Genomic DNA, 115343 nt, shown 5'->3' with positions numbered 1-115343 from the left:
TATTAACTCCAAGCTTCAACTCAGCTAGATAAATTTTATGGCTTTTCATTATATAATCTGCAAATTTTGTGGCACCACCTATACAAATGGGAAGTACTCCTGATGCAATAGGGTCAAGAGTACCTGTGTGGCCAACTTTTTTATTATCTGATATTGATCTAATTTTTTTAACTACATCAAAGGAAGTCATTCCAACAGGTTTATTTATGTTTAAAATTCCATCAATCATATCAGTTCTTTCTCAACCTCTTTTAATATCATATCTTTTACTTCATCTATAGATTTATCACTAACTGCAAGACCACTTGCTCTTACATGTCCCCCGCCATTGAATTTTTCTGCTATCTTTCTTACATCTACCTTTGATTTAGACCTCAAACTTACTTTTATCTTACCTTCTACTTCCTTTAACAAAATTCCAACTTCTACAGTATTGACCTTCATGCCTATATTTACAATATCTGAAGTGTCTATATCTCCCTCTATACCAACCTCAGATAGCATAGCTTTAGTGATACTTATTACACAGATACTGTCTTTTATAAGCTCCATACTCTCAATTGCTTTTCCATAAAGTTTTATTCTATTAAACTTCTTGTTTTCGAAAATTATCCTGTGAATTTCACTAAAGTCCATGCCTGTATTTATCAGATCTCCTGCTATAGTGTGGGTTACACAAGTAGTTGAGGGATATCTAAAGGACCCGCTGTCCGTTATTATTGAAGTATAAAGACACTGAGCTATATTTTTATCCAGTTCAACATCCATAAGTTTTAGTAACTGGTATACTATTTCAGATACTGCAGCTGCATTAGTATCCACGTAATTTAAATTTCCATATAACTCATTTGTTAGATGATGGTCTATATTTATTACAGTATAGTTTCCCTGCTCAAACTTCAAATCTGCATTTATTCTTTTTACATCTCCGCAATCAAGCACTATAACACACTCCACTTCAGGGTCCACTTCAAACTTTTTGCCATTTATATTTTCACTACAGGGTAAAAAGCTGAAACTCTCCGGAATTTTTTCCTTTGAGAGTATTTCAACTTCCTTTCCCAATTTTCTCATACCTTGAAATAGTGCTAAAGAACTTCCTATAGAATCACCATCTGGAGAAGAATGAAAAGTAATTGCAATTTTATTACTTCTTCTTATCTCACTTATAATATCATTCATTATCATTTTTCTCATTCTCCTTTATCTCTTGGAGAATTTTATCTATATGCATGCCGTATTCTATAGTATTATCCTGTTCTATAATTATTTCTGGAGTATTTCTAAGCTTTACTCTATGCCCAACTTCTCTCCTTATAAAACCTGCCGAATTTTTAAGTGCCTCAAAAGTATCTTCCTGTGATTTGCCTTCACCATAAACGCTCACATATACTTTTGCATATTTTTGATCTTTTGTAACATCAACTTTAGTAACACTTACCATAGCAGTAACTCTAGGATCCTTGATATCATTTCTAATTATATTGCTTATTTCCTTTTTCATTTCTTCGTTTATTCTTCCACTTCTGTAGTTAGTCATCAACTACCACCTCACTATTTATAACTCTTTTTTCTTAATTTCCTCCATGGTATAAGCTTCAACTATATCTCCATCTTTTATATCATTGAATTTATCAATGGAAAGTCCGCATTCATATCCTTCTGCTACTTCCTTTACATCATCTTTAAATCTCTTTAGGGAAGCAAGCTCAGACTCAAATATAACTATACCATCTCTTATTATTCTTACCTGGGAGTTTCTAACTATCTTTCCTTCCTGTACATAACATCCTGCAATAGTTCCTACATTGGATATTTTATAAGTCTGCCTGATTTCAGCTTTTCCAAGCACAACTTCTTTATAATCAGGTTCAAGCATACCAACCATAGCAGCCTTTATATCTTCTATTGCATTATATATAACTCTATAAGTTTTTATATCAACTGATTCTTTTTCTGCCGCTGCCTGAGCATTGCTATCAGGTCTAACATTAAATCCTATTATTATAGCATTTGATGCAGATGCTAATGTGACGTCTGTTTCCGTTATAGCACCAACTGCTCCATGAAGTACCCTTACCTTAACTTCTTCATTTGATAATTTTTGAAGGGATTGTTTTAATGCTTCTATAGATCCCTGTACGTCTGCCTTAACTATTATATTAAGTTCCTTTACTTTTCCCTCTTTTATTTGATTGTAAAGATCTTCCAGAGAAACTTTATGAGCGGACTGCAGATATTCCTCTCTTACCTTTTGTTTTCTCTTTGCTGCTATATCCCTTGCAGTCTTTTCATCTTTAACTTGATGAAATCTGTCTCCTGCTGCAGGCACTTCTGATAATCCAAGTATCTCTACTGGTATTGAAGGTCCTGCAACTTTAATTTTCTTTCCCTTATCATCAAACATAGCTCTAATTCTACCATAAGTACTTCCAACTATTATAGAATCCCCAACATGAAGAGTTCCATTTTGAACAAGAAGCGTAGCAACTGCTCCTCTTCCTTTATCCAATTTTGCTTCTATTACTGTTCCCTTTGCATTTCTGTGAGGATTTGCTTTAATTTCCTGCATTTCAGCAGTTAAAAGTACCATTTCAAGTAAACTATCAATACCTTCTTTAGTATGAGCAGATACTGGTACACATATAGTATCTCCACCCCAGTCCTCTGGTATTAGTCCATAATCTGACAGTTCCTGTTTAACCTTATCTACATTGGCTCCTGGTCTATCTATTTTATTTATAGCTACTACTATAGGTACATCTGCAGCTTTACAGTGATTTATTGCTTCTGCAGTTTGCGGCATTATTCCATCATCTGCAGCTACAACTAAAATAACTATATCTGTAATTTGAGCTCCTCTTGCTCTCATGGCAGTGAAAGCTTCGTGTCCTGGGGTATCTAAGAAGGTTATCTTTTCTCCATTTATATTAACAGTATAAGCACCTATGTGCTGAGTTATACCTCCAGCTTCCGTCTCAGTTACCTTTGATTTCCTTATAGCATCTAAAAGAGAAGTCTTACCATGGTCAACGTGTCCCATAACAGTTATAACTGGTGGTCTTTTTTCTGAATTAGGATCATCATCCTCAGCATCTTCCTGTTCTACTTCTTGTTCTACCGCTTCCTTATTAATGTCTTCTTCTTTTCGAAGTACAGTTACATCAAACTTTTCTCCTAGTTTTTCAGCTGTATTAAAGTCTATTTCTTGATTTATAGCCGCCATTACTCCCATAAATATAAGTTGCTTAATAACTTCTGTAGATGGCTTACCTATTTTTTCAGAAAACTCTTTTACAGTTATAGTATCTTCCATTTCTATTTCAGTTCTTTCATTTTCTTGTAACTCTCCGTCCTTTGACTCTTTCTTTCCTTGAGTGTTTTTACTTTTAGTATTATTTTTAACACCTATGGTTTTCTTTTTAACTTTTGGAGAATTCTCCTGAACTAAATTTTTGTATTTATCCTCTATGCCCTCTTCTCCGTCTTCGCTACTTTCATTTTCTTCAATAAACTCTTTAATTAGTTCTGCATCTTCCTCTTCTATTACGCTCATATGGTTTTTCACTTTTACTCCAAACTCATCTAGAAGTATGGATATTAATGTTTTACTGGATATATTTAACTCTTTGGCTAATTCATATATTCTTATTTTTGACAAATTATACACCCCCGAAACTAAAGTTTCTCATTTTTCTTCAATAAATTCATTAGTGCCTTACCCATGTTTTTATCTGTAACCCCTACAACTTTTATTTCACTTGATCCAATTGCATTTCCAATTTCTTCTCCAGTATATATTGTCTTTACAACTGGTACTTTATATTTATCATTGTAGTTTAAAAATTTTTCCCATGTATTTTTAGAAACATCTTGAGACATTATCACAAAATGCACTCTATTCCTCCTGATTGCTTCTTCACATTTATTATATCCCTCTAAAAGTTTTCCTGCACGCTTTATTAATCCCATAAACTGAAGAAATTTATCTACCATTTTCTATCTGTTCCTTTAGACTTTGGTATAAGGTTTCGTCTATCTGAATTTCAAGATTTTTCTGGAGCCTTTTGTTCTTAAAAGCTTTCTCCAAACATTCCACATCTCTGCATACATAGGCTCCCCTACCATTTTTCTTTCCTGTAGGGTCTACAGAAACTTCTCCCTCTTTGCTTTTTACTATTCGTATGAGTTCCTTTTTGGGTTTCATTTCCATGCATCCTGTACACATTCTCTGTGGTACTTTTTTTTGCTTCATTCTAAACACCACCTTAATTAATTTTCTTCATCTTGCGTCTCAGCCTGTGATTTGCTCTTTATGTCTATTTTCCATCCTGTAAGCTTTGCTGCCAGTCTTACATTTTGACCTTCTTTACCTATAGCCAGAGATAGCTGATTGTCATCTACTACAATTTGTGCAAATTTAATGTCTTCATTTAGATCCACATCCAATACCTTAGCAGGGCTTAGGGAATTAGCTATATACTCTTCTGGAAGTTTGCTCCACTTTATTATATCTATCTTTTCATTTTTTAGCTCGTTTACTATATTTTGAACCCTTACTCCTTTAGGTCCTACACAAGCTCCCATAGGATCTACATTTTCATCATTAGAGTGTACTGCAATTTTTGTTCTAGAGCCAGCTTCCCTTGCTATGGACTTTATATCAACCGTTCCATCAAATATTTCAGGTACTTCTAGTTCAAACAATCTCTTTATAAGTCCAGGATGAGTTCTTGATATTACAATTTGGGCTCCCTTTGTAGTATTCTTTACTTCAATAATATATAATTTCAGTTTGTCATTGAAGTTATACTTTTCTCCCGGTATCTGCTCATTTGGTCCAAGTACTGCTTCTGTCTTTCCTAAGTCTATAAGTACATTGTTTTTATCTTTTCTTATGACTGTACCTGTTATTATATCGTCTTCCTTTTCCGCAAAATCACTGTATATAATTCTTCTTTCTTCTTCCTTTATCCTCTGTATAACTACTTGTTTTGCAGCCTGTGCAGCTACCCTTCCAAATTTTCTAGGTGTAACTTCTATATTTGCTATATCACCTACCTCATAGCTTGAATCCATGCCTTTAGCATCTTCTACACTTATCTCACCGAATTTATCACAAACTTCCTCTACTACATTTTTTTGTGAATACACATGAATTTCTCCATTTTCTCTATTCATAGTAACCTTAACATTTTGGCTACCTACTCCATGCCCCATATAATTCTTTTTATACGCAGCCACTAGTGCATCCTCTATGGTAGTAAATAGTAAATCCTCACTTATTCCCTTTTCCTTAACTATTTCTTTTAAGGCCTCTATAAACTCCTGATTCATTTTAAAATATACCTCCCCTAAAAATCACCTTTTAAATTTACGTTTAAAATTTTGTCCCTTGGAATAGCGATATCTTCTTCTTCACATTTTATCTTCAATTCATCTGCATTAAAATCCAGAAGTTCCCCCTCATATTTTTTCTTTCCTTTTAAAAGTCCTGATATATTAACCTCTACGCTATATCCAATGTATCTTTTTAAGTGTTCTTCCGTATATAGCTTTCTCTCTACACCTGGTGATGAAACTTCTAGGTAATAAGGATCTTTTATAGGATCTTCTTTATCCAACATATCACTAACTGCTCTACTTACATTTTCACAATCTTCTAACGATATGTTTCCTTCTTTTTTATCTATGTATATTCTTAAATAATTATTGTTACCTTCTTTTTTAAATTCTAAATAGTATAATTCATAATTTAAATTATGAACTATAGGCTGTATTAATGCTGACATTCTTTCCATAAAAGTATTTTTTGTCATTTAAATCCTCCTCCATTTACAGGTTATACGTTTATGTTATACAATCTTGCTAAAAAAAATGTTAAATAGCTAATTAAATTTAAAAACGCAACTTTCGCTGCGTTTTTCACAAATAGAAAGAGCGGGTTAAAACCCACTCCTACATTCTAAATAAACTTCTGTAGATTTACCATTTATATTTTAACACACTGTAATTTTTATTTCAAGAAAAATTATTCACAAGGTTACCCTAAATGTAAATAATTTGAATTAATCATGCAAAAATTAAATGTTTTTTATCTCTTCTATAAGTGCTTCTACCAAATTTTCCTCACTTACTTTTTTTACTATTTTTCCTTTTTTAAATATGATGCCTTCACCTTTGCCTCCTGCTATACCAATATCCGCTTCTCTGGCCTCACCCGGTCCATTTACTACACATCCCATAACTGCAACCTTTATGTTTTTATGCATATTTAAAAGTCTTTTTTCCACTTGCTCAGCTATTTTAATTAAATCAATTTCAGTTCTGCCACAGGTAGGACATGATATAAATTCCACACCTTCTTTTATAAGTCCACAGGATTTTAATATTTCTTTTCCCACTCTTACTTCTTCCACTGGATTTCCTGTAAGGGATACTCTTATAGTGTCTCCTATACCTTCCATCAGAAGAGTACCTATGCCTATGCTTGATTTTATAGTTCCTCGCCAAATAGTTCCTGCTTCTGTTACTCCAAGGTGAAGTGGATAATCTACAATTTCAGATATTTTTCTGTAACTTTCTACCATTTGGTTTACATTTGAAGATTTTATGGATATGACTATATCATAAAATCCTACATTTTCTAAAATTTTTACATGTTCTAGAGCACTATCTACTAGTGCATCCGAACAAACTCTACCATATTTATTTAAAATATCCTTTTTTAAGGATCCAGAGTTTACCCCTATTCTAATTGGAATATTAGCTTCTTTTGCTGCTCTTGCCACTTCTCGTACTCTTTCTATGTTTCCAATATTTCCAGGATTTATTCTAAGTGCAGATATTCCATTTTCTATAGATTTAAGTGCCAACTTATAATCAAAATGTATATCTGCTACAAGTGGAATATCTACTCTTTCTATGATTTTTTTCATGGAACTGCAAGCTATATCATCAGGCACCGCACATCTGACGATATCACAACCTGCTTCTTTTAGTTCAGATATCTGAGCTGTAGTGGCTTCTACATTCCTAGTATCCGTATTTGTCATAGACTGTACGGCTACTGGAAAATCTCCACCTAAAAATATATTGCCTACTTTTACTGTTTTCTTTTTTGCTCTATTCAAAATTTCACCACCAATTTATTCAATTCACAATTAAGTATTACTTAAAATTTTATAGGATAGAATATATCCTTTACTGTAACTAGTACCATAAGTGCCATAAGTATTGCAAACCCAACATAATTTATCATTCCAACCTTGTTTTCATCTACCCTTTTACCTGTTATTATTTCAAACAAAAATAAAAATATATATCCCCCATCTAGAGCTGGAAAAGGTATTATGTTAAATATAGCAAGCTGTATACTTATATAAGCTGAAAATGCCATCAAACTCAATATACCTGCTTTTGCTGCTGCACCTGATATCTTTATTATAGTAACAGGTCCACCTACATCATTCATAGATGCTTTTCCTCTAAATAGTGTTTTAAAAAAGCTAAATGTCTGTTTGATTAAAGATTTAGTTTCTATAAACCCATAGGATACTGACTGCCCTAAAGTAGGTTTAGTTACTTGAGTTGCTTCAATTCCTACAATATATCTATTCTCTTTTTTATCTTTTACAGGAGTTACTCTAACTTGATTTGTACTTCCGCTACGTTCATAGGTTATATTAATTGGATTTCCACTTGTAGTATAAACTTCTGTTACAAAATCCTCCCAGGTAGATATCTTTGAATTATTCACCTTGGTTATTTTATCCCCCAATTTAATGCCTGCTAAAGCTGCAGGCTGATTTGGAGTTACTTTATTTACTACAGGAGATAGATACCCCCTTGCAGAAGCTATTATTGCAAATAGTATAACTCCAAGTACAAAATTCATTATAGGTCCAGCTATTACTACACTAAGTTTTCTAAGAGGGCTTTTATTATTGAAAGCCCTGGGGTCATCACTTTCTCCCTCATCACCCAGCATTTTCACATATCCACCAATTGGAAGAAGCCTTATATGATATTCCGTTTCCTTGCCCTTTATTCCAAAGAGTTTAGGCCCCATTCCTATAGAAAATTCTTCAACCTTTACTCCATTTAATTTTGCCATAGTAAAATGTCCCAGTTCATGAATTATGATCAATACGCCAAAGGCTATTATCGCTGCTATTATATACAAATGGTATTCCTCCCAATCTTATTTGATAAATTTATCTTTTACATATTTCTTAACTTTTATTTCTACATCAAGTAAATCTTCCAAAGTGTATTTATTTTGTGAAGTAAATTTATTCATACATTCTTCTAATATGTTACCTATATCCAAAAAATTTATTTTATTAGCAAGGAATAAACTTACTGCTTCCTCATTGGCACAATTCAATATAGCTGGCATTGTGCCTCCTATCTTCCCCGCTTCATAAGCTAATTTAAGTGGTTTGAATGTATCTGTATCAGGCTTTTCAAAGCTTAAATTTCCTACGCTATAGAAGTCCAATTTATCTATTACAGCTTTTTTTCTTTTCGGGTAATTCAGTGCATATTGTATAGGCAACCTCATATCTGCAGTGGCAAGCTGTGCCATAACGCTTCCATCCCTATATTCCACCATAGAATGTACTATACTTTGTGGATGAACTACAACTTTTATGTTTTCATAAGGTAAGTTAAATAGGAAGTGAGCTTCTATAACCTCAAGTCCCTTATTCATAAGAGTAGCAGAATCTATCGTGAGCTTTTTTCCCATACTCCAATTTGGATGATTCAGCGCCTCTTTTACAGTTACTTTTGAGAGTTGATCTTTTGTTTTTCCCCTAAAAGGTCCACCTGAAGCAGTTAAAATCAAATTAGCAACTTCGTCAAAATTATTTCCCTGAAGGCATTGAAAAACAGCACTATGTTCTGAATCTACAGGAAATATTTTTACATTATTTTCTTTGGATAATTTTGTAACCAGTTCTCCGCCTACAACTAATGTCTCCTTATTAGCTAAAGCTATGTCTTTCTTCGCTTTAATTGCTTTTATAGTTGGTACAAGTCCTATCATTCCAACTACAGATGTTACCACCATGTCAACTTCAGGAAGACTAGCTATAGTATTTAATCCATCTACTCCAAATAATATTTTTGTATTTGATTTTTTATTACTAAAAATATCTTTTAGCTTTAAATAAGATTCTTTTTCGGTTAGTACCGCATATTTGGGGTTAAATTCATCTATTATATGTAAAAGTTTATCTATACTACTATTGGCAGATACGCCTATAAGCTGAAAATATCCTTTTTGTTTTCTAATTACATCAAGAGTTTGGGTTCCTATAGAACCTGTGGCTCCAATTATTGAAATTTTTTTCATTCATAACAACTCCTTATTTCCCTCTAGTCCTTATAACACATTAAATAAGATTTTTAACATGATTAACTATACCATATTTATGCTATAAAATAAACAGAGTTCTTGGCATCAGATGGAGTTTTGGCTCCACCTGGATGCTTATTAACAGGATTCTTAGTGCTTTTAGCGCTTAGAAGACGTTATCCTTTAGGGGAAATCGTTATCCAGAGACATAGCTGCTCTTTACTTCCACTTGGAAAAGTGGGAGTATTAGAGCAGGTAGTCATCGGATAAATACGCACATGATCTATATTAAATTCACAGCTAATACTTAAAATAAAATAATAGAGAAATATATCCTTTTTATAGAATATACTTCTCTATTATTAACTCAACTTTTGCACATATAAAATTTTTTAATTAATAGTTAAGAATGAAGAATTAATAGTTAATGTAGATTTTCATCACTCGTTTCGCTAAAGCGAAACATTGCTGATTTATATAAATTTAAGAATTTTTTGCGATAGCTAAAAATCATCCTTCACTATTAACTTTTAATTATTAATTCTTAACTTGTTAAGATTTGGGTTCTAATTTATGTAACTCCTTCTCCCTTCGGTCGAATGAGTAAGTGACTCACACCAAATCGGAGATTTGGGTTCACTACTTAAATTACAGCTACAAAGGTTAGATAGTAATAAACTATAACTCCTGAAAAAAGTATGCTGTCAAATCTATCTAAGATCCCACCATGACCTGGTATAAGATTACTATAATCCTTTACCCCCGCATATCTCTTTATAGAAGAAGCTGCTAGATCTCCGAACTGACAAAATGCTCCACAAATTATTCCCATTACTATATAATGATAAAATGATATGGGAACACCTCTTTGAATTAAAAAAAGTCCAAAGACTCCACAAGCCACTGCACTGCCAATTATTCCACCTATAGAACCTTCCACCGTCTTTTTAGGACTCACCTTAGGGCATAGTTTTCTCTTACCTAAAAATTTCCCCGTATAATAAGCTGCTGTATCACAGCACCAGGAAGATATAACTATAATCCACACTAAATAGTTACCATAACTACTGCTATTTACTAAAACTATAGTGCTAAAAAATACTGCTACATACAGAAAACCAAACAAAGTAGTTGCTACATCTAAAAAATTATATTCCACATCTAAAACTGGAATACAAAGCGTCATAAAAATTGACACTATAATAGCAAAAAATACAAATTTATAATTTGCCTCTACTCTTAAGGTTACATAGTATGATATACAAAGCAGATATCCTACTATATTTATAGGATTTATATTTTTTTGTTTTATTACTTTATAAAATTCATACATTCCCATAAGTGAAATGATCATAATCCCATATTTTAAATAAATTCCACCTAAGAATAATATTAAAATAAATGGTATAAGTGCAAATGCTCCTAAATATCTATTATTCAAAGCTCCACCTCCATAGAATAAAGTATCCCTGGGGATTTTAAGTAAAATTCTAACTTACATCCCCAATATACAGTTATTTTAATCCTCCAAATCTTCTATCTCTATTTTGATAATCAGAAATAGCCTTATAAAGATGTTCTTTTTTAAAATCAGGCCACTTTACGTTGGAAGTCCAAAATTCAGAGTATGCACACTGCCACAATAGAAAATTGCTTAAACGCTGTTCTCCACTTGGCCTTATTATAATATCAGGATCTGGCATACCTCTAGTATACAAATACTTTGATATAGTGTCCTCATCTATATCTTCTTCTTTTATCTTTTTAGATTTTATATCTTCATACATAAGTTTAAAGGCCCTTACAATTTCATTTCTTCCACCATAATTTACTGCCAAATTTAGAACAAGTCCGGTATTAGTTTTAGTTTTCTTATGAGATATGATTAATTGCTCTTGACAAGGCACAGGCAGCTTACTTATATCTCCAATATAGTTTATAATAACATTATTTTCATTTAACTCATTTAATTCTTTTTTTAAATATTGAACTAAAAGCTTCATAAGAGTACTTACTTCATCCTTAGGCCTTTTCCAATTTTCTGTAGAAAAAACATATAGTGTTAAATACTTTACATTTAACTTGCTGCACTCTTTTACGATCTCTCTTACAGCTTCTACTCCTGCTTTATGTCCCATAGCTCTAGGCAAGTTTCTTTCTTTAGCCCATCTACCATTTCCATCCATTATAATAGCTATATGCTTTGGAATATTGTTTAAATCAATATGTACTTCTTTATTGTCCTGGTCTTCGTTTTTATTCAAATTAAAAAATTTTACCATAGTACACCTCATTTCAATACAAAGTTTTAATTTTAATAAACAGAGTGCATAGGAGTATTAAAGCGCATAGCCCTTGGATAAAACCATATTTAACAAAAACCTGCGGATTTGCGCAGGTTTTAAAAATCCAAATATATTTTTATACAATAACTGCTTGCTTTATAGTGACATAATTTCGTTTTCTTTCTTTTTAATTATTTCATCTATCCTTTTTATAAAGTCATCAGTTTTTTTCTGAACATCTGCCTCAGCCTTTTTTATTTCATCTTCAGAAATATCATTTTCTTTTTTAAGAGCTTTAATATTATCATTACATTCTCTTCTTATTGCTCTTACGGCAACCTTTGAATCTTCTCCTGCTTTCTTTACATTCTTTACTATATCTTTTCTAGTTTCTTCTGTAAGTTCAGGTATAACCAATCTGATAACTTCTCCGTCATTAGATGGATTTATACCTAGGTCAGATTTCAATATTGCCTTTTCTATTGCCTTTAAGGCCGTTTTATCCCAAGGTTGTATACAAAGTACTCTTGGTTCTGGAATAGATATGTTTCCCAATTGATTTATAGGAGTCATTGAGCCATAGTATTCTGCCTCTATTCTATCAAGCAGTGCTGCACTAGCCCTCCCTGCTTTCATAGAAGCTAATTCACTTTTTAAAGCATCTATGGTCTTACCCATTTTTCCATCTGCTTTATTTAAAGTATCCTTGATCATAAGAAAATACCTCCTCATTTTTATTCTTTACAAACAAGTGTACCAATTCTTTCTCCAAGAACAATCTTTTTTATATTTTCTGGATTATCTAATCCAAATACTAATATAGGTATATCATTATCCATGCAAAGTGATGTAGCTGTAGAATCCATAACTTGAAGTCCTTTATCCAACACTTCAATATAAGTTAACCTGTCAAATTTTTGAGCGTCTTTATATTTATGAGGATCTTTGTCATATACACCGTCTACTTTTTTAGCCAAAAGTATAACATCTGCCTCTATTTCCGCTGCCCTAAGAGCTGCAGTTGTATCTGTTGAAAAATACGGATTTCCAGTGCCTGCAGCAAATATAACCACTCTATTTTTTTCTAAATGTCTCATTGCCCTTCTTCTTATAAATGGTTCTGCTACTTCTCTCATCTCGATAGCTGTCTGAACTCTAGTATTTACACCTAAGTTTTCCAATGAATCCTGAAGTGCCAGAGCATTTATACATGTAGCAAGCATTCCCATATAATCTGCAGTGGTTCTATCCATACCCTCTCCGCTTCTTCCTCTCCAGATATTGCCGCCACCTACAACAACTCCTACTGATATTCCCATAGATGTGAGTTCTTTTATTTCAATTGCTATACTTTTTGCTACATCAAAATCCAGCCCATATCCTTTTTCTCCTGCCAAAGCTTCCCCTGAAAGTTTAAGCATTACTCTTTTGTATTTAAGATTACCCATCTATATTATACCTCCAAATTATGATAAAATGAAATATAAAACTTAAAAAGTTCATGCCCCAAAAAAAGAGAACACGGCGTGTTCTCTTTTCAGTTACTATTTACCTTCCATCTGCTTACGAACCTCTTCGGCAAAGTTTTCTTCTTTCTTCTCTATTCCCTCACCCTTTTCAAATCTAACAAAATCAGAAATCTCTATTTCAGCTCCAACTTCCTTTGATTTATCTTTAAGGTATTTATCCATAGTAAAGTCTGAATCCTTAACCCATACTTGATTTACTAAGCAGTTTTCTTTGTAATATTTTTGAACTTTTCCCATAACTATCTTATCAACGATTTTTTCTGGTTTTCCTTCATTTAAAGCTTGAACTCTATATATTTCCTTTTCCTTTTCTAAAGCATCAGTATCAACTGTATTCTTATCTAAGAATAGTGGATTAGCAGCAGCTACCTGCATAGCTACATCTTTTGCAACTTCCTTTAGGACAGGACTCTCATTTTCACATTCAAGTTTAACCAAAACTCCTATTCTTCCGCCACCGTGAATATAGCTTTCGATTAAACCCTTTGAAACAGAAAATTTCTTAAATCTTCTAAGTGTCATATTTTCACCTAATTTTGCAATTAAGTCTACTAATGCATCTTTTACAGTCTTAGTATCATCTGCTATATATTTTTCTTTTTCTAATTCTTCTACAGTAGTCGCACTTGTTAAAGCTGCCTGTTTTGCTATATTATCTGCAAAACCTACAAAATCTTCATTTACAGATACAAAATCTGTTTCGCAGTTTACTTCTACTATTGAAGCAATTTTTCCATCCTCTGAAATATATGTTTTAACTAGTCCTTCAGAAGCTACTCTGCCAGACTTTTTAGCTGCAGCTGATAGACCCTTTTCTCTTAATATTTCAATGGCTTTTTCAGTATCACCATTTGCTTCATTTAAAGCTTTTTTGCAGTTCATCATTCCTGCTCCGGTTCTTTCTCTAAGTTCTTTTACCATCTGTGCAGTTATCATAATTATATTCCGTCATCTAAAAGCTATAGATTATTCAAAAATACAACAAAACCTTATAGCTTACTTCTCTGCTCACAGTGTCTGAAGCTTTGTCTTCTCTTGGTCTGACACTCCCAGAGCGTAAATTCGGATGCATTACACCCTACTTATATGGCAATCATAATTTTTAAGCAATTGCCAATCAACGGTTTTTCAGCTCCTCTCCTACTTGTATTCGACCTATATATAAACATTCTCTAATTTTCATATATTATTCTTCTTCAGCTAATTGTTCTCCCTGTCTTCCTTCCATTACTGCATCTGCAACTTTAGATGTAATTAATTTTACAGCTCTTATTGCATCATCATTTCCAGGTATAACATAATCTATTTCATCAGGATCACAATTTGTATCAACTATAGCTACTACTGGAATGCCTAAAATTTTAGCTTCAGATATAGCATTTTTTTCTTTTCTTGGATCAACAATGAAAAGTGCTCCTACATTTTCAGCATTCATCGTCTTTATTCCACCTAAATTTTTCTCTAACTTTTCTTTTTCATTATTTAACTTTATAACTTCTTTTTTAGGAAGAACTTCAAATGTTCCATCCTCTTCCATTTTCTCTAACTCTTCTAATTTAGCTATTCTTGTCTTTATAGTTGCAAAGTTTGTAAGCATACCTCCAAGCCATCTGTTGTTTACATAATGCATATTGCTTCTTTTTGCTTCTTCTTTAATAGCTTCCTGAGCTTGCTTTTTAGTTCCAATAAATAATATATCTTTTCCTTCTGCTGCAACTTCCCTTATAAAATTATAAGCTTCTTCTACTTTTTTTACTGTTTTCTGCAAATCTATTATATAGATTCCATTTCTCTCTGTAAAAATATAAGGAGCCATTTTAGGGTTCCATCTTCTTGTTTGATGTCCAAAATGAACACCTGCTTCTAATAATTGTTTCATTGAAATAACTGACATTAATTTTTCCCTCCTAGGTTTTTCCTCCATCATCTTCATATTCACAAAATACCTTTTGGCACCTTTTTGTGAATTAGATAATGTGTGTATTAATTACCTTATGTAGTATACCACAAGGCTTAAATGTATTCAACAAAAAATTAGTATTTTTTATTTTATCTTCTTTAACTCATCCATTAATTTTTCATTTAATATCTTAATATGAGTTCCCTTCATTCCAAGTGACCTAGATTCTATAACTCCTGCACTTTCAAATTTTCTAAGTGCATTTACAATAACGGACCTAGTTATTCCCACCTTATCAGCTATTTTCGATGCTACAAGTAATCCTTCATTTCCATCCAACTCACTGAATATATGTTCCACTGCTTCCAATTCCGAGTACGACAAAGTTCCAATAGCTAATTGAACTACTGCTTTCTTTCTGGCTTCTTCTTCTATTTCTTCATTTTTAGATCTTAATATCTCAAGTCCAATTATAGTTGCACTATATTCTCCTAATACTAAATCATCATCTGTAAATTTTTCTCCAAAACTTGCTAATAATAGGGTTCCTAATCTTTCTCTATTACCTACTATAGGAACTATAGTTGTAAGCTTATTATCTATATCACAGGAAGTTCCATCTTCAAAAACGCAAATTCCATTATTACTTAAATTGGCCAAAGTCTCGTGTACATTTAAAAGCTTATTGTTATACTGTTCAGGAAATTTCATTTCATTTATTACTTTCTCCTTAACTATATAACATTCAAAACCATCTGGAAAATTATATCCTAATATTTTTCCTCTTCTACTTATAATATAAACGTTACATTCCAAAACTTCACTTAACAATTTACATATATCTTCAAAAGCTACTGGTTCTGTTCCTGATTTCTGTAATATCTTATTCAATTTTCTTGTTTTGTCTAATAGTGTTGACATTTATAACCCTCCTTGTTACCACTACATTATCTCTTACACATAAACATTGCATATACATTCCTGCCTATCAATAAAAAAGATATATCTTTTGCAAATATCCGTATAAAAAATTTTCTTTAATTACATTATTAATAATTTAGACTTTTTGAAATATTTAGAATTATTCTTTATCTACTAATCATGATAACATAATAATGATTTTAATTCAATATAATCATTTTAATTCGACTAAATTTTACCTTTATCTACGCTCGAAGATTATACTTTTAACTAGCTTTTATTTTAAATGTTTATTAAAATGTAAAATACATAACTTTTACTTAGCTGTTTTTTCATCTCCATCCTCCACAGCTTTATATTCTCTATGCTTACATTCTGAATTGGAACATTCCAAATAGTTTCCTTTGGATTTATTGTATTTTTTTACCATATAGTTTCCACATTCTTTACACTTTTCGTTTGTAGGTTCAAACCAACTTACAAAATCGCAGTCAGGGTAATTACTGCACCCATAAAATTTTCTGCCTTTTCTACTTCTTTTTACCAAAACTTTTCCCTGGCATTTAGGACATTTTACATCCAACTCTTCCACTATTGGTTTTGTATTCTTACATTCCGGATATCCTGGGCATGCCAGAAAATCTCCAAATCTTCCATGCTTTATAACCATATTTCTACCACATTTATCGCACTTTATATCTGTAACCTTATCTTCTATAGTAATTCTAGCAACTTCCTTTTCTGCTATCTCAATGGATTTTTTTAAAGGTTCATAAAATTCACCTACTACTTTTCTCCAATCATCCTTTCCATCTTCAACACTATCCAACTTGGACTCCATTGCAGCAGTAAATTCCACATCTACTACCTGCTTAAAATACTGACTTACTATATTATTAACTATATCTCCTAATTCAGTTGGAATTAAGGTTTTCTTTTCCCTCTGTATATATTTTCTATCCAAAAGAGTTGATAAAATTGGAGCATAAGTGCTAGGCCTGCCTATTCCATTTTCTTCTAAGGTTTTTACAAGAGATGCCTCAGAAAATCTAGCTGGAGGTTGTGTAAAATGCTGTTTTCCATCTATAGACTTTTTTAATAATTTCTCTCCTTCTTTAAGCTTAGGAAGGGATATGTCGGATTTCTCTTCTTCTGTGGCATATTTGTAGACTTTCATAAATCCGTCAAATTTTATTCGCGATCCACTGACTTTTAATCCATAATTGTTATTCACTATATCTATGGATTTAACATCGATCTGGCAAGATGACATTTGACTTGCTACAAATCTATTCCATATTAAATTATAAAGTTTATACTGTTCTGGTTTTAAATTTTTCTTTGCCATTTCAGGTGTTATTTCTACATTAGTAGGTCTTATAGCTTCATGTGCATCCTGTATATTTTTTTTACTTTTAAAGTTCCTAGGCTTTTCTTCAATATACTCCTTTCCAAATTTATTTGCTACAAAATCTCTACAAGCTTCCTGAGCTTCTTGTGCTATTCTAACTGAATCAGTTCTCATATATGTGATAAGACCTATAGTTCCATACCCTTTTATGTCCACTCCTTCATATATCTGTTGGGCTATGGACATAGTTCGTTTAGTAGAAAAATTTAATTTTTTATAGGCATCTTGCTGTAATGTACTTGTAGTAAATGGAGGAAGAGGAGTCCTATTTTTATTAGTATTTTTTATTGATTTTACAATAAATTGTCCTTGTTTTAACTCTTCTATAATTTTATCCACTTCATCTTTACTACCAATTTCAATTTTTTTCTTATTAAATGTAGTAAGCTTTACATTAAAACATTTACTCTCATTTTCTTTATGAAGTTCACATTCTATAGTCCAGTATTCCTGTGGCACAAAATCTACTATTTTCTTTTCTCTCTCACATATCATTTTGAGAGCTACTGATTGTACTCTTCCTGCACTTAGACCCCATTTAATTTTTCTCCAAAGTATAGGACTTATCTTGTATCCAACTAACCTGTCAAGTACTCTCCTAGCCTGCTGTGCATTAACTAAATTTATATTTATTAATCTAGCAGATTTTATTGAACTTTTTACAGCATTTTTTGTAATTTCGTGAAATTCTATTCTACATTTTTCATTTTCATCTAATTTTAACGCATGAGATAGATGCCAAGAAATAGCTTCCCCTTCTCTATCAGGGTCAGTAGCCAAATAGACTTTTTCACTTTTTTTTGCTTCTTTTCTCAGCTTATCTAAAAGCTCACCCTTTCCTCTTATAGTTATATATTTAGGAGTATATTCATTATCTATATCAACTCCTAGTTGACTTTTGGGAAGATCCCTAACATGACCCATTGAAGCCTTGACTACATAATTTTTACCTAAATATTTCCCTATGGTTTTAGCCTTTGCTGGTGATTCAACTATAACTAATTTTTGTCCCATTTATATATACTCTGGCATATTTAAGCTCACTCCAGAGTGTACACCCCCCTTAGATTTTAGCCATCATATTTAAACCCTTGACTAAATATTATTTTTAATTAAATTATATGTACTATCTTGTAATACTCTCGCTACCTTCAGCTTTTACATAATAATTACCTGCAAGACACATTATCTCACCTTTTAACTGCAATTCAAATAATAACTCATATAATCGTTTTATGTCAACATTAGTTGTTCTACTTATTTCATCTATATGCATGGGAATATGTCCTATTACACTACATATTTTTTCTTCTTTGCAACTTAATTTATGTTTTTTTTCACAGGTTTTATTAATATACTCTACAGGTAATATATCAAATAAGTCCTCTAAACATGTAAATACATAAGCTCCATCTTTTATAAGTTTATTCGTTCCCCTACTCTTAGAAGAAAATATAGATCCTGGTACTGCCATAACATCTTTGCCCTGTTCCAAAGCACAGCTTGCTGTTATTAGTGCTCCGCTTTTATCACCTGCTTCAATTACAATTACCACATCACTCAATCCACTTATAATTCTATTTCTGAGTGGAAAATTATAAGGATAAGGTTTTGTCTTAGGAACAAACTCTGATAGCACACATCCTCCCTTCAGAATACTTTCATATAATTTTCTATTTTGTCTGGGATATATAACATCTACCCCCGATCCAAGCACAGCACAAGTATATCCATTTTTTTCAACAGCTGCACTCTGTGCATAACTATCAACTCCTCTTGCCATACCACTTATTACACTTATATTATTCACAGCAACTTCTCTACTTATTAATGTAGCTAAATTTTTACCATACAAGCTACAATCTCTAGCACCTACAATAGACACACTAAAATTATCGTTGAGTTTTTTTATATTTCCTTTATAAAATAAAACTGCTGGAGAATCCTCATAATTTTTTAATCTCGCAGGATATACTGTATCACAAAAATTTATAGCATTGATTCCATTTGTACTGCAGTATTGCAGCATATTCTCCAACTCATAGCTATTCCAAGCCTTTTTAAATTCATCGTATATTTTAGGATAACTTTTACGTAAAAATGTAAAACCATCATTGTAAATACTGTGAATATATACTTCTCTTGTACTTTTAAATTTTTTTAAGATAGAAATTTTCAACTTATTTGATATTTTAACACAAGCAAACCACAAATCATATATGTTCATATATTATTCACATCCCATATCTATAATTATGTAAAAATTATGCTCATAATCCATACATTTTATTCAAATCAAAATTAGTATTAGCTTCATAATTTGATTTATTCCCACCTATATTTAAAAGTTTAAAATACAAATTTATTGTCAAGAATTAAGTAGAGGTGATAATAATTATGGCAGTTAAACTAAATACAGCTTCATTTTTAGGTGTAGAAGGAAATATAGTATCCGTAGAAGTAGATATAGAAAGAGGGCTTCCCTGCTTTAATATAGTAGGTCTTGCGGATACTTCTGTAAAAGAATCTAAAGAGAGAGTTAAAGCTTCTATCATAAATTCAGGTTTTGAATTTCCTGTAAAAAAAATAATAGTAAACTTAGCTCCTGCTGATATGCGAAAAGTTGGATCTTTATTTGACTTACCTATAGCCCTTGGTATATTAATGGCCACAAATCAAATAAACTTTGTCGATTGCAGAAACTTTTTAATCATGGGTGAATTGTCTTTATCTGGAGAACTCAACAAGGTAAGAGGTGTTCTTCCTATAACAATAGAAGGTATGAAAAACAATATTAAGAATTTTATAGTTCCTATAGGAAATGCAGAAGAATGCTCTGCCATAAATAAAATTAATTGTTATGCATTCAATAATTTAAGGGAAGTTGTGTATTTCATAAAATATAGAGATTTGGTACCATTTAGTCATAAAACAATAAATGTTGAAAGTAAAAATGCATTAGATTTTTCAGATATATTAGGACAAGAAAGCTGTAAAAGGGCTTTAGAAGTTGCTGCTGCTGGAAATCATAATATACTTATGATAGGTCCTCCCGGGTCTGGTAAGACTATGATGGCAAAGAGGATTCCAACTATTCTACCAAATTTGAGTTATGAGGATGCCCTAGAAGTAACTAAAATATACAGTGTAACTGGAAGTTTAAACAAAAATGAAGGTCTAATAACAAGGCCTCCCTTTAGAAATCCACACCATACAAGTACAACCGCTTCTCTAATAGGAGGTGGAAAAAATTTGATGCCTGGTGAAATATCCCTAGCCCATAATGGAGTACTTTTTTTAGATGAAATTTTAGAATTTAGGAAAAATGTCCTTGAAACTTTAAGACAGCCTTTAGAGGAAAAAAAGATAACTATAAATAGAGCATATGGTAGGGTAACCTTTCCCTGTAATTTTATGACTGTATTAGCCACTAATCCATGCCCCTGTGGAAATTTTGCCTCTAAAAAAGAGTGTAATTGTACTGAGCTTCAAAGGAAAAGATATATATCAAAACTATCTGGACCTATACTTGATAGGATAGATTTATTCACTTTCGTAAATTCTCTAGACTTCAAAGATATTGAAAATTACTCCAGAGGTGAACCTTCTAAAAATATAAAAAGCCGAGTAGAAAAGGCAAGAAAAATTCAAAAACAAAGATTTAAAAATGAAGGAATACACTACAATTCAGAAATGAGCAGCAAATTAATAAGAAAATACTGCAATCTAGATGAAAGGTGTCTGTTACTTATAAAATCAATTTATGTTAAGTACAACTTAACAACCAGAGCTTATAGCAGAATATTAAAAGTAGCCAGAACTATAGCTGATTTAAACAATAGCAAAAAAATACAAGAATCCCACCTAGTAGAAGCTTTGCACTATAGAAAATTTTTAGATGAGAAGTTTTTGTAATTTCCATAAAATTCCTATGAAAGCTTTATTTTAAGTTTTAAAAATTGTATAATAGAATTAAGTTATTTTTTTACATAAAATCAATTTAATAGGAGTGATGTGTATGTACTTTTTACTTGTTATACTTGGTATGTTTTTCAGTTTCATATTATTTTTTACTGGAATACAAAACAAAAATTCTGATATCATAAGTATTGGAAGTGTACTTTCTATATTCTTTTTATTGATTTTCATAAATATATATATACCTGATGTTGTACATAGTTTAAAAACAGGCTTAATAAGTATATCTAGTTTATGGTAATCGTATTCATAATTTGAAAAATAAAAGGAGATTTTTATGCATTCTTTTAATAAAGATATAGGTTCTCTAGGTGAGGATATAGCTGAAATTTACCTCAAACAAATTGGATATACTCTGCTAGAAAGAAATTTTCATTGTAAACTTGGGGAAATAGATATAATAGGAAAAGACGGCAATTATATTTGCTTTATAGAAGTGAAAACACGCTGTAATACTCTATATGGCAGTCCTGGTGAAGCCGTAAATTACACCAAACGTATGAGAATATGTAATACTGCTAAAATGTATATAGCTAAAAAAAAGCTATTTAGATTCAATTTTAGGTTTGATGTAATAGAAGTTATGGTTAACCCTCATGACGGCATTTCATCTATAAAGCTAATTAAAGATGCCTTTGAAATATGAGCTTATCTACAATATGTTTTTTAAAAAACTTATTCTATGTATTTTACAAACGCCATATTTTTTTATAGATTCTATATGATCTTTAGTTCCATATCCAGAATTTTGTTCAAACTTATAATTTGTATACAGATGAGAGTATTCTTCCATGAGGCTATCTCTGTATACCTTGGCAATAATTGAAGCTGCAGCTATACTAGCACTCTTTGCATCACCTTTTATTACAAACTCATTATTAGTGGACAAGTTTTTTACCGCATATCCATCAGATAATGCCATAGTTACAGGTAATTTGAGACCTTCTACTGCTCTTTTTAACACTTCATTATTACACCAAGATATTCCCCTCTTATCTATTTCAATATTGTTTATAACTGCAATATTATAAGCAAGAGCCCTTTCTTTTATAACCTTTGCAAGCTCACATCTACGTTTTGGCGTAAGCTTTTTAGAATCCTTTATGCCTAAAATCAATTCTCTATCTTCATTATAATTCAAATTGAGTACCACTGCCCCAGCAGCTATTGGACCTGCCAGAGGTCCTCTTCCAACTTCATCTACACCAGCTGTATATATATGATTTCCAAAAGATTTATCGAATTCATACATTTTTCTTACTCTGGAAATCTCTAAATTTTTATTTAAAATAAATTTGTAAAAGCTTGAAGACAACGATCTCACATTTTTTCTTTTGTCTAACTTTAAATTTCCTATAACTTTTTTGATTTCATCCTCATTTAGGTCAAAATAGCCTTCTTCCAAATTTTTTATTGCATGCTTTATTTTATCGAATTTAAATTTTTCTAGTTCATTCCATGAAAAATTTTCTTTATTTATGTTTAAATCTACACTTTCGCTATCTTCCATTATTTAAAATACACCTTTCAGAAGTTTAATTCAATTAAAATCTAATGGATCTTCAAGAGAAATAGGTCCTAGCTTTCCTCCTCTAAATTCATCCAAAATTATAACAGAAACTCTATTGTAATCTATCTTTCCTCCAGATACTATAGCTCCTCTCTTTCTTGCTATATTATCCATATTTACTAAAGGATCTTCACTTAATTCAGATAACTTATATCTGTCCATTAGCCTTTTAGGATATCTTTCACATAAGTCCTTCAAAAGGCTTAATGCAAGCTCTTCAATATCCATGATTTCATCTTTTATAGCTCCCGTAAAGGCTAAATGGAGCTGGGTTTCCTGACTTTCCAGCTTAGGCCACAATATTCCAGGTGTGTCCATCAGTTCTATTCCAAGCTTAGTTTTAATCCACTGCTTGCTCCTTGTGACTCCCGGCTTATCTCCTGTTTTTGCTATACTATTTTTAGCCATTTTGTTTATAAATGAAGACTTACCTACATTAGGTATACCTACTACCATTACCCTATCAGTTATACTTGAAATACCCTTATTTTTCATTCTATCATGCTTTTCTTTTAAGAGCTCATTTAATAATGGTTTTATACCTTTAATACCCTGTCCTGTATTTGAATTTACAGCAAGAGCCTTGATGTTTTTATTTGATAAATATTTAATCCATTTTTTGGTTACACTATCCTCACTTAAATCATTCTTATTTAGAAGTATTATTCTAGGTTTTGATCCACAAATATCATCTACTTCTGGATTTTTGCTGGATCTTATTATCCTAGCATCTCTTATCTCTATAACTGCATCTACCAACTTAAGATTTTGTTTCATCTCTCTTTTTGTCTTGGCCATATGCCCTGGAAACCAATTTATATCCATATAATTTCTTCCTTTCTACTTATGGGCTGACTTCAACGTTCCAAATCTGTTAAATGGATATATCCTAAAAGCAGCTCTTCCCACTACTAGTTTATAGCTTACAAAACCTACATCAGAAAATCTACTATCCCTGCTGTTATTTCTATTATCTCCAAGTACGAATACCGTATTATTAGGTACAGTAACTTCATTAAAGTCTCCTGTAACCATAGGTTCTAATATATAAGGCTCATCTTTAGCCACATCATTTACATAAAGTTTTCCATTTTCAATCTTAACTTTGTCTCCACCTACTGCAACTACTCTTTTAATAAACTTTTCTTTAGGATCTGCCGGGTACTTTATTACAACTATATCACCTGGTTTTGGAGCTCTAAAATAATAGCTAACTTTTTCTACAATTAATCTATCCTTATTATTTAAAGTTGGATCCATAGAATGCCCATCTACACTTACAGTTTCAAATACAAAAGTTATAATTAAAAATGCTGCTATTATAGCTACTAGTATGGATTTACCTAGATCTAGCAATTCCTTCATAAAAACTTCACACCACCTTAAATACAAAAAAAGGACTTTATAAAGCCCCCTTTTCTTATTTTAATATCTCTTTAACTTTAGCTGCTTTACCTACTCTATCTCTTAAATAGTATAATTTAGCTCTTCTAACTTTACCTCTTCTAACTACGTCTATCTTATCTATTATAGGAGCATTTACTGGAAAAGTTCTTTCAACACCAACACCATAAGCAACTCTTCTAACAGTAAAGGTTTCTCTTATTCCACCGTTTTGTCTTTTTAAAACTACACCTTCGAAAACCTGTACTCTTTCTCTATTTCCTTCTTTAATCTTTACATGAACTTTTACTGTATCACCTACATTGAATTTTGGAAGATCTGTTCTTATCTGTTCACTTTCTATTTGTTTTATTATATCTAACACTGTGCATTACCTCCTAATAATTATTCAACGTTCTTATCCAGCCTTATAGCAGATAGAGGAACGTCTGTATAGCACACAAAATACATTCTAGCATATTTACATATCAAATTCAATATATAATTAAAAATTTACATTATATGTTCTTTTCGTATAAATCTATGAATTTTTTGTCTTCTGTGGATAATTTCAGTTTTTGAAATAAATCTGGCCTCTTACTTTTAGTTATTACAAGTGATTTCATTCGTCTCCATTTTTTTATATTTTCATGGTGTCCAGATAAAAGAACCTCTGGTACGTTATCCCCCTCAAAACATTCCGGTCTAGTATACTGTGGATATTCTAGTGATCCATTATAAAAAGATTCTTCCATATAGCTTTCGCTTTTGGCAAGTACACCAGGAATCATTCTACATATACTATCTACAATTGGGATACACGCCATTTCCCCGCCAGTTATTACGAAATCTCCTATAGATATTTCAGTGTCTATATATTTATAAACCCTTTCATCTATTCCCTCGTAATGTCCACATAGAAATATCATTTCACTCTCTTTTGAAAGTTCTTTAGCCATAGACTGGTTAAAAGCTTTTCCTCTAGGTCCTAGATAAATCACTTTTCCATTATTTTGACATTTAACTTTTCTTATACAATCTACAATTGGCTGGGCAGCCATTACCATTCCTGCTCCTCCACCATAGGGATAATCATCTACTTTTCTATGTTTATCCATGGTAAATTCTCTTATATCAAAAGTATTTATTTGTAAAATACCTTTGTTAATTGCTCTTCCAATTATACTATAATTAAATATGTCAAACATTTCAGGAAAAAGTGTCAATATATCTATTTTTACATCCATGTTTTCACCGGCTTTATAACTATCTTTTCTTTTTCTACGTCTATGCTAACTACAACATTTTCTATAGCAGGAATTAAAAGTTCATTTTCTCCCTTTATCCAGTAAACATCATTACTATGAGTATGAATTACATCCCCAACCTTACCATAAAAAGTTCCATCCTCATCCACTACACTGCATCCTATTATATCTGTAATAAAATATGTTCCTTCTTCCAACTTAACTGCATCATCTCGCGGAATTTCTATATATTTTTGTTTATAAGCCATAGCTTCTTCTATAGAATCTATACCCTCAATTTTAAGTATAACCTTATTTGACTGAAGTTTACATTCTATTATATTTTTTAGTGTACCATCTATATATGCAGATTTTAATTTCCTAAATCTTTCAATATCATCAGTTAAAGGATACACCTTTAATTCTCCCTTTATTCCATGAGTATTTATTATCTGTCCTACAGTTATAAAATCTTTCATAGAACAATATCCCAAATATCAAAAATTAAGGTTTTAAGCTTAATTTCTAAAAGAGGATAATTTCACTCCCTTCGTTTAATTTTAAAATTATATATATAAATATAAGAGTTAGAATATCTAACTCTTATATTATCTCTACAACAACTCTTTTATTCTCTTTTATAGCCGCTGCTTTTACAACAGTTCTTATAGCCTTGGCTATTCTTCCCTGTTTTCCTATCACCTTTCCCATATCATCTGGTGCAACTTTTAATTCAAGAATTATAGATTGCTCACCTGCAATTTCATTTACTTGAACCATATCTGGGTTATCCACTAATGACTTAGCAATAATTTCCACTAACTCTTTCACTTAATACACCCCCAGTTACTACTTATCAAGTTTATCTTTTAACCCAGCTTTATCGAAAAGCTTTTTTATAACATCAGTTGGTTGAGCACCATCTTTTATCCATTTGACAGCTTTTTCTTCGTCAAATTTAACAGTGGTTGGATCAGTTGTAGGATTATAGTATCCTATTTCTTCTATAAATCTTCCATCTCTTGGAGATCTAGAATCTGCTACAACTATTCTATAAAATGGAGCTTTTTTAGCACCCATTCTTCTCAATCTTATCTTTACAGCCATTAATAATCACCTCCTTAAAATATTCAAGCATATGGCTTTCATATCAATGAATCTTACTTCTATTTTAAAAAGGCATCTTTCCAAATGGTCCCTTTTTAAACCCTTTTTTCATTCCATTTAACTGTTTCATAGTCTTCTTAATCTTTTCAAAATCCTTTAGAAGTTTATTTACCATCTGTATAGTAGTACCAGAACCCAATGCTATTCTCTTTTTTCTTGAAGACGAACCACTTATAATAGAAGGATTTTTTCTTTCTTTTACTGTCATGGAGTTAATTATACATTCGATTTTTGCAAGTTCCTGTTCTCCCTTGGAAAAATCTACTCCCTTTAATTCTTTCATGTTAACTCCTGGTACCATCTCCATAAGTTTACTTATAGGTCCCATTTTCTTAGTCTGCTGCATTATAGCTAGAAAATCTTCAAAGTTAAACTCCTTGTTCAGCATTCTATTTCCTAACTTTTCAGCTTCTTCTTTATCTATAGATTGCTGTGCTTTTTCTATAAGTGAAAGCACATCTCCCATACCAAGTATTCTCGAAGCCATTCTATCTGGATAGAATACTTGAAGATCATTCATTTTTTCTCCCATACCTACAAATTTTATAGGTTTATCAGTCATAGACCTTATGGATAATGCTGCTCCGCCCCTCGTATCTCCATCTAATTTTGTAAGTATGACCCCACTTATATTTAACTGTTCGTTAAAGCTGGAAGCCACATTAACTGCATCTTGGCCTGTCATTGCATCTACTACAAGCATGATTTCATCAGGGGTTACATTTTCCTTAATTTGCTTCAATTCACCCATAAGTTCTTCATCTATTTGAAGTCTACCTGCTGTATCTATTATGACTACATTTAAATTGTTGTTTTTTGCATATTCCAAAGCCCCTTTACATATATCTACCGCTGTTACCTTATCTCCCATTGAAAATACAGGAACATCTATTTCTTTTCCAACTACTTGAAGTTGTTTTATTGCAGCAGGTCTATATATATCGCAAGCTGCTAGAAGGGGTTTCTTATTCTTTTTTCTAAGTTGAAGTGCCAATTTTCCACACATGGTAGTTTTTCCTGCACCTTGAAGTCCGACAAGCATTATTACAGTCAATCCATTGGAATTATACTCAATTCCACTTTCATTTTTACCCATTAATAATGTAAGTTCTTCATTTACTATTTTTATAACTTGCTGTGCTGGAGTCAAACTTTTTAATACTTCTTCTCCCATACATTTTTCACTGACACTTTTAATAAAATTTTTCACAACTTTGTAATTAACATCTGCCTCTAAAAGTGCCAATTTCACTTCTCTCATAGCATCTTTTATATCTTTTTCAGAAAGTTTGCCTTTGCCTCTAAGCTTTTTTAAAGTTTCCTGAAGTTTAGATGCCAATCCTTCAAAAGCCATGATAATCCTCCTAAATTCAAATATTATCTATTATGTAATTCTTTATTTTACTAAGCATTTCTTTATTTTCATTACAGCAAAGTGAATCTATAAATTCTAAAAGAGATTGCTTACTTTTTTTCAGCTTTTCATTCTTCTCTAACAAATGAAGCTTTTCTTCATACTGCAATAAAAGTTTGTGGCATCTCTTTATTATGTCATATACTGCCTGCCTACTAGTACTAGTGTGTTCAGATATTTCTGCTAAAGAAAGATCCTCATTATAGTACAAATCCATCACATCTTGCTGTTTCTCAGTTAAAAGCTTACCATATATATCGAGCAATATTGAAAGCTGTACCCTCTCTTCCATAATACCATCTCAACTTAAATTAATTTATTAGAACGTGGACTGCCTAAATTAAAAGCTCTTTATTCAACGAAATATATAATATCAAAATTTGCGGGTGGTGTCAAGTACTTTTACTTAACAGATTTTAAAATAATGCCTCTACAAAATCTCTGCTATAAAATTCCTGGAGATCATCTATGCCTTCTCCAACTCCTATTAATTTTACAGGTATATCTAGACTATGCTTAATAGATATTACAATTCCACCCTTAGCGGTACCATCTAGCTTAGTGAGTATTATACCATCTATAGGACATACTTCAGTAAATTGTTTTGCCTGCTGTACTGCATTTTGTCCCGTAGTTGCATCTAATACAAGTAAAGTTTGTTTAAATGCTTCTTTGTATTCCCTGTCTATTACCCTATTTATCTTACTCAATTCGTCCATTAAGTTTTTCTTGTTATGCAATCTACCTGCAGTATCACATATGAGCACATCAGCTTTTCGTGCTTTTGCTGCCTGAACAGCATCAAATATAACTGCTGCAGGATCAGAACCTTCCTGATGTTTTATTATATCAACACCGGCTCTCCTGCTCCACACCTCTAATTGATCTATAGCTGCTGCCCTAAAAGTATCTGCAGCTGCCATAATTACTTTATTACCACTATCTTTAAGTTTTGAAGACATTTTCCCTATTGAAGTAGTCTTTCCCACGCCATTTACCCCTATTACAAGGATTATTTCAGGAGTTTTTTCAGGTTCAATACTATTTTTTTCATCCCCCAATATGTCTATAATAACTTCCTTTAAGCACTGGTTTATAAGAGAAGGATCCTTTATTTTTTGCTCTTTTATCTTTTCTTTTAATTTATCTATAATATAAGTAGTGGTTTCAACACCTATATCTGCTGTTATAAGTATCTCTTCCAATTCTTCATACAAGTCATCATCTATACTGACAGCACTAGTTAACATGTCACTTATTTTTCCAGTTAAATTACTTTTGGTTTTTTCAAGTCCATTTTTTAATTTATCAAAAAATCCTTTTAGCATATTTGGCACATCCTTTCATATTTTTTAGGTATATTGACTCAACTTTCGTACGTAAGAAATTAACTTAATAAGAATATTGCGAAACAATATTTTCAAGAGGACAGTGGACAATTGACAGTGGACAGTGAAGGAAGATTTTTCTTCGCTACACTACGAAAAATCTTTAATTTAAAAGAAACTCATGTTCTTTTTCTTTCTCCTTGATACTCTCTAAGTAAGCAATTATCTTAAAATAATAGATTTTAGATGCCTGCTTAAGCGATGTTTTGCATTAGCAAAACAAGCCTAAAAAAATAAATTAGTTTTCTGACATAAGTAAGAAAACTTACCTTCACTGTCCTATGTCCTCTGTCAATTGTCCTCTAAAAAGTTGTGTCGTATTATTTTTAAACTGTGAAAGTTGAGTGGTTAATATTCATCCTTTAGACTTACAGAAACAATTTTTGAAACACCTTTTTCCTCCATAGTAACTCCATAAAGCACATCACTTGCCTCCATAGTTCCTCTTCTATGAGTTATAACAATAAACTGAGTCTCATTTGAAAATTTCTTTAGGAAGCTTGCATATCGTGCTACATTTGCATCGTCAAGGGCAGCTTCTATTTCATCCAATATACAAAAAGGAGTAGGTTTTATCTTAAGTATTGCAAATAAAAGTGCTATAGCAGATAACCCCTTTTCTCCTCCAGACATTAGATTTATGTTTTGAAGTCTTTTTCCTGGGGGCTGAACTGTTATATCTATATTTCCACTAAGTTCATCTCCACCTGTAATTATTAAATCTGCACTTCCACCTTTAAACAACTCTTTAAACGTGTCATTAAAACTTTCTTTTAATCTATCAAAATTTTTTTTGAATACGGTTCTCATTTTTTCCGTCATAGCATCTATTACATTATTTAACTCTTCTTTTGATTTTACCAAATCTTCTCTTTGAGTACTTAAGAATGTTACCTTTTCTCTCAAATCACTATACTCCTGTATAGCACCCAAATTCACTATTCCTAATTTAGAAATACTATTTTTCAAATTTACTATGTCTGAATTATATTTATCTAAATTTTCTATGTCCTTTTTATATTTTAGGGCTTCTTCATAGGTAATTTTAATTTCATTTTTTAGTTTTAAACACATATTTTCTTTTTCTGAATTAAGCCTAGCTAAAACTACTTGCACTTTATGAAGCTTTTCTTCTTTCTTATTTATTAAAAGAGTTAAACTTTCTAACTTTTCATTACATTTTTTTACGTTATCCTTTAATTTTATAAGTTCTTTATCATTTTCCTCTATACTATTTTTTAAAATTTCTATATTTTTATTTAAAACTTGTATCTTTTCTTTATTTTCATTTACCTTCAACTCTTGATTATGTATATTATTTTCACAATCTTTGTCTTGCTCAATTATCCTAGATTTTTTCATGCTTAATTCTTGTATTTCATCTGTCAATCTCTTAAGCTCTCTGTTTTTATTTAAGATACTTTCATCTAATTGAGCCTTTTTTACTTTAAAATCTAAAAGTTTTTCTTTCATTTTTTCTATGTTACTTTTATTTTCTTCTAATTCCTTTTCTATTTTTAAAATAGAACTGTCATTTTTGTTTTGTTGTCCCAAGGAATTTTCTAATTTCTTCTTTTTATCCTCTAGATTTTTTTCCTTCAGCTCTTTATTTTTAGTCAAAATATCTATCTCTCTATTTGATATTTCCATATTTTCTATCAATTTAGAGCTTTCATTATCTATATTATTTATCTTTCCCTGAATCTTAGTCAATTCTATATTTTCAGAATAACCTTTTTCCTTTAAATCTAAAATTTCTTCATCCAATTCTTTTATACATTTTTTATATTCTTGTACTTTTCCATTTAAATCTTTTAGGGATTCACTTGTTTTATTTATTTTAATTGCACTTTCTTCTATTTCACGCTTTCGCCCTATTATATTGCTGTTCTTTTTTTGAAAACTTCCACCAGTAAGTGATCCTCCTGAATTTACTACATCTCCAGCTAAAGTAACTATTCTAAAACTATATCCACTTAATTTAGCTATTTTAAGTGCGCTATCCATGTCTTCACATATAACTGTTCTTCCAAGTACATATTCAAGTGCATTTTTAAATTTATCTTTATAATTTACGACCTCACTAGCGATTCCTATATATCCACTTATACTCTTAAATCTTTCACTATTAGAAATCTTTTTTCCCTTTATTATATTGAGTGGCAAAAAAGTAGCTCTTCCCATATTTTTATTCTTCAAATGCTTTATGAGAGCTTTGGCCGTAATTTCATCTTCAGTTATTATATTGGATATGGCACTACCAAGGGCAACCTCTATACAAGTTTCATACTCTTTAGGTAACTCTATAACCTCTCCAAGCAAAAAACAACTGTTTTCAGGTACTCTTACTACCTTATCTTTTATATCCTTAATAAGTGATTTTACAGACCTATTATATCCTTCATAGTGCTGCTGCAAATTCAAAAGCACGGCATAATTTGCCTCTAATTTGTTATATGTTTTGTTTAATTCTTTAAGATTTTTTTCTTCTAAAACAAGATTAGTATTAGATTTTGAAATTTTCCTTTTATTTTCTTTAACTTTGTCTTGATATCCCGATATTAGTTCTTTTATACTAGATACTTTTGAAACCAGCATATCCTTAGTACTAGCATTTATTTTTATAGAATGAATATAGCTTTCGCAGGAACTTTTCATATTATTAATTTTATCCAGCGTATCTTCTATTTCCTTTTGTGCAGAAGATATATCATTTTTCAAGTTAGATATATTACTTAAATATTCTATCTGATCATCCTTTAATTTCTTATATAAATCTTCTCTTTCTACTGCATTTTTTTGCACATTTCCTATATTATCGTTATACTGAGATATACTATTCTCTAATTTATCCTTATCCGCTTTTAACTCGGAAATGCTATTTTTTTGAAGTTCCACCTGCTGCAGTTTTTTTCCCTTAGATTCTTCAACTTGTTTTAACTCTAAAAAATTTTTTTCTATAGTTTCCTTTAAATTTTCTATTCTTTGTTTTAAAAGCTTTATTTCACCCTCTGTTTGTTGAACACGTTCTCGGTCTCCATAATAATTTGTTTTACAATCAGAATTTTTATTGTTAAAATCCTCAACTTGTTCATTCCCATTTGTTATCTTACATTTTAAATCCACAAATTCTAAATTCAATTCTTTAACTTCTTTATCCATAAAATCTGTAGATTTTTGATTTTCTCCAATTTTGCTTTCTATTTTTTCCATAGAATGAACTAATAAATTTATTTCCTTTTCCTTCAGATTCTTTGATAGTTTCAAAAATTCATTAGCCTTGTCATTTTCCTCTTTAAGTGATTCTAACCTTTCAGTATGAGTTTCTAAAATATCTTCTATTCTTACCAAATTGGCATCAGTATTTGATAGTTTTTTTTCTGCTTCTTCTTTTCTCCACTTAAATTTAACAATACCTGCAGCTTCTTCCAGTACGCTCCTTCTATCTTCAGGTTTTCCACTCAATAAAGCATCTATTTTACCTTGTCCTATTATTGAATAACCTTCTCTTCCTATACCTGTGTCCATAAATAGTTCATTTACATCTTTTAATCTACACTGAGTATTATTTATGTAGTATTCACTTTCTCCAGACCTATAAAGTCTTCTTGAAACAGTTACATCAGAATAATCAATAGGAAGTTTCTTATCCTCATTATTTAAGGTAAGAGAAACCTGACATAATCCAACTGGTTTTCTATATTGAGTACCAGCAAAAATTACATCCTCCATCTTTCCGCCTCTAAGGCTTTTGACACTTTGTTCCCCTAACACCCACTTAATTGCATCAGAAATATTGCTCTTTCCACTTCCATTTGGCCCTACTATAGAGGTAACTCCTCCTTTAAATATAAGTTCCGTCTTGTCTGCAAAGGATTTGAATCCTCTTATCTCTATATTCTTTAAAAACATCGAAGAGCAGCCCCTTATCTAAAAAGCATTGGAAGAAGCGTAACTAAAAACATAAGCACTACAAAAACTATCATTACCTTCATCATTTTATCTCTAGTATTCTTTTTCATAATACACACACTCCTTTAAAAAACTCTACCTTTCCTTACACTTATCTCCTATATATTCATTTATACATACGGATTTAGTTACTCCCTCTTCAATTATAACTATGTTTTCCCTACTAATTGAATGATCTTGAATAACTTTTACAAAACATTTACCAAATTTCTTTTTCATATCATTGAAATATTTTCTTTTATTTGCATACAATTTTGAAATATCCTTATTGTTTATCTTTATAACTACATTTCCCTCATAAGACTCTGATATGCTATCTTCTATCATACTATTGTAAATACTTCCTTCTACCAGTTCCCTAAAGGCAGGATGAAAAGGACCTGCTATTACATCCTTACCTACATTTATTTCTTCTGTAGGTTGCAGTCCCATTCTTATTACATTTATTTCATTTTTTTTCAAAATATAATATAAATTCCTGCATATATCCACTGCTTCATCTAATGTATAAGGCTTATATATACCTCTTTTGTACATGGTCTCCATGAAAGTTCCCTTTATTACAAGAGCAGGATATAATCTGTATATATCTGGATTCATAAGTACGGATTTTTTTACAGTTTCTATATCTTTTTTGAAAGTATCCGAAGGCAACCCCAGCATAATCTGGTGTCCTAATGTGAATCCGTACTCCTTTATAAGAGAAGATGCTTTAACAACATCCTCCGCAGAATGTCCTCTTCCTGATTTTATAAGCACTTCTTCATCTAATGACTGTACACCAAGTTCTATAACGTCTACAGAATAACTTTTTAAGTTATCCAGTATACTCTTGTCTATATAATCTGGTCTTGTTGACATATGTATAAGATCTATATCTCCTCTATCTTTATACTCTTTAGCCACACTTAAAAGTTCATTTTGCCTTTCCATAGGAATCGCAGTAAAAGTACCTCCAAAAAAAGATACTTCTACTACGGAATTTTCTCGTTTTATAGTTTTTAAATACTGATTTATAGTATTTCTAGTAAAACAGGCATCAACTTTTTCCTCATTTCCTGTAATTGCAGTCTGGTCACAAAATACACAATTATGGGGGCATCCTTCGTTAGGCACAAATATAGGTATTATATAATGTTTCATTTTTACTTATCCCCATTTCTAAAGCATACTTACTTTTACATTTAATTTCATCAAAGCATCTCGAGCTGCCTTCTGCTCTGATTCCTTTTTGCTGTATCCTACACCACTACCCAAAACATTTTTTTCTGTACACACTTCAGTATAAAACTTTCTTCTATGAGGGGGTCCTTCATATTTTACGAGGTTATATTCTATAGATACATCCCCGTCTTTTTGCAAAGTTTCTTGAAGCTTGGTTTTATAATCCATAATTATTCTATTTTTAATAGCATTTTCTATAATATCTTGAAAATTTTCAATTATAAATTTTCCTGTCCTCTCATATCCAAAATTCAAATAAATTGCAGCAATAATGGCTTCAACACAATCTGCCAATATGGAAGTTCTTTTTCTTCCTCCTGTAATTTCTTCTCCCTTACTCATTTTTATGTATTTACCAACATTCCATTTTTTAGCTACATGATAAAGGGAATTTTCACAAACTATAAGAGACCTTTTTTTTGTAAGCTCTCCTTCAGGTTTACTTTTATATTTTAAAAATAAATATTCTGATATACAAAGCTGTAATACAGAATCTCCTAAAAACTCTAATCTTTCATTGAATTTTATATTTTTTCTACCATTAGCATATGAACTATGAGTTAAAGCTACTTCTATGATTTCCTTGTTACTAAAACTCATATTGAATTTCTTTTCTAGCAATTCAATAAAGCCTATCTCTTCCATTTTATAATTCTCCTTTTGAAGTTTATTCTTCAGTTTGCCATAGACCAACTATATAAAAAACAAACTCAAGAATAAATTCATTACTATAATCAAAGATTTAAATTAAAAGTCCCGATTAACGGGACTTTTAAGCATATACTCTGTTTATTCTTCAGTATGAGCTTTTATGTACTCAGCTACATCTCCCACTGTTTTTACCTTTTCAGCTTCTTCGTCTGGTATTTCAATATCAAACTCTGTTTCAAGAGCCATTATTAACTCAACGATGTCAAGGGAATCTGCACCTAAATCGTCAATAAAAGATGATTCCATTTTTATTTCATCAGAGCCAATTCCAAGTTGTTCAGATATTATTTTTTGTATTTTTTCAAAAATCATAATTTCGCCTCCAAAAATTTTTCATACATAAATAATATTACATAAGTTATATACCGTCAATAATAAATATATTTATTATACTAACTTATATTATATCAATACATTTATATTATATACTTTATATATTATTACTTTCTACATTATGTATTTTTTCTATTTCAAATTTTATTTTACCAACAACATTATTTTCATAACAGCTTATGGCTTGCATTACTGCATTTTTAAAAGCTTTTCCATTAGAACTTCCATGAGCCTTTACACATATGCCCTTACATCCTAAAAAAGGAGAACCACCATATTCTGTATAATCCAATTTACCTTTTAAACTTTTAAAAGCAGGTCTTAAAATAAAAGCTGCCAACTTACTGCTAAAGGATTTCATAATCTCTTCTTTTAACATAGAAAATAAATTTAACGCTACTCCTTCATACATCTTTAAAACTGTGTTCCCTACTACTCCATCACAAACTAATACGTTCACATCTCCATTAGTAACATCTCTCGGTTCTACATTTCCCACAAAGTTAAAGTCCATGCTTTTCAAAAGTTTATATGCACTTTTAGCTAGTTCATTTCCCTTTTCTTCTTCTTCACCTATATTTATAAGGCCTATAGATGGGTTATTTACTTTTAGTATGCTTTCAAAATATATCTTGCCCATAAGAGAAAATTGCTGCAAATACTGAGGCTTACAGTCCACATTTGCTCCTGCATCTATTACCATAAAATCTCCATTTTTCCCCGGCATTATAGGAGCTAATGCTACTCTATCTACCCCTCTAATTCGCCCTACAATTAAAGTGGAACCTGCCATAAATGCCCCTGTGCTTCCTGCCGATATAATAGCATCTGCTTTACCTTCTTTTACAAGATTAAGTGCTTTAACTAAGCTAGAATCCTTTTTTTTTCTTAAAGCCATAACCGGGGATTCACCTGTAGTTATAACCTCTTTAGTGTTTAAAACATCTATTTTGTCCTTAGGATAATTATATTTAGCTAATTCATTTTCAATTTGCTCTTTTTGGCCGGTTATTATTATATTTACGTTTTGCTTTTTAACTGCTTCTACCACACCTTCCACTACAGCGCAAGGTGCAAAATCTCCTCCCATACCATCCACAGCAATTATCATATTTTCACATCCTATCCTATAATCTGGACCTTTGTTACTTAATATGGTCTAATTTTTATCCGATGACTACCTGTTCTAATACCCCCACGTACACAGCGAAAGCGACTATCACCAAATCAAAGATTTGGGATATCTGCTTTTCTCAAAGTAGGAGTAAAGAACAGCTACGTCCCTGGATAACGATTTTTCCTAAAGGATAACGCCTTCTAAGTGCTAAAGCACTAAGAATCCTGTTAATAAGCATCATGTGGAGTCAAAACTCCATCTGATACCAAGAACTCTGTTTATAGACCCCATGAACAAAAAAAGAAAGTCAAATGACTTTCTTTTATTTATTTTCAGTTGAAATGATTTCCTTACCCTTATAATATCCACAATTCTTACAAACTCTATGTGCAAGTTTCATTTCATGGCACTGAGGACACTCAACTAAACCTGGTAAACCTAATTTAAAAGTCTGTGCTCTTCTTGAGTCTCTTTTTGCTTTTGATATTCTGCTGGCTGGATTTCCCACAGTAAACACCTCCTTAATCAGTGAAAAACATATCTTTTAGCTTTGCCAATCTCGGATCAATATCATCGCTTTTGCACTGACATTTAGAATTATTTAAGTTAGTGCCGCACTGTTGGCATAACCCTTTACAATTCTCGCTGCAAAGCCTCTTAATTGGTAAAATTAATATAATGTTATTTTCTATTATTTCCGTAATATCAATGATATTACTATCTATAAAGATGGCTTCATCATCCTTATTTTCCTTGTTATTATTTGTAAATCTTTCAGTAATAGCAACATTCACAGCATAAGAGAATTTACCTAGACATCGTGAACAAGTAAGCTCTAGTAAAGTATTAATTCTTCCTTTCAGCAGAAGAATATCTCCTTCTTTACTTAAAGTTCCGCTAAACTTTAGAGGCTCTAATAACTTTATGTATTCACTTCCATCATAGAATCCCTTTTCTTCTACTGCAACATTTATGTCCTTTGTAACAACTTCTTCACTTAGTAAATCTGATACATTTAATTTCATATCACTCACCTCTATATATTAGCCACAACCTATTATATAGAGATGAGCATTAAAAGTCAAGTTTTATTTATTTTCAACTATTTCTTTTGTATCCCTAGCTATCATAAGTTCTTCATTTGTAGGAATTACTAATACTTTTATCTTTGAATCAGGTGTGCTTATTTCTAGTGCTTCTCCCCTTTTCTTATTCTTTTCTTCATCTATTTTAATTCCAAAATAACTTAATCCCTTACATATAGTAGATCTGCTAGTAGCTGAGTTTTCTCCAAGTCCTGCTGTAAATATTATAGCATCTGCTCCATTTAAAACTGCAACATAAGCTCCTATGAAAGATTTAACTTTGTGATAATACATATTTAATGCAAGTTTTGCTCTATCATTTCCTGAATTTGCAGCTTCTTCTACATCTCTAAAATCACTGCTTACTCCTGATACTCCAAGTATTCCTGACTTTTTGTTCATTAAAGTATCCATTTCATCTACAGACATACCTGTTCTTTTCATTACAAATGGTATTATAGCTGGATCTATATCACCGCATCTAGTTCCCATTACAAGTCCTGCAAGAGGAGTAAGTCCCATCGTTGTATCTACTGCTTTTCCTTGGTTTACTGCACATATGCTAGCTCCATTTCCTAAATGACAAGTTATTAACTTAAGATCTTTTGGATCTTTCTTTAATAATTTAGCTGCTTCAATTGAAACGAATCTATGAGAAGTTCCATGGAAACCATATTTTCTGATATCATATTTTTCAGATAAATCATAAGGTATTGCATACATGTAAGCATAATCTGGCATTGTCTGATGAAATGCTGTATCAAATACTGCTACCATTGGAGTATTTGGCATTAATTTTTTACAAGCATCTATTCCCATTATATTAGCTGGATTATGTAGTGGGCCTAGTGGGATACATTCTTCTATTGCTTTCATTACATTTTCGTCAATAAGAATGGATGCCGCATATTTCTTTCCACCGTGCAAAACTCTATGTCCTACAGCAGATATTTCTGACATGTCTTTTATTACACCATGTTTTTTATCTACAAGAGCATTTAATACTAATTGTATAGCAACTTTATGGTCTTCCATTGGTTGTTCTGTAACAAACTTTTCTCCGTTAACTTTGTGTGTTAAAATTGAGCCGTCCATTCCTATTCTTTCTACAAGTCCTTTTGCCACAACTTCTTCATCCTGCATGTCAATAAGTTGATATTTTAAAGATGAACTTCCACAGTTCACTACTAATATTTTCATGTTTAATATTCCTCCTAAAAATGAATCATTTATGCTTTTTATTATTACTTTTGAGCTTGTGCTTGAACTGCTGTTACAGCTACTACATTTACTATATCATCAGAATTACATCCTCTTGATAAATCATTTATAGGTTTTGCAAATCCCTGGCATACAGGTCCTATAGCATCAGCTTTTGCAAATCTTTGAACAAGTTTATAACCTATATTTCCTGCTTGAAGATCTGGAAATACAAGTACATTTGCTTTTCCTGCTACTTCACTTCCAGGAGCCTTTAAACTTGCAACCTTTTCTACGATAGAGGCATCTAATTGTAATTCTCCGTCTAAACTTAAATCTGGTTTAGCTTTTTTTGCAATTTCTACAGCATTTCTAACTTTGTCTACTAATTCATGTTTTGCACTTCCCTTAGTAGAAAATGAAAGCATTGCTACTTTTGGATCCATTCCACATAAATTCTTTGCAGTTTCTGCTGTACTTATTGCAATTGAAGCCAACTGATCACTATCTGGACATGGATTTACAGCACAATCAGCAAATAGAAGTACACCATTGTCACCATATTCACAATTTGGTACTTCCATTATAAATGTACTGGAAACTACTGATGTACCTGGAGCTGTCTTTACTATTTGAAGTCCTGGTCTCAAAAGGTCACCTGTAGTATGCACTGCACCTGAAACCAATCCATCTGCATCTCCAAGTTTAACCATCATTGTAGCAAAATATATTGGATCTCTTACTATTTTATCCGCTTTTTCTGGCGTTATTCCCTTCTTCTTTCTCAATTCATAAAAAGCATCTGCATATGCCTTTAGCTTATCTGAAGTTTCCGGATTTACTATTTCTGCTCCATTTAAACTTACTCCTAATTTTGATGCCTTTTCTTCTATTACCTTTTCATTTCCTACAAGGATTAAATTTGCAATACCTTCTTTAATTATTTTTTCACAAGCTTGAAGAGTTCTTTCTTCTTCTCCTTCAGCTAAGACAATCTTTTTTTTGTCTTCCTTTGCCTTATTCCAAATTTTTTCCATCAATTTCATGTTTTTTTCCTCCCTTTAAATTTAACACAAAATTACACACACTTATACTATAATCCTTTTTAGTTGTATTTTTCAATAAAAAGTTATTCAAAAAATAACTTTCACTAAGAAATTTAACAAATTAAAGTATGATAAAATTCTACTAATCAATACTTTGCCTAATATTATACAATGTAAATCAAATAAGTAAAAATTTAATCTAAAAATAGATACTCTGTTCAAAAATCCTACACTAATACTTATTTTATTGTTATAATATGTATGTATTTCACATAGGCATTTGAAATAATCAGTCAGTATGCTAGCCTATTTTTCAAATACCTTATACTTTGTACTTATAGTTCTCTATTATGAAATAATCAGATTTCTTGACATGGGATAAAATATTTTAGAAAGGAAAATTTCTATGAACGTAACTGGAATAATAGTTGAATATAATCCTTTTCACAATGGGCATAAATATCATATTGAAAGTGCTCGTTCTGCTACAAAATGCGATGCTGTAATAGCAGTTATGAGTGGTAATTTCGTACAAAGAGGTACACCATCCATAGTTGACAAATGGACTAAAACCAAAATGGCGCTTCTAAATGGAGTAGACCTGGTATTTGAACTTCCCGTTATCTACAGTCTATCTTCCGCTGAATTTTTTGCCTATGGTGCTGTAAGTCTCTTAGAAAATTTGGGTATAGTAAAAAATCTTTGTTTTGGAAGTGAATGTAGTAATATAAACTTGCTAAAATCTATTGCAAAAATTCTTGCAGAAGAGCCTACCCAATTTAAATTATTTTTAAAAGAAAAAATGTCACAGGGTATGTCCTATCCTTCTGCACGAAATAGTGCTTTAAATAATTTTCTATTAAATACTGAAAGTTCCCTTACAAAGTACAATATAGATGAAATACTTCAATCTCCAAACAATATTTTAGGTATAGAATATTTAAAAAACCTAATAAGGATAAAAAGCAATATTACTCCCATATCAATAAAAAGAATTGGAAGTTCATATAATAGCTTAAGTATAGAGCAATCTTTTTCCAGTTCATCATCTATACGTAATTTCTTAAAGTTAAATGGGAACATAAATGACTTAAGTTCTAATATTCCAGAAAATGTACTTTCTATTTTAAAGAAAGTTCAATCTACCGGATGTGGTTTTATTTTCGAAGATTGTATGGTACCTTATTTAAGATATAAATCCTTTCTATATGAAAATAAAATTAAAAATTTACCTGACATATCCGAAGGAATTGAAAATAGAATACTTAGATCCCTACAGAATAATTGTTCCTACAGCGATATAATAACTAAATCTAAGACAAAAAGATATACCTACAGCAGAATAAGTAGAATATTATGCCAGTTTTTTTTAGGATTTGAAAATTTGAATTCTGAAATATTGAGAAGAAATATATGTCCCTATGGAAGAGTCTTAGGATTTAATTCTACTGGTATAAAAGTACTTAAGGAAATGAAAAATAGCTCTTCCATTCCAATTTACGTAAAGATTCCCAAAAAAATAAGTGAAGTGCTTCAATTAGACATACAGTCCACAAAAGCCTATAGTCTATTAAACAAAAATATACCTTTTAACAATGACTACCTTCAAAGTCCTATCATGGCAGATCAAATTTAGAATAAGTTTCCTACTTTTTAAATATAATTTAATAAACTGTTTTTATTCAATAAAATTTTTTAAAAAGTAGGTGATCTTCTTGGAAGTTCTATTTTATCTATTAATATTTGCAATATTAATACTCCTTTTTATTTTATTAAAAGATAAAAATTTACTTATAACTATAGTATGTTCAATTTTCATAATTGAAATTATACTTGCACCAAAGCTATGCATAGATGGGGTAATTTCAGGTAGTCTTCTATTTTTTTACAAGGTATTTCCATCTTTATTTTCATTTTTAGTTGTATCCAACATAATACTCTCTTGTGATGGAGTGTACATATACTCAAAATTAATAGGCAAAGCCCTGTGCAAACCCTTAAGACTACCAACTAGCTGCAGCTTCGTGTTAATTATAAGCACACTTTGTGGGTATCCCCTTGGAGCAAAATATGCTTGCCAACTCTATGAGAAAAAAATAATAGACCTTTTCACCTGTGAGAGACTTTTAAATATAGCTTCTAATGCAAGCCCTCTCTTTATGCTAGGTTCTGTTGGAGTTTCCATGCTAAAGAGTTCTTTTATAGGATATGTACTATTACTTTCTAATTTGCTATCTTGTATAGCTATGAGTTTTTTGATACCTTCTAAAAAAACATATTGCAAACCTATTACTTATAGAAATCACTCTCATACAAGTGAAAATATCGGAAAGATATTTAAAAACAGTATTGAAGACTCTTTAAAAAACTGCATATCGATAGGTGGATTTGTCATATTATTTTCTGTTGTAAATAGTATTTTAAAAAATAATATTCTATTTAATTTACTAATTAGTAGCATTTCAAGTATAACTCATATTTCGGGTAACATAATGGAAGGAATCTTCCTTGGAATGATAGAAATGACTAATGGATGCAGCTTAATATCATCTTCTACTGCCTCTCTTAATTTAAAAATTATACTAGTAAGCTTTTTATTCACCTTTAGCGGACTATCAATTATATCCCAAGTGTACTCTTTTACCTATAAATTTAAAATATCTTTAAAAAAGTATTCTCTTAGGAAAATACTACAGGGAATAATATGTTCCATATTTAGCTTATCACTTTATAACCTATTCTCTCTGAAATTATCGAAAGAAACTTTTCTACCTTATTATAAAATAACTACATACTTCAATAACTTATTTATACTTACTATGATTTTACTTATTACTCCCTGGATTTTATATAAATTAAAGCAATTATTTCATGTCTCTTAGTTCTTTTATATTTGCTCTTATATCTTCAGTCTTTAGATCCATACTGTTCACTAAATTGTTTAACATCTTTTGAAGCTCTACCTTCAGCGTTGCCAGCATCTCATCATTTTTCCTTGATAATTCATTGTCCAGCTGGCTTAATAGTTCATCTGCATAGTCTCGAGCGCCTAGTCTTATTGCCTTGGCGTTTTTCTTCGCAGATGATATAATTTCTTCTGCCCTCATATTAGCTTCTTTGGTAATATCATGGTTTTCTATTTGACGTCTTAACAAACTCAAATTTTCTTTTTTCATAGTTTCAGATTCTTGTACAGCTTCACTTAAAATTCTCTCTTTTTCGTTTACTATCCATTGTGCCTTTTTAAGCTCGCTAGGAAGGTAATCCACTATTTTTTGCAGCACATCTAAAATTTCCTTTTTATTCACCATAACTTTCCCTGTCATAGGAACTTTTGCAGATGTATCTATAATTTCTTCAAGATATTCTATTAATTTAATAGCATCCATAATTTTTCCCCCTAAGATACCTTAGCACTTTTTATAAACTCTATTAATCTTGTTTATAATATCAAACCTTATTTCTTCAGGTACTAAACCTTTAATACATCCCCCAAACATAGCAACTTGCTTTACTGAGGATGAACTCAAATAGGAATTCATGGCACTAGTCATCATAAATACTGTCTCTTTATCAGAATCTAGCTTTTTATTCATAAGAGACATCTGAAATTCATATTCAAAATCTGATACTGCTCTCAATCCTTTTACTATAACTTGAATGTCATTTTTTTTCATAAAATCTATTAACAGACCGCTAAAGCTCTCAACTTTTACATTAGGTATATCTTTCACTACCTTTTGAATTAATTTTACTCTTTCTTCAATATTAAATAAGCCCTGTTTTTCAGGATTAATTAGTACTCCAACTATCAAATGATCAAACACTTTAGACGCCCTATTTATTATGTCTAAATGCCCATTAGTTATTGGATCAAAACTTCCTGGATATACCGCAGTCTTCATAATAATTAGTCCTCCTTATATTTATAAAAACATACTGTAGTTTTACCATATTTTCTATGATCCATTAAAACTATATTAATATTTCCTTGATATAGTTCTTCACTGGTATCAATTTTAGTAACTATAATTCCATCTTTTTGCAGTAAGTTTTTATTTTCAATTATCTCTACAGCTGGTGGAATCATATCTTTTTTATAAGGTGGATCAATAAATATTATGTCGAACATTAAATTTTTTCTTGAAAGTTCCTGTAAAGCTTCATAAGAGTCCTTATTAATAGTTTTACATATATTGGAGAATCCTAAATTTTCCACATTTTTTTTCAAAAAGTAAAAAGTGTCACTACTTCTGTCAACTAAATAACATTTTTCTGCACCACGGCTTGCAGCTTCAAGTCCTAAGCTCCCTGTACCCGCAAATACGTCTAATACTTTCGAACCATAGACTCTATTCTGAATTATACTAAACATGGCTTCCTTAACTCTATCTAAAGTAGGTCTTGTAATATTATATCCATTAGGAGACATTAATTTTCTTCCTCTGGCAAGACCTGCAATTATTCTCATAAATTTTCCTCCTACTTTATGTTTTTTACATACTATAGTCATTTTATAATATTTTAGCATATATTTTTATATTATTCAAAAATTATTTAAAATTCACAATGCAACCTGCACAATTCATAATTACTGTGAATTGTACATTAATTCAGTTTTCATTATTCTTATATTAAGTTAATTTATTATGTGGCCGAATTAAAAATTAATTAAAACTTATAAATTTTGAAGTTCTTTCTAAGTTATTTAATATTTCTTCTTTTATTCTTATATCTTCCTCATCTTTACTTGCTAAAAGTCTTTTAGCTTCCCCATTAGCTTCTTTAAGTACATTTATATCCTCTACTAGATTAGAGAAAACAAGTCCATCTTCCCCGTGCTGCCTAAATCCAAAAATTTCTCCTGAACCCCTTATCTTCAGATCTTGCTCTGCAATAAAAAATCCATCATTACTGCTTCTCATTATCTCCATTCTTTTTCTTATTATGTCATTTTTAATATCTGCAATCAAAATGCAATATGATTTATAAGATCCTCTTCCTACTCTTCCCCTCAACTGGTGCAGCTGTGCAAGTCCAAATCTCTCTGCATTTTCTATTATCATAACCGTAGCATTTGGCACATTTATGCCTACTTCTATAACCGTAGTTGAAATTATAACTTTTATCTCGCCATTTTTAAATTTATTCATCTTTTCTTCTTTAAGTTTCGGCTGCATTTTTCCATACAGTATATCTATCTGTATGTTTTTAAAATATTTCTCTTTTAATTCTTCATATATATCTTCTACAGAACTTAAATCCAACTCCTCGTTTTCCTCCACAAGGGGACATACTACATATACTTGTCTTCCTCTCTTTATTTCCTCCAAAGCAAATTTATAAACTTTGTCTCTTGAATTTTTATCTCTGTAATAAGTATCTATCTTCTGCCTTCCTGGAGGAAGTTCATCTATAGTTGATACATTTAAATCACCATATAAATACAAACTCAAAGTTCTTGGAATAGGCGTAGCTGTCATAATAAGAGTATCTACATGATCTCCCTTATTTACAAGTTTGCTTCTCTGCATCACTCCAAATCTATGCTGCTCATCTGTAACTACTATTCCTATATTTTTAAATTCCACATTATCTTCAATTAAGGCATGGGTTCCTATTATAATATCTATTTCACCCGTTTTTAATTTTTCTTTTATTTCATCTTTGTTTTTTTGGGTAACACTTCCACACAATAGTTCTATTCCTACGTCAAAACCCTCTAAAAGCTTCATAGCTTCTTCATAGTGCTGCTGTGCCAATATTTCGGTGGGAGCCATTAGAACTGCTTGATAACCGTTTTTTACTACATTAAAAATAGATATTAACGCCACTACAGTCTTCCCACTTCCTACATCTCCTTGCAGCAGCCTATTCATAGGAACCTCTCTTTTTTCATCTATAAGTATTTCTCTTATAACTTTATTTTGAGCCTTTGTAAGCTTATATGGTAACTTATTCTTTAGTTCTATTAACTCTGGAGCTATTTTAAAGGCCACTCCTTTTTTATTTTTCCCAAAATACTCTTTTAACATCAAAATTTTTAGGGAATAAGTAAAAAGTTCTTGAAATTTAAGTCTCTTTTTTCCTTCTCTCAATTCTCTAAAATTAACTGGATTATGTATTATTCTTATAGCCTTATCCAAACTACAGAGCTTATATTTTGTAATTATCCACTTAGGTAAATTTTCATCTATGCTCACTTTAGTAAGTACATAAGATATAAGTTTTATAAATGTATTGTTAGTTATTCCTGACTTTAAAGGGTATATAGGAAGTATTTTTTCTTCAATTTTGCTATTTGAATTAACACTTACCACTTTAGGATTTGTTATAACGCTGCTTCCTCTGTAATGCTGGATTTTACCTGCTATTCTATATTCAGCATCTATCTTAAACTTCTTTTTCACATAAGGTTGATTAAACCATTTTGCCTTAAAAAGTCCATTTCTATTTTCAAAAACAATTGTAGAGATTATTTTACCAGTCTTAGTCCTTATATCTCTTTCTATTGAATTAACCTTACAATCTATCATGACCTTTCCTTCTGTGTTCCCTTTTAAATCACTGCAGCTAGAAATAATGTCATAATCTCTTGGAAAATATAAGAGCAAGTCAAGTATGTTGAATATACAACATCTGTTTAAGTTTTTACAAGTTACCTCACCTACTCCTTTTAAAGATCCGATATCCTCACTTAGCTTCACAAACTCTCACCTACCTTCTTATTAAATACCAAAAATAAAAAAAGCTTTACGCTTTTTTTATTCAACAGAAACTATAAAATAGTATAAAGGCTGTTTTCCACTATAACATTGTACATCCATTTCTGTATACTTCTTCTCAATCTCTTCTACAAAATGCTTTACTTTTTCTTCTTCACAATCTATACCATAATATATACTTATAAGTTCACTATCCTCTTTTATCATATGCTTTAAAAGCTTGTCACAAACTTCAAACATATCCTTTCCAACTTGCTCTATCTTTCCATCAATAAGTCCTAATATATCTCCCTTTTTTATGCTTATGTCATCTATTTCTGTATCTCTAACTGCATAGGTCACAGAACCAGTAGTCACTGTAGTTAGTGCCCTTTCCATAGTACTTATATTTTCATCTATATCCATATCTGAATTAAAGGATGTTATTGCCGTAATACCTTGTGGTATTGTCTTACTAGGCACAACCTTTACATTTTTATTTGATATTTCTTTTGCCTGATTAGCAGACATAATTATATTTTTATTATTAGGCAATATAATTATATTTTTAGCATTTACTTTATTTATACAATTCAATATATCTTCAGTACTGGGATTCATAGTCTGTCCGCCTTCTATTACGTAATCTACTCCCAAGTCCTCAAATATACTCTTAATTCCATCTCCCATAGCTACTGAAATAAGTGCATACTTTTGTGACTCAGCTTTTTCTTCATAACTAAGTTTCTCACCATCATAAGCCTTATCTTCATTAGAATTTCCCTCAAAATTTTCTATACTTAAAAGATGTCTGTGCTGTTCTCTCATATTATCTACTTTTATTTTTGACAGTTCCCCTAGCTTGATTGCCTCTGAAAGAATCCATCCTGGATCATTTGTGTGAATGTGAACTTTAATTATATCTTCATCATCCACCATTACCATAGAATCTCCCATAGTCTCTAACTTTTTCTTAAATTCATTTATACAAGTTCCTTTAGAATGGATAAAGAATTCTGTACAATATCCATATTTTATATCCTGCTGTCCTAAATCTTTAACTGCAGATTTAACTTCTTTATCGTGAGCTTCTTCTACAACTACATTTTCCTTACCATCCCTTAAAACTTCCTGCATTCCTTGAAGTATTATTAGAAGGCCCATTCCACCTGCATCTACTACTTTTGCCTTTTTTAGAACAGGAAGCATGTCAGGCGTTTTATTCAATATAGTTCTACTATAACTACATACATCTTGAAGTAACTCAGTTATATCCTTTTTACTGGACTTAACAGCACTTTCACCAGCAGCTCTTATAACAGTTAATATGGTCCCTTCTGTAGGACGCATAACAGCTTTATAAGCAGATTTTGCTCCCTCTTGTAGGCTATTTGCAAATTCTTCTGAATTTACCTGTTTTTTTCCCTGAAGACCTTTTGCTATTCCTCTAAATATCTGAGACAGTATTACCCCTGAATTTCCTCTTGCTCCCATAAGCGCACCTCTAGCTAATTGTTTAGAGATACTTTCTATAGAGCTATCTTTAGAATTACTTACCTCAAGTACTGCACTTTTAAAGGTCATAGACATATTAGTTCCCGTATCACCATCGGGAACAGGAAACACATTTAATGAGTTAACAAAATCTTTTTGATTCTCCAGCTTATTGCTAGCATTTACAACCATGTTGTAAAAGTGATGCCCATCTATATTTAAGTATTCCATTTTTACGAATTACCTCCCTAGACTCTAACACCTTGAACATTTACTGTAATAGTTGATACTTTGAGTCCTGTGTAGTTTTCTACATTATACTTTATCCTCTGTATTATACTATTTGAAATCACTGATATTTTTGTTCCATATTCCACTATTATATATAACTCTATTATAAGTTCGTTATTTTGAGAGCGAACCCTTACTCCTTTATTAAAACTTCCACCTTTTATTAATTCCCAAAAGCCATCTTTTGCATTTTTGGAAGCCATACCCACTACTCCATAGCATTCCATAGTTGATAATCCAACTATGTTTGCAACTACTTCTTCCGAATAGTCAATATAACCATTTTCTCCAGCAATACTAGCTATCATACAAAAACCTCCTTACTAAAGTATTATATTCTATAATACCATAAACATATTTTATATTAAATAAAACATTTATTCAAGGAAATATTAGCTCTATGAAAAAGGACATTTACTTAAATTTTACTATTTACTTGCACTTATTATGCTTTCTGTGATAAAATAAGTGGTGTTTGAATTTTAGAGGACTCATAAGGAGGTGTTTTTAATGTCAAAGAAGTGTGAAATATGTGGAAAAGGTGTAGTATTTGGAGTACAATACAGCCACTCCCACCGTCAATCTAAAAGAACTTGGACTCCAAACGTAAGAAAAGTTAAAGCTATAGTTAATGGAACACCAAAAACTATACATGTTTGTTCAAGATGCCTTCGTTCAGGAAAGGTTCAGCGTGCTATATAAAAAATAAAAATGCAGTTGTTTATATACAATTGCATTTTTGTTTTTAAGTACTTATTTTTTTTTAGTAAAAAATTTTATAATTGCAGATAGAACTCCTGGAAGCTTAAATGCAATAATTTTCATTAAACTACCCCCTTATTTATGATAACTTATTAAATACCATCCACAATAAATTAGTCCCATACCTGCAGCTATTATCCAGCCCCATATTGGGATAATAACTGTCATTAAAAATCCAACACCTATAGATAAAGCTATCAATCCTATTTTTTTCTTTGTCCTTCTTCTAATACAGCTTTTCTTTTTCACGTTATTATCCCTTAAAAATTGCTTTATACTATTATATGCATAATGTCTTCATATCGTTACTACTTTTTATAATTGCAAACTTTTAATCATCTATACTATTAAAAGTTTGTCTTATTGTCTGTTCAGTCCTTGCTGTGCATGCACAAAAGCATACCGCTGTCAAACACTATACGGGCTTCCTCTTGAATAAATTCATTAGATACCGTCCTTGCATCACCTAAAGCCAAATCATAATTACTTAATTTATATCTAGCACCTATTATATTTAGATTTTTGACTACATTACAGTAGGCATGGAGGGAAAAGGTCTCTCCAGGATATCCTTTTATTGTCGTTGTCTTGCATAATAATTCAATAGTATTATGTTCATCCTTTATATATGCCTTCACTCCACTACGGTTACATTTTAGAAGCATACCTAAGTTAGCTAAAACATGATCTATCCTGGTTCCAGTACACGCAAGCATTACTATCTGGTCTGCTTTTAATGCCAGGGACTTTTCTACTGCAATTTCAGTATCCGTAAAATCTTTAGCTCTAGGATATGTATCTATAGAACATTTTTTACTTTTAAAAAACGTTAAAACATCCTTGTCTATAGAGTCAAAATCTCCAATTAAATAATCTGGTATAATTTTATACTCATAGAGACAATTTGCCCCTCCATCTGCACAAATCAAAATAGAATCTTCATCAATTTCCTTTTCAATTAATTTTCTAGATGGAGCACTGCCCCCAGATACTATAATTGCTTTCATTTTAAATTTCCCTTCTTAATAATCTTATGTTTTCTTCTATATTTCCACCCTTAAATACAGCAGAACCCGCTACTATTACATTAGCACCGCTATCTACTATTTTTGCTATATTGCCCTTTGAAACACCGCCGTCTACCTCTATCATTAAATTTTTATTACATTTATTGCTTAATTCTTTTATGTACTTGAGTTTATCAGAACAATACTCTACATATTTTTGTCCTCCAAATCCTGGATTTACAGACATTATGAGAACCATGTCTAAATAAGGTATTAGGTACTTTATATTATCTACTAAGGTAGCTGGGTTTAGTGCAACTGCAGCTTTTACTCCAAAACTTTTTATATAATTTATAGTCCTATCTATATGCCTATCCGCTTCGAAATGAACTGTTATAATATCTGCTCCTGCTTTTACAAAATCCTCCACATATCTTGAAGGTTCCTCTATCATTAAATGTACGTCAAAAGGCAGCTTTGTAAGAGGCCTTATGCTTTTAATAATAGGTACTCCAAAAGATATATTCGGTACAAAATTTCCATCCATTACGTCTATATGAATTAAATCGGCCCCATATTTGTCTAGACTTCTTATATCTTCTCCTAATTTTGAAAAATCTGCAGATAATATTGAAGGTGCTATTCTTATCATATGTTTCTCTCTCCTTAATTTTATACTGCTATCTGAGCAGTTCAATACTTTTTTTTGCTTATAATTTCATTTAAAACCTTAATATAAAACTCATATCTTTTTCTATCTATTTTGCCATCTTCGACAGAAGCTTTAATGGCGCAATTCGGTTCTTTATAATGAAAACAACCTGTAAACTTACATTTTCCTATAAGGTCAGTAAACTCTGGAAAACAATACTGAAGTTTTTCTTCTGATATATCAGATATATCCAGAGAGGAAAATCCCGGAGTATCCACTATAAGCCCTTCCTCCAATTCTATTAACTCACTGTGTCTTGTAGTATGTTTTCCCCTCTTCAATTTTTGGCTTATCTCACCCGTTTCCATAATCTCTTTTCCTGAAATGGCATTTAAAATAGTAGATTTTCCAACTCCCGATGGACCGCACAGTACCGTAATATTTCCTTTAAGCTTTTCTTTAATTTTATCAATTCCGCGATTCTCTTTTGCCGTTAAAAATATTACATCATAGCCTATTTTTTTCATAGCATTGGCCATATCGGATTTTTCCTTTTCTTCTGCTAAATCCAGCTTATTAAAGCAAACTACTATTTTCAAATTATTCAATTCACAGCTTATAAGAAATCTATTCAATAGATCTTCATTTATTTCAGGACGGTTAAATGCAAAAACCACCAGTGCCTGAGTTACATTAGCTACAGCAGGTCTCTTCAATTTAGTTTTTCTAGGATAGATTTTATTAATAACTCCCTGCTCTTTTTCTAGTGCAATATCCACTTTATCTCCTACCATAGGGGAAAGTGAATTATACCTAAACTTTCCCCTTGCTTTACATTCAATTACCCCATTATCTGTTTTTATATAATAAAATCCACCTATACCCTTAACTATAGTTCCCTGCATAAATTCCTCCTAATTTGTTTTATCTGAATTTCCTGTACCACCAGTACTTGTATTTCCACTGTTTCCTGTACCTCCATCAGAAGAATTGCCTGTGCCGCTTCCACTATCAGATTTATTTCCACTAGACTCGCTTCCGCTGCCTGTGCTGTTTTCATCCTTACTTTGTCCGCTGCTTCCAGTGTTTTTTCCTCCATGTTGAGTTCCTAAATTACTGCTTTGATCATTTTGAGTTTCTTTATATTCATAATAAGTTAAGCTTACCGTAGTGCCTTCCTTAACTTGCTGTGATCCTCCTATGCTTTGACTTGTTACAACTCCACTCTGAGATTTATCTGAAGTAGTTACCGGATTTCTAGAAACCTTAAGTCCTGAACTTGCCATTATAGAAGCTGCTTCTTCTATGTTTTTGCCTGAAACATCTGGTACTGTTACATATTTTACATCTGCTCCCTTGCTTACCACAAGATTTACTTTTGTGCCATTTTGAGCTTTACTATCTGCTGTAGGATCCTGACTTATAACATCTCCTTCTGCTACATCGTCACTGTGTTTGTAAGATACATTTCCCAAAGTAAGTCCACTGTTTGATATAATATCCTTTGCAGTGGCAAAATCTACTCCAACTAAGTTTGGAACAGTCAGTGAATCAGATCCACTGCTTATAATTACCCTTACATCTGAGTTTGATTTTACCTTTGTTCCTGATTTAGGGAAACAATCTATTACTGTTCCTTCTGGTTTGTCACTTTTTTCTTTGCCACCTACTACAAAATTAAGCTTTTTGCTTTCTACTAACTGTTTGGCATCATCCTGTTTCATGCCTACAATACTCGGCACAGTTATGTCTCCGCTGCTATATACCTTGTTATACCAAATATATCCTGAAATTATGCCTATTACAACTACAAGAACACCTATTGCGGTGGTCAATATCCTTTTTTTCTTTTTAGGATCTAAGTTTAATTTAACTGGTTTTCTTGCTGGCTCTACTTCATCATCATAATCGTCCTCATTTTTATAAGCATTGTTTACATCTACAGGATCCATTATCCTAGTCATATCGCCACTTAAGTCATCATCTGCTAAATTGATTTTTTGATTATTTTCTATCTTTTTCAAGTCCACTAACATATCTTCCATTGTCTGATATCTTCTTATAGGCTCTTTTTCCACAGCTTTCAGAATAAGTCTATTTAAACTATCTGGTATATTTTCATTTAACTGATTTGGTGGAACTACAGGTTCTTGTATATGTTTTAGTGCTATTGACACAGGACTTTCTGCATCATAGGGAACACGTCCTGTAACCATTTCATACATAACTATGCCGAGGGAGTAAATATCTGTTCTAAAGTCTACAAAGCTTCCTTTTGCTTGTTCTGGGGAAAAGTAGTGTGCGGAACCCATTATCTTATTAGAATTAGTTATTGTAACTGAATCTGAGGCTTTAGCTATACCAAAGTCCGTTACTTTTACTATACCATCTTCTGTCACAAGAATATTATGAGGTTTTATATCTCTATGTATAATATTATTCTTATGGGCACATTTCAAAGCTTTAGCTATTTGAATAGCTACTTCCACTGCCCTTGCAGGAGGTATTTTCTTTTCTTCTTTTATTACTTGTTTTAAAGTCTTTCCAATAACACATTCCATTACTATGTAGTTTATATCCTTCTGTGTACCTACATCATATATGTTCACTATATTATTATCTGAAAGACTTGCTGCTGCTGCTGCTTCCCTTTTAAATTTATCTACAAATTCTCCATCACTTGAAAATTCTTCTTTGAGAATTTTAACAGCTACATTTCTGCTCAAGAGGTGATCTTTGGCTCTATAAACAATAGCCATACCTCCCTCTCCTATTTTTTCAAGCAACTCATATCTATTCCCTAGCATAGTCCCTATCATTTTTTACACTCTCCTTCAAATACAATAACTGATATATTATCCTTTCCACCCCTAAGTTTACTTAGTTCTATTAGCTGCTTGCAAGCATCTTCGTTATTGTTATTCATTATTATATCATACATTTCGTTCATATTTACTCCATTAGATAGTCCGTCAGTGCACATTATTACCCTATTTACATCTTCTAAATTTACTTTAAATATATCTACTTTTACAGACTTATTAGTTCCAAGCGCTCTTGTTATTATATTTTTATTAGGATGAATTGCCGCTTCTTCTTCAGTTATACTACCTTCATCCACCAGTTGTTGTACTAAAGAGTGATCTTTAGTCACTTTTGTTATACCATCATATTTTACAACATAGCAACTACTATCCCCTACATTTGCTACTATCATATCTTTATCTTTTACAAGGCAGACTGTTATAGTTGTCCCCATTCCACCAAATTGACTGTGGCTAATAGAAAGTTCATAAATTTTATCATTTGCTACACTTACAGCTTTTAATAAGTCTTCCTCCATATTTGATGTTTCGTTTGATTTCATGTAAGAAATGGTTGTTTCCACAGCAATTCTGCTGGCTACCTCTCCTGCATTGTGTCCACCCATTCCATCTGCTATTACATATAAGTTAAAATTTTTACCATTATAGAAATCTACAAAATCTTCATTTAGCTTTCTTACCTTACCTACATCTGATAAGATCCCCACCATTTTCTACACCCTCTCTATAACTTTTTCGATTCTAAATAACTTCTCCTCAATTGTCCACAAGCAGCGTCTATGTCTGAACCCATTTCTCTTCTTATAGTAGTCTCTATTTTATTCTTAATCAACCTATGGTAAAATTTCTTTACATCATCAGAAGAAGATTTTTTTAAGTTATTTTCCTTAACTTCATTGACTGGTATCAAATTAACATGGCACAATAATCCACTTATAAGTTCAGTTAATTCATCACAACATTTTAAACTGTCATTTACTCCACTTACCAAAGCGTATTCAAAAGATATCCTTTTACCTGTCTTCTCTATATAATACTTACATGCATCTATTATATCTTTTATGGAATATTTATTTGCAATAGGCATTATTTTTTTTCTCATAATATCATTTGGAGCATGTAGTGATATGGCCAAAGTTATCTGAAGATCCCTATCTGCTAAATCCTTTATCTTAGGTACTATACCACAAGTTGACAAGGTTATATGTCTTTGGCCTATGTTGAAACTGTACTCAGAATTTACTATTTTTAAAAACTTCAACACATTTTCATAATTATCTAGAGGTTCCCCACTTCCCATAAGAACTATATTGGATATTCTCTCTCCTATTTCATTCTGGGATTTTAAAATTTGACCTAACATTTCTCCTGCTGTCAAGTTTCTAACCATTCCATCTATTGTAGATGCACAAAACTTACATCCCATCCTACATCCTACTTGGGTTGAAATACATATGGAATTACCATGTTTATATTTCATAACTACAGTTTCCACCATATTTCCATCTTTATATTCATATAAAAATTTGAAAGTATCTTTAAATTTTGACTCACATTTTTTAACTAATTCAGTAGCACCTATGTAAAAATTTGTTTTTAACTTTTCTAGTAACTTCTTAGGTATATTGGTCATATTGTCAAAATCGCATTGACCATTTTTATATATCCAGTCCATTATCTGTTTTGCTCTGAATTCACTTTCACAATTGTCATTCATCCAACTTTTCAATTCTTCCATATCAAAATCAAGAATATTATCCATATATTGCACCTACCTATGTTTTATCATTTTTGCAATAAAAAATCCATCCATATTATCATCAGGCAATATAGTTATATATCCCTCTTTATGATAAATTATGTTGTTAAAATCACCACAATAAATTTTTTCTAGTTCATACTGGGGATTTTCTCTAATAAACCAATTTATATTATCTTCATTTTCTCTTTTATTTAAGGTACAAGTAGAGTATATAAGTTTTCCACCATCTTTTACATACCTTGAAGCGTTTAACATAATTTTTCTCTGAACATTTATAAGGCTGTTTAAAGACTTCATACTTTTGTTCCATTTAATTTCAGGTTTTTTTCTTACTATTCCTAGTCCTGAACATGGCACATCTATTAGCACTCTATCTGCTGTAGCTTCAAACTGCTCTACATATTTTTCCGCATCTAACTTATTACATTTTATGTTTTTAATATCCATTCTATTTGCGTTTTCTTCTACGAATCTTAATTTATTCTCATGTAAATCATAAGCATATATTACTCCTGTATTTTTCATAAGTTCTGCCATATGACAGGACTTTCCTCCAGGTGCGCTGCACATATCAAGCACGGTCATATTTTCTTCCGGGCCTACAATATGTGCTACAAGCATGGCACTTTCATCCTGTGCTGTTATATATCCTTTTTTAAAAAGTGGATTTTCCTCTATATTGCTGCCTCTATTTATTACTACAGCTTCTTTACATATTTCACCTTTTTCTATGTCATATCCATTTTTTAAAAGTTCATCCCAAACACTTTTATAGTCAATCTTTAATCCATTAACCCTAACTGTAACTTTAGGTATGTAATTAAGTGATTGTAATATACTCTCACCTACAGCTTCTCCATATTGATGAATGAAAAGCAAAGTCATCCATCTTGGAAAGGAATATTTAAAACACAGGTTATCTATTTTATTGTCCTTATGTTCACAGTGCAAATTATCTTTATTTCTTAAGTAATTTCTTAGGACTCCATTGACTAATTTTGAGAGCCCCTTTGATTTCTTTTTCGAAAGTTCCACAGCCTCATTTACTACTGCAAACTCAGGTATTTTATCTAGATACCTGAGTTGATATATAGAAATTCTCAGTATATTTACTATATCTATATTCATCTTCTTTAAATTACTTTTTATGAAATTACCTAGTATAGTGTCAATAGTATACATATATTTTAAAGTACCATATACTATTTCAGTAACTAAAGCCCTATCCTTTTTGTTTAAATTATTCTTATTTAAATACGTATTTAAAATTTTATTAGAATATGCATTACTTCCCAATACCTCATTAAGTATTTCTACAGCCGTACTTCTTGCTCCATTCATCTTTTTACCTCTAACTTAAGGCATTTTCAAAGAAATAGCCAGTGAGTATGCTAGCCTATTTTCTTTAAAATGTCTAAAATATATATTTTTAATCTCTGTCTCTACTTATATATATAAGTCTCAATAAATTAGCTATAGCTGTTAACGCTGCAGCTACATAGGTCATTGCGGCAGCACTTAAAACAGATCTAGCCCCAACTAACTCATCGGAATATAATATATTTCTTCTTTCTAATATTTTCAATGCTCTACTTGATGCATTGAATTCTACTGGAAGAGTTATTATCTGAAACAAAACTACTAAAGTAAATAAAATTATACCTATATTCACAAGTCCCTTAATTCCTAAAACAATTCCTGCTAAAAATAGTATCCAGGATGCACTAGAACCAAAGTTAACTGCAGGTACAATGGAATTTCTTATAATAAGTGGTACATACCCGTTTTTGTGTTGAATTGCGTGCCCTGTTTCATGAGCTGCAACCCCAATTGACGCCACAGAATTTCCATAATAAACTTCTTCTGAAAGTCTCATAACTCTTTTTGAAGGATCATAGTGATCACTGAGTTTTCCTGGTATCAATTCTACTGGTACATCATATAAACCACTGCCATCTAAAATCATCCTAGCTACCTGAGCACCTGTATATCCATTTTGACTTCTATATCTTGAATATTTATTAAAAGTGGACGATACTTTATACTGTGCCCAGGCTGCTACTAAAATCGCAGGAATAAGTATAATAAAACTGCTGTCAAAGAAAAACATAGGTTAACCACCTCCACCAATTACTTTTTTAATACAATATTTTTTTCCACAGAATGTCCCTTTATGTATTCACTTACATTCATAGGTTTTCTTCCAGGAAACTGTATTTTCTTTATGAGTATAGTGCCACTTCCACAGGCAACTTTAATTCCATTTTTGGATACATCTATTATACAACCTGGTTCTTTATCATAACTTTCATCTAAGCACTCCACTTCATATATTTTCATATTATCATTCTTATATTGAGTATATGCAATAGGCCACGGATTTAAACCCCTTACAAAATTTTTTATGTCTTTACAATTTAATTTCCAATCTATCTTTGCCATACTCTTGTTCAACATTCCAGCATATTCAGTTGTAGTTTCTCCCTGTTTTTTTCTTGCAATATTTCCTTCTTCTAATTCTCTTAATGTTTTCACCAATAGCTCTGCTCCATCTTCCATAAGAATGTCATGAAGTTCACCAGCTGTCATATTATCTGTAATTTTAACATTGCTGCTTAAAAGCATATCTCCTGTATCAAGCCCTGTGTCCATAAACATAGTAGTATTTCCACTTTCGCTTTCTCCATTTATAATACACCAATTTATAGGTGCTGCTCCCCTATATTTAGGTAAAAGAGATGCATGAAGATTTATGCATCCATACTTAGGTATATCCAGCACTTGCTTTGTAAGTATTTGTCCATAGGCAACTACCACTATGAAATCTGGCCTTATTTTTGTTAAAGCAGAAATTGCCTCTGCATCATCTTTTAACTTAAAAGGTTGATATATTGGAATGTCGCGTTTAAGCGCCTCTTCTTTAACTTCGGAAAAAGATAACTTTTTACCTCTTCCCTTTGGCTTATCCGGTTGAGTAAATACAGCTTTAACATTAAATTCCTCTATCAGTCTTTTTAAAGATGGCACTGAAAATTCAGGTGTTCCCATAAAAACTATATTCATTACCTCGTTACCTCACCTTTTTTTATGATTTTATCTATGAAGAGTATGCCATTTAAATGGTCTATTTCATGGCAAAGTGCTCTGGCAAGCAAATCCTCGCCTTCTATTATAATCTCTTCACCTTTCTCATTTAATGCTTTTACCTTTACTTTCTCTGGCCTTTCAACCTCCCCTTCACTTCCAGGTATACTCAGGCATCCTTCTATATCTATAGCTTTACCCTCAGAATATATAATTTCTGGATTCACTAGTTTTAAAATTCCTTCTCCAACATCTATAACTATAACTCTCTTTAAAACACCCACTTGAGGTGCTGCAAGTCCTACACCATCTTCTTCATAAAGGGTTTCCTCCATGTCCTCTAACAATACATGGATCCTTTCATTTATTTCCTCTACTTTTCTACTTTTTTTTCTTAATATACTATCTCCATATTTTCTGACATTTCTCAAAGCCATATTATTTGCCGTTTCAATGAGATCTAATATAATTGATAGATCTTTTGCGGCTTATTCAACTCCTCCCTGTTTTATATTGATAATTGCATCTAAATTAATATATCTTACAACATACTGTTAGGATTTCTATCTATACTAACTCTTATATCATTATAAACATCTTTCAATAAATCATAAACTACTTTTTTAACATTTTGTGCAATATTTATGGTTATTTTCCCTTTTAATATTATCTGCCACCTGTACAATTCCTTTATTTTCGATATTTGACAAGGGCATGGTCCTAATATTTTAATTCTATCATCTTTTTCAAGAAGTTTTTTTAAGAATATACCAACATTTTGTATATTTTTTATTAATACATTTTCATTTTTACTATTCATATTTATAAGAAGTATATCTGCAAATGGAGGATAATTCATGTTTTCCCTTATTCCAATTTCTTCCTTATAAAAATTACCGTAATCATTTTTAGCTGCATATCTTATGCTGTAATTTTCAGGATTATAGGTTTGAATAATTACCTTTCCAGGCTTTTCTCCTCTACCTGCCCTTCCTGAGACTTGGGTTATAAGTTCATATGTCCTCTCTGTAGATTTAAAATCCGGCAAGTTAAGGGATAAATCTGCAGCCACTACACCTACTAGGGTTACATTTTTAAAATCCAAACCTTTTGCTACCATTTGAGTTCCTATAAGTATATCTGCTTTTCCCTGTTTGAATGTATTATAGATATTTTCATAAGAATTTTTACTTCTTGTAGTATCAAAATCCATCCTAAGTGTCCTTGCTTTAGGGAAATAAGCTTTTATCTGGTTTTCCACCTTTTCTGTTCCCACACCAAAATATTTAACATATTTACTACCACATTTAGGACAAACTTTAGGTATTTCTATCTTGCTTCCACAATAATGACAAACAAGTTTTCTTTGATTCTGGTGATAGGTATAGGATATATCACAATTATTGCATTTAAATACATAACCACATTTTCTGCAAGAAACAAAGGTGGAATAGCCTCTCCTATTTAAAAACAATATTATCTGTTCTCCCTTTGAAAGTCTATTACAAATATATTGATAAAGTTCCCTGCTGAATATAGATTTATTGTTATTTATAAGTTCCTGTCGCATATCTACAATTTCAACTTCTGGCATAAGTGCCCCATCTGCTCTGTTTTTTATATCTATAAGTTCAATTTCGCCAGTCTTACATTTATAATACGTTTCTATAGAAGGTGTGGCTGAGCCAAGTATCATTTTACAATTGTATTGTTTACATCTCATCTGTCCAATTTCTCTAGCATTATATTTAGGATTACTGTCTGATTTGTAGCTCCACTCATGTTCTTCATCTATTATTATAAGTCCTAAGTTATTAAATGGAAGAAATACCGCAGATCTTGCGCCAATTGCAACTTTCACCTGGCCAAGCTTTACCCTCATCCATTCATCATATCTTTCCCCATCTGATAATTTGCTATGAAATACACTTATATTTTTTCCGAATCTTCCTTTAAATCTTTCAACCATTTGTGGAGTAAGTGCAATTTCCGGCACCAGTATTATGGATTCTTTACCTTTATCCATAGCCTTCTCAACGAGATGCATGTAAATTTCAGTTTTACCACTACCTGTGACTCCATGAATCAAAAATATGTTTTTATCTGAGTTTATTATATTGTCTACTGCATGCTGCTGCTCACTATTCAGTACCTTTTTAGAATACGCTCTATACTGTCTTACATCATACCTATCTACAGTTTTCTCACTAATCACAAGAAATCCATGTTTTATCATAGTATTTATAGATGACAAGGACAATTTATAATTTTTGCTTATAAAATTCTTAGTGTATACTCCATTGTTTTCTTTTACTACCTTATATATATCTATGTAGGGTTTCTTATTAAAGTTTCCTTCTAAAGCTTTACCAATATAAATTAAGTTTTCCTTTTTCTTCTTCATTCCTTTAAGTGTTCCCCTTGGAATAAATACTCTTATACATTCTAGATATGTACACAAGTATATTTCTCTCATTTTTTCTATAAGAGTCAAATCTTCTTTCGTAAAAAGTGGGAATTTTTCACATATATCACTTATTTCTTTAATCTTCCTATTTTCTATATCATCCTCATACAATCTAACTACAAATCCATCTAATTTATTGTTTCCCATACCAAAAGGTATTTTTACTCTAAAACCTATGCTAATTTTTCCACTTAATTTATCTGGTATTTTATAGGTAAAAATTTTATCTAATTTTACAGAACTATTGTTTACAATTATACCTGCATATGTATACACTAAATCACCCTTTATATAAACATTAAATAAGAGAGGTATTTTAAATTTAAACCCCTCTCAAATATTTAAACCGATATTTTAGATAAATCAAATTACCTTTGGGATAGTATATTAAATAAATTTCGAGCAACTTCTCTTTTACTCATCTTATTTAAATCTACCTTTTTTCCATCCCTTGATAATATTGTTACCTTGTTGTCCTCTGAAGCAAATCCAGAATCAGATGCCGTTATATTATTGGCAACTATATAGTCAAGATTCTTTTTTTTCAACTTCTTTGAAGCATTTTCCAAAAGATCATTGCTTTCAGCAGCAAATCCAACTAGAATTTGATTTTTCTTTAACTTTCCAATCTCTTTCAATATGTCCACATCGCTAATAAAAGCTAATGAAAATTCATCTTCACTTTTCTTTATCTTCCTCTTGGAATAATCTTTTGTTTTATAATCAGATACTGCAGCAGCTTTTATTACTATATCTTGTCTCTGAAAATTATCAAGCACAGCCTTTAACATCTGTGCATTTGTCCTCACATTTATAAAATTAATTCCAAATGGAATACTTAGCTTTGTAGGTCCAGATATCAAAGTTACATCTGCACCTCTGTCCCTAGCCTCTTCAGCTATGGAATAACCCATTTTTCCTGAAGACCTATTTGTTATATATCTTACTGGATCTATATCTGCTATAGTCGGCCCTGCGGTTACAAGAACCTTTTTTCCCCGTAAGTCCTTAATACCATAAAGCATACTCTCAATTACTCGAGCTATAAAATCAGCATCTGGAAGTTTTCCTTCACCACTATCGCCACATGCCAATCTTCCTACAGCTGGCTTTATGAATTCATATCCAAACTTCATAAGCTTATTTATATTATCCTGCAAGATTGGATTGGAATACATATTTGTATTCATAGCAGGGGCAAAAATTACAGGAGCCTTAGTTGCCATTATAGTTGTAGTTAGAAGATCATCTGCTACTCCACTTGAAACCTTTCCTATTATATTAGCCGTAGCAGGAACTATTGCTACCAAATCTGCTTTCTTTGCAAGAGAAATGTGTTGTATTTCGAAAGCTCGTGGTTCTTCAAACATATCAGTGTGTACTATATTTTGACTTAAAGTCTGAAAAGTAAGGGGAGTAACAAATTTTGCAGCAGACTTTGTCATTATTACATTTATATCAAAGTCCTTTTTTTTCAGCTTACTTATAACATCCAGTGCTTTATAAGCTGCTATTCCACCAGTTACCCCTATGACAACTGTTTTCTTGCCATTTACCATTATTTAATTCCCTCTTTTACAGTTTCATAGGTAATCAAATCTTGATCTATTTCATTAATGGCTATAGTAACTGGTTTAGTTGAATCTACATCTACAAGTGGTTCCGAATCCTGGATTAGTTGTCTTGCCCTTTTAGCTGTTATAGTAACTAAAGTATACCTATTATCTACCTTTTTAAGTAAATCCACAATAGATGGATTTATCATTGAATTATTCATATAAAATACCCTCCTTAGAATTTAATATCTCATCTTTAATCCTGTCTACTCTACATTTTTCAGCTGTAATTATGCTCTCTATATTTTCCACTGCATTGTCTACAGTGTCATTTATAACCGCATAATTATATTTTGAAACATAATTTATTTCCTTATAAGCTGACTTAAATCTTAGATTCAAGGACTCAGGTGTTTCGCTTCCCCTACCTATAATCCTGTTTTTAAGTTCCCTCATTGAAGGCGGAAGTATAAATATAAACACCCCTTCTGGATAGCTTTCTTTTACCTTTAAGGCTCCCTGAATATCAATTTCAAGCACTACGTCTTTTCCTTCATCTATAGCTTTCAAAACTTGAGACTTAGGTGTACCATAATAGTTTTCATAAACTTTAGCATACTCTAAAAAATCCTTATTTTTTATTTTATCCTTAAAAGTCTCCTCAGTCAAAAAATAATAATTTACTCCATCTACCTCCCCTTTTCTTGGAGACCTAGTAGTAACTGAAGTAGAAATCCAAAAATCATTTTTTTTCAGTAATGCCTTGCAAACTGTACCTTTTCCAGTTCCAGAAGGTCCTGATATGACAATTAGCAATCCTTTTCTTGACATTATTCCTCAACCTCACCAATATCATCTTCACCATCTTTGGAAGACAATCTATGTGCTACAGTTTCAGGTTGAACTGCTGAAAGTATCACATGATCACTATCTGTTATTATAACAGCTCTTGTTCTTCTTCCATAAGTAGCATCTATAAGCATTCCCCTATCTCTTGCTTCCTGAATTATTCTCTTTATGGGAGCGGATTCTGGACTTACTATAGCCACCAATCTATTTGCTGAAACAATATTTCCAAATCCTATGTTTATTAATTTTATACCCATACATTTCCTCCTATCTTACTCCACGTTTTGTATTTGCTCTCTTATTTTTTCTATTTCGTTTTTTATATTCAATGTAACTTTAGTTATATCCAAATTTGTTGATTTAGAAGCAATTGTATTTGCCTCTCTATTCATTTCCTGTAGTATAAAATCAAGTTTTCTTCCTACAGGCTCCTTCAATGTTAAAGTCTCTTTAAATTGTACTATATGGCTATTTAGCCTTACAATTTCTTCATCAATACAAGATTTATCTGCAAATAGTGCTATTTCCATTGCAACTCTATTCTCATCTACTGGATATTTATCCAGCAAATCCTTCAATCTCTCTGAAAGCTTTTCTTTATATTCCTTTACTACTTGAAAAGATTTATTTTCTATAGTATTTAGTAAAGTTTGAATAGAACTGCATTTTTCAAGTATATTTTTTTCTAGTTTCTCCCCCTCTTTTTCTCTCATACCCACTAGCATTTCTAATGCATCATTAAAAGCAGTTAATAAATACTTCCATATATTTTCAAGATCAGCATCTTCCTTTTTTACAGTTATAATTTCTGGGAATTTGGAAATAAGTGAGAGAGATATATTGTCCTTTATATTGTATTTTTCCTTAATAGCATTTAAACATTCTACATAGCTATTAGCTAAACCTTCATTTAGTACAGCCTTTGTAGACTGATCTTCAAAATTCATTTGAGTTATAAAAACATCTACTTTACCCCTGTTTATTTTTTGCTGAATAATTTTTCTCATTCTGTCTTCCAGAGGCATAAGACTTTTTGGCATTTTAATATTTAAATCACAGTATCTATGATTTACACTTTTTATCTCCACTATAAAACTTTGTTCCTCACTTTCTATAGTGCCTCTTCCAAAACCAGTCATACTTTTAATCATTATAATTTCATCCTTCCATGAAGCCTCATCAATCCACATTTTATTATACATACATATTAATAACAATTTCAAGAAAAACTTATGAGTACTTTAGTTTCAATTGATCTATTATAAACCTAAGTTTAAAAGCAAGATTTAAAATGATTATACCATAAAATATCTCCAACAAACAAACCTGCAGGAATGTTCAATAAAATTTATTTTGAGCTATGTAATTATACTCAAAAATTTAGGGCCCTAGACAATATCAAAATCATCTAAAGTCCTAAATTTTAAAAGCACAGATGTTAAAATTTACGCCATTATAGGTACTTTTAAGTAAAATAAAATACATGATGAAACATTAAAGTAAAATGCATATTAATCCGCCATTACCTTCATTTATGATTTTCTGAAGTGTTTTTTGTATTTTAATTTGAATATCTTCTGGCATTTTATAAAGCTTATTTTGTAATCCCTCTTTCACTAATATCTCTAGAGATTTTCCAAACATATTGCTCTGCCATATTTTAGATGGATCGCTTTCGAATTGTTCCAAAAGAGATTTAACCATCTCTTCGCTTTCTCTTTCTGTACCCATAATAGGAGAAATCTCGGTTTCAATATCTGCTCTAATAAAGTGAAGTGAAGGTGCACTTGCCTTTAATTTTACTCCAAATCTATTTCCCTGTTTTACAATTTCAGGCTCTTCTAATTTCATTTCAGAAAGTTGTGGAGCAACTAGTCCATAACCTGTTTCCTTTACTTCCTTTAATGCACCTGCTATCTTATCATATTCCACTTTTGCACTGTGCATTTCTTTTACTATGTTTAATAAGTCACTTTCACCTTCGATTTTTTTCTCACAGATCTCACTCAATATTTTATAATAAAGATCCTTTCTAGGTGTTAAATCAATTCTGGCAGTACCTTCTCCCATATTTATTTCTCTTACCATAGATTCTCCAATAAATTCTACATCTTTAAAACTTTCTAGTGACTTTGTTATATCTCTAACCTTATATATATTACTACACATATCTTTTACTAGTCCTATAAAATCTAGCTTCAGCCAGTGTGATGGATCCATTTTTTCTATCCATTCCGGCATATCAATATTTATCTCTTTAACAGGGAATTCTTTAAGTACTCTTTGAAATACATTTGTTATGTCGTCTTCTTTCATATTAAGTACATCCATAGTTTGGACAGGCACATCATATTTACCTTCTAACTCTTTTTTCAAGGCTACCGTATCAGGATCAAACGGATGCTGAGAATTTAGCACCATTATAAATGGTTTATTGATGGATTTTAGTTCATTAACCACTCTTTCCTCTGCTTCAACATAATCTGCTCTCTCTATATCCGTTATAGAACCATCTGTCGTAACCAAAAGTCCTATAGTAGAATGCTCATTTATTACTTTTTTCGTCCCTATTTCAGCTGCTTCTTCAAAAGGAATTTCATAGTCATACCATGGAGTAGTAACCATTTTAGCCTCTTCGCCTTCCATATATCCAGCTGCACTTTTAACTATATACCCAACACAATCTACCATTCTAACTTTAAATTTAGTTCCTTCATTTAAATTTATCTCTATGGCTTCATTTGGTACAAATTTAGGTTCTGTAGTGTGAATAGATTTTCCTGAGGAGCTTTGTGGAAGTTCATCTTTAGCTCTCTGTTTTTTATAGGAATTATCTATGTTAGGAAGAACCATTATTTCCATAAACCTCTTTATAAAAGTTGATTTCCCAGTTCTTACAGGTCCCACAACACCTACATATATATCCCCCTGAGTTCTGTCTGCAATATCTTTGTATATATCAAAATTTTCCAAAATATACCCTCCAATAATCTAATATTATCAGTATATATATATTTTTATTGGGCATATTTTATTACTAATATTATTGATTAATACACTTCATCCTTTTTTGCTCTGGTCATAAGCTCATATACGGTATACTTAGGCTCTTTTCCTTGAAACAGTATGCTGTAAAGTGCCTCTGTTATTGGCATCTGCACATTTAATTTTTCTTTTAATTCATAAAAAGCTCTACAAGCTTTTATACCTTCTACTACCATTCCTACTTCCTCTACTGCTTTATTTACAGGAATCCCCTGTCCTATAAGTATACCTGCCCTTCGATTTCTACTATGAATACTTGTACAAGTGACTATAAGATCACCTATACCTGTAAGTCCCGAGAAGGTTTCCCTTCTGCCTCCTAATTTTTCACCAATCCTTACTATCTCAGCAATTCCCCTAGTCATGAGAGCTGCCTTTGAATTATCTCCATAACCTATACCATCTGAAATTCCACAGGCAAGTGCAATTACATTTTTAACTGCTCCTCCAATTTCCACTCCTATAATGTCTTCATTTGTATATATCCTAAACTTATTTGTCATAAACAAATCTTGAATTTTTTTGGCATATTCCATATTTTCTGAAGACACAGCTACTGTAGTTGGTATATCCCTAGCTACTTCTTCCGCATGGCTTGGTCCTGAAAGTACCACTACCTTATTTAAAGGTAGTTCTTCCTGTATAACTTTAGAAAGTCTCTTTCCACTTTTTTCTTCTATACCTTTAGCTATGTTTACAATTATTTGATCTTCCCTTATAAAGTTTTTAAAATTTATCAGAACCTCTCTTACTGCCTGGGATGGTACTGACAACACCAGGACTTCTCCTTTTTCAATTACATCCTTTGCATCATTAGAGGCCTTTACATCTTGTGGAATAACTACACTGTGCAAATACCTTATATTTTCTCTCTTTACATTTATATCCTCAACTATACTTTCATTTCTATCCCACAAGTTTACCTTTACACCTTTTTTTGCAAGTATAACTGAGAGGGCCGTTCCAAAACTTCCCCCTCCCAAAAAAGATACAGATGAATACACAATTATTCCTTCCTTTCCCTAAACTCTAACTTTATCCCTGTTCCCGTAAAGTCGAAGTTATCTCTCAATTGATTTTCGATATACCTTCTATAAGAAAAATGAACACAGCTAGGGTCATTTACGAAAAATACAAAAGTAGGAGGTTTATTTCCTATTTGAGTTACATAGTAAATTTTTAATCTCTTACCCAATATAACAGGAGGTTCTTTCATCATAACTGCTTTACTTATTATGTCATTTAACACTCCTGTTTTTATCTTTTTGCAGTAATTGTCATAGCATTCTCTTATAAGTTGTAAAACCTTATTCACTCTCTGTCCTGTTTTTGCAGATATAAATAAATAAGGAGCATATGGCATAAAAGAAAGACTTGTTCCTATTTCCGTCTTATATTTGTCAACTGTTTTTGTATCCTTATCTATTAAATCCCATTTGTTAATTATAACCATAATAGATTTACTTAATTCATGAGCATAGCCTATTATCTTTTCATCCTGCTCACTTATATTGTGAACTGCATCCAATATAAGCACACACACATCTGCCCTCTCTATTGCAGTGTAAGTTCTTATTACACTATATTTCTCTATTTCCTCTTTAACCTTACTCTTTTTTCTAAGGCCTGCAGTATCTATAAGTAAAAACTTTCCATAGTCCGTTTCCAGGTAACTGTCCACAGCATCCCTTGTGGTTCCAGGAATATCACTTACAATAACTCTTTCTTCCCCTAACAATTTATTTATAAGAGATGATTTTCCTACATTTGGCTTTCCTATAAAAGCTATTTTTATATACTCATTGTCTATATCATCATCTTCATCATCTTTAAAGTTTTCCACCACTTTATCCAGCATATCTCCAAGTCCTAATGCCTGTGATGCAGATATAGCCATAGGTTCTCCTATACCTAAGTTATAAAATTCATAAACATAATCATTTTGATTTATATTATCTATTTTATTCACCACAAGTACAACTGGTTTTTTACTTTTTCTAAGCATTTGGGCTACTTCCCTATCTGCTGCAGTAACCCCTTCTTTTCCATCTACTATAAATATTATTACATCTGCAGTTTCCACTGCCACCTGGGCCTGCCTTCTCATTTGAGAAATTATTACATCAGTGCTTTCAGGTTCAATTCCACCTGTATCAATTATGGTAAAATTATATTTTAACCATTCTGCCTCAGCATACACCCTGTCTCTCGTAACTCCAGGTGTATCTTCCACTATAGATATTCTCTTTCCTGCTAATTTGTTAAATAACGTAGACTTACCTACATTAGGCCTTCCTACTATAGCAACTATTGGTTTTCCCATTAGTTATTCCACCTCACTGTTTTCATTTATAATCTGTATTAAATCATTTCCAGTATAATCACATACCAGTATGTTTCTACTTAAAGTTTTTTCTAATTCATCTAAAGTTATATCATCTAAAAATACCCTTTTATCTGAATTTGAAAGCTCATATCCTTTTCTAAGCATACATTCCGGTATTACTATGTTTTTCCCTAAGGTCTTATATTTTAATTGTTCTATTATATCTCTTGCCGTAATAAGCCCTGCCACAGTTATAGTATGGCCAAAAAAATTATTTATTATTTTTTTTACATCAATTATTATATCTGGGTTGTTTTCCATTATTTTTTCTGCTGCATGTTTTATTTCACTATAAGCTAATTCCCCAGTTAAAAATGTAAATGATCCTCGTGCATCTTTATTTAAATTTTTAAGCTGATTTGAGATATTATCCCTAAAGAGTCTTACCATACCCACACCATCTTCCAATTGGCTGTAATTTTCATAAAAATTACAGCTTGGAATCTTGGTTTGAGAGATAAGATAAAATTCATCAGATAATCTTACAAAAGGAACTCCTATTTCTTCTATATATTTACGCTGCAATTCTTCTGCAATCTTTAATTGGTTAGATGCAGAATTTTTATCGTATCTAGATAATTTAAAAAGGTTATGCCTGTACTTTGTAATTCCCACAGGAACCACTGCCACATTTGTGATTTCAGGATATAATCTATACAAATCCTCTACAGTTCTTTTAAATTCTGATCCATCATTTATACCCGGACATAATACTATCTGACAATTTACTTTTATACCACTTTGGGTAAGTCTTTTTAATAATGTATATATATTGCCAGCAAATTTATTATTTATCATTTTAATTCTAAGATCTGGATTAGTAGTATGTACAGATACATTTATAGGACTTATCCTATATTTAATTATTCTATCTATGTCCTCATCATTCATATTAGTAAGTGTCACAAAATTTCCTTGAAGAAATGCCAATCTTGAGTCATCATCTTTAAAATAAAGGGTATCTCTCATTCCCTTTGGCATCTGATCTATAAAACAAAATATGCATTTATTATGGCAACTTTTAGGTTTATCAATAATAGGTTCCTCAAATTCCAATCCCAGCTCTTCATCATATTCCTTTTCTATCTCTAAATCCCACACTTCTCCACTTTGCTTTTCTATTTCAACTTTAATATACTCATCGCTTATCAAAAATTTATAATCTATAATATCCTTGACTTTCTCTCCATTAATGGATAAAAGATAATCTCCCTTTTCTATGCCCATTTCCTCAGCAATGCTTTCATATTTAATTGCTTTTATTTTACTTCCCATTTATACAACTCCCGGCTAAAATTTATGATATGACACTTTCAATCTATTGAGTTACACCATTAAACTCTAGAAACTTTAACATACATTTAGAATATAACCTAATATGCATATTTAGTCAATTATTAAACTTTTTAAATAAAAAATCTCCCTAAATTAATAGAAGAGATTTTGTTAAAATTATAGTAAATTTATTAAAAACAGTACAATTCCTGAAATAACAGCACAGCTTGGTATAGTAAATACCCAGGTTATAACTATATCTTTAACTACAGACCACCTAACTGCTGAAAGTCTTTTAGCTGAACCAACTCCCATTATAGCTGAATTTATTATATGAGTTGTGCTAACAGGTGAATGAAACATAGTAGCTGTTAATATTACCACAGAAGATCCCATTTCCGCTGCAAAACCACTTACAGGCACTATTTTAGCCATTTTAGAACCCATGGTTTTAATTATCCTTTTTCCTCCCATTGCAGTTCCACATGCCATAGCAAGTGCACAGATTATTTTTACCCATGTAGGTACTGAAAATTCTTTTATAAACCCAGCACTGACAAGAGTCATAGTTATAACTCCCATAGTTTTTTGAGCATCATTTCCACCATGATTTAGAGCTAAAAACATGGTAGAAAAAATTTCAGCTTTTGAAAATATTTTTGTTACAGTAGAAGGCCTCGTATTTACTAGAAATGCTTTTATTATATTCATAAGAATAAATCCCACTATAAATCCTATTACTGGTGACAATATGAGCCATAAAATAACATTCCAAAAAAGAGTTGACCAATTGACAATTAGAAATGTACCCTTATATATAATTGCTGATCCTACTAATCCTCCTATAAGGGCATGGGAAGAACTGCTAGGTATTCCAAAATACCAAGTTATTAAATTCCATATTATAGCTCCAACAAGAGCTGCTATAATTACTTCCTGAGTTATGTTATTAGGATCAACTATACCTTTTCCCACAGTTTCCGCGACTGAAACGCTTAAAAAAGCACCTGCAAAATTTAAAACTGCAGAAATTACAACGGCCTGTCTTAAAGATAAAGACCTTGTAGATACAGCACAGGCTATAGCATTAGCACTATCATGGAAACCATTAATAACATCAAATATAACTGCAATTACAACTATTAAAATAGTTATTACTAAAGTACTAGGCATTTTTCATTACTACTCCTTCAATAACATTAGCTAAATCCTCACAGGCATCTAAAGTATCCTCAAGATATTGATATATTTCTCTCCATTTTATGACATCTATAACTTCCATGTCTTTTCTAAATATATCACCAATAGCTTTTCTTGAAACTACATCTCCATCTTCTTCTATCCTATTTACCTCTATTATTTTCTTTGATAACTGTTTGCTTGTTTTCATATTTTTTAATTCTTCCATTATAATGATAAGTTCCTTACAACACTGAACTATCATTTTGCTTAATAAAATAGCGTCTTCCGTGCATTCATTTACATTAAACATAACAAATCTACTAGCTGTAGATTCCATATAATCAATAATATTATCCATGTCGTTTGCTATTGTATATATATCTTCCCTATCAATTGGGGTAATAAATGTCTTATTTAGCTGTTCCAATATCTCATGCTGTTTTTTATCTCCTTCATGTTCCACCTCTTTTAATTTTTTTAAATTTTCTTCTGAATTTTCCAAGTTATTTAAAAAATCTAACAACAATTTTGCTTCTGTATAGGCAATATTTGCAGTTTGTACAAAGAATTCATAGAATTTGTCTTCTTTTGGAGTAAAAGCAAACATTATATCCCTCCCTATTATTGAAAATATATATTTTCGACCTTATAAAGTATAACATATAATTAACTAAAATTAAATACAAAATTAACCTCTATATTATATGCGAATATAATATTAATATGATAACTAAATGCATGAACTATACCATTTTAATATATTACATGACATTAAAAATTAAAAATAATTAAAAATTCTACAGAAATTTACTGATAACTTAATTTACACCAAAGGCTAATATTTTGCAAAATAAATGCACCTAGTTTCCTAAGTGCATTGCTAAATATATTTATTCATTTAAATCTTTTTGTTCTCCTGTAACTAAATATATGGCCTCTTCACATATATTAGTTACATGGTCCGCTATTCTTTCCAAATATTTGCATACAAATAACAATTGGGCAAATTGATTTATCTTGCTTTTATCTTTATTCATCAATTCCAGCATTTCTTTAAATACACTTTTATATAATTTATCTACCTCATCATCCATTTTGCAAACTTCATACGCTTCTTCCACGTTTCTGTCCACATAAGCATCTAATGCCCTCTTTATCATCTTATTTATTATCTCAGCCATTTGAGGTATATATATAAGCTTTCTTTCATACTTTTCACTTCCTAGTCTCAATGTAACTTTCGCTATGTCTACAGCATGATCAGCTATTCTTTCTAGGTCAGTTACTAATTTAGATGTAGTAAATATTATCCTTAAATCCGTAGCAATAGGTTGTTCTCTTGCTGTCAATTTTATACACTTATTTTCTATTTCTTTCTGGAAATTATCCACTAAATCGTCATTTTTTATAGTTTCCTTTGCAATTTTTATATCTTGATTAACTAAAGCTTCTATACATTGATGAATTTGCTTTTCAACTACACTTCCCATCCTAAGTACATCATTGTGCATTTCCGATAATTCATAATCAAATTTACTTCTCGGCACAATATCACCTCTCTTAAATATAATATATACCTTTATTTTAAAATTATAGTTTAGCCAAACCTTCCTGTAATATAATCCTCTGTTCTTTTATCTTTAGGTTTATAAAAAATATTTTCTGTTTTTTGTGCTTCTATAACTTCTCCATTTAGGAAAAAAGCAGTATAATCTGATATTCTACCAGCCTGCTGCATATTATGCGTAACTATTATTATAGTATATTTTTTCTTTAATACATCCATTAATTCTTCTATTTTTAATGTAGATATAGGATCTAATGCAGAAGTAGGTTCATCCATAAGCAGCACCTCTGGTTCTACTGCAAGAGTTCTTGCTATACACAATCTTTGCTGCTGACCACCAGAAAGCCCTAGTGCACTTCTATTCAATCTGTCTTTAATTTCATCCCATATAGCTGCCCCTTTTAAACTATTTTCAACTAATTCATCTAATTTACTTTTGTCCTTTATACCATGTATCCTAGGTCCATATGCTACATTGTCATATATTGACATAGGAAATGGATTAGGGCTTTGAAATACCATTCCAATTCTTTTCCTCAAATCTATTACATCATAATCTTGATATATATCCTTGCCTTCAAAAAACACTTTTCCTTCTATTCTAACTGACTCTATCAAGTCATTCATTCTATTTAAAGTTCTCAAAAATGTAGATTTTCCACACCCAGAAGGTCCTATTAATGCTGTAACTGAATTTTTTTCTACATTCAAACTTACTTTTTTAAGAGCCTGGGTAGATCCATAATATAGATCAAGATCTTTAGTATATATTATATCCATCAACTTTCCTCCTCATTTTTTACCAGTATAGGCTTCATATATTTTTTTTCCGAGAATTCTGGCTAAAAAATTAAACAATAATACCATAATTACCAAAACTGCAGAAGCTTTATTAGCTATTTGCGATGCATCTGGTACCATTCCCTCAGAATTTAACTTCCATATATATACTGCTATCGTTTCCGCAGGTCTCATTAAGCTGAAAGCAGAACCATTATTAGTCAAACTTATATAGGAGAAATTTAATTTAGGTGCACTCATTCCTGCCGTATATAAAAGTGCTGCTGCTTCTCCAAATATTCTCCCTGCTGCAAGTATTATACCTGTCAATATCTGTGGTATTGCCGACGGAAGAACTACCTTCGATATAGTTTGCCACCTTGTTGCACCAAGTCCAAGACTAGCCTCTTTTACAGGAATTGATGCTATCCTTATAGCATTTTCGCTTACCCTAGTTAAAGCTGGCAAATTTAATATAGATATGGCTAACGACCCTGATAATAGTGTAAACCCCCAACCGGTCATATTTACAAATATGAGAAGTCCAAACAATCCTACTACAATAGAGGGCAAAGAAGACATGGTCTCTATACACAATCTTATCATATTTAAAAGCTTTCCTTCTCTAGCATACTCTGCTAAGTATATTCCCCCTCCTATACCAAAAGGAATACTTATAATAAGTGCAACTATTAGCATGTAAAAAGAATTAAAAAGCTGAGGTCCTATACCTCCTCCTGCTTCTCCAAATTTTTCATTTCCAAATAAAAATGATGGTTTAAAAAAGCCTATGCCCTTAAACAATATATATCCTATCAAAGCTACCAAAAGAGCTATTACAAAAACAGTTACTGCATAAAAGACTCCAGTCCAAATTCTATCTTTAACTTTAGCATCCATTATTTTATTTCACTCCTTTTTTCAATAGCTCGTATTATTATAATAAATATAAAAGAAATTATTAAAAGAAATAGCGCTAAAGACCATAATGCGTCATTCCATGCAGTTCCAGATACAGTATTGCCCATATCCATAGTTAAAACGCTAGTAAGTGTGGATGTAGGACTCAATAAATTTTTAGGGAATTTCACTGTATTTCCTATTACCATTTGCACTGCAAGAGCTTCTCCAAAAGCCCTAGCAAGACCTAATACTACTCCCGTCAATATACCACTTTTAGCAGATGGAATTATGACTCTTCTTATAGTCTGCCATCTAGTTGCACCAAGTCCATAAGATGCCTCCATATAGCTTTTAGGAATAGTTTTTACAGCATCTGCCGATATGCTTGCTATAGTAGGTAAAATCATTATACTCAAAACTAATATACCTGCAATTAAGCTAAAACCAATACCCCCAAAGCTTGTTTTTAAAAATGGCAGAAGTACACTAAATCCTACCCAACCATATACAACTGAAGGTATACCTACAAATAATTCTAGAGAAGGTTGTAATATCTTAGAACCTATTTTAGGAGATATATAATGCATAAATACAGCAAGTGCTATACCTATAGGTGCACTTATTATAACTGCTCCTACAGAAACAAGTATAGATCCTACAAAAAATATAGCTGCCCCAAGTTTTGGATTGCTGCTGTCAGGAACCCAATTAGAAGTAAATAAAAACTCAGTTATAGGATATCTCCATTTTACAAATGTGTTTATTCCTTTTGAAAATATAAAAACTATTATACTCAATGTAAGGACTATAATAATTAATCCACAAAGCGTTGCAAATCCTCTTCCTATATACTCATTTTTTAGTTTATTCCAAAATGACTTTTTCTCCATATTCACCGACCTCAAATTTATATTTTTAATGGCCAACTGTTTTTGCAGCCAGCCATTAAAACCTTCCAAATTATTTTTCATTCATATCACTCATTGGTATATATCCAAGTTTCTTTATAGTATCTTTATTTTCATCACTAAGCACGTAATCTATATAAGTTTTGGCCAGTCCTTTTGCTTCTCCGTTTGTATACATATGTTCAAAGGACCAGAAGGGATATTTTTTAGAAGTTATATTCTCCGTTGAAGCCTCAACGCCTTCTATTTTTAAAGCTTTAACATTATTTTTTGCTGATCCTGTTAAATAGGAAAGAGCTAGATAGCTTATAGAACCTTGAGTTGTCTTGATTGCACTTTCTACACTTCCATTAGCATCCTGAGTTGTTCCAATTCCTTCCTTTTCATCCTTTCCACCCATTACCGTATCTTTAAATGTAGCCCTTGTACCAGATGACTTTGTTCTATTTATTACATTTATCTTCATGTCATCTCCGCCTACATCCTTCCAATTAGTAATTTGGCCTGTAAATATTTTTTGTATTTGATCTTTTGTTAAAGAATCAACCTTAACATTAGGATTTACTACTACTGCAAATCCTATTGCACATACCTTATGGTCTACTAACTGCTTTGCCTTACTTGCATCTAATTTTGATTCTGCCGTTACGTCAGAATTTCCTATATCTGCGGTATGCTGTAATGCTAAATTTAAACCAGTACCGCTTCCTCCACCTTGAACATTTATAGTTGCCTTCGGGTTTTTCCCAGAAAACGTCTTTCCGATCTGTTCTGCTAAAGGCTGAAGTGCAGTAGATCCTGCTAATGTTATAGCTCCTGTTACTTCCTGTTTAGATCCTTCTGATGTACCTCCAGAACTACTTTGATTTTTGCTTCCACCGCATCCAACAAATGCTCCTGCAACTACAGTAATAGTAATAGCTGCTATAAGAGCTCTTAAGCCTTTTTTCTTCATAATATTAGACCTCCTTAAAATTTGCTTCCTAACAATAATATTGCATCAAACACTTACTACCTACATTGTTTATAATATTCCTCAAAGATTAATCCTTTATTACATGTATGTTAATTAAAATTAACATCCGCACTTATTTCTTTAAGTACAGATGTTAATTTAACATTTATTACATATTTTCATTTTTACTATTAGCATCCAACGGAATTTTAACTATAAATTTACTTCCCTTTCCAACTTCACTTTGAAGATCTATAGTTCCACTAAGGCCTAAAACTATATGTTTTACTATAGCAAGTCCGAGTCCTGTTCCACCCTGATTTCTTGATCTAGCTTTATCCACTCTATAAAATCTTTCAAAAAGTCTATTTTGATGCTCTTTTGAAATTCCTACCCCATTATCCTCTACCCATAAAACACAATTATTATCTTGAAGTATTGTTCCAATTTTTACTGTGCCACCATTGTTAGTATATTTTATTGAATTGTCCATGAGATTTATTACCATCTGCTTAAATCTATCTGCATCAGCCCATATGCTAGGTACCTTATCTCCTATTTTCTCTATCTTAATATTCTTTTTATATGCTGCGGTTTTCATCATACAGCAAACATCTTTTACTATGTCGTCTATTTTTACTTCTTCTACCTTATCTATACTATTACTTTCTATATGGGAAAGAGTTAATATATCATTTATCAATCTGGTAAGTCTATCCGCCTCATCATTTATTATGCTTAAAAATCTATTTTTATTTTCAGCATCATCTACATACTTTAAGGTTTCTGCAAATCCTTTTATAGAAGTAAGAGGGGTTTTCAATTCATGCGAAACATTGGCCACAAATTGAGATCTCATATTCTCCAACTTTTTTATATCCGTTATATCTTGAATTACTGCCACTTTACCTATTTTTTTACTGCTATTTATGATATAGGCTGTTTTTACCCTTAATTCTCTCTCTCTTGGCCACAGTATTTTGATTTCTCTGTAGTCATCCTCCATACTTTTAAATATATCTTCTAGTTCAAAATCCCTTATATTATCTATCAAACTTTCACCTATTATATCTTTTTTTATACCAAATATCTTTTTTGCATAGGGATTTATCATTATAATATTGTACTTAGTATCAACAGCTATTACACCACTGTCCATGCTTTTAAGTATTGCCTCTAGTTTATTTTGCTTATCTAGAGAATCCTTTAGGGTACTTTGAAGAGCATCTGCCATATAATTAAATGTATTTGCCAATTCCCCTATTTCATCTTTAGAATTAATTCTCACTCTTTTATCCAATTTTCCACTTGCTATACTAGATGTAGTATACTGAAGCTTTTTTATAGGGCCTACTATGGACTTTGAAAGCTTTAAGGCAAATACTATAGAAACAAGTATGGAGAAAAGAGTTATAATTATATAATATTTAAAATAATCATCCTCAAATCCCTTAATTGTCTGCATGGTAAATGCACTTCTTACTACATATCCATCTTTAAATATAGTAGCAAAATAAAGTGTTTTTTTACCCGTAGTATCACTAACTCTTATATCATAACCAGTCCCACTTTTTCTTGCTTCTTGAATTTCCTTCCTTTGATTATGATTATTCATATCCTTTTCTACTGCCACAGAATCGCTTATTACTTTACCATTCCTGTCTATTAAAGTTTCTCTTATAAGTTTATTTTCAAATTGCTTTTTAAAAAAACTTCCCCGGTTATCTATCTTTTCATTTTTCAGTACATTTATTATAATCTGGTTATTCACTTTTAAAGTTTGTTTCATATTCTCAATATATTCATGATTTTCAATTACTATAAATAATATAGTTGTTATAAGCATACTAAATATAAGAGTACAAAGCATGGAAAGCGTTAATCTTTTTTTCATTTTTTTCACCAACTACTCTTCTGAGTTAAATCTGTAACCAATGCCACGAATAGTTTCAATATACTTAGGTTTTTTGTCGAAATCCTCTATTTTTTGTCTTAAATGCCTTATGTGTACATCCACTGTTCTAGTTTCTCCAACATATTCATATCCCCATATTTTATCTAATAGAAAATCTCTAGTCATTACTCTTCCCCTATTTTTTATAAGCATTTTTAGGAGTTCAAATTCTTTTAAGGTTAATTCTACCTTTTCTCCATCTTTAATGACTTCATGTTTATCGAAATCTATGCTTACCTGTCCAAATACATAGCATTTATCTACAGGTTTTAATGCTGTTCTCCTGAGTACAGCTTTAACCCTAGCAACTAGTTCCCTTATAGAAAAAGGCTTTGTCATATAATCATCTGCTCCAAGTTCTAATCCTAGTACCTTGTCAAATTCCTCTCCTCTTGCAGTTATCATTATTACAGGAATAAAAGATATAGCATTGTCCCTTCTTATTTCTTTACACACATCATATCCATCCATTCCAGGCAGCATTACATCCAGTAAAATTAACTGAGGCATCTCTTCCCTTACAATTTTCAATGCATCTATCCCATTTCCTGCCACAATAACCTTATATCCATTTTTCTCAAGATTAAATTTAATAAGTTCGCAAATATGTTCTTCATCATCTACTATTAATATCTTTTCTTGTAACATAATAATCCCCCATTTTTATTTTAGATAAATAAATGAAAACATTCTTCCATAGTCTTTATTTTTTCTATAAGAATGCATTTCATATTCAGTATTACAATAGGTACATATATCTAAATATTTTATATTTTCACTTTCTATTTCTCTGTCTTGAAGTTGATATAATATACATTTTTTTAGATCAAGATTTCTATTTCTAAATACATCCTTAAATCTATAAAAATCAGAGTTTTTAAATTTATCCATTACTTCTTCCCCAACTTCATAACAGCAGCTGTGAATATGTGGTCCTACACATACTATTATATCTTTAGATTCACTTTTGAAATTCCTTTCAAGTTTTTCAATAGTTTTAGAAAGAATACAAGCTAAAGTACCTTTCCATCCACTATGGACTGCTGCTATAACCTTATTTTTTTTATCATATAAAAGTATTGGAATACAATCTGCGTTAAAAACCCCTACAGCTGTGTTACGCTCATTTGTAATTATTCCATCTGCATCCTCTTCATCTTTGCCTGTATAAATTATACTCTGACACCCATGAACTTGATTCAAATATCCCACAGTTTTCAAATTAAACCATCTTTTTAAATTTTTAATATTTTCCTTTCCAGAATCTGTGGATTTATTAAAGCTTAAATCATTTTTAGCTGTTGAAAATATTACTTCTGCACCTTGTAAATCTATTTTTATAAATTCATAATCTTCTACTGTAATTTTCTCCATATTAATCCTCCATCTAGAATTTATTTCAAAATCAAAAACATCTTTAAAATTATCTTAAATATATTTTAACATTGTTTTTTTAATTGATGGGATTATAAATATCTTTTAACTTTAATTTAACATAAAATAAATGATATGCTTAAAGCATACCATTTATTTATTTGAAATAAGATTTTTTATTTCCTGCATAAAAGTATTTATATCCTTAAATTGTCTGTAAACAGACGCAAACCTGACATAAGATACTTCATCCACCTTTTTTAAATTCTCCATAATAATTTCCCCTATTTCCGAGGAACTTATTTCTGTAATCATATTATTATTTATCTTTTTCTCTACTTCATCGGTTATATTTTCAATTTGTTTTCTTGAAACAGGACGTTTTTCACAAGCTTTTATTAATCCATTTAATATTTTTGTCCTGTCAAAATATTCCCTATTCATATTTTTCTTTACAACTAAAATGGGTACATTTTCAATTTTTTCATAAGTGGTATATCTTTTATTACACCTTAAACATTCTCTTCTTCTTCGTATAGCCATATTGTCATCTGTAGATCTTGAATCCACTACTTTAGTTTCATTGTATCCACAATAAGGGCATTTCACTTTAATTCACGTCCTTCATATAAGATAGTATACATATTATAATTATATACTTATTTTGTGGAAACTTCTACTCCTCTACAAGATTTTTTCCATCGACTAAAATTACATCTACACCTATTTTTTTTACATTACCCCAGGGTATTTCTATATCTTCATTTTTCCCAAATAATGATATTTTAAAAGTTTGAGATGGTAAAATAATTGATATTATCTTATGCTCTTCACAATTTATCTTTAGATCTTTTATAAAACCTAATTTTGCACCCGTATTTATATCTATTATTTCCATATTTCTTAGATTAGTTAAAGAAAATAAATCTCCTTCTAACTCCATTTATGTACATCCCCCATTTTTAATTATTTTCTAACTTAACTTTCGCAGTTTAAAAACTTCGCGAAGCAAAGCTTCGCAAGTTAAGAATTAATAATGAAGAATTAATAGTGAAGGATGATTTTTAACTCTCGCAAAAAATTTTTAAATTTATATAAGTCAGCTTTTAGTAATATTTTGTTTTAGCAAAACGAGTGGTGAAAAGCTTAATCAAAGATTTTTTGTAGTGTAACGGAAAAAATCCACATTAACTATTAATTTTTAATTCTTAACTATTAACTAAAAAAATTACGTCGTAATTTTTTTATATTAAGTCAAAATTTCATATGTGTGAAAGTTGAGTTTCTAATTATTATAAATTAAACATTATACCTATTTATATATATTTTCGCATATGCCTTAAAGCAGTTTTCTCTAACCTAGATACCTGCGCTTGTGATATACCTATTTCATCTGCTACTTCCATCTGAGTCCTTCCATCAAAAAATCTTAAATTAAGTATTAATTTCTCCCTGTCATTTAATTTTTTCATGGCTTCTTTTATTGATATGTTTTCCAACCAGTTTTCATCCAAATTTTTAGTATCACTTATTTGATCCATTACATAAATTGCATCACCACCATCATGATATATGGGTTCAAACAGGGAAACTGGATCCTGAATGGCATCCAATGCGAATACCACTTCCTCTCTTGGTATATTTAATTCCTCCGATATTTGTGATATAGTTGGTTCTTTATTATTTTCCCTTATTAATTTATCTCTAACTTGAAGTGCTTTATAAGCAATATCTCTAAGAGATCTACTTACCCTTATGGAATTGTTATCCCTTAAGTATCTTCTTATTTCTCCTATAATCATAGGTACAGCATAAGTTGAAAATTTAACATTTTGACTTAAATCAAAGTTGTCAATGGCTTTTATAAGCCCTATACATCCTACTTGAAATAGATCATCTACATTTTCTCCCCTGTTATTAAACCTCTGTATTACACTTAACACCAATCGTAAATTACCCTTTATAAACTTTTCTCTAGATTCATTATCTCCCTGCTGCATCTTTATTAAAAGTTCTTTCATTTCTTTTCCCTTGAGAACTGGCAATTTTGATGTATTTACGCCACAAATTTCTACTTTATTAATTATCATGTAATCAGCCCCTTTAGAATATATAGCATTTTAAGTATTTACTAAGAAGCTGAGTTTTATACTAAAGACAACCCTATAACATTTTATTTATTTCTTTTCTAAGTCTCTTTATTATTCTCTTTTCTAACCTTGATATATAAGACTGTGATATTCCAAGTAAGTCTGCAACTTCTTTCTGAGTTTTTTCACTTTTGCCATTTAATCCAAACCTTAGATTAACTATCTCCTTTTCCCTGTCACTTAATTTTTTCATAGCTAGCATTAGAAGCTGCTTATCCACTTCATCTTCTATAAAATTGTAAACTACGTCATTGTCCGTTCCTAAAATATCAGAAAGTAATAATTCATTTCCATCCCAATCTATATTGAGTGGTTCATAAAAAGAGATTTCTGCCTTTGTTTTACTATTTCTTCTCAGATACATAAGTATTTCATTTTCTATGCATCTAGAAGCATATGTAGCTAATTTTATTTTTTTTTCAGGATTAAATGTATTTACTGCTTTTATAAGACCTATGGTACCTACTGATACTAAATCTTCCACATTTACCCCCGTATTTTCAAACTTTCTAGCTATATAAACTACCAAGCGCAAATTCCTTTCTATGAGAGTAGATCTTACCTTCTCATCCCCAGAAACTAGCTTCAAAACTAAATCCTCTTCTTCTTTTTTGCTAAGTGGAGGTGGTAGTACATCATTTCCCCCTATATAATATATGTTTTTTATTGCAAATTTAAATTTTGTAAGTATTCTGTTCAACAATATTTTTAACCTAAGCATAATCATAGCCTCCATCATTTAATTTCCTTTTACATCAAGTAATTATTAGGCCCAAATGGGGTTTGTTTGTGAGGAATATTCTTTCTCCATCTGAGTCTTATTAACAATATTCTTAGTGTCTTTAGCACTTAGAATACGTTATCCTTTAGGGGAAAAACTTATCCATGAGCATATCATCCGTTATACACATATCGCCTATATCACTCCCCTAGAAAGAAGTGCATGATAATCGTCAAATTTACTCAATTTATCCTTGCAAATAGCAATTATAACTTCTCTACATTTAGTCTCTTGTCCAAAGTCTATTTTTACTACATCTGGCTTAAAGCCCTGAAGCTTGCCACACTTGCCGTTTATAACTCTATAGGGTATGTAAAACTTATCCATTTCCTCTAGATTTATATTTTCGAATACAGACTTCTCAACTATCACTACTGGCAAATTGGTAGCTGGCTCCCTAAGCTCGTTCCCGGTATCTAAAAAAGCCTTTACAGTCTTGCTTTTGTCTTTAAATACAATATCTACATCATAAATTAATTTAAACATCCTGTTCCTATCCTTAACATAAATTACCAACCTATCAATTATTATGTACAACACCATGATAGAAATAAAAAGCCATTCATAAGGGAAATTAATTATCATATAATCTCCTGTATAAGAGCAATTACTATATTGTACAAACATGCAAACACCTGCCAGCAGCATAGAATACAAAATAAATACAACTGAAATCTTAAAGTTACATATAAATCCCCTATTACCGAAAGAGATATAAATTAGCATAGCTGCTACCAAAATTTTAAAATAGAAAGCAGAAAATATATTTAAAGCTGGATAAATTAATGTAACCGTATAACCACTTCCTATGGCCGCAGCTAAAATCATAAATTTAAGTTTTATCTTTAACTTAAGAGTTCTTCCTGTAATATGCAATAAAAAAAAGTTTACTATAAAGTTTATCAAAATTAGCAAGTCTGCATATACTACCAATTGTAAACTCACCTCCACCTTCGTTTTCCTGTATTTACCTTTATTATATACTTATATATTTCAAAATTTTGTCATTTTTTAATCATATACAATATTTTTATTTTCTATATTATGCCACAAAATCTTTTTTTAGTACTATTTAAAATCATTTGAATTGCATAAAGTTAGATAATAAAAAATCCGTGTATAGTTTAAACTATACACGGATTTTTTCTACTTTCTCTGTCTCCTTAGGAAAGCTGGTACTTCCAAATTATTTTCATCAATTTTCTCATATTCTACGGAAGCTGCCGCTTCATCCTCATTATTCATCATACTTCGTCTTGAAGATTTGATATCGGATTTTGTCTCCCTCTTAACTTCATCCTTTCCCGTTTCAAAACCTGTAGCTATTACAGTAATTCTTATTTCATCTTTTATTTCCTCATCTATAACGGCTCCAAATATTATGTTTGCATCAGGATCTGCTGCATCTTGAACTATCTCTGCAGCTTCATTTATTTCTAAAAGCCCTAGATCCTGTCCACCTGTTATATTCAAAAGTACTCCAGTAGCCCCTACTATGGAAGTTTCAAGAAGTGGACTTGATATTGCCTGTTTTGCTGCATCCTGTGCCCTATTATCACCATTTCCCTTACCTACACCCATATGTGCAAGACCCTTGTCTATCATAATTGTTCTAACATCTGCGAAATCTAAATTTACAAGTCCAGGTATAGTAATTAAATCTGATATACCTTGAACGCCTTGTCTTAATACATCATCTGCAAGTCTAAAGGATTCCATTAAAGTTGTCTTTTTATCCACTACAGAAAGTAACCTTTCATTCGGTATTGTAACCAAAGTATCAACTTTATCCTTCAAATCCTTTATTCCCATTTCTGCATGAAGCATCCTCTTTCTTCCTTCAAAAGGAAAAGGTTTAGTGACCACACCTACAGTAAGTATACCCATTGATTTTGCAATTTCTGCAATTATAGGAGCTGCTCCTGTACCAGTTCCACCGCCCATACCTGCTGTAATAAATACCATGTCCGCACCTTTTATAGCTTGAGATATTTCATCCTTATTTTCCTCTGCAGCCTTTTTTCCTATTTCAGGATTTGCCCCTGCACCAAGTCCTTTGGTGAGCTTATCACCTATTTGTATTTTTTGCGATGCTTGTGAAAGCATTAATGCTTGCTTGTCTGTATTTATAGCTATAAATTCAACATTTTTTAATCCTTCTTTTATCATTCTATTTACGGCATTATTTCCTCCACCGCCGCATCCTATTACTTTTATCTGAGCAAATTGTTGAACATCAACATCAAAATCTAACACAATACCCTGCCTCCTTTATTAAAAAAAATCTGTAAAGAATTGTTTTATTCTTGATACAAAACTACTATTTTTATTTTTTTTACTTGTTTTTTCTTTTTGATCTGTTTCCTCATAATCACATATATCTTTATTTTCAATCGGATCCGTAAATGCCGTATTTTTAACTTTTATTGAATTTGAAACATCCTTTACTACTCCAACTGCTGTAGCATACATAGGACTAGCTGCTCCTATGTATTTTGGGATTCCAATTCTTACAAGCTTCTTCAACACATTTTCACCAAATTTTTCTATTCCATTTATAGCAGCCATTCCGCCTCCTACCATAACTACACCCGAAAGTTTATCATAATACTCAGAATTTCTTATTTCCTTATCTATTATAGAAAATAATTCTTCTACCCTAGCTTGTATAATTTGAACTAAAATATTATAGTCAACTTTTACTTTGTTATTATAATCAGCATCTACTTCTATCTTAAAGTTTTCTTCATCATGGTTTATTTCAAGACTTCCATATTTTATTTTGAGTTTTTCTGCCTCTGAAGCAGAAAGTTTTAAGCAAACTCCAATATCATTTGTTATTATATTTCCACCTAAACCTATAGTACTTATACTCCTCAAATTTCCACCCTCATAAATATAAATGTTTATAGACTCCGCTCCTGCATCAACCAAAGCTACTCCCCGTTGAATTTCATCTTCTTTTAATACTACTTCAGATATAGCTATGGGTTGAAATACTACTCCTAAAACTTTTATTCCTGCTTTATTTACGCTTTTAAAAATATTATTTACTATTGCTGACTGAGCCATTATTATTTGTGAGTCTACTTCCAATCTTAATCCGCTCATACCTATGGGATCCTTTATTTTGTCGTAACCATCAATTATGTATTGCTCAGGTATTACCCCTATTATTTCTTTATCATTTGGAACCGTAATAATCTTAGATGCTTTTAAAACTCTTTTTACATCATTTTGTTTTATTTCACGATCTTCTGAAGATACAGCAACTACACCTTTATTCCAAATAATTTCACTTATTCCTCCTGGTAAAGATATATACGCTTCCGATATTTTAGTATCAAGCATTCTTTCTAGAGAACTTATACATTTTTTTATAGATTCTGAAGTATTATCTATATCTACAACTATTCCTCTTTTCACTCCGGTACAATTTGAAGAAGTTATACCCATTATCTGTACTCCAGCATGTTTGTCCACTTTTCCAGCAGCAGCACATATATTGGACGAACCTATATCTATGCCAATTATATACTCATTCATTAAAGTATTTTTTCCCTCCTTTGCATAAACATAATTCCTAGATTCAACTTTTTGAATCTTAGAAGACGTTATCCATGTACGCAACCGCTCCTCAATTTCATAAAGTAAAGATCTTATTTACATTCATACAATTTTTATTATAAATATAAAATATTATCACATATTAGAGCACGAGCAGGTAGTCATCGGATAAAGAAAACTATAGGAAATACACATCCAAAATATATATTCAACAAAAAATCTAATTTTCCTCTTATATTTTATCACATTTTAATAAAAACTCAAATTAAGTTAAACAATATTAAATTAATTTGGGAATAAATCCTGTTCAGATACACCCCAATAAGGGGAAAAGACTTACAGCCTTTTCCCCAATAAAAATTTATTTAATTAGCTTTTTCTAAATCTTTTATCTTTACACTTCTACTGTGAATAGTGTGATTCCATTCTTTATCGTTTTTGTATATAATTCCTTGAAGAGAAATTGGAAACCACGTTATAACATATAGAGGATAAATTATGTAATACCCAAATATCCTAAGATCTAATTTTTTTCTAAAATAAGTACAAAAGGAGTATATACAAATTGTAATATAGAAAATAGTATCGCTATAATCGTAAATAAATCAAAATTTATAGAGTATACAACTGTATTGAAATTAGATATTAAATTATATGTCTTCATGAAATATTGAATTACGCCGCTTATAGCAGAAATTCCTATAAGAACAGTTACTATAGGTTGAATACTATAAAATGCACAATCAAGAAGTACAAAATTACAACTTTTTATTGATTTTTTCAAAAGCTTAAAAAAATATCTGCTAGACACATCTGCAAATCCCTGCATCCACCTTTTTCTCTGTTTCCAAGACTGGAAAAGTGTAAGTGGCTTTTCATCATATATTATGGCATCATGAGCCCATCCTACCTTATAACCATGCAATACCAATTTACATGTAAACTCCAAATCTTCCGTAAGACATGTAGCACCCCAACCTAATTTTTTTAAAACAGCTATATCTATGCAAAAACCAGTTCCACCAAGTTGAGTCGACAGACCTAAATTACTCCTGGCTAGTTGAAACATCCTATTGCAGGTCCAAAATGCTATAGAATAACTTCCCGTAATCCATGTATCGCGGGGATTTTTACTATCCAAATAACCTTGAACAACTTTATAGCCTTTGCAAAGTTGCTTATTCATCTCCTTTAAGAAATTTCTATTAACCAAATTATCAGCATCAAATATAGCAACAGCATCATATTTTTTTTTCATCTTAAAGATCCTATCAAACATCCACTCCAGTGCATAACCTTTACCTCTTTTTCCTTCAGTAAATCTTTCATATACAATGGAACCTTTTTTTCTAGCCTTTAATGCAGTTTTATCTGTACAGTTATCTGCAATTACAAAAATGTCGTATAATTTCTTAGGATAATCAAGTTTTTTTAAACTTTCTATAATGTCATCAATTACAACTTCTTCATTATGAGCTGCAACAACTAACGCAAAACTTTTTTTCGGTTTTACCTCTCCAGTATCTTTTTTTCTCCGTATGCCAAAAATTGATATAAACAAATAGTAAATAGATATTATATAAACTGTATAAGTTAAAACACGAGAGGTATTATGAATTAATTCCTTAAAAATGCTCAATTTAATCCCCCCTAATTCAAGGTTATTTTAGCACAAATAAAAATTAATTACTATAGTAATTATAATAATTAATCAAAATATTTGATTAATATAAAAAAGCAGCACTTAAAAGTTCTACTTTTCTACATAAATTCTCTATAAGGAAATTATTTTAGTTATTATATTTGCATCACAAGCATAGGCAATGGCAGATTCATAAGATATTAATCCTTTTTTATAAAGTTCCGCCAGTGCTATATCCATTGTCTTCATACCATACTTTGACCCGGTTTGCATTGAAGATTCTATTTGATAGGTTTTTCCTTCTCTTATCATATTTTTAATGGCAGGAGTGGCAATCATAGTCTCAACTGCTGCTATTCTTCCCTTACCATCTTCTCTATGTATAAGCTGCTGTGAGACTATTCCCCTTAAAACTGCTGCTAATTGTATTTTTATCTGCTGTTGTTGATACGGTGGAAATACATCTACAATTCTATCTATAGTTTTTGCTGCTCCTATGGTATGTAACGTTGAAAATACCAGATGTCCGGTTTCAGAAGCCGTAAGCACAACAGATATAGTTTCAAGGTCTCTCATTTCCCCCACTAAAATTACATCTGGATCTTCTCTAAGTACTGACTTTAAGGCATTAGCATAGCTTTGAGAATCTTTCCCTATTTCCCTCTGATTTATTATGGACTTGTTATGCTTATGTAAATATTCTATAGGATCTTCTAAAGTTATTATATGTGCGGCTCTTGTACAATTTATTTCATTTATCATAGCTGCTAAAGTCGTACTTTTTCCACAGCCTGTAGGTCCTGTTACCAAAATCAATCCTTTTTTATAGGATAAAAGATTTTTTATTACCTGTGGAAATTTAAGTTCATTTAAAGTAGGTATTTTCAATCCTACAACTCTCACTGCAATGGCATTACTTCCCCTTTGCTTAAAAACATTTACTCTAAATCTACCAAGTCCAGCTACAGAAAATGATATATCGATTTCTCCAATTTTCATATATTTATCATAATCTTTACCCAATATTTCTTTACTAAATCTTTCTGTATCTGATGGTTGTAGTTTTTCCTTTCCAAGTACTTCAAGTTCTCCATTTACCCTTATTACAGGAGCTATGCCTACGGTAAGATGCAAATCTGATGCCTTTTCTTTAATAGTTATTTCTAATAAATCTTTTAGTGATAGCAATTTAAGTTCCCCTCTCTGATACATCTATATTTTCAATAATTATTTTATAGAATAAAACTTTAATTCAAAAATTTAAAAGTTATTTATAAAATTATATTATACCTTATTATATTCGTCACTTATGTCTACTTTTTTATAAAAAATTTTAATTTGAGTTAAAGTTATTTATAATTATCAAAAAGTAAAATAAATTCCATATGCATTTACATAAAATTGTATAAAAATACATAATGGAATTTATTAAAACCTTTACTCTCTAATTTTCATCCAAAATTATCCTGTACCATAATTTAATTCTTTGTACAACTTTTTTAAAGCTTTTTTTTCAATTCTTGATACATAAGATCTCGATATTCCTAACAACTTAGCTATCTCTCTTTGAGTCCTTGGTTTTCCTTCCAAGAGGCCATATCGCATTTCCACAACACTTTTTTCCCTTTCAGATAAACAAGTGTTTATTTTAGAATATAATTTTTTTACCTGTAATTTTTGTTCTACAATCTCAATTATAGAACCTTCATCACTACTGAGAACATCCATAAGAGATATTTCATTTCCTTCTTTATCAACACCTATAGGATCTTCTAAGTACACTTCATTTCTAATTTTTTTATTATTTCTTATAAGCATCAATATCTCATTTTCTATACACTTTGCTGCATATGTTGCTAGTTTAGTTCCTTTAGACATATCAAAAGAATCTATTGCTTTAATAAGCCCAACAGTTCCAATTGAAATTAATTCATCTACTTCTTTACTAGGATATGAATACTTTTTTACAATATGTGCTACTAGTCTTAAATTTCTCTCCACTAAAATACTTTTAGCAAGCAAATCTCCCTGTTCTAATTTTTTGAGATAATATTCTTCTTCTTCATCACTTAAGGGTTGTGGAAATGAACTACTATTTGTAACGTAAGCCGTCATAAATACTACATTTCCCAGGATATCTAATAAGCAATTTGTTAAAAACACTTGTTGCTCCTCCTAACAGTGCTTATTAATATACTATGAATATATTTAAAAAAAGTGCACACATAAATAAATTTATTTAATTTCATTTTAAATACTGCTGTACTTTCAAAATCACATTTTTAAAAATAGGGGCTGCAGTATTTCCACCACTTTGGCTGTCTTTATTTATATCTTGAACAAAAACTACCATCGAATAATATCTTCCATTTGCTTTAAAAAAACCTGAAAACCATCCATCTGAATGTTCCTGTGCAGTTTTGCTGCTTCCAGTGAGTTCCACTCTCTGTGTGCTTCCGGTCTTTCCTCCTACTTCCATGTCATTTATATACGCTGATTTTGCTGTACCCATATCAACTACATTTATCATCTGCTTCTTCATTTCCTCTGCTGTAGATTTTTCAATTACAGAATTACTTGTAGTATTAACTTCTTCTATAATATTATTTTTATCATCTACGTAGCTATCTACTATGTAAGGCTTAACATATACTCCATCATTTATAACTGTATTTGGTATACTTATAGCTTCCAGTGGAGTTATTCTTACATTTTGACCTATAGCTGCAAGTCCCAGACTTCCATCACTATAACTTGGGTTCTTCACCTCAAATCGGCCTTCTTTTTCACTATCCAAATTTAATACTTTTTGAAATAATCCTTGAGATTTTGCATTGTCATAAAAATTGTTAAATCCAACTTTATTTCCTATTTGAGAAAATATATCATTGCATGACAGTGTAAGTGCTCCCTCTGGAGTCAAAGTTCCGTGATGAGACTCATCTTTTTCTTCATAAAGTCCTCTACATGTAAACTTATCATTTACACTTATCATATTCTTATCGAGTCCTGCCTCCTCCACTAAAACTTTGAATATAGATCCAGGAAAAAATCCGTGATTAGTAGAAACCCCTAAATTTACATTTGGCTTACTATCATCTTTTTGCACTAGAGCTTTTATCTTGCCTGTATTTGCCTCCATTAAAACTACACCAATCTGGCCATAGTTTTTATTTTCGCTATTATTTAACACTTCTTTTATTTTATCTTCTATATCTTTATCTACAGTCAACCTAACATTTACATTATTTTTAGGTGAATTGGTCTTTTTCCCTATTATATTTCCATTTACATCCCTCTCAAATACTACCTGGGGTTTTTCGTTATTCTTAGTTTTATTATATATCTGCATTTCCAAAGAACTCCCAGATTTCATCTTATTATCCTTGGTTCTTCTAGGATTTTCAAGTAAATTTTCTATGCTCCACACTCCGCTCCTATTTAATGGGGAGTATATATAGGTATAAAATCCATTTACACCCTTTATATCCTTTAGTTTATTATATGTGCTTGCGTCAATTTCATAATATACTTTTTGACTGCTATTTAGCACAGCTATCTTAGATAAATCATAGCTGCTATTATAATTTCTAAGAGTATATACAAGTGTCAAAACTTTCTCTGAATCTGCATTTTGATTATCTTTTAAAAACACTTCCGGCAGTATTACAACATAATATTTTTTATTATAACTCATAAGCTGTCTTCCATAAGAATCAAATAATTTGTAATTGGCATCTGTGAGATCTTCTTTGTAGGAATACTGAGAATCCGCCATTACACTTAATTTGTTCCATCCAAAATACTGCACCTTTACTATTTTAAAATATAATACTGAAAATATTAAAATAATTACTATAAATAAAAAACACTGTCTTTTTCTAATTACATTTCTATTAATCTCAAACATAAAAAAACACCTCATCTAGACTAAAATTTTGTCCAAAATAAGGTGTTTTATTCATAATGTTATCATTTTTACCATATTTATTTTTTATTTATCACTTTTTGCTTTTAGAAGCATATCTCCCTTTTCCATTTTATTACTTACCTTAGCTGTAAATATCATTTGAGCTACAGGTGCCGATTCTATTTTTTCTCCCTCTTCGTTTCTCATATCACAAAGGCGTATACAAAAACCATCACCTTTAGGTCTAAGCACTTCTACTTCATCTTCATTAAGAACCTTATTCCTCTGTTCTATAACAGCCCTTTCTTCAAGACCATCATAATCTTTCACTATTCCTACTATATCATAATTTCTTATATATGAAGAGGTTTCATATATCTGTCTGTCCGGATCTCCAAAATAAAATCCAGTATAATATACTCTATGACTTGCTTTCATTAAATCATCCAACCATACTTTTTTAAATCTATAGGAATCTGGATTTTCAAAATAGGCATCTATTGCCCTCCTATAGGCTTTTACTACAGTAGCCACATAATATGAACTCTTCATTCTTCCTTCTATTTTTAATGAATTTATGCCACTGTTAACTAGTTCAGGAATATGCTCTATCATACATAAATCTTTAGAATTTAATATATAAGCTCCTCTATCATCTTCAAATACCGGAAAGTATTCCCCTTGTCTCTTTTCTTCCATCAAATAATATTTATATCTGCACGGTTGGGCACATTGACCTCTATTGGCATCTCTTCCTGTCATGTAATTTGAAAGTACACATCTACCAGAATAAGACATACACATTGCGCCATGGACAAAAGCTTCTATTTCACAACTCTCCGGTAAATGGCATCGTATCTCATTTATTTCTTTAAGCGATAACTCTCTTGCAAGTACTATTCTCTTTACTCCTTGGTTGTGCCAAAACATAGCTGATTTCCAATTCACATTATTGGCTTGAGTACTTAGATGAAGTTCTAAATTGGGGACAACTTCTTTTGCAGTCATTATTATTCCTGGATCAGATACAAGTATTGCATCTGCCTTTAATTCATATAACTTTTTTAAGTAATCTTCCATTCCCACTAAATCTTCATTATGAGGGAACACATTTACAGTTACAAATACCTTTTTACCCCTTTTATGGGCGTACTCTATTCCTTCTTTTAATTCATTATCTGCAAAATTATCTGCAAAAGCTCTTAAATTCAGCTTGCTGCCTCCAAGATAAACTGCATCAGCACCGAAGTTTATAGCTGTCTTCAGCTTTTCAAGATTACCAGCTGGTGCTAGAAGTTCTGGTTTTTTCATCTTAATTCCTCCTCACTGTAACAGCTATACCGTCTCCCATAGGTATAATTGACGTTATAAATTTATCATGATCAGATATGGTATTTAAGTACTCTCTCATTCTTTTTACTATAGTTATCTTTCTTCTCTTCACCAATTCATCTGAAGCAATCATTCCTCTAAATAATGCATTATCTGCTACTATTATACCTTCTTCATTTAAAAGTTTTAAACAATAAGGTAAAAAATGATTATAGTGCGCTTTGCCTGCATCCATAAATATAAAATCATATTGTTCCTGCATACTTTTAAGTACTTCCAGGCAGTCTCCTTCTATAATATCAATGTGCTGCTCAAATTTATATCTTTCTACATTTTTCCTGGCGATTTCTATCATGTGTTTATCTCTTTCAACTGTTGTTATATGACTTTTTTTATGGGAACTTAAGCTCATGAGAATAGCAGAGTAACCAATTGCCGTTCCAAGCTCCAAAATTTTTAAGGGCTTTTTCACAGTTATCATAAGCTCTAAAAATCTTGCCACTTCCTTATGAACTATTGGAACAGAATTTAATCTAGCATACTCTTCCATCTCCTTTAATATTCCATCATGTTCTCCTATCAATGATCTTATATAATTTTCCATGTATTCATATGCAACACCGCTCATTTTTTCCTCCAAAATAACTTCAAATTAAATAGTTATTCTTATGTGTAAAAACTTTTACTATTTTCTCCTTGCAGCCTTTTTTCTAAGATCTGTATTTAATATTCTCTTTCTCATTCTTATACTCTTAGGAGTAATCTCCACTAATTCATCCGATGCTATAAATTCCAAGGATTTTTCAAGACTCATTTTGTTTACAGGAACTAACTTTAATGCATCATCTGCACTTGAAGTTCTTGTATTTGTCAAATGCTTCTTTTTGCATACATTTACCTCTATATCCTCAGCTCTTGAACATTCACCAGCTATCATTCCCTCATATACTTCTATTCCTGGCTCTATAAAAAGCATTCCCCTTTCCTGAGCATTAAAAAGTCCATAAGTTATAGCAGTACCTGGTTCGAATACTACAAGTGATCCTCTTGTTCTTTCTGGTATATCTCCTTTGTATTCTTCATAACAGTCCAATACGTGGTTCATTATTCCATTTCCCTTGGTATCTGTCATAAATTCATTTCTGAATCCAATAAGTCCCCTTGCTGGTATTTTAAATTCCAATCTTGTATATCCATTAACTGCTGAGGTCATATTTACCATTTCAGCTTTTCTAGGTCCAAGTTTTTCCATAACAATTCCCATAAACTCTTCGGGTACATCTATAGTCAAATATTCAATAGGTTCTAATTTTTTTCCATTTTCTTCTTTATATATAACTGTTGGTTTTGAAACCTGAAATTCATAACCTTCTCTTCTCATAGTTTCTATTAAAACTGAAAGATGAAGTTCTCCCCTGCCGCTTACTATAAAGCAATCTGGTGAATCAGTTTCTTCAACTCTAAGAGCAACATTTGTTTCAAGTTCTTTCATAAGTCTGTCTCTCAAATGTCTTGAAGTTACATAATCTCCTTCTTTTCCAGCAAATGGTGAGTCATTTACCATAAAGTTCATACTCAATGTAGGTTCATCTATATCTACAAAAGGAAGAGCTTCTGGTTCTGAAGCATCTGCTATAGTTTCACCTATGTTTATATCAGGAATACCTGATACCGCAACTATATCACCAAGTTTTGCTTCATCTACCTCCTTCTTTTTAAGCCCATCATAAACATAAAGGTTAGACACTTTTACATTCTCTATTTTATTTCCTTTTCTTATAAGTGCAACCTGCTCATTTTTCTTTATACTTCCTCTTGTTATTTTTCCTACACCTATTCTACCTACATATTCATTATGGTCTATAGTTGTAATTAACATTTGAAGTGGCATATCTAAATATCCCTGAGGTGGAGCAACATTCTTTATTATTGCATCAAATAAAGGTTCCATATTGTCTGATTCATCTTCCATTTCTTTTTTAGCAAAACCTGCTTTTGAAGAACAATAAACTACAGGGAAGTCAAGCTGTTCGTCATTAGCACCTAACTCTATAAATAAATCAAAAATTTCATCCAGCACCTCAGAAGGTCTTGCATCCGACTTATCTATTTTATTTATAACAACTATTGGTTTTAGTTTTAATTCCAATGCTTTTTTCAAAACAAATTTTGTCTGAGGCATAGGTCCTTCATAAGCATCTACTAATAATAAGACACTATCTACCATTTCAAGTACACGTTCTACTTCTCCTCCAAAATCTGCATGGCCTGGTGTATCTACTATATTTATTTTAATTCCTTTATGCATTACAGAAGTATTCTTTGATAGTATAGTAATACCTCTTTCCTTTTCAAGATCATTTGAGTCCATGACTCTCTCTTCAACTTTTTCATTTGATCTAAATATATTGCTTTGTCTTAATAATGCATCTACCAATGTGGTCTTACCATGATCGACATGGGCGATTATTGCCACATTTCTTATATCATTTCTTGTAAACAAATTCATTATTACTCCTCCAATTTTACACTTAAACTGACTAAACATATTAAAATTCTGAATAAATACTCAAAAAAATTGGATACTTCCCTGTATCCAATTTAAAGTAACATATTTATTTTAATATCATAGTGTTAAAAAGTCAACTTTCTAAACATCATTCTAATGGTTTTCACGTAAAAACTATTTTTTATTTTTACCTGTTCCAAAAGAAAAGTCTATTCCTATGGCATCATTTAGCACCTTTAATATATTCTGCCACATAATACTGAATCTCTGTTCTGTCTGTATATACTTATTTACAGAAGGATTCATAGATACTACAGAACCTATATTTTTAAATTTTTGTTTAGTTTTCTCAGAGACCTCTCCATTTTGCATTTGTTCTGAATAAGCCTCCATTTGTATTTTTCTAAAGTCATCTAACATTTTTATATTTGCTTCACTTTTTTCTATTTCCTTACTTGCCTCTCTTAATGCAGTCACTTCTTCACAGTTTTTAAGCTCTGCTGCAAGCTCACTTGCTTTATCACATATACTCATTTGAACCATCCTCCCTAGACAATATTTCCAAACATTATATTTCCATAATTATAGGTAATATCATTGGTTTTCTCTTTGTCTTTTCGTATAAGAATGATCTGAGGACTTCTTTTACATTTGATTTTATGCTTGCCCATTCAGTAATGTGCTTCTCCTCACATTCATTTAATGCACCTCGTACAAGTTCCTTTGCTTCTTCCATTAAATCTTCTGATTCTCTTACATATACAAATCCCCTAGATATTATATCAGGACCAGCAATAACAGTGCCAGTTTGTTTTTCAATGGTAATTACTACTGTAAGTATACCGTCTTGTGAAAGATGTCTTCTGTCTCTTAAAACTATATTTCCAACATCTCCTACTCCAAGTCCATCTACAAATATCTGCCCAGATACTACTGTACCCGTTTTCTTTATAGAGTCTCTGGAAACTTCTATTACATCTCCATTATCTGCTATAATTACATTGTTTGAAGGCATTCCTAAGCTTACAGCAAGGTCTTTGTGCTGCTTCAAATGCCTGTATTCTCCATGTACTGGCATAAAAAATTTAGGTTTTACAAGAGTATGAATTAATTTTAACTCTTCCTGACAGGCATGACCTGAAACATGCACATCTGCCAATGCTTCATATATTACTTCTGCTCCCTTTTTAAACAGTTGGTTTATAACTCCGGAAACTAATTTTTCATTTCCAGGTATAGGATTTGCTGAAATTATTATTGTATCTCCTGGAATAATATTTACTTTCTTGTGTTCAGAAGCTGCCATCCTTGAAAGAGCCGACATAGGTTCGCCTTGACTTCCAGTAGTTATTATAACTATTCTATTACCCGGATATCTATTTATATTATCTATATTAATAAGGGTATTCTTCTTAATATCTATATATCCTAAATTGGTAGCTACCTCCATTATATTTTCCATACTTCTTCCAGATATTGCAACTTTTCTGTCATATTTTTCAGCAGCAGTAATTACCTGTTGTATTCTATGAATATTAGAGGCAAATGTAGCCACTATTATTCTACTTTTTGCAAGTGCAAAAAACTTTTGAAAAGTTTTTCCTACAGTCCTTTCAGACATAGTATATCCCGGTCTTTCTACGTTAGTACTATCTGCTAACATAAGGATTACGCCTTTTTTACCTAGTTCTGCAAGTCTGGCAAAATCAATTACACTTCCATCAATTGGTGTATAATCCACTTTAAAATCACCAGTATGAAGTATAATGCCAATTGGTGTGTGTATTGCAAGGGCAGCTGAATCAGCTATGCTGTGACTAGTTCTTATGAATTCCACAGACATACTATCCAATTTAATTATGTCCTTTGCTTTTACACACTTCAATTTTACTACATTATTTAAGTTATGTTCCCTTAACTTACTCTCAACAATTCCAAGAGTTAACTTCGTACCGTACACTGGAACATTGATTTCTTTCAATACATAAGGCAATGCTCCTATGTGATCCTCATGCCCATGAGTTAAAAATATACCTCTTATTTTATCAATGTTCTTTTTTAAATAGGTAATGTCTGGTATAACTATATCTATACCCAACATTTCTTCATCCGGAAACTTTAGGCCACAATCAATTACTATTATGTCATTTTTATACTCTATTACTGTAAGATTCTTTCCTATTTCACCTAGACCACCTAATGGAATGACTTTTACTTTATCTTTTTCTTTACGCAAAAAAATCTTCCCTCCTTTTTTATATTTTAGTTTTTTATACTTATTTTGATTTTTTTGTACATTTATTACATATGCCATAAAATTTTAAACTATGGTTTAAAATTTTAAAATCATACTTTTCTTCTATCTTTTTTTCTAAAGGTTCCAACAAATCATCCGTTACTTCAATTATCTTAGAACATTTAGTACATATTAAATGATGATGCTGATGATTTTCTTCTTCATGCACTATTTCGTATCTATTGCATCCATCCTCTAAATCCAATTTACATATAACGCCTATATCCTCTAAAAGCTGTACTGTCCTGTAAACTGTAGCCAAACCAATTTCAGGGCATTCACTCTTAACCTGATCATATATTTCTTCTGTAGTAAGGTGTTTTCCTTCATTTCTTATTATAATATCAACTACAGCACGCCTCTGTGGCGTAAGTTTATATCCTTTTTCTTTTAAGCTATTTTTTAATCTCTCTATTTCTGAAGAGGAAAGTTTTGGCATTACTATACCCCATTTCAACCTAAATTTGTCCCATGACTACCTTTTCTGCTGCCCAACTGTATGTGATGGTAGTATTACAGATGGTAACCATCGGATAAAAACACTGTTTAAAAATTACAATACTATAAGTTTAATATAGTATAAAGTTATTGTCAATTGAAAATCAATTAATATAAAAGCTAAAGGCTAAAAGCTATCTAAGGCACAGCTTTTAGCCTTTAGCTTTTATATTAACTAAGCTTCATTTCCAAATAAGCTTTCATAAACTTCTAAAACCCTATCAAATTCATCCTCATCTTCTACTGTTACAAGAACTTCTTCTCCATTATCATCTTTTACTATTTTAAGTGCTATAGCTGTATCTTCATCAGCACATTCTTCAGGTACTGCAATTATATATTCTTCTTCTTTTATATCAAATTTAGTGACCACCTGGAACTTAACCTTTTTCCCATTTTCATCTTCTAATACTAAATCTGATGCACTATTGTTATTATCCATATTGAGTTTTCCTTTCTTCTAAATCCGGATTTATTCAATAACTACTCTCTTTAACACTTAGCGATACTTTGTAAAAATCTTCACAACAATTATAGATTTTAGTTTTCCACTTTTCTTCAAGGTTATAATAAAAAACTTATGTATTCCTATAAATAAGTTCAAACAAGTTTCACTTGATACTATTTTGAAATGCTGTCCAAATATCCTTGAAGTATATAAATAGCTGCCATCTTATCTACTATTTTTTTTCTCTTTGCCCTAGATAAATCTCCCTCTATCATAGCTCTATGAGCTGCTACAGTAGTTAATCTTTCATCCCACATCTTTATGGGTACTTTTATACTTTGCTCTATAACCTTGCAAAAACTTAACACTTTTTCACTCTGAGGACCTAGCGTACCATTCATATTTTTAGGAAGTCCAGAAACAATAAGTTCCACACCGTATTTTTCACATATAGACTTTAATTCCTCAATATCTTTTTCCTGATTTTTTCTTCTCACAGTAGTAATTCCTTGTGCCGTTATCCCAAGTGGGTCACTTAGTGCCACCCCTATAGTTCTGTCCCCTATATCTAATCCGAGTATTCTCAAACTTTCACTCTCCTACTTTATATTATTGTCATATTTAAAATAAAAATGTCCAAAAGGACATTTTTATTTTATGTCTAAGTATGCTTTTAAGACTTCTTCAAGTATTTCATCTCTCTCAAGCTTCCTAACCAATGACCTTGCTCCATTATAATTTGTTATATACGTTGGATCACCAGAAATCAAGTATCCCACTAATTGATTTACTGGATTATAGCCTTTTTTAATTAGCGAATCATAAACCTCAGTCAATATTTCCTTTGTCAATGCTTTTTTACTTTCAGAAATGTCAAACTGAATAGTATTATCGTTGCTCATATATATCACCCCGCTAACATTCTAATAAATATATTATAAAACATATTTCATAAAATGTATACTACTTAACTAATTTTGTAATAATTGTGTTGCTTTTTCCTATAGCTTCTTGTAACTTATCTGGAAGTTTTCCTCCTGCTTGAGCCATATCAGGTCTTCCACCACCACCGCCGCCTGTAATGGCTGCAACTTCCTTTATAATTTTTCCACAATGTATTCCACTTTTTACTGCTTCTTTAGTTGCCATAGCTACAAGTTGCACTTTTTCTCCTGTGCTGCTTCCAAGCAAAACTACACAATTTTCAGATTTGCTTCTGATTTTATCAGCTAATTCCCTAAGTGAATTTCCATCTACATCTTTCAATACACCTGTAAATAGATCTATTCCTTTTATTTTCTCCACTGACTTTAAAATATCATCTTCTGCACTTCCTGCCACTTTCAATTTTAATTCTTCAATTTTCTTTTCCAATTCCTTCAGTTCACTAGACTGCAAATCCAATTTATGGACAATTTCTTTTTCAGAACATTTCAGTTTACTTGATATTTCTCTTAGTATATCACTTTTTGAATTAACATATTCAGTAGCCATCTTACCTGTAAACGCTTCTATTCTTCTTATACCAGCTGCTATTCCAGTTTCAGAAGTTATTTTAAACAAGCCTATCTCTCCAGAATTACTTACATGAGTACCTCCACAAAGTTCCTTGCTGAAATTTCCTATGGAAACTACCCTTACTTCATCTTTATATTTGTTGTCAAAAAGTGCTATTGCACCACTTTTTTTAGCTTCCTCTAAGGACATTATAGTTGTCTTTACAGGATAAACTTTCATTATACTTTCATTTACCAAGTTTTCAATATTCCTTAATTTTTCATAGCTTACAGCTTCAAAATGATTGAAATCAAACCTTAGCCTAGCTTCATCTACATAAGAACCAGACTGATGTACCTGTTCTCCTAAAACTTGCTTTAAAACAGAATCTAATAGATGAGTTGCAGTATGATTTTTTCTTATATTATTTCTTCTATCCTCGCATACACTCAGTTCAATTGTATCCTCCAAGTTTATATTTCCTGAAATAACCTTAACAAAATGTAGTACCTTTCCCGCTAGATTTTTCTTACAATCTAAAACTTCTCCTTTGAAGTTTTCATTAAATACAGTTCCCTTATCTCCTACCTGGCCTCCCATTTCAGCATAAAAAGGCGTGTTAGAAGTTATAATAACTCCTTCTTCTCCTTCATTTAACACAGATACAAATTCTTCATCTTTTACAATTAGTTTAACTTTGGAAGTAGATTTTAATCTATCATACCCTTCAAATGTAGTATTTATTTCAAAAGGAATTTTATTTAATAACGTATCTTCTGCTCCCATATAATTTGTCTCTGCTCTAGCAGATCTTGCTCTTTCCCTCTGATCTTTCATATTTTGATTAAATTCATCTAAATCCACAGTCATTCCTTTTTCTTCTAATATTTCTTGGGTAAGTTCTATAGGGAAACCATACGTATCATACAATTTAAATGCCTTTTCACCCTCAAGTACAGTATTTTTATTTGACTTTAAGTAAGATATAAAGTCATTTAAAATTTGCATTCCACTGTCTATAGTTTCATCAAATCTTTCTTCCTCTAGCTTTATAATCTTTTTTATATACTCTTCTTTTTCCTTCAATTCAGAATAATTTCCACAAGAATTGTTTATGACAACCTCTGTAAGTTTATACAAAAATCCTTCCTTAATACCAAGTGATTTTCCATGCTTTGCAGCCCTTCTTAAAAGTCTTCTAAGTACATATCCACGGCCTTCATTAGATGGAAGTATTCCATCACTTATCATAAATGTAACACTTCTCACATGATCTGCTATTATTCTCATGGACATATCACTTTTTTGACTTTTTCCGTATTCTATACCAGACATATTGCTAACTTTTTTTAATATGGAATTTATAGTATCCACTTCAAATATACTATTTTTACCCTGCATTATAGTTGCCATTCTCTCAAGACCCATACCTGTATCTATATTGGGATGAGAAAGTTTATTGTAGTTTCCTTCTTCATCTTTATCAAATTGTGTAAATACCAAGTTCCAAAATTCAACTACCCTGTCACTATCACCTGCTTTTACAAATTCCTCTACTGTAGTTATCTTTCCTTGGCCTCTGTCATAGTGAATCTCCGAACAAGGTCCACAGGGTCCTGCTCCATGTTCCCAAAAATTATCTTCTTTTCCTAATCTGAATATTCTAGATGGATCTATGTCCGTCTTTTTCACCCATATATCATAAGCTTCATCGTCATCTAAATATATGGTAACATATAATTTATCTTTAGGAATTTTTAGAACATCAGTAGTAAATTCCCAAGCCCAGGGAATTACTTCTTCTTTGAAATAGTCTCCAAAAGAAAAATTTCCAAGCATCTCAAAAAAAGTACCATGTCTGGATGTCTTTCCCACATTTTCAATATCCCCTGTCCTTATACATTTCTGACAAGTAGTCACCCTTTTTCTAGGTGGAACCTTTAGTCCTGTAAAATAGGGTTTAAGAGGTGCCATTCCTGCATTTATAAGAAGTAAGCTCTTATCATTATTGGGGACTAAAGAAAAACTTGGCATTCTCAAATGCCCCTTTTTTTCAAAAAAACTCAAATACATCTCTCTAATTTGATTTAATCCTAATTTTTCCATATGTATCTCTCCTCTTCACTCATATGTAATCAAATTTTGTCATCTTATTATGTAAAAAATAATTTTAATTAAAAAGCTTCCATCCCTGAAAAGGGACGAAAGCTGAATCCGCGGTACCACCCTAATTAAACAGATATATAAAACAAAAAACCTGTATCTCTTAAATTATATGTTATGACTCATAGATAGCTTCAATATATATTATAAGAAGTTTACACCATCCACTCCCTCTCTTTATATAATAAAATATTTACTTTTTCTATTCATTGCCTATATTCCATTATGATACAAATTATAATTTAAATACACTTTTATGTCAATATTACAGCTTTTCTAATCTGCAATTGGTAATTTACAATTTGCTAAAGGACAAATAGCAGATAATAATAATTTTCCTCCTAACGTCAGAAAATATTAAATTATAGATTTCCTGAGGTACGAAGGAGGTCATCATTATTTGAGCTTTGATATTTGAACTTTAAACTTTTTAAGAACTTTAAAACATTAAATTTTTAAATTACTAATTTCAGTTTAACCTAATTAGAGATTAAAAATCATCCTTAAAACATATAGTAATTCAGATCCTCATATATAACTTTAACTACAACTCCAAAAGGTACTGCTAATACCATTCCCATAAATCCTGATACTTTTCCTCCAACTATTAATAGAAGAATGACTATAAGAGGATGCATATCTATGCTATCTCCTGTAACCTTAGGCGATAGTATGTTTCCTTCTATCTGCTGCAGGAAATACAGCCATATTGCTGTCCATAAAGCCGTTTCTGGCGATTTTATAAGAGCTATAACTATAGCCGGAAGAGCACCAAATATAGGTCCAAAATAGGGTATTATATTAAAGAATGCATTTAATATAGATAATATTACAGGAAACTCCACGTTTAAAAATATAAGTATTAAAAAGGTAGCTATTCCTACAAGGGCACTCAATATGAGCTGACTTGCTATATATCGTCCTAATATCTTATCTGCATGACAGCATATTTTTCTAATAGGTTTTCTACTACTTACTGGAAATGCCGAAAGTAGGCTTTCATTTATACATTTATCATCTGCTAAAAAATAATAAGTTATTATTGGTATAACTACTAAATACAATATATTTTCTCCCATATTCATTAAGAAATCAAATATTTTAGCAAATACAGTGGCAATTTCACTGTCAATCCTTCTATTTAAATTATTTACTAATAAGTGCATTGTCCTATTGCCCTGGATTAACTTTAGTTTTGCATAAAATTTGTCTATTAATGTCTGAATACTGGCGGCAGTGGCATTTAAGTTTAAGCTTTCCTTAAATAAAGATGGTATAAGAAGGGCAAATGTAGAAACAACTAATAAAATCAATATACCTATTATAATAATAGCACTAACTTTTTTATTTACTCCAGCATTAACCATTTTTATTTCTATAGGTTTTAGAGTATACGCTATTAAAAAAGATATAAAAATCAAATATAACATTTCCCTTAATACAGAACTTTTAGCAACAAGCAAAGCACCAGCTGCAAATATAGCTATTATAAGTACATATTTGACGGCAGAATTTTTACTAATATTCATCATATCATCTTCCACAATTTTAATTATATCTGAGTATTTTCCTTTCTTAGGCATTTTCAAAGAAATAACCAGTCAGTATATATACTAGTCTATTTTCTTTCAGATGTCTTATCTGAGTTAAATAGTGCATGGGGAGAATTAAAAAATTTTAAATTCTCTTTTTTCCCTCTGTAAAATAAGTTCTCTTCTCCTAAAGTCAAATCATCTATAAGCAATATTTTTTTTCCCTTTATAAAATTATTTATAAATCCAGTGGAGAGTATAACTGCCTTTATACAAAAGCTTTCTTCATCAAATAATATATCTTCCACCATTCCTATTAAACATCCTTTTTCATCCACTACATTCATTCTCTTTATATCATTAAATTGAAAATACTTATTCTTATTTGCATTAGTAACAACTATTACAGATGTTAAACTCACTACATCCTTTATAAATACGTTTAAACTTTTTTTAAATATATTGTTAGGAGTTATAACAAATCCCTTTACTTGTTTTTTGTTAAAATCCAAAAATATATCACTTATAAATCCCAGTAAATTTCCTGAAAGATTTACTGTATCCATAAATATAAAATCTCTTATTCTATACAAAGATATCACCTTAATTTAAAAATATATACTTGTAGTTTATCCAAAAAATAAAAATATAACCCCACAAAGAGGTTATATTTTTATTTAGTAAACAAAGTTAAAATTCTATATATTACAGAAAACTTACTTATACATTATCTAAATTATTATTAATTTCCATGAACATGTTCGTGGATAGTTTCAGAATGATTTTTAGTTGCCCATGGTTCAAGTCCCTGTGACTCTCTATAATCGTTTATTGCCTTATGGATAGCTTCTTCTGCTAAAACAGAACAATGCATCTTTACTGGTGGAAGTCCATCCAGTGCCTCTGCAACTGCCTTGTTAGTAAGCTCCCATGCATCTTCTAATGTTTTTCCTTTTATAAGTTCAGTTGCCATACTGGAAGATGCTATAGCAGAACCGCATCCAAAAGTCTTAAATTTTATATCTTTTATCACATCATCTTCAACTTTTATATATATCTTCATTATATCTCCACATTGTGGATTTCCAACTTCTCCAACACCATTTGCATCCGAAATTTCACCTACATTTCTAGGGTGTCTAAAGTGATCCATAACCTTTTCGCTGTACATCATAATTGTTCTACCTTCTCTCCTTTATTTTGTGTTTTAATGAAGTCTTCCCAAAGCGGTGACATTGCCCTTCTTCTAGCTACTACCTTCGGAATTACCTGCAGTGCATAATCTACATCCTCTTCCGTGGTACCAGCACCTAAAGTTAATCTAAGAGAACCATGGGCCACTTCATGAGGTAACCCTAACGCTAAAAGTACATGTGACGGATCCAATGAAGCCGATGCACAAGCACTTCCTGTAGAAACAAATATGCCTGCGTCATTTAAATCTAGAAGCAAAGTTTCTCCTTCTATTCCTATAAAACTCAAATTAACATTTCCAGGAAGTCTCTTATCTCCACTAGGTCCATTTACTTTAGCATAAGGTATTTCTTCAACTAATCCTTTTATAAGTTTATCTCTTAATTCACTAAGTCTTTTACTTTCTGTCTTCATTTCAGAAGTTGCTAATTCTATTGCTTTTCCTATTCCAACTATTCCTGGGACATTTTCAGTGGAAGCTCTCTTTCCTCTTTCCTGTGCACCACCATGTATCAGGCTTTCAATTTTTACTCCTTTTTTCAAGTACATTGCTCCTATTCCCTTAGGTCCATAAAACTTATGTCCTGCCATAGAAAGAGCATCTATATTCATATCTTTTACATCTATGTTAACGTGTCCTACAGCTTGAACTGCATCTGTGTGAAAATATATTTTCTTTTCTTTACATATTTCACCTATTTCCTTTATAGGTTGGATGGTTCCCACTTCATTATTTGCAAACATTACAGATACAAGTATTGTAGTATCCTTAATTGCCTTTTTTAAATCCTCTAAATTTATAAATCCATACTCATCTACAGGTAAATAAGTAACTTCAAATCCATTTTTTTCAAGGAACTTACATGCATGTAAAATGGCATGATGTTCTATCTTAGTAGTTATTATATGATTTCCTTTATTTTTATTTGCAAAAGCTATTCCTTTCAATATCCAGTTATCACTTTCTGATCCACCTGCTGTAAAAAATATTTCATTTTTATCTGCATTTATTGCCTTAGCCACTTTTTGTCTAGCTGTATTAATTGCCTCTCTTGGAACATCTGACATTGAATACAGTGAAGATGGATTTCCAAAATTCTCAGTAAAATAAGGAATCATCTCTTGTAATACCTCGGGTTTTGTATAGGTAGTAGCTGAATAGTCCATGTAAACCTTCTTATTCATTTATATATCCCCTTTCGTTTTTTCTTGTTTCATTTGAATATAATCATCTACCATGTCTTGTAAAGTTGTAGACTTCATAACCTGTTCTATACTTTCTTTAATTCTACTCCATAGAAGCCTGGTAGCACAGCAATCCATATTACTGCAGGAATTTTCATTATTTTCATCTACACAATCTGAGATTTCTATAGGTCCTTCTAAAACTTTCATTATATCAGCTACAGTTATATCTTTGGGTTCTCTGTTTAAAATATACCCACCTTGTGCTCCCCTAATACTTTTTACTAAATTAGATTTTCTAAGGTTCGAAAATAACTGTTCTAAATAATATTCTGATATATTTTGTCTTTCCGATATACTTTTTATAGATGACGGCTCATCACTATAGTGAATAGCTAAATCTACCATAGCTTTTACCCCATATCTTCCTTTTGTGGATAGCTTCAATTAATCACTTCCTTAAATCGATGTATGATTTGATACTGTAATTAATATTATAGTATCAAATCCGAGTAAAATTGTCAACAATAAAAAAATTAATTTTTTCCACCTAAGTTTTCCTATTTTTTTGTCTAAGGTTTTATTACTAATAATAATCCCTTTTGCAGTATAATAATATAGAATACTTTTAAAAGGATGGTGAAATTATGGATCTATTTGATTTTGCTAACAACAAAAATAATAAAGAATTAAAACCTTTAGCCGAAAGAATGAGACCAGAGACCTTGGAAGAATTTATAGGACAAGAGCATATTTTAAGTAAAGGCAAGATGCTATATAGAGCAATAGTTACAGATAATATTTCTTCAGCTATTTTTTACGGACCACCTGGTGTAGGTAAGACTACATTGGCAAGAATTATAGCTAATACAACAAAGGCAAATTTTTATGAATTGAGTGCTGTAAATTCTGGTACAGCAGATGTAAAAAAGATTATAAAGGAAGCAGAGGATAATCAAAAGTTTTACTCTAAAAAAACAATATTATTTATTGATGAGATACATAGATTCAACAAAGCTCAACAGGATAGTGTTTTAAATGCAGTTGAAAAAGGTATTATTATATTGATAGGTGCTACTACAGAAAATCCCTATTTTGAAATTAATAATGCCCTTCTTTCTCGTTCCATGATTTTTCAGTTTAAAAATCTTTCCGAAAATAATGTTAAGGAAGCATTGAATAATGCTATCAAAAGTCCAAAAGGTTTTGGATATCTCAACATAGAAGTAGATCCTAAAGTGTTTGATTATTTTGCTATACATAGTAATGGTGATATAAGAAAGGCTTTAAATGCTTTAGATATGGCAGTTAGAACTTCATCAAGAAAGGAAGATAAAATTTTTATAACTGCTGACGATGCAAAAGAATGTATCCAGAGGAAAATGACATTGTACGATAAACAAGGTACATCCCACTATGATACTATAAGCGCTTTCATAAAATCACTTAGGGGAAGTTCTCCTGACGCAGCAGTATACTATCTCGCAAAAATGTTAGATGCTGGTGAAGATCCGATGTTTATAGCAAGAAGAATTACTATTCAGGCCTCAGAAGACGTAGGAAATGCTGACCCTATGGCTTTAGTAGTAGCTACAAATGCTATGAATGCTGTACATATGATAGGCATGCCTGAGTGTAGATATGCTCTATCTCAAGCAGCAATATACGTAGCATCAGCGCCAAAATCAAATGCCTGCTGTGTTGCAATTGATTCTGCACTCACAGATGTTAGAAAACGCAGAGATTCTGGAATACCTCTTTATTTAAGAGATGCCCATTACAAAGGTTCAGAGAAGTTAGGCCACGGAACTGGATATTTGTATCCACACTCATATGGAGGATTTGTAAATCAACAGTATTTGCCCGATTCTCATAAAAATACTGTGTACTATAATCCAACATCCAACGGATTTGAATCTAAAATTAAAGATAGACTAATTAGACTTTGGGGTAAAAAAAAATAACTTGCCTAAAACAAAATCCCCTTAAATAATCAATATAAGGGGATTTATATATTTTTTAATATTCATTTATACCTTACTAAATAAATGGCAAACTGTAATCTACTTTTCATCTTCCTTCAAATTAGTTTTAGGAAGTATAGTTTCGACTTCAACGTGTGGACGAGGAATAACATGAACAGAAACTAATTCTCCAACACGTTGTGCTGCAGCAGCACCAGCATCAGTAGCTGCCTTTACTGCTCCTACATCTCCTCTTACCATTACTGTTACAAGACCGCCGCCAACATGTTCTTTTCCTATTAAGTAAACATTAGCTGCCTTAACCATTGCATCTGCAGCTTCAATTGAACCTACTAAACCTTTTGTTTCAATCATTCCTAATGCATCATATTTCATTTTTATTTCCTCCTAGTTTATAATTTATTTTTTTTATTTTATACTTTGTATCTTATATCCTGTATTTTCTAATATTAGTCTTCCTTTAAACCAGTTTTAGGAAGGATAGTTTCAACTTCAACGTGTGGACGAGGAATAACATGAACAGAAACTAATTCTCCAACACGTTGTGCTGCAGCAGCACCAGCATCAGTAGCTGCCTTTACTGCTCCTACATCTCCTCTTACCATTACTGTTACAAGACCGCCGCCAACATGTTCTTTTCCTATTAAGTTAACGTTAGCTGCCTTTACCATTGCATCTGCAGCCTCTATAGAACCTACTAACCCCTTTGTTTCAATCATTCCTAATGCATCAGATTTCATTTTTATTTCTCCTCTCCAAATACTGTTATTTTATGATTTATAATTTTACTATTTTACTATTGTAATTTTTGATGAGTTGCCAACACACATAGCATTTGCTTCTTCTGTGTCAATATGGCATTCTAAAGCTGAGGTATCATTTGCTCTAATTGCAACATTATTATAAATTCCACCACGTAATCCATCAACTTTAATACTTACTGTCTGTCCATCATGCACATTAAAATGTTGTGCATCTGCAGGAGTCATGTGAATGTGTCTTTGTGCAACAATCACACCTTCCCTTATTTGAACAGATCCCTTTGGTCCTATTATGGTAATTCCAGGTGTTCCGTGTAAATCTCCGGACATCCTTACTTCTGGAGCTGCTCCCAATTTGAAAGAATCTCCTCTTAGAATTTCTACCTGTGTCTTACTACGTAATGGTCCAAGGATTCTAATTTTTTCAATAGCTCCCTTTGGTCCACATACTGTTACTGTTTCTTTACAAGCATACTGTCCTGGCTGTGCTAAATCCTTTATTTTTGTTACCTGGTATCCTTCTCCAAACAAGATATTAAAATCTGCTTGTGAAAGATGAATGTGACGGTTTGAAACTCCAACCGGGATTTCATTTGTATCTTGTTTTGTCCCTGTAGAAGACTGATTACCTTGAACAGCTTCCAATAAAAGCTTTATAACAGCTTCGTACTTGTCCATTTTAGTTAGCTCCCTTCATTGCAGCTACTAATTCACTTACAAGTCTAGCAAGTTTATCATTATCGGTAGTATCTGCAGAAGTGCTAGCACAATTGCTATTTGCTGCAAATTCTGCAGGGCTTGTAGCACAGCATCCTAAGTCATTTTTGCTTCCGCAAAGTTCAGGATGATTGAAAGTTGTATCCTCTGCAGCTAATGTAGTGCAATCTTTAAGGCCATATGCAACACTCTTTATATTGATTAAATGTAATGGAGTAACATTTTCGGAAACAGAGCTTCCTCCCCATGTACCACAACCTAATGTAAATGCAGGTGCTAATCCTGTGCTTGCACCAGTACCTCCCTGGCTTCCGCCAGTATTAACTAAGATACGTGATGCTGGTTTTTTAGCAAACTTCATTACTAAGTCTCTGTCATTTGTATGAATATTCATAGTATGTCCAAGACCATTTTGAAGTAATCTTATGCTAAGATCACATGCTTCATGCCAATCTTTAACTGTATAGAAAGCAAGTACTGTTGTAAGTTTCTCGTAAGATAGAGGGTAACCATTACCAACTCCGCCTTGTTCTCCTATTAAAACTTTTGTTCCTTCTGGAACTGTGAAACCTGCAGCTGCTGCTATAACCTGAGGAGCTCTTCCTACAAATTTAGCACTCATGCTGTGTGTACCAGGTTTAAAAAGTACGCTGCAAACTTTCGCAGTTTCTTCAGCTGTCATGAAATATCCGCCTTGTTTCTTAAATTCAGCTACTATTTCATCATGGTTGCATTCTTCTGCAATTACAGATTGCTCGGATGCACAAATAGTACCATAGTCAAAGCTCTTACTAGCAATTATATCTTTAACTGATTGATGAACATCAGCAGTTCTTTCAATATAAGATGGAGAGTTACCAGCACCAACGCCTATTGCAGGTGTTCCTGAACTATATGCAGCCTTTACCATTCCAGGGCCTCCAGTTGCAATTATCATAGCAACTTCTTTAGCTTTCATAAGTTCATTTGTAGCTTGTATAGATGGTGTAACAATACCGCCAATTACATTTGCAGGAGCTCCTGCTGCTACTGCTGCATCACGCATAAGCTCTATTGCTTTTGTTGAACATTTTAATGCAGCTGGGTGTGGTGAGAATACTATTGCATTTCTTGATTTAATTGCAATGATTGATTTATAAATAACAGTAGATGTTGGATTTGTAGATGGTACAATACCCATTAATAAACCAACTGGTTCTGCAAATTCAATTACACCTTGACTTTTATCTTCTTTTATAACGCCGATAGTTTTCATATCCTTGATGTAATTATATACTGTAGTAGCAGCCATATGGTTCTTATAAGCCTTATCTTCAGCTCTTCCAAAACCAGTTTCTTCTGCAGCCATTTTACCAAGGCAAACTGCATTTTCTTCTGCTACTCTAACCATATTACATAGGATTTTATCAATTTGTTCTTCAGTATAATCAGCAATTTCACATGCTGCAATTTTTCCTAAACGTGCAAGATCTCTTGCTTCTTGTATAGAACGTAAGTCTTTATCAAAATTTTCCAATTGTGTTCCCTCCATTGTTTATTATTTATATATTTCAATTTTTATAGCTGGCTAATTATGCCCATAATATTTTTTGAACTCTATAAGCAGCAGCTTCTTGTCTGCTTTAGAAATGGACCTTCCTTTGATACCAAAGTTCTTATATTTACGAGCGAGATTTCGAAGCTCTATTACCTTAAACTTACTTAAAATCTCAATAGCTTTTTCTAAACCATAGTCAAGCACCATCTTATCTACAGCTCTCCTATTTAGTTTAGTCAAATCCATTTTCAAAGGATCAGTTATTTTTTCTGGCAAAAGCTCCTCATTCTCTGAATTTTCTACTGTTGAATTCTCTTCTTTAGAGTCTTCCACTGTTGGATTTTCCACTGTTGAATTCTCTTCTATTGAGTCCTCTACTATTGAATCTTCTATTTTAACAGGAACCTCTACAGTATCTTCTTCAATTACTTCAACTGTTGTTTCATCTTCTGGTTGGTTTTTCGCTGGAGCGACAGTTGGAATATTTCTATCTTTCAGTGGTACTGCTGATACAATTATATTATCTAATTCCTCATGTGGACGGGGAATCACATGTTGTGAAACAAGCAATGTGTCATTTATGTTTCTAACTGCCGCTCCACCAGCGTCTACAGCTGCTTTCACCGCAGCCACATCACCAGTTACAGCAATCGAAACAAGTCCTCCTCCTACATATGTCTTTTCTAAGAGATTCACATCTGCTGCCTTGAGCATAGCATCTGCGCTCTCAATAGCTGCAATAAGTCCTATTGTTTCGATTAACCCAAGTGCCTGCATTGTTTAACCCTCCTAAACTTTGGTCAAGCATTCTAAATTCTAATATGTAGCATAGAATGCTTTCATCTTGTCAGGTGAACCAAATGCTATCTTAGCTCCCTTAGGGAAGAATACTGAATCACCAGGATGTGCAGTATAAACTTTATCATCCACTGTTACTGTCAATGTACCCTCTACAACATAGTAAAGTTCTTGACATTCCGTTTCCCAGTCAAATTTGCAATCTTCAATTGTAATAAATCCCGCATTCATTGAGGAACCATCATCTGCATTGATTATTTCCTGATAAAATACTTTATCATCAGGATTTCCAGTATCAAGTGCTTCATACTTTACTGAACTGCCACGAACAATTTTTAAACCGATAGAGTCAGTCTCAGCAAGATAAGGCTTCTTATTAGTAATCAAATCAATCACTCCATTCAAAAGTCCTTTATCCATCATTACCTTAAATACTTTATAAATTACTTCACTATCAATCCCATTTTCAAAAACTTTTTCAAGTTCAGAAGCTTTTGTTTCACAAGAACCTTTTACTTCACAAGGAGCTTCTACTTCACAAGACTTCTTTGTTTCAGGAACTGGAGTTTCGGTAGAAAATTCTATGCCACTATTTCTAGCCAAATCTTTAGCTGATGGAGTAACAATTGTATCACAATTAATATACACTACTTTTTGACCCTGCTTTTCTGCAGTTTCAACATCTTTTACACAAATTAATTTTTTCATTCCTTCACATCCTTTCATTTATAAAAGTTCTATATATTAGAACAATGATTCCAATAATCTTTCAGACGGTGAAGGTATAACCTCTGCATTTACTAATAACCCTTTTTCTTCTGCAATAGCTTTTCCTGTTTCAACACCAGTTTCAACAGCAGCTACATCTCCGGTAAAAGTAAAGAATGACTTACCTCCCAATCCATTTCCCAAACGAAGTTCAATCGGCTGCAATTCAGCAGATTTCAAAATTGCATCAGCAGCAATAACCATTGTTGACAGGGAGAAAGACTCCATAATTCCTAAAGCCTGAACTTCATCTGGCATCGTTGCACCTGTGATTGCAGGGAATACTGCCGGGTTGACATTTGGTATAACAATAGAATCAACTAAAAATTCTTCTGCAAATCTTACACCAACACTTACTGAATCCTGAACTGCTGCAACATCACCTTGAACAATAGCGATATACTTGCCAGGGCAAGAAGAACCTGCTGTGACTATTTCCACTTCAGAAGTCTTTACCATCTGGTCTGCTGCATATATACCACGAGCAATGCTTGTAAACTCAACCATTCCTATTGCTTGTGACATATTATCCCCTCCTTATCACAATAAAATCATTTCCACATTCCACAACTGTTCCCGAAATACTTGCATGAATAGCAGCACTTAAACTACCTTCAGGAATTTTTCCAATTTGTTGTCCAAGTTCTACATGATCACCAACATTAACAATTGCTACTGCAGGTGCTCCTACATGCTGTCTTGTTGCAATATGGACCTCTTCAGGTACTATTTCAACTTCCGTCATAGGAGCCGGCTTATCAAAGTCATGCAAACCTAATCTGGCAATAAGACGCTTACTTGGAACTAACCTATATTCACGGCTTTTGCGGGTAGTAAATTCCGACTTCATTGGTTTATATTTTATGTTCTGTTCTGCTAATTTTCCTTTAAAATAGAGATTTGCAGATTTCGGATAAAGTCCTGCTGGACATGAGAACAATTCACATAAATTACACTGACAGCAAAGCTGTGCAATCTTCTGCTCTTCAACATTCTTCAATGCATAATTTAAAGCTCTCATCATCTTGTGGGGTTGTGTACTATGTCCAAGAAGATAACGAGGGCACATATCTGTACACATGCGGCACTGCTCACAGGAAGACCTATTTACTCTTTTCGCCTGTTCTATGCTAACAGATTTTTTACGAATCAGAGGATGATCTTTTTTCAAAATTACGAATCCCTTATTTTTCTTCGTAACATATCCATCTACATTACTCTTTACAGGTCCCATCATAGGGCCGCCATCAATAACTGTATAATCATCAAAATCTTCTATGCCACTCAGCTTCAGTACATCTATAACAGGTGTACCCACTGGTACCTTTACAGTCAAACGTTTAGGAATGTCTCCTGCAACTGTGATATATTTTTCTGTAACCGGCACTCCCATAGAAGCGTGATAAATATTCAATGCTGTTTCTGCATTAACTACTACACAACCAACACTAATTGGAATACCCATTTCAGGAACAACTCTTCCAGTCAATTCATGAACTAGAACTTGTTCATCACCTGCAGGGTAAATATCAGGAATTTCTTTTACTTCAATAAAATCTCCTACTTGAAGTTCTTCGATTCTATTACGAAGTATAGAAATAACTTCCTTATGCTTTCCTTTAATACCCATAAGTGCTTTATTTGCACCTACTAACTTTCCTGCTGCTTCAAATCCTTTAATTATCTCATCTGGAAACATCCTCATCAGCTGCTGATCCACACGAAGCAGTGGCTCACATTCAGCTCCATTAAGAAGTATATATTCTGCCTTTGATGCTAGCTTTGCGTGGGTAGGAAATCCTGCCCCACCGGCACCAATAACACCAGCTTCTCGCACCATATCAAGAATACTCATTACCGTACCTCCTGAGTTTATTCTACATTACAGTCTTCATCAATAATTCCAACAACAACTGCATCAACCGGGATATCCTCACATTCATCTAACATTTTTCGAGCTGATGACCCGGTTGAAACAATAACTCTATCTCCAATACCGGCACTGATTATATCTGCAACAACTAAATGCTGACCAGCACCAGTTCC

The 115343-nt window shown here is 31.6% G+C and carries 119 protein-coding genes, 1 pseudogene and 1 other annotated feature (1 of these 121 running past the window's edge); of the genes and pseudogenes, 7 read left to right on the top strand and 113 right to left on the bottom strand.

The features are described 5' to 3' along the window. The 20 genes from truB to dprA all read right to left on the bottom strand — a co-directional run. Window positions 1–226, bottom strand: partial view of a tRNA pseudouridine(55) synthase TruB gene (truB, locus tag WY13_RS20115; RefSeq protein ID WP_063557350.1) — the 5' end (the start) only. 653 nt of this gene lie to the left of the window's left edge; 226 of the gene's 879 nt are visible here — the first part of the coding sequence; it begins with the start codon at window positions 224–226; its stop codon lies off the left edge, out of view. After that, window positions 226–1188 carry a DHH family phosphoesterase gene (locus tag WY13_RS20110; protein ID WP_063557326.1) on the bottom strand — a complete coding sequence of 321 codons (963 nt, stop codon included), beginning with the start codon at window positions 1186–1188 and terminating at the stop codon, window positions 226–228. Before WY13_RS20110 ends, truB begins: the two co-directional genes overlap by 1 nt. Beyond that, window positions 1175–1540 (bottom strand): 30S ribosome-binding factor RbfA, encoded by a 366-nt coding sequence (gene rbfA / locus WY13_RS20105; RefSeq protein ID WP_063557325.1) that lies wholly within the window; start codon window positions 1538–1540, stop codon window positions 1175–1177. Before rbfA ends, WY13_RS20110 begins: the two co-directional genes overlap by 14 nt. 18 nt (window positions 1541–1558) lie before the next feature. Next, complete coding sequence (gene infB, locus WY13_RS20100) at window positions 1559–3661, bottom strand: translation initiation factor IF-2 (protein WP_063557324.1); 2103 nt, start codon at window positions 3659–3661, stop codon at window positions 1559–1561. 17 nt (window positions 3662–3678) lie between these two features. Continuing rightward, window positions 3679–3996: a 50S ribosomal protein L7ae-like protein gene (locus tag WY13_RS20095; protein ID WP_063557323.1), complete on the bottom strand. Its 318-nt coding sequence runs from the start codon at window positions 3994–3996 to the stop codon at window positions 3679–3681. Further along, on the bottom strand, window positions 3986–4267 hold the full coding sequence (rnpM, locus tag WY13_RS20090; RefSeq protein ID WP_347459633.1) for an RNase P modulator RnpM: 282 nt from the start codon (window positions 4265–4267) through the stop codon (window positions 3986–3988). Before rnpM ends, WY13_RS20095 begins: the two co-directional genes overlap by 11 nt. 5 nt (window positions 4268–4272) lie before the next feature. Further along, entirely contained in the window at window positions 4273–5337 is a 1065-nt protein-coding gene (gene nusA, locus WY13_RS20085; RefSeq protein WP_063557321.1) for a transcription termination factor NusA, read from the bottom strand. A gap of 17 nt (window positions 5338–5354) precedes the next feature. After that, window positions 5355–5819 carry a ribosome maturation factor RimP gene (gene rimP, locus WY13_RS20080; RefSeq protein WP_063557320.1) on the bottom strand — a complete coding sequence of 155 codons (465 nt, stop codon included), beginning with the start codon at window positions 5817–5819 and terminating at the stop codon, window positions 5355–5357. 264 nt (window positions 5820–6083) lie between these two features. Beyond that, complete coding sequence (gene ispG / locus WY13_RS20075) at window positions 6084–7133, bottom strand: flavodoxin-dependent (E)-4-hydroxy-3-methylbut-2-enyl-diphosphate synthase (protein WP_063557319.1); 1050 nt, start codon at window positions 7131–7133, stop codon at window positions 6084–6086. Between the two features lie 41 nt (window positions 7134–7174). Continuing rightward, complete coding sequence (gene rseP / locus WY13_RS20070; protein WP_063557318.1) at window positions 7175–8185, bottom strand: RIP metalloprotease RseP; 1011 nt, start codon at window positions 8183–8185, stop codon at window positions 7175–7177. Window positions 8186–8203: 18 nt separating this feature from the next. Further along, window positions 8204–9361 (bottom strand): 1-deoxy-D-xylulose-5-phosphate reductoisomerase, encoded by a 1158-nt coding sequence (locus tag WY13_RS20065; protein ID WP_063557317.1) that lies wholly within the window; start codon window positions 9359–9361, stop codon window positions 8204–8206. Between the two features lie 646 nt (window positions 9362–10007). Further along, on the bottom strand, window positions 10008–10805 hold the full coding sequence (locus WY13_RS20060) for a phosphatidate cytidylyltransferase (RefSeq protein WP_063557316.1): 798 nt from the start codon (window positions 10803–10805) through the stop codon (window positions 10008–10010). Window positions 10806–10878: 73 nt separating this feature from the next. Beyond that, a complete protein-coding gene (locus tag WY13_RS20055) occupies window positions 10879–11646 on the bottom strand; it encodes an isoprenyl transferase (protein ID WP_063557315.1) in 768 nt (255 codons plus the stop codon). A gap of 159 nt (window positions 11647–11805) precedes the next feature. Next, on the bottom strand, window positions 11806–12363 hold the full coding sequence (gene frr, locus WY13_RS20050; RefSeq protein WP_063557314.1) for a ribosome recycling factor: 558 nt from the start codon (window positions 12361–12363) through the stop codon (window positions 11806–11808). Between the two features lie 20 nt (window positions 12364–12383). Continuing rightward, a complete protein-coding gene (gene pyrH / locus WY13_RS20045) occupies window positions 12384–13097 on the bottom strand; it encodes a UMP kinase (protein WP_063557313.1) in 714 nt (237 codons plus the stop codon). A 96-nt stretch (window positions 13098–13193) separates the two neighbouring features. Then, entirely contained in the window at window positions 13194–14114 is a 921-nt protein-coding gene (tsf, locus tag WY13_RS20040) for a translation elongation factor Ts (RefSeq protein WP_063557312.1), read from the bottom strand. Window positions 14115–14364: 250 nt separating this feature from the next. Beyond that, a complete protein-coding gene (gene rpsB / locus WY13_RS20035; protein ID WP_023163123.1) occupies window positions 14365–15072 on the bottom strand; it encodes a 30S ribosomal protein S2 in 708 nt (235 codons plus the stop codon). A gap of 150 nt (window positions 15073–15222) precedes the next feature. Next, the gene (codY, locus tag WY13_RS20030; RefSeq protein ID WP_063557311.1) at window positions 15223–15999 is read right to left on the bottom strand and encodes a GTP-sensing pleiotropic transcriptional regulator CodY; all 777 of its coding nucleotides are present in this window, start codon (window positions 15997–15999) and stop codon (window positions 15223–15225) included. Between the two features lie 316 nt (window positions 16000–16315). Then, the gene (gene topA / locus WY13_RS20025) at window positions 16316–18424 is read right to left on the bottom strand and encodes a type I DNA topoisomerase (protein ID WP_063557310.1); all 2109 of its coding nucleotides are present in this window, start codon (window positions 18422–18424) and stop codon (window positions 16316–16318) included. 112 nt (window positions 18425–18536) lie between these two features. After that, window positions 18537–19637: a DNA-processing protein DprA gene (gene dprA / locus WY13_RS20020; RefSeq protein WP_063557309.1), complete on the bottom strand. Its 1101-nt coding sequence runs from the start codon at window positions 19635–19637 to the stop codon at window positions 18537–18539. A 170-nt stretch (window positions 19638–19807) separates the two neighbouring features. Here dprA and WY13_RS20015 point away from each other — a divergent pair, with 170 nt between their 5' ends. The 3 genes from WY13_RS20015 (at window position 19808) to WY13_RS20005 (ending at window position 22034) form a co-directional block, all read left to right on the top strand. Continuing rightward, window positions 19808–21325 carry a YifB family Mg chelatase-like AAA ATPase gene (locus WY13_RS20015; protein ID WP_063557308.1) on the top strand — a complete coding sequence of 506 codons (1518 nt, stop codon included), beginning with the start codon at window positions 19808–19810 and terminating at the stop codon, window positions 21323–21325. Between the two features lie 103 nt (window positions 21326–21428). Then, on the top strand, window positions 21429–21629 hold the full coding sequence (locus WY13_RS20010) for a hypothetical protein (protein ID WP_023163122.1): 201 nt from the start codon (window positions 21429–21431) through the stop codon (window positions 21627–21629). A gap of 36 nt (window positions 21630–21665) precedes the next feature. After that, the gene (locus WY13_RS20005; protein WP_063557307.1) at window positions 21666–22034 is read left to right on the top strand and encodes a YraN family protein; all 369 of its coding nucleotides are present in this window, start codon (window positions 21666–21668) and stop codon (window positions 22032–22034) included. 6 nt (window positions 22035–22040) lie between these two features. Here the strand turns inward: WY13_RS20005 and WY13_RS20000 are convergent, their stop codons facing one another. The 21 genes from WY13_RS20000 to pta all read right to left on the bottom strand — a co-directional run bounded on the left by WY13_RS20000 (window position 22041) and on the right by pta (window position 40245). Then, entirely contained in the window at window positions 22041–22898 is an 858-nt protein-coding gene (locus WY13_RS20000) for a ribonuclease HII (protein ID WP_063557306.1), read from the bottom strand. A 30-nt stretch (window positions 22899–22928) separates the two neighbouring features. Next, entirely contained in the window at window positions 22929–23783 is an 855-nt protein-coding gene (gene ylqF / locus WY13_RS19995) for a ribosome biogenesis GTPase YlqF (protein WP_063557305.1), read from the bottom strand. Between the two features lie 15 nt (window positions 23784–23798). After that, entirely contained in the window at window positions 23799–24323 is a 525-nt protein-coding gene (gene lepB, locus WY13_RS19990; RefSeq protein ID WP_063557304.1) for a signal peptidase I, read from the bottom strand. Window positions 24324–24378: 55 nt separating this feature from the next. After that, the gene (gene rplS, locus WY13_RS19985; RefSeq protein ID WP_063557303.1) at window positions 24379–24726 is read right to left on the bottom strand and encodes a 50S ribosomal protein L19; all 348 of its coding nucleotides are present in this window, start codon (window positions 24724–24726) and stop codon (window positions 24379–24381) included. 133 nt (window positions 24727–24859) lie between these two features. Continuing rightward, entirely contained in the window at window positions 24860–25588 is a 729-nt protein-coding gene (trmD, locus tag WY13_RS19980; protein WP_063557302.1) for a tRNA (guanosine(37)-N1)-methyltransferase TrmD, read from the bottom strand. Further along, window positions 25579–26067, bottom strand: coding sequence for a ribosome maturation factor RimM (rimM, locus tag WY13_RS19975; RefSeq protein ID WP_063557301.1), 489 nt, complete (start codon window positions 26065–26067; stop codon window positions 25579–25581). The genes trmD and rimM overlap by 10 nt, the downstream gene beginning before the upstream one ends. A gap of 124 nt (window positions 26068–26191) precedes the next feature. Further along, window positions 26192–26419 carry a KH domain-containing protein gene (locus tag WY13_RS19970; RefSeq protein ID WP_013237955.1) on the bottom strand — a complete coding sequence of 76 codons (228 nt, stop codon included), beginning with the start codon at window positions 26417–26419 and terminating at the stop codon, window positions 26192–26194. Between the two features lie 18 nt (window positions 26420–26437). Continuing rightward, window positions 26438–26695, bottom strand: coding sequence for a 30S ribosomal protein S16 (rpsP, locus tag WY13_RS19965; RefSeq protein ID WP_063557300.1), 258 nt, complete (start codon window positions 26693–26695; stop codon window positions 26438–26440). 64 nt (window positions 26696–26759) lie between these two features. Further along, window positions 26760–28109, bottom strand: a complete 1350-nt coding sequence (ffh, locus tag WY13_RS19960; protein WP_063557299.1) for a signal recognition particle protein — start codon at window positions 28107–28109, stop codon at window positions 26760–26762. Window positions 28110–28125: 16 nt separating this feature from the next. Then, entirely contained in the window at window positions 28126–28461 is a 336-nt protein-coding gene (locus WY13_RS19955) for a putative DNA-binding protein (RefSeq protein ID WP_063557298.1), read from the bottom strand. A 124-nt stretch (window positions 28462–28585) separates the two neighbouring features. Continuing rightward, window positions 28586–29497: a signal recognition particle-docking protein FtsY gene (gene ftsY, locus WY13_RS19950; RefSeq protein ID WP_063557297.1), complete on the bottom strand. Its 912-nt coding sequence runs from the start codon at window positions 29495–29497 to the stop codon at window positions 28586–28588. Window positions 29498–29905: 408 nt separating this feature from the next. Then, window positions 29906–33469, bottom strand: coding sequence for a chromosome segregation protein SMC (smc, locus tag WY13_RS19945; protein WP_063557296.1), 3564 nt, complete (start codon window positions 33467–33469; stop codon window positions 29906–29908). A 14-nt stretch (window positions 33470–33483) separates the two neighbouring features. Continuing rightward, a complete protein-coding gene (locus tag WY13_RS21260; RefSeq protein ID WP_023163115.1) occupies window positions 33484–33579 on the bottom strand; it encodes a hypothetical protein in 96 nt (31 codons plus the stop codon). 25 nt (window positions 33580–33604) lie between these two features. Then, window positions 33605–34672 carry an elongator complex protein 3 gene (locus WY13_RS19940; protein ID WP_063557295.1) on the bottom strand — a complete coding sequence of 356 codons (1068 nt, stop codon included), beginning with the start codon at window positions 34670–34672 and terminating at the stop codon, window positions 33605–33607. An 18-nt stretch (window positions 34673–34690) separates the two neighbouring features. Then, the gene (gene rnc, locus WY13_RS19935; protein ID WP_063557294.1) at window positions 34691–35398 is read right to left on the bottom strand and encodes a ribonuclease III; all 708 of its coding nucleotides are present in this window, start codon (window positions 35396–35398) and stop codon (window positions 34691–34693) included. A 144-nt stretch (window positions 35399–35542) separates the two neighbouring features. Then, window positions 35543–35776, bottom strand: coding sequence for an acyl carrier protein (acpP, locus tag WY13_RS19930; RefSeq protein WP_063557293.1), 234 nt, complete (start codon window positions 35774–35776; stop codon window positions 35543–35545). A gap of 118 nt (window positions 35777–35894) precedes the next feature. After that, complete coding sequence (plsX, locus tag WY13_RS19925; RefSeq protein WP_063557292.1) at window positions 35895–36908, bottom strand: phosphate acyltransferase PlsX; 1014 nt, start codon at window positions 36906–36908, stop codon at window positions 35895–35897. A 328-nt stretch (window positions 36909–37236) separates the two neighbouring features. Next, window positions 37237–37422 (bottom strand): 50S ribosomal protein L32, encoded by a 186-nt coding sequence (rpmF, locus tag WY13_RS19920; protein ID WP_013237945.1) that lies wholly within the window; start codon window positions 37420–37422, stop codon window positions 37237–37239. Window positions 37423–37435: 13 nt separating this feature from the next. Continuing rightward, window positions 37436–37939 (bottom strand): YceD family protein, encoded by a 504-nt coding sequence (locus WY13_RS19915; protein ID WP_063557291.1) that lies wholly within the window; start codon window positions 37937–37939, stop codon window positions 37436–37438. A gap of 63 nt (window positions 37940–38002) precedes the next feature. Continuing rightward, entirely contained in the window at window positions 38003–39199 is a 1197-nt protein-coding gene (locus WY13_RS19910) for an acetate kinase (protein WP_063557290.1), read from the bottom strand. A gap of 44 nt (window positions 39200–39243) precedes the next feature. After that, window positions 39244–40245: a phosphate acetyltransferase gene (pta, locus tag WY13_RS19905; protein ID WP_063557289.1), complete on the bottom strand. Its 1002-nt coding sequence runs from the start codon at window positions 40243–40245 to the stop codon at window positions 39244–39246. Window positions 40246–40651: 406 nt separating this feature from the next. Here pta and WY13_RS19900 point away from each other — a divergent pair, with 406 nt between their 5' ends. After that, the gene (locus WY13_RS19900; RefSeq protein WP_063557288.1) at window positions 40652–41881 is read left to right on the top strand and encodes a nucleotidyltransferase; all 1230 of its coding nucleotides are present in this window, start codon (window positions 40652–40654) and stop codon (window positions 41879–41881) included. A gap of 79 nt (window positions 41882–41960) precedes the next feature. Then, window positions 41961–43127, top strand: a complete 1167-nt coding sequence (gene ylbJ, locus WY13_RS19895) for a sporulation integral membrane protein YlbJ (protein WP_063557287.1) — start codon at window positions 41961–41963, stop codon at window positions 43125–43127. On the opposite strand, the gene WY13_RS19890 is transcribed toward ylbJ, so the two are convergent. The 6 genes from WY13_RS19890 to WY13_RS19865 all read right to left on the bottom strand — a co-directional run bounded on the left by WY13_RS19890 (window position 43110) and on the right by WY13_RS19865 (window position 49042). Then, window positions 43110–43634: a hypothetical protein gene (locus tag WY13_RS19890; RefSeq protein ID WP_023163109.1), complete on the bottom strand. Its 525-nt coding sequence runs from the start codon at window positions 43632–43634 to the stop codon at window positions 43110–43112. The two genes, ylbJ and WY13_RS19890, sit on opposite strands and share 18 nt — an antisense overlap. A gap of 21 nt (window positions 43635–43655) precedes the next feature. After that, entirely contained in the window at window positions 43656–44150 is a 495-nt protein-coding gene (gene coaD, locus WY13_RS19885; protein ID WP_013237937.1) for a pantetheine-phosphate adenylyltransferase, read from the bottom strand. A 5-nt stretch (window positions 44151–44155) separates the two neighbouring features. After that, the gene (gene rsmD, locus WY13_RS19880; protein WP_063557286.1) at window positions 44156–44716 is read right to left on the bottom strand and encodes a 16S rRNA (guanine(966)-N(2))-methyltransferase RsmD; all 561 of its coding nucleotides are present in this window, start codon (window positions 44714–44716) and stop codon (window positions 44156–44158) included. A 196-nt stretch (window positions 44717–44912) separates the two neighbouring features. Then, the gene (recG, locus tag WY13_RS19875; protein WP_063557285.1) at window positions 44913–46952 is read right to left on the bottom strand and encodes an ATP-dependent DNA helicase RecG; all 2040 of its coding nucleotides are present in this window, start codon (window positions 46950–46952) and stop codon (window positions 44913–44915) included. A gap of 57 nt (window positions 46953–47009) precedes the next feature. Continuing rightward, the gene (locus WY13_RS19870; protein WP_063557284.1) at window positions 47010–48674 is read right to left on the bottom strand and encodes a DAK2 domain-containing protein; all 1665 of its coding nucleotides are present in this window, start codon (window positions 48672–48674) and stop codon (window positions 47010–47012) included. A gap of 17 nt (window positions 48675–48691) precedes the next feature. Further along, window positions 48692–49042, bottom strand: a complete 351-nt coding sequence (locus tag WY13_RS19865) for an Asp23/Gls24 family envelope stress response protein (protein ID WP_013237933.1) — start codon at window positions 49040–49042, stop codon at window positions 48692–48694. Window positions 49043–49244: 202 nt separating this feature from the next. Here WY13_RS19865 and rpmB point away from each other — a divergent pair, with 202 nt between their 5' ends. Further along, a complete protein-coding gene (rpmB, locus tag WY13_RS19860; protein ID WP_013237932.1) occupies window positions 49245–49436 on the top strand; it encodes a 50S ribosomal protein L28 in 192 nt (63 codons plus the stop codon). A 135-nt stretch (window positions 49437–49571) separates the two neighbouring features. On the opposite strand, the gene WY13_RS21255 is transcribed toward rpmB, so the two are convergent. The 57 genes and pseudogenes from WY13_RS21255 to WY13_RS19580 all read right to left on the bottom strand — a co-directional run bounded on the left by WY13_RS21255 (window position 49572) and on the right by WY13_RS19580 (window position 107178). Next, the gene (locus WY13_RS21255) at window positions 49572–49745 is read right to left on the bottom strand and encodes a hypothetical protein (RefSeq protein WP_154104942.1); all 174 of its coding nucleotides are present in this window, start codon (window positions 49743–49745) and stop codon (window positions 49572–49574) included. Between the two features lie 122 nt (window positions 49746–49867). After that, a complete protein-coding gene (locus WY13_RS19855; RefSeq protein ID WP_063557283.1) occupies window positions 49868–50503 on the bottom strand; it encodes a thiamine diphosphokinase in 636 nt (211 codons plus the stop codon). A gap of 1 nt (window position 50504) precedes the next feature. Continuing rightward, complete coding sequence (gene rpe, locus WY13_RS19850; RefSeq protein ID WP_063557282.1) at window positions 50505–51155, bottom strand: ribulose-phosphate 3-epimerase; 651 nt, start codon at window positions 51153–51155, stop codon at window positions 50505–50507. A 41-nt stretch (window positions 51156–51196) separates the two neighbouring features. Beyond that, the gene (rsgA, locus tag WY13_RS19845) at window positions 51197–52060 is read right to left on the bottom strand and encodes a ribosome small subunit-dependent GTPase A (RefSeq protein ID WP_063557281.1); all 864 of its coding nucleotides are present in this window, start codon (window positions 52058–52060) and stop codon (window positions 51197–51199) included. Between the two features lie 9 nt (window positions 52061–52069). Continuing rightward, a complete protein-coding gene (pknB, locus tag WY13_RS19840; protein WP_063557280.1) occupies window positions 52070–53974 on the bottom strand; it encodes a Stk1 family PASTA domain-containing Ser/Thr kinase in 1905 nt (634 codons plus the stop codon). Next, entirely contained in the window at window positions 53971–54690 is a 720-nt protein-coding gene (locus WY13_RS19835) for a Stp1/IreP family PP2C-type Ser/Thr phosphatase (protein WP_063557279.1), read from the bottom strand. The genes pknB and WY13_RS19835 overlap by 4 nt, the downstream gene beginning before the upstream one ends. Before the next feature lie 14 nt (window positions 54691–54704). Continuing rightward, entirely contained in the window at window positions 54705–55742 is a 1038-nt protein-coding gene (rlmN, locus tag WY13_RS19830; RefSeq protein WP_063557278.1) for a 23S rRNA (adenine(2503)-C(2))-methyltransferase RlmN, read from the bottom strand. 9 nt (window positions 55743–55751) lie between these two features. Next, entirely contained in the window at window positions 55752–57083 is a 1332-nt protein-coding gene (gene rsmB / locus WY13_RS19825; protein ID WP_063557277.1) for a 16S rRNA (cytosine(967)-C(5))-methyltransferase RsmB, read from the bottom strand. Window positions 57084–57171: 88 nt separating this feature from the next. Next, window positions 57172–57852 carry a zinc metallopeptidase gene (locus tag WY13_RS19820; RefSeq protein ID WP_063557276.1) on the bottom strand — a complete coding sequence of 227 codons (681 nt, stop codon included), beginning with the start codon at window positions 57850–57852 and terminating at the stop codon, window positions 57172–57174. Window positions 57853–57872: 20 nt separating this feature from the next. Continuing rightward, entirely contained in the window at window positions 57873–58805 is a 933-nt protein-coding gene (fmt, locus tag WY13_RS19815) for a methionyl-tRNA formyltransferase (RefSeq protein WP_063557275.1), read from the bottom strand. After that, entirely contained in the window at window positions 58805–59263 is a 459-nt protein-coding gene (def, locus tag WY13_RS19810) for a peptide deformylase (RefSeq protein ID WP_063557274.1), read from the bottom strand. The genes fmt and def overlap by 1 nt, the downstream gene beginning before the upstream one ends. A 104-nt stretch (window positions 59264–59367) precedes the next feature. Then, window positions 59368–61569, bottom strand: a complete 2202-nt coding sequence (priA, locus tag WY13_RS19805; RefSeq protein ID WP_063557273.1) for a primosomal protein N' — start codon at window positions 61567–61569, stop codon at window positions 59368–59370. A 92-nt stretch (window positions 61570–61661) separates the two neighbouring features. After that, window positions 61662–62852 (bottom strand): bifunctional phosphopantothenoylcysteine decarboxylase/phosphopantothenate--cysteine ligase CoaBC, encoded by a 1191-nt coding sequence (gene coaBC / locus WY13_RS19800; RefSeq protein ID WP_063557272.1) that lies wholly within the window; start codon window positions 62850–62852, stop codon window positions 61662–61664. Further along, window positions 62852–63070 (bottom strand): DNA-directed RNA polymerase subunit omega, encoded by a 219-nt coding sequence (gene rpoZ / locus WY13_RS19795; RefSeq protein WP_013237918.1) that lies wholly within the window; start codon window positions 63068–63070, stop codon window positions 62852–62854. Before rpoZ ends, coaBC begins: the two co-directional genes overlap by 1 nt. Further along, window positions 63063–63680, bottom strand: a complete 618-nt coding sequence (gene gmk / locus WY13_RS19790; protein WP_063557271.1) for a guanylate kinase — start codon at window positions 63678–63680, stop codon at window positions 63063–63065. Before gmk ends, rpoZ begins: the two co-directional genes overlap by 8 nt. Then, the gene (gene remA / locus WY13_RS19785; protein WP_013237916.1) at window positions 63680–63955 is read right to left on the bottom strand and encodes an extracellular matrix/biofilm regulator RemA; all 276 of its coding nucleotides are present in this window, start codon (window positions 63953–63955) and stop codon (window positions 63680–63682) included. Before remA ends, gmk begins: the two co-directional genes overlap by 1 nt. Before the next feature lie 15 nt (window positions 63956–63970). Next, window positions 63971–64849, bottom strand: a complete 879-nt coding sequence (locus tag WY13_RS19780; protein WP_063557270.1) for a YicC/YloC family endoribonuclease — start codon at window positions 64847–64849, stop codon at window positions 63971–63973. Window positions 64850–65192: 343 nt separating this feature from the next. Then, window positions 65193–66671 (bottom strand): stage IV sporulation protein A, encoded by a 1479-nt coding sequence (gene spoIVA, locus WY13_RS19775; protein WP_063557269.1) that lies wholly within the window; start codon window positions 66669–66671, stop codon window positions 65193–65195. Between the two features lie 77 nt (window positions 66672–66748). After that, window positions 66749–67747 carry an NAD(P)H-dependent glycerol-3-phosphate dehydrogenase gene (locus WY13_RS19770; protein WP_063557268.1) on the bottom strand — a complete coding sequence of 333 codons (999 nt, stop codon included), beginning with the start codon at window positions 67745–67747 and terminating at the stop codon, window positions 66749–66751. 2 nt (window positions 67748–67749) lie between these two features. Beyond that, entirely contained in the window at window positions 67750–69066 is a 1317-nt protein-coding gene (der, locus tag WY13_RS19765) for a ribosome biogenesis GTPase Der (RefSeq protein ID WP_063557267.1), read from the bottom strand. A gap of 3 nt (window positions 69067–69069) precedes the next feature. After that, window positions 69070–70404: a DUF512 domain-containing protein gene (locus WY13_RS19760; protein ID WP_063557266.1), complete on the bottom strand. Its 1335-nt coding sequence runs from the start codon at window positions 70402–70404 to the stop codon at window positions 69070–69072. A gap of 177 nt (window positions 70405–70581) precedes the next feature. Next, window positions 70582–71577: an inorganic phosphate transporter gene (locus WY13_RS19755; RefSeq protein ID WP_063557265.1), complete on the bottom strand. Its 996-nt coding sequence runs from the start codon at window positions 71575–71577 to the stop codon at window positions 70582–70584. Next, the gene (locus tag WY13_RS19750) at window positions 71570–72193 is read right to left on the bottom strand and encodes a DUF47 domain-containing protein (RefSeq protein WP_063557264.1); all 624 of its coding nucleotides are present in this window, start codon (window positions 72191–72193) and stop codon (window positions 71570–71572) included. The genes WY13_RS19755 and WY13_RS19750 overlap by 8 nt, the downstream gene beginning before the upstream one ends. A 283-nt stretch (window positions 72194–72476) precedes the next feature. Beyond that, complete coding sequence (gene phoU / locus WY13_RS19745) at window positions 72477–73133, bottom strand: phosphate signaling complex protein PhoU (protein WP_063557263.1); 657 nt, start codon at window positions 73131–73133, stop codon at window positions 72477–72479. Window positions 73134–73183: 50 nt separating this feature from the next. Further along, window positions 73184–73933 carry a phosphate ABC transporter ATP-binding protein PstB gene (gene pstB / locus WY13_RS19740; protein WP_063557262.1) on the bottom strand — a complete coding sequence of 250 codons (750 nt, stop codon included), beginning with the start codon at window positions 73931–73933 and terminating at the stop codon, window positions 73184–73186. Between the two features lie 12 nt (window positions 73934–73945). Continuing rightward, a complete protein-coding gene (gene pstA / locus WY13_RS19735; protein ID WP_063557261.1) occupies window positions 73946–74833 on the bottom strand; it encodes a phosphate ABC transporter permease PstA in 888 nt (295 codons plus the stop codon). Further along, window positions 74833–75726, bottom strand: a complete 894-nt coding sequence (pstC, locus tag WY13_RS19730) for a phosphate ABC transporter permease subunit PstC (protein ID WP_063557349.1) — start codon at window positions 75724–75726, stop codon at window positions 74833–74835. The genes pstA and pstC overlap by 1 nt, the downstream gene beginning before the upstream one ends. 70 nt (window positions 75727–75796) lie before the next feature. Further along, window positions 75797–76699, bottom strand: a complete 903-nt coding sequence (locus WY13_RS19725; protein WP_063557260.1) for a phosphate ABC transporter substrate-binding protein — start codon at window positions 76697–76699, stop codon at window positions 75797–75799. Window positions 76700–76868: 169 nt separating this feature from the next. After that, window positions 76869–78593, bottom strand: coding sequence for a two-component system histidine kinase PnpS (pnpS, locus tag WY13_RS19720; RefSeq protein WP_063557348.1), 1725 nt, complete (start codon window positions 78591–78593; stop codon window positions 76869–76871). Window positions 78594–78605: 12 nt separating this feature from the next. Next, the gene (locus WY13_RS19715) at window positions 78606–79301 is read right to left on the bottom strand and encodes a response regulator transcription factor (protein WP_063557259.1); all 696 of its coding nucleotides are present in this window, start codon (window positions 79299–79301) and stop codon (window positions 78606–78608) included. A gap of 15 nt (window positions 79302–79316) precedes the next feature. Then, complete coding sequence (pgeF, locus tag WY13_RS19710; RefSeq protein WP_063557258.1) at window positions 79317–80027, bottom strand: peptidoglycan editing factor PgeF; 711 nt, start codon at window positions 80025–80027, stop codon at window positions 79317–79319. Window positions 80028–80180: 153 nt separating this feature from the next. After that, entirely contained in the window at window positions 80181–80636 is a 456-nt protein-coding gene (gene nrdR, locus WY13_RS19705) for a transcriptional regulator NrdR (RefSeq protein WP_013237900.1), read from the bottom strand. Between the two features lie 67 nt (window positions 80637–80703). Next, complete coding sequence (locus tag WY13_RS19700) at window positions 80704–80970, bottom strand: YlmC/YmxH family sporulation protein (protein WP_063557257.1); 267 nt, start codon at window positions 80968–80970, stop codon at window positions 80704–80706. A 373-nt stretch (window positions 80971–81343) separates the two neighbouring features. Further along, entirely contained in the window at window positions 81344–82117 is a 774-nt protein-coding gene (gene sigG, locus WY13_RS19695; protein ID WP_063557256.1) for an RNA polymerase sporulation sigma factor SigG, read from the bottom strand. Window positions 82118–82190: 73 nt separating this feature from the next. Beyond that, entirely contained in the window at window positions 82191–82898 is a 708-nt protein-coding gene (gene sigE, locus WY13_RS19690; protein ID WP_023163094.1) for an RNA polymerase sporulation sigma factor SigE, read from the bottom strand. Between the two features lie 195 nt (window positions 82899–83093). Further along, a complete protein-coding gene (spoIIGA, locus tag WY13_RS19685; RefSeq protein ID WP_063557255.1) occupies window positions 83094–83891 on the bottom strand; it encodes a sigma-E processing peptidase SpoIIGA in 798 nt (265 codons plus the stop codon). Between the two features lie 213 nt (window positions 83892–84104). Then, window positions 84105–85214 carry a cell division protein FtsZ gene (gene ftsZ, locus WY13_RS19680; RefSeq protein WP_013237895.1) on the bottom strand — a complete coding sequence of 370 codons (1110 nt, stop codon included), beginning with the start codon at window positions 85212–85214 and terminating at the stop codon, window positions 84105–84107. 18 nt (window positions 85215–85232) lie between these two features. Further along, window positions 85233–86504: a cell division protein FtsA gene (gene ftsA / locus WY13_RS19675; RefSeq protein ID WP_063557254.1), complete on the bottom strand. Its 1272-nt coding sequence runs from the start codon at window positions 86502–86504 to the stop codon at window positions 85233–85235. A gap of 386 nt (window positions 86505–86890) precedes the next feature. Further along, a pseudogene (locus WY13_RS19670) lies at window positions 86891–88164 on the bottom strand (glycosyltransferase family 2 protein). A gap of 135 nt (window positions 88165–88299) precedes the next feature. Continuing rightward, window positions 88300–89355 (bottom strand): type IV pilus twitching motility protein PilT, encoded by a 1056-nt coding sequence (locus tag WY13_RS19665; protein ID WP_156499088.1) that lies wholly within the window; start codon window positions 89353–89355, stop codon window positions 88300–88302. A gap of 273 nt (window positions 89356–89628) precedes the next feature. Beyond that, on the bottom strand, window positions 89629–90330 hold the full coding sequence (gene sigK / locus WY13_RS19660; RefSeq protein WP_063557252.1) for an RNA polymerase sporulation sigma factor SigK: 702 nt from the start codon (window positions 90328–90330) through the stop codon (window positions 89629–89631). 82 nt (window positions 90331–90412) lie between these two features. After that, window positions 90413–92077, bottom strand: a complete 1665-nt coding sequence (locus WY13_RS19655; protein ID WP_063557251.1) for a penicillin-binding transpeptidase domain-containing protein — start codon at window positions 92075–92077, stop codon at window positions 90413–90415. An 84-nt stretch (window positions 92078–92161) separates the two neighbouring features. After that, window positions 92162–93388 carry a peptidase U32 family protein gene (locus tag WY13_RS19650; RefSeq protein WP_063557250.1) on the bottom strand — a complete coding sequence of 409 codons (1227 nt, stop codon included), beginning with the start codon at window positions 93386–93388 and terminating at the stop codon, window positions 92162–92164. 1 nt (window position 93389) lies between these two features. Further along, on the bottom strand, window positions 93390–94037 hold the full coding sequence (locus tag WY13_RS19645; RefSeq protein WP_063557249.1) for an O-methyltransferase: 648 nt from the start codon (window positions 94035–94037) through the stop codon (window positions 93390–93392). Between the two features lie 57 nt (window positions 94038–94094). Further along, window positions 94095–95918: a translational GTPase TypA gene (gene typA / locus WY13_RS19640; protein ID WP_063557248.1), complete on the bottom strand. Its 1824-nt coding sequence runs from the start codon at window positions 95916–95918 to the stop codon at window positions 94095–94097. A gap of 174 nt (window positions 95919–96092) precedes the next feature. After that, window positions 96093–96452: a YlbF family regulator gene (locus tag WY13_RS19635; protein ID WP_063557247.1), complete on the bottom strand. Its 360-nt coding sequence runs from the start codon at window positions 96450–96452 to the stop codon at window positions 96093–96095. A gap of 34 nt (window positions 96453–96486) precedes the next feature. After that, the gene (locus tag WY13_RS19630) at window positions 96487–98154 is read right to left on the bottom strand and encodes a ribonuclease J (RefSeq protein ID WP_063557347.1); all 1668 of its coding nucleotides are present in this window, start codon (window positions 98152–98154) and stop codon (window positions 96487–96489) included. Between the two features lie 40 nt (window positions 98155–98194). Next, window positions 98195–98653 (bottom strand): Fur family transcriptional regulator, encoded by a 459-nt coding sequence (locus WY13_RS19625; RefSeq protein ID WP_013237884.1) that lies wholly within the window; start codon window positions 98651–98653, stop codon window positions 98195–98197. A 234-nt stretch (window positions 98654–98887) separates the two neighbouring features. Beyond that, a complete protein-coding gene (locus tag WY13_RS19620; protein ID WP_063557246.1) occupies window positions 98888–99154 on the bottom strand; it encodes a DUF1292 domain-containing protein in 267 nt (88 codons plus the stop codon). Between the two features lie 179 nt (window positions 99155–99333). Next, entirely contained in the window at window positions 99334–99747 is a 414-nt protein-coding gene (gene ruvX / locus WY13_RS19615; RefSeq protein WP_063557245.1) for a Holliday junction resolvase RuvX, read from the bottom strand. A gap of 63 nt (window positions 99748–99810) precedes the next feature. After that, the gene (locus WY13_RS19610) at window positions 99811–100062 is read right to left on the bottom strand and encodes an IreB family regulatory phosphoprotein (protein WP_013237881.1); all 252 of its coding nucleotides are present in this window, start codon (window positions 100060–100062) and stop codon (window positions 99811–99813) included. A 61-nt stretch (window positions 100063–100123) separates the two neighbouring features. After that, window positions 100124–102763: an alanine--tRNA ligase gene (gene alaS / locus WY13_RS19605; RefSeq protein ID WP_063557244.1), complete on the bottom strand. Its 2640-nt coding sequence runs from the start codon at window positions 102761–102763 to the stop codon at window positions 100124–100126. A gap of 88 nt (window positions 102764–102851) precedes the next feature. Further along, window positions 102852–103039 (bottom strand) — a binding site (T-box leader). A 284-nt stretch (window positions 103040–103323) separates the two neighbouring features. Further along, a complete protein-coding gene (locus tag WY13_RS19600) occupies window positions 103324–104403 on the bottom strand; it encodes an AI-2E family transporter (RefSeq protein WP_242866554.1) in 1080 nt (359 codons plus the stop codon). Window positions 104404–104438: 35 nt separating this feature from the next. Then, on the bottom strand, window positions 104439–104954 hold the full coding sequence (locus tag WY13_RS19595; protein WP_242866553.1) for a PRC-barrel domain-containing protein: 516 nt from the start codon (window positions 104952–104954) through the stop codon (window positions 104439–104441). 140 nt (window positions 104955–105094) lie between these two features. Continuing rightward, the gene (nifU, locus tag WY13_RS19590) at window positions 105095–105523 is read right to left on the bottom strand and encodes a Fe-S cluster assembly scaffold protein NifU (RefSeq protein ID WP_156499090.1); all 429 of its coding nucleotides are present in this window, start codon (window positions 105521–105523) and stop codon (window positions 105095–105097) included. Further along, the gene (nifS, locus tag WY13_RS19585; protein ID WP_063557241.1) at window positions 105523–106731 is read right to left on the bottom strand and encodes a cysteine desulfurase NifS; all 1209 of its coding nucleotides are present in this window, start codon (window positions 106729–106731) and stop codon (window positions 105523–105525) included. Before nifS ends, nifU begins: the two co-directional genes overlap by 1 nt. Next, entirely contained in the window at window positions 106732–107178 is a 447-nt protein-coding gene (locus WY13_RS19580) for an RrF2 family transcriptional regulator (RefSeq protein WP_013237875.1), read from the bottom strand. A 200-nt stretch (window positions 107179–107378) separates the two neighbouring features. Between WY13_RS19580 and WY13_RS19575 the strand changes: the two genes are divergently transcribed. Then, the gene (locus WY13_RS19575; protein WP_063557240.1) at window positions 107379–108695 is read left to right on the top strand and encodes a replication-associated recombination protein A; all 1317 of its coding nucleotides are present in this window, start codon (window positions 107379–107381) and stop codon (window positions 108693–108695) included. Window positions 108696–108794: 99 nt separating this feature from the next. Here WY13_RS19575 and eutM (WY13_RS19570) read toward each other — a convergent pair whose 3' ends face one another. From eutM (WY13_RS19570) to WY13_RS19530, 9 genes are all read right to left on the bottom strand, one after another. Beyond that, window positions 108795–109091: an ethanolamine utilization microcompartment protein EutM gene (gene eutM / locus WY13_RS19570; protein WP_013237864.1), complete on the bottom strand. Its 297-nt coding sequence runs from the start codon at window positions 109089–109091 to the stop codon at window positions 108795–108797. A 74-nt stretch (window positions 109092–109165) separates the two neighbouring features. Next, a complete protein-coding gene (eutM, locus tag WY13_RS19565) occupies window positions 109166–109456 on the bottom strand; it encodes an ethanolamine utilization microcompartment protein EutM (RefSeq protein ID WP_013237863.1) in 291 nt (96 codons plus the stop codon). A gap of 48 nt (window positions 109457–109504) precedes the next feature. Next, on the bottom strand, window positions 109505–110155 hold the full coding sequence (locus WY13_RS19560; protein WP_063557239.1) for a phosphate propanoyltransferase: 651 nt from the start codon (window positions 110153–110155) through the stop codon (window positions 109505–109507). Window position 110156: 1 nt separating this feature from the next. Further along, a complete protein-coding gene (locus WY13_RS19555) occupies window positions 110157–111710 on the bottom strand; it encodes an acetaldehyde dehydrogenase (acetylating) (RefSeq protein ID WP_063557238.1) in 1554 nt (517 codons plus the stop codon). A 51-nt stretch (window positions 111711–111761) separates the two neighbouring features. Beyond that, window positions 111762–112508 carry a BMC domain-containing protein gene (locus tag WY13_RS19550; protein ID WP_063557237.1) on the bottom strand — a complete coding sequence of 249 codons (747 nt, stop codon included), beginning with the start codon at window positions 112506–112508 and terminating at the stop codon, window positions 111762–111764. 39 nt (window positions 112509–112547) lie between these two features. Further along, window positions 112548–113237 (bottom strand): cupin domain-containing protein, encoded by a 690-nt coding sequence (locus tag WY13_RS19545; RefSeq protein WP_063557236.1) that lies wholly within the window; start codon window positions 113235–113237, stop codon window positions 112548–112550. Between the two features lie 36 nt (window positions 113238–113273). Continuing rightward, window positions 113274–113822 carry a BMC domain-containing protein gene (locus tag WY13_RS19540; protein WP_063556280.1) on the bottom strand — a complete coding sequence of 183 codons (549 nt, stop codon included), beginning with the start codon at window positions 113820–113822 and terminating at the stop codon, window positions 113274–113276. 1 nt (window position 113823) lies between these two features. Beyond that, window positions 113824–115152, bottom strand: coding sequence for a 4Fe-4S dicluster domain-containing protein (locus WY13_RS19535; protein WP_063557235.1), 1329 nt, complete (start codon window positions 115150–115152; stop codon window positions 113824–113826). A 17-nt stretch (window positions 115153–115169) separates the two neighbouring features. Further along, window positions 115170–115343, bottom strand: a 174-nt coding sequence (locus WY13_RS19530; RefSeq protein ID WP_192845065.1) for a EutN/CcmL family microcompartment protein, incomplete at its 5' end; no start/stop codon positions are given.

It is taken from the genome of Clostridium ljungdahlii, assembly GCF_001636845.1.
In the GTDB taxonomy this organism is placed as follows: domain Bacteria; phylum Bacillota; class Clostridia; order Clostridiales; family Clostridiaceae; genus Clostridium_B; species Clostridium_B ljungdahlii_A.
Note: the sequence above shows the minus strand (reverse complement) of the source record. Positions and strands in the feature narration are given on the sequence as shown.

What these genes read in the sequence shown, in the direction of transcription:
- rpsP (WP_063557300.1), bottom strand. Translation starts at nt 26,695, where the DNA reads ATGGCTGTAAAGATAAGATTGAGAAGAATGGGTGCTAAAAAAGCTCCA.
- ffh (WP_063557299.1), bottom strand. Translation starts at nt 28,109, where the DNA reads ATGGCTTTTGAAGGATTGGCATCTAAACTTCAGGAAACTTTAAAAAAG.
- def (WP_063557274.1), bottom strand. Translation starts at nt 59,263, where the DNA reads ATGGCTTTGAGAAATGTCAGAAAATATGGAGATAGTATATTAAGAAAA.
- ylqF (WP_063557305.1), bottom strand. Translation starts at nt 23,783, where the DNA reads ATGGATATAAATTGGTTTCCAGGGCATATGGCCAAGACAAAAAGAGAG.
- WY13_RS21260 (WP_023163115.1), bottom strand. Translation starts at nt 33,579, where the DNA reads ATGAAAAAGAATACTAGAGATAAAATGATGAAGGTAATGATAGTTTTT.
- WY13_RS19650 (WP_063557250.1), bottom strand. Translation starts at nt 93,388, where the DNA reads ATGAAAAAACCAGAACTTCTAGCACCAGCTGGTAATCTTGAAAAGCTG.
- nusA (WP_063557321.1), bottom strand. Translation starts at nt 5,337, where the DNA reads ATGAATCAGGAGTTTATAGAGGCCTTAAAAGAAATAGTTAAGGAAAAG.
- der (WP_063557267.1), bottom strand. Translation starts at nt 69,066, where the DNA reads ATGGGAAAACCAATAGTTGCTATAGTAGGAAGGCCTAATGTAGGTAAG.
- pgeF (WP_063557258.1), bottom strand. Translation starts at nt 80,027, where the DNA reads ATGGAGAAAATTACAGTAGAAGATTATGAATTTATAAAAATAGATTTA.
- eutM (WP_013237864.1), bottom strand. Translation starts at nt 109,091, where the DNA reads ATGAAATATGATGCATTAGGAATGATTGAAACAAAAGGTTTAGTAGGT.
- WY13_RS19715 (WP_063557259.1), bottom strand. Translation starts at nt 79,301, where the DNA reads ATGTTACAAGAAAAGATATTAATAGTAGATGATGAAGAACATATTTGC.
- topA (WP_063557310.1), bottom strand. Translation starts at nt 18,424, where the DNA reads ATGGGACAAAAATTAGTTATAGTTGAATCACCAGCAAAGGCTAAAACC.
- sigG (WP_063557256.1), bottom strand. Translation starts at nt 82,117, where the DNA reads ATGATAATTAATAAAGTAGAAATTTGTGGCGTAAATACATCAAAATTG.
- nifU (WP_156499090.1), bottom strand. Translation starts at nt 105,523, where the DNA reads ATGTACAGCGAAAAGGTTATGGATCACTTTAGACACCCTAGAAATGTA.
- tsf (WP_063557312.1), bottom strand. Translation starts at nt 14,114, where the DNA reads ATGATAACTGCACAGATGGTAAAAGAACTTAGAGAAAGAACCGGAGCA.
- plsX (WP_063557292.1), bottom strand. Translation starts at nt 36,908, where the DNA reads ATGATAATTGCTGTGGATGGTATGGGAGGAGATTTTGCACCTTGCGCT.
- rimM (WP_063557301.1), bottom strand. Translation starts at nt 26,067, where the DNA reads ATGAAAGATTTTATAACTGTAGGACAGATAATAAATACTCATGGAATA.
- pknB (WP_063557280.1), bottom strand. Translation starts at nt 53,974, where the DNA reads ATGATAGGGACTATGCTAGGGAATAGATATGAGTTGCTTGAAAAAATA.
- alaS (WP_063557244.1), bottom strand. Translation starts at nt 102,763, where the DNA reads ATGGAAAAATTAGGATTAAATCAAATTAGAGAGATGTATTTGAGTTTT.
- WY13_RS19725 (WP_063557260.1), bottom strand. Translation starts at nt 76,699, where the DNA reads ATGAAGAAAAAAGGCTTAAGAGCTCTTATAGCAGCTATTACTATTACT.
- rsmB (WP_063557277.1), bottom strand. Translation starts at nt 57,083, where the DNA reads ATGAATGGAGCAAGAAGTACGGCTGTAGAAATACTTAATGAGGTATTG.
- pyrH (WP_063557313.1), bottom strand. Translation starts at nt 13,097, where the DNA reads ATGGGTAATCTTAAATACAAAAGAGTAATGCTTAAACTTTCAGGGGAA.
- WY13_RS19625 (WP_013237884.1), bottom strand. Translation starts at nt 98,653, where the DNA reads ATGCCAAAACTTTCCTCTTCAGAAATAGAGAGATTAAAAAATAGCTTA.
- ftsA (WP_063557254.1), bottom strand. Translation starts at nt 86,504, where the DNA reads ATGAATGAGTATATAATTGGCATAGATATAGGTTCGTCCAATATATGT.
- pstA (WP_063557261.1), bottom strand. Translation starts at nt 74,833, where the DNA reads ATGGATGCTAAAGTTAAAGATAGAATTTGGACTGGAGTCTTTTATGCA.
- WY13_RS20010 (WP_023163122.1), top strand. Translation starts at nt 21,429, where the DNA reads ATGTACTTTTTACTTGTTATACTTGGTATGTTTTTCAGTTTCATATTA.
- pnpS (WP_063557348.1), bottom strand. Translation starts at nt 78,593, where the DNA reads ATGAAAAAAAGATTAACGCTTTCCATGCTTTGTACTCTTATATTTAGT.
- WY13_RS19955 (WP_063557298.1), bottom strand. Translation starts at nt 28,461, where the DNA reads ATGGAAGAGAGGGTACAGCTTTCAATATTGCTCGATATATATGGTAAG.
- WY13_RS19600 (WP_242866554.1), bottom strand. Translation starts at nt 104,403, where the DNA reads ATGCCTAAGAAAGGAAAATACTCAGATATAATTAAAATTGTGGAAGAT.
- sigE (WP_023163094.1), bottom strand. Translation starts at nt 82,898, where the DNA reads ATGCTTAGGTTAAAAATATTGTTGAACAGAATACTTACAAAATTTAAA.
- coaBC (WP_063557272.1), bottom strand. Translation starts at nt 62,852, where the DNA reads ATGGTAAATGGCAAGAAAACAGTTGTCATAGGGGTAACTGGTGGAATA.
- coaD (WP_013237937.1), bottom strand. Translation starts at nt 44,150, where the DNA reads ATGAAGACTGCGGTATATCCAGGAAGTTTTGATCCAATAACTAATGGG.
- rpe (WP_063557282.1), bottom strand. Translation starts at nt 51,155, where the DNA reads ATGATAAGAATAGCACCTTCAATATTATCTGCAGATTTTTCAAAATTA.
- rsmD (WP_063557286.1), bottom strand. Translation starts at nt 44,716, where the DNA reads ATGAGAATAATTGCAGGTCTTGCCAGAGGAAGAAAATTAATGTCTCCT.
- WY13_RS19910 (WP_063557290.1), bottom strand. Translation starts at nt 39,199, where the DNA reads ATGAAAATATTAGTAGTGAACTGTGGAAGTTCATCTTTAAAATATCAA.
- rnc (WP_063557294.1), bottom strand. Translation starts at nt 35,398, where the DNA reads ATGGAAGAGATAGGCTTTATTGAATTGCTAGAAAAGAAATTCAATATG.
- remA (WP_013237916.1), bottom strand. Translation starts at nt 63,955, where the DNA reads ATGGGTATAAAATTAATAAACATAGGATTTGGAAATATTGTTTCAGCA.
- WY13_RS20095 (WP_063557323.1), bottom strand. Translation starts at nt 3,996, where the DNA reads ATGGTAGATAAATTTCTTCAGTTTATGGGATTAATAAAGCGTGCAGGA.
- rsgA (WP_063557281.1), bottom strand. Translation starts at nt 52,060, where the DNA reads ATGCAGGGAACTATAGTTAAGGGTATAGGTGGATTTTATTATATAAAA.
- eutM (WP_013237863.1), bottom strand. Translation starts at nt 109,456, where the DNA reads ATGAAATCTGATGCATTAGGAATGATTGAAACAAAGGGGTTAGTAGGT.
- gmk (WP_063557271.1), bottom strand. Translation starts at nt 63,680, where the DNA reads ATGTCAAGAAAAGGATTGCTAATTGTCATATCAGGACCTTCTGGAACT.
- WY13_RS19700 (WP_063557257.1), bottom strand. Translation starts at nt 80,970, where the DNA reads ATGGAGTTAGAAGGAGATTTATTTTCTTTAACTAATCTAAGAAATATG.
- dprA (WP_063557309.1), bottom strand. Translation starts at nt 19,637, where the DNA reads ATGAACATATATGATTTGTGGTTTGCTTGTGTTAAAATATCAAATAAG.
- typA (WP_063557248.1), bottom strand. Translation starts at nt 95,918, where the DNA reads ATGAATTTGTTTACAAGAAATGATATAAGAAATGTGGCAATAATCGCC.
- WY13_RS20015 (WP_063557308.1), top strand. Translation starts at nt 19,808, where the DNA reads ATGGCAGTTAAACTAAATACAGCTTCATTTTTAGGTGTAGAAGGAAAT.
- pstC (WP_063557349.1), bottom strand. Translation starts at nt 75,726, where the DNA reads ATGGAGAAAAAGTCATTTTGGAATAAACTAAAAAATGAGTATATAGGA.
- WY13_RS19755 (WP_063557265.1), bottom strand. Translation starts at nt 71,577, where the DNA reads ATGCCTAGTACTTTAGTAATAACTATTTTAATAGTTGTAATTGCAGTT.
- ftsY (WP_063557297.1), bottom strand. Translation starts at nt 29,497, where the DNA reads ATGCTAAAAGGATTTTTTGATAAATTAAAAAATGGACTTGAAAAAACC.
- codY (WP_063557311.1), bottom strand. Translation starts at nt 15,999, where the DNA reads ATGTCAACACTATTAGACAAAACAAGAAAATTGAATAAGATATTACAG.
- pta (WP_063557289.1), bottom strand. Translation starts at nt 40,245, where the DNA reads ATGAAATTGATGGAAAAAATTTGGAATAAGGCAAAGGAAGACAAAAAA.
- WY13_RS19940 (WP_063557295.1), bottom strand. Translation starts at nt 34,672, where the DNA reads ATGAAACATTATATAATACCTATATTTGTGCCTAACGAAGGATGCCCC.
- WY13_RS19750 (WP_063557264.1), bottom strand. Translation starts at nt 72,193, where the DNA reads ATGTTTGCTTTTACTCCAAAAGAAGACAAATTCTATGAATTCTTTGTA.
- WY13_RS19535 (WP_063557235.1), bottom strand. Translation starts at nt 115,152, where the DNA reads ATGAGTATTCTTGATATGGTGCGAGAAGCTGGTGTTATTGGTGCCGGT.
- WY13_RS19540 (WP_063556280.1), bottom strand. Translation starts at nt 113,822, where the DNA reads ATGTCACAAGCAATAGGAATGGTTGAGTTTACAAGCATTGCTCGTGGT.
- WY13_RS20055 (WP_063557315.1), bottom strand. Translation starts at nt 11,646, where the DNA reads ATGGTAAAATTTTTTAATTTGAATAAAAACGAAGACCAGGACAATAAA.
- rpsB (WP_023163123.1), bottom strand. Translation starts at nt 15,072, where the DNA reads ATGTCAGTTATTTCAATGAAACAATTATTAGAAGCAGGTGTTCATTTT.
- smc (WP_063557296.1), bottom strand. Translation starts at nt 33,469, where the DNA reads ATGTTTTTAAAGAATATAGAGATAAGAGGATTCAAATCCTTTGCAGAC.
- WY13_RS20110 (WP_063557326.1), bottom strand. Translation starts at nt 1,188, where the DNA reads ATGATAATGAATGATATTATAAGTGAGATAAGAAGAAGTAATAAAATT.
- WY13_RS19855 (WP_063557283.1), bottom strand. Translation starts at nt 50,503, where the DNA reads ATGAAAGCAATTATAGTATCTGGGGGCAGTGCTCCATCTAGAAAATTA.
- rlmN (WP_063557278.1), bottom strand. Translation starts at nt 55,742, where the DNA reads ATGGATAATATTCTTGATTTTGATATGGAAGAATTGAAAAGTTGGATG.
- WY13_RS19635 (WP_063557247.1), bottom strand. Translation starts at nt 96,452, where the DNA reads ATGAGTATATGTGATAAAGCAAGTGAGCTTGCAGCAGAGCTTAAAAAC.
- WY13_RS20000 (WP_063557306.1), bottom strand. Translation starts at nt 22,898, where the DNA reads ATGGAAGATAGCGAAAGTGTAGATTTAAACATAAATAAAGAAAATTTT.
- WY13_RS19620 (WP_063557246.1), bottom strand. Translation starts at nt 99,154, where the DNA reads ATGGATAATAACAATAGTGCATCAGATTTAGTATTAGAAGATGAAAAT.
- rpmB (WP_013237932.1), top strand. Translation starts at nt 49,245, where the DNA reads ATGTCAAAGAAGTGTGAAATATGTGGAAAAGGTGTAGTATTTGGAGTA.
- WY13_RS19550 (WP_063557237.1), bottom strand. Translation starts at nt 112,508, where the DNA reads ATGCAGGCACTTGGGTTAATCGAAACAATAGGACTTATTGCAGCTATT.
- WY13_RS19900 (WP_063557288.1), top strand. Translation starts at nt 40,652, where the DNA reads ATGAACGTAACTGGAATAATAGTTGAATATAATCCTTTTCACAATGGG.
- WY13_RS19760 (WP_063557266.1), bottom strand. Translation starts at nt 70,404, where the DNA reads ATGGGAAGTAAAATAAAAGCAATTAAATATGAAAGCATTGCTGAGGAA.
- WY13_RS19890 (WP_023163109.1), bottom strand. Translation starts at nt 43,634, where the DNA reads ATGGATGCTATTAAATTAATAGAATATCTTGAAGAAATTATAGATACA.
- WY13_RS19645 (WP_063557249.1), bottom strand. Translation starts at nt 94,037, where the DNA reads ATGAGCGGTGTTGCATATGAATACATGGAAAATTATATAAGATCATTG.
- acpP (WP_063557293.1), bottom strand. Translation starts at nt 35,776, where the DNA reads ATGATTTTTGAAAAAATACAAAAAATAATATCTGAACAACTTGGAATT.
- WY13_RS19545 (WP_063557236.1), bottom strand. Translation starts at nt 113,237, where the DNA reads ATGAAAAAATTAATTTGTGTAAAAGATGTTGAAACTGCAGAAAAGCAG.
- rimP (WP_063557320.1), bottom strand. Translation starts at nt 5,819, where the DNA reads ATGACAAAAAATACTTTTATGGAAAGAATGTCAGCATTAATACAGCCT.
- nifS (WP_063557241.1), bottom strand. Translation starts at nt 106,731, where the DNA reads ATGAATAAGAAGGTTTACATGGACTATTCAGCTACTACCTATACAAAA.
- WY13_RS19835 (WP_063557279.1), bottom strand. Translation starts at nt 54,690, where the DNA reads ATGGTGGGGATCTTATCAGATGTAGGTAAGGTAAGAAAGCTAAATGAA.
- rpoZ (WP_013237918.1), bottom strand. Translation starts at nt 63,070, where the DNA reads ATGAATAATTCAATGATAAATCCATCTATTGTGGATTTACTTAAAAAG.
- WY13_RS19865 (WP_013237933.1), bottom strand. Translation starts at nt 49,042, where the DNA reads ATGATAGCTAGTATTGCTGGAGAAAATGGTTATATTGACTATTCGGAA.
- WY13_RS19915 (WP_063557291.1), bottom strand. Translation starts at nt 37,939, where the DNA reads ATGAAATTAAATGTATCAGATTTACTAAGTGAAGAAGTTGTTACAAAG.
- WY13_RS19820 (WP_063557276.1), bottom strand. Translation starts at nt 57,852, where the DNA reads ATGTTTTTCTTTGACAGCAGTTTTATTATACTTATTCCTGCGATTTTA.
- trmD (WP_063557302.1), bottom strand. Translation starts at nt 25,588, where the DNA reads ATGGATGTAAAAATAGATATATTGACACTTTTTCCTGAAATGTTTGAC.
- WY13_RS20005 (WP_063557307.1), top strand. Translation starts at nt 21,666, where the DNA reads ATGCATTCTTTTAATAAAGATATAGGTTCTCTAGGTGAGGATATAGCT.
- WY13_RS19610 (WP_013237881.1), bottom strand. Translation starts at nt 100,062, where the DNA reads ATGAGCAACGATAATACTATTCAGTTTGACATTTCTGAAAGTAAAAAA.
- WY13_RS19780 (WP_063557270.1), bottom strand. Translation starts at nt 64,849, where the DNA reads ATGATTAAAAGTATGACTGGTTTTGGAAGAGGCACTATAGAAAGTGAG.
- WY13_RS19560 (WP_063557239.1), bottom strand. Translation starts at nt 110,155, where the DNA reads ATGGACAAGTACGAAGCTGTTATAAAGCTTTTATTGGAAGCTGTTCAA.
- frr (WP_063557314.1), bottom strand. Translation starts at nt 12,363, where the DNA reads ATGATCAAGGATACTTTAAATAAAGCAGATGGAAAAATGGGTAAGACC.
- WY13_RS19655 (WP_063557251.1), bottom strand. Translation starts at nt 92,077, where the DNA reads ATGTTTGAGATTAATAGAAATGTAATTAGAAAAAGACAGTGTTTTTTA.
- rbfA (WP_063557325.1), bottom strand. Translation starts at nt 1,540, where the DNA reads ATGACTAACTACAGAAGTGGAAGAATAAACGAAGAAATGAAAAAGGAA.
- pstB (WP_063557262.1), bottom strand. Translation starts at nt 73,933, where the DNA reads ATGGATATAATATATACTAAAGATCTTGATCTATATTATGGATCTACC.
- fmt (WP_063557275.1), bottom strand. Translation starts at nt 58,805, where the DNA reads ATGAATATAGTTTTTATGGGAACACCTGAATTTTCAGTGCCATCTTTA.
- WY13_RS20065 (WP_063557317.1), bottom strand. Translation starts at nt 9,361, where the DNA reads ATGAAAAAAATTTCAATAATTGGAGCCACAGGTTCTATAGGAACCCAA.
- lepB (WP_063557304.1), bottom strand. Translation starts at nt 24,323, where the DNA reads ATGAAGGAATTGCTAGATCTAGGTAAATCCATACTAGTAGCTATAATA.
- WY13_RS19575 (WP_063557240.1), top strand. Translation starts at nt 107,379, where the DNA reads ATGGATCTATTTGATTTTGCTAACAACAAAAATAATAAAGAATTAAAA.
- WY13_RS19870 (WP_063557284.1), bottom strand. Translation starts at nt 48,674, where the DNA reads ATGGAATACTTAAATATAGATGGGCATCACTTTTACAACATGGTTGTA.